Annotated in this window: 102 protein-coding genes (2 of these 102 only partly in view); 59 read left to right on the top strand and 43 right to left on the bottom strand. The window is 69.9% G+C overall.

Going from position 1 to position 115,343, the window contains the following annotated elements; genetic code table 11:
- Positions 1-1,339 carry the 5' portion of a class II fumarate hydratase gene (locus ACWV17_RS05475; RefSeq protein ID WP_455358689.1) on the bottom strand. 65 nt of this gene lie to the left of the window's left edge, so the window shows 1,339 of its 1,404 coding nt (coding positions 1-1,339); the start codon lies at positions 1,337-1,339; its stop codon lies beyond the left edge, outside the window.
- A 107-nt stretch (positions 1,340-1,446) separates the two neighbouring features.
- On the opposite strand from ACWV17_RS05475, the gene ACWV17_RS05470 reads away from it, so the two are divergent.
- The gene (locus ACWV17_RS05470) at positions 1,447-2,985 is read left to right on the top strand and encodes a ricin-type beta-trefoil lectin domain protein (protein ID WP_455358688.1); all 1,539 of its coding nucleotides are present in this window, start codon (positions 1,447-1,449) and stop codon (positions 2,983-2,985) included.
- Between the two features lie 94 nt (positions 2,986-3,079).
- On the opposite strand, the gene ACWV17_RS05465 is transcribed toward ACWV17_RS05470, so the two are convergent.
- Positions 3,080-4,771, bottom strand: coding sequence for a fumarate hydratase (locus tag ACWV17_RS05465; RefSeq protein WP_455358687.1), 1,692 nt, complete (start codon positions 4,769-4,771; stop codon positions 3,080-3,082).
- A gap of 183 nt (positions 4,772-4,954) precedes the next feature.
- Here ACWV17_RS05465 and ACWV17_RS05460 point away from each other — a divergent pair, with 183 nt between their 5' ends.
- Positions 4,955-5,611 (top strand): DUF1707 SHOCT-like domain-containing protein, encoded by a 657-nt coding sequence (locus tag ACWV17_RS05460; RefSeq protein ID WP_455358686.1) that lies wholly within the window; start codon positions 4,955-4,957, stop codon positions 5,609-5,611.
- A gap of 130 nt (positions 5,612-5,741) precedes the next feature.
- Positions 5,742-6,110 carry a WhiB family transcriptional regulator gene (locus ACWV17_RS05455; protein ID WP_455352702.1) on the top strand — a complete coding sequence of 123 codons (369 nt, stop codon included), beginning with the start codon at positions 5,742-5,744 and terminating at the stop codon, positions 6,108-6,110.
- A 126-nt stretch (positions 6,111-6,236) separates the two neighbouring features.
- Here ACWV17_RS05455 and glpX read toward each other — a convergent pair whose 3' ends face one another.
- The gene (gene glpX, locus ACWV17_RS05450) at positions 6,237-7,271 is read right to left on the bottom strand and encodes a class II fructose-bisphosphatase (RefSeq protein WP_455352701.1); all 1,035 of its coding nucleotides are present in this window, start codon (positions 7,269-7,271) and stop codon (positions 6,237-6,239) included.
- A 169-nt stretch (positions 7,272-7,440) separates the two neighbouring features.
- Between glpX and ACWV17_RS05445 the strand changes: the two genes are divergently transcribed.
- Positions 7,441-7,962, top strand: a complete 522-nt coding sequence (locus ACWV17_RS05445; protein ID WP_455352700.1) for a DUF4245 domain-containing protein — start codon at positions 7,441-7,443, stop codon at positions 7,960-7,962.
- A gap of 92 nt (positions 7,963-8,054) precedes the next feature.
- Here ACWV17_RS05445 and ACWV17_RS05440 read toward each other — a convergent pair whose 3' ends face one another.
- From ACWV17_RS05440 to ACWV17_RS05425, 4 genes are all read right to left on the bottom strand, one after another.
- The gene (locus tag ACWV17_RS05440; protein WP_455358685.1) at positions 8,055-8,645 is read right to left on the bottom strand and encodes a malonic semialdehyde reductase; all 591 of its coding nucleotides are present in this window, start codon (positions 8,643-8,645) and stop codon (positions 8,055-8,057) included.
- 152 nt (positions 8,646-8,797) lie between these two features.
- Positions 8,798-9,058: an exodeoxyribonuclease VII small subunit gene (locus ACWV17_RS05435; protein ID WP_455358684.1), complete on the bottom strand. Its 261-nt coding sequence runs from the start codon at positions 9,056-9,058 to the stop codon at positions 8,798-8,800.
- 60 nt (positions 9,059-9,118) lie between these two features.
- Complete coding sequence (xseA, locus tag ACWV17_RS05430) at positions 9,119-10,327, bottom strand: exodeoxyribonuclease VII large subunit (RefSeq protein ID WP_455358683.1); 1,209 nt, start codon at positions 10,325-10,327, stop codon at positions 9,119-9,121.
- A gap of 9 nt (positions 10,328-10,336) precedes the next feature.
- Positions 10,337-11,740 (bottom strand): APC family permease, encoded by a 1,404-nt coding sequence (locus ACWV17_RS05425; protein WP_455358682.1) that lies wholly within the window; start codon positions 11,738-11,740, stop codon positions 10,337-10,339.
- Between the two features lie 99 nt (positions 11,741-11,839).
- Here ACWV17_RS05425 and ACWV17_RS05420 point away from each other — a divergent pair, with 99 nt between their 5' ends.
- Entirely contained in the window at positions 11,840-12,829 is a 990-nt protein-coding gene (locus ACWV17_RS05420; RefSeq protein WP_455358681.1) for a 4-hydroxy-3-methylbut-2-enyl diphosphate reductase, read from the top strand.
- 39 nt (positions 12,830-12,868) lie between these two features.
- A complete protein-coding gene (ppgK, locus tag ACWV17_RS05415; RefSeq protein ID WP_455358680.1) occupies positions 12,869-13,630 on the top strand; it encodes a polyphosphate--glucose phosphotransferase in 762 nt (253 codons plus the stop codon).
- Between the two features lie 23 nt (positions 13,631-13,653).
- Here the strand turns inward: ppgK and ACWV17_RS05410 are convergent, their stop codons facing one another.
- Complete coding sequence (locus ACWV17_RS05410) at positions 13,654-14,208, bottom strand: DUF6542 domain-containing protein (RefSeq protein ID WP_455352693.1); 555 nt, start codon at positions 14,206-14,208, stop codon at positions 13,654-13,656.
- Between the two features lie 171 nt (positions 14,209-14,379).
- Between ACWV17_RS05410 and ychF the strand changes: the two genes are divergently transcribed.
- A complete protein-coding gene (ychF, locus tag ACWV17_RS05405; RefSeq protein ID WP_455358679.1) occupies positions 14,380-15,468 on the top strand; it encodes a redox-regulated ATPase YchF in 1,089 nt (362 codons plus the stop codon).
- 674 nt (positions 15,469-16,142) lie between these two features.
- Positions 16,143-17,384, top strand: coding sequence for a hypothetical protein (locus ACWV17_RS05400; protein ID WP_455358678.1), 1,242 nt, complete (start codon positions 16,143-16,145; stop codon positions 17,382-17,384).
- 501 nt (positions 17,385-17,885) lie between these two features.
- Here ACWV17_RS05400 and ACWV17_RS05395 read toward each other — a convergent pair.
- From ACWV17_RS05395 to ACWV17_RS05385, 3 genes are all read right to left on the bottom strand, one after another.
- Positions 17,886-19,055 (bottom strand): hypothetical protein, encoded by a 1,170-nt coding sequence (locus ACWV17_RS05395; RefSeq protein WP_455352690.1) that lies wholly within the window; start codon positions 19,053-19,055, stop codon positions 17,886-17,888.
- 105 nt (positions 19,056-19,160) lie between these two features.
- Entirely contained in the window at positions 19,161-19,424 is a 264-nt protein-coding gene (locus ACWV17_RS05390) for a type II toxin-antitoxin system RelE family toxin (RefSeq protein ID WP_455358677.1), read from the bottom strand.
- Positions 19,417-19,686, bottom strand: coding sequence for a type II toxin-antitoxin system Phd/YefM family antitoxin (locus ACWV17_RS05385; protein ID WP_455352688.1), 270 nt, complete (start codon positions 19,684-19,686; stop codon positions 19,417-19,419). Before ACWV17_RS05385 ends, ACWV17_RS05390 begins: the two co-directional genes overlap by 8 nt.
- 170 nt (positions 19,687-19,856) lie before the next feature.
- On the opposite strand from ACWV17_RS05385, the gene ACWV17_RS05380 reads away from it, so the two are divergent.
- The 5 genes from ACWV17_RS05380 (at position 19,857) to ACWV17_RS05360 (ending at position 27,048) form a co-directional block, all read left to right on the top strand.
- Entirely contained in the window at positions 19,857-21,296 is a 1,440-nt protein-coding gene (locus ACWV17_RS05380; RefSeq protein ID WP_455358676.1) for an ATP-binding protein, read from the top strand.
- 368 nt (positions 21,297-21,664) lie between these two features.
- Positions 21,665-25,114: a type ISP restriction/modification enzyme gene (locus ACWV17_RS05375; RefSeq protein ID WP_455358675.1), complete on the top strand. Its 3,450-nt coding sequence runs from the start codon at positions 21,665-21,667 to the stop codon at positions 25,112-25,114.
- Between the two features lie 417 nt (positions 25,115-25,531).
- On the top strand, positions 25,532-26,029 hold the full coding sequence (locus ACWV17_RS05370; protein ID WP_455358674.1) for a DUF2975 domain-containing protein: 498 nt from the start codon (positions 25,532-25,534) through the stop codon (positions 26,027-26,029).
- Entirely contained in the window at positions 26,029-26,250 is a 222-nt protein-coding gene (locus ACWV17_RS05365) for a helix-turn-helix domain-containing protein (RefSeq protein ID WP_455358673.1), read from the top strand. The genes ACWV17_RS05370 and ACWV17_RS05365 overlap by 1 nt, the downstream gene beginning before the upstream one ends.
- 198 nt (positions 26,251-26,448) lie before the next feature.
- Positions 26,449-27,048 carry a hypothetical protein gene (locus tag ACWV17_RS05360; protein ID WP_455358672.1) on the top strand — a complete coding sequence of 200 codons (600 nt, stop codon included), beginning with the start codon at positions 26,449-26,451 and terminating at the stop codon, positions 27,046-27,048.
- A gap of 101 nt (positions 27,049-27,149) precedes the next feature.
- Here ACWV17_RS05360 and ACWV17_RS05355 read toward each other — a convergent pair whose 3' ends face one another.
- A complete protein-coding gene (locus tag ACWV17_RS05355; RefSeq protein WP_455358671.1) occupies positions 27,150-27,716 on the bottom strand; it encodes a ferredoxin in 567 nt (188 codons plus the stop codon).
- Positions 27,717-27,738: 22 nt separating this feature from the next.
- Positions 27,739-28,677, bottom strand: coding sequence for an EamA family transporter (locus ACWV17_RS05350; protein ID WP_455358745.1), 939 nt, complete (start codon positions 28,675-28,677; stop codon positions 27,739-27,741).
- A 736-nt stretch (positions 28,678-29,413) separates the two neighbouring features.
- Here ACWV17_RS05350 and ACWV17_RS05345 point away from each other — a divergent pair.
- The 6 genes from ACWV17_RS05345 (at position 29,414) to ACWV17_RS05320 (ending at position 36,510) form a co-directional block, all read left to right on the top strand.
- Complete coding sequence (locus ACWV17_RS05345) at positions 29,414-30,988, top strand: S8 family serine peptidase (protein ID WP_455358670.1); 1,575 nt, start codon at positions 29,414-29,416, stop codon at positions 30,986-30,988.
- Between the two features lie 238 nt (positions 30,989-31,226).
- The gene (locus tag ACWV17_RS05340) at positions 31,227-31,979 is read left to right on the top strand and encodes a GntR family transcriptional regulator (RefSeq protein ID WP_455352681.1); all 753 of its coding nucleotides are present in this window, start codon (positions 31,227-31,229) and stop codon (positions 31,977-31,979) included.
- A 363-nt stretch (positions 31,980-32,342) separates the two neighbouring features.
- Positions 32,343-32,528: an SPOR domain-containing protein gene (locus tag ACWV17_RS05335; RefSeq protein ID WP_455352680.1), complete on the top strand. Its 186-nt coding sequence runs from the start codon at positions 32,343-32,345 to the stop codon at positions 32,526-32,528.
- 29 nt (positions 32,529-32,557) lie between these two features.
- Positions 32,558-32,962: a (deoxy)nucleoside triphosphate pyrophosphohydrolase gene (locus tag ACWV17_RS05330; protein WP_455358669.1), complete on the top strand. Its 405-nt coding sequence runs from the start codon at positions 32,558-32,560 to the stop codon at positions 32,960-32,962.
- A 139-nt stretch (positions 32,963-33,101) separates the two neighbouring features.
- Positions 33,102-33,617: an ATP-binding protein gene (locus ACWV17_RS05325; protein WP_455358668.1), complete on the top strand. Its 516-nt coding sequence runs from the start codon at positions 33,102-33,104 to the stop codon at positions 33,615-33,617.
- Positions 33,618-33,795: 178 nt separating this feature from the next.
- Positions 33,796-36,510 carry a SpoIIE family protein phosphatase gene (locus ACWV17_RS05320; RefSeq protein WP_455358667.1) on the top strand — a complete coding sequence of 905 codons (2,715 nt, stop codon included), beginning with the start codon at positions 33,796-33,798 and terminating at the stop codon, positions 36,508-36,510.
- 60 nt (positions 36,511-36,570) lie between these two features.
- Here ACWV17_RS05320 and ACWV17_RS05315 read toward each other — a convergent pair whose 3' ends face one another.
- From ACWV17_RS05315 to ACWV17_RS05275, 9 genes are all read right to left on the bottom strand, one after another.
- Entirely contained in the window at positions 36,571-38,307 is a 1,737-nt protein-coding gene (locus ACWV17_RS05315) for a ricin-type beta-trefoil lectin domain protein (RefSeq protein ID WP_455358666.1), read from the bottom strand.
- A gap of 368 nt (positions 38,308-38,675) precedes the next feature.
- Positions 38,676-39,398, bottom strand: coding sequence for a PspA/IM30 family protein (locus tag ACWV17_RS05310; protein WP_455358665.1), 723 nt, complete (start codon positions 39,396-39,398; stop codon positions 38,676-38,678).
- Between the two features lie 32 nt (positions 39,399-39,430).
- A complete protein-coding gene (locus ACWV17_RS05305; RefSeq protein ID WP_455358744.1) occupies positions 39,431-41,545 on the bottom strand; it encodes a TPM domain-containing protein in 2,115 nt (704 codons plus the stop codon).
- A gap of 74 nt (positions 41,546-41,619) precedes the next feature.
- Positions 41,620-42,075, bottom strand: coding sequence for a type II toxin-antitoxin system VapC family toxin (locus ACWV17_RS05300; RefSeq protein WP_455358664.1), 456 nt, complete (start codon positions 42,073-42,075; stop codon positions 41,620-41,622).
- Positions 42,072-42,344: a hypothetical protein gene (locus ACWV17_RS05295; protein WP_455358663.1), complete on the bottom strand. Its 273-nt coding sequence runs from the start codon at positions 42,342-42,344 to the stop codon at positions 42,072-42,074. Before ACWV17_RS05295 ends, ACWV17_RS05300 begins: the two co-directional genes overlap by 4 nt.
- A 231-nt stretch (positions 42,345-42,575) precedes the next feature.
- Complete coding sequence (locus tag ACWV17_RS05290; protein WP_455358662.1) at positions 42,576-43,361, bottom strand: succinate dehydrogenase/fumarate reductase iron-sulfur subunit; 786 nt, start codon at positions 43,359-43,361, stop codon at positions 42,576-42,578.
- Complete coding sequence (locus ACWV17_RS05285; RefSeq protein WP_455358661.1) at positions 43,358-45,325, bottom strand: fumarate reductase/succinate dehydrogenase flavoprotein subunit; 1,968 nt, start codon at positions 45,323-45,325, stop codon at positions 43,358-43,360. The genes ACWV17_RS05290 and ACWV17_RS05285 overlap by 4 nt, the downstream gene beginning before the upstream one ends.
- Positions 45,326-45,339: 14 nt before the next feature.
- The gene (locus ACWV17_RS05280; RefSeq protein WP_455358660.1) at positions 45,340-46,173 is read right to left on the bottom strand and encodes a hypothetical protein; all 834 of its coding nucleotides are present in this window, start codon (positions 46,171-46,173) and stop codon (positions 45,340-45,342) included.
- 55 nt (positions 46,174-46,228) lie between these two features.
- Positions 46,229-46,471: a hypothetical protein gene (locus ACWV17_RS05275; RefSeq protein WP_455352668.1), complete on the bottom strand. Its 243-nt coding sequence runs from the start codon at positions 46,469-46,471 to the stop codon at positions 46,229-46,231.
- A 367-nt stretch (positions 46,472-46,838) separates the two neighbouring features.
- Between ACWV17_RS05275 and ACWV17_RS05270 the strand changes: the two genes are divergently transcribed.
- The 18 genes from ACWV17_RS05270 (at position 46,839) to ACWV17_RS05185 (ending at position 71,488) form a co-directional block, all read left to right on the top strand.
- Positions 46,839-49,058: an ABC transporter substrate-binding protein gene (locus tag ACWV17_RS05270; RefSeq protein ID WP_455358659.1), complete on the top strand. Its 2,220-nt coding sequence runs from the start codon at positions 46,839-46,841 to the stop codon at positions 49,056-49,058.
- A gap of 310 nt (positions 49,059-49,368) precedes the next feature.
- Positions 49,369-51,240, top strand: a complete 1,872-nt coding sequence (typA, locus tag ACWV17_RS05265; RefSeq protein ID WP_455352666.1) for a translational GTPase TypA — start codon at positions 49,369-49,371, stop codon at positions 51,238-51,240.
- Positions 51,241-51,707: 467 nt separating this feature from the next.
- Positions 51,708-53,330 carry a peptide ABC transporter substrate-binding protein gene (locus tag ACWV17_RS05260; RefSeq protein WP_455358658.1) on the top strand — a complete coding sequence of 541 codons (1,623 nt, stop codon included), beginning with the start codon at positions 51,708-51,710 and terminating at the stop codon, positions 53,328-53,330.
- Between the two features lie 126 nt (positions 53,331-53,456).
- Positions 53,457-54,386, top strand: coding sequence for an ABC transporter permease (locus ACWV17_RS05255; RefSeq protein WP_455358657.1), 930 nt, complete (start codon positions 53,457-53,459; stop codon positions 54,384-54,386).
- Positions 54,379-55,323: an ABC transporter permease gene (locus ACWV17_RS05250; RefSeq protein ID WP_455358656.1), complete on the top strand. Its 945-nt coding sequence runs from the start codon at positions 54,379-54,381 to the stop codon at positions 55,321-55,323. The genes ACWV17_RS05255 and ACWV17_RS05250 overlap by 8 nt, the downstream gene beginning before the upstream one ends.
- Before the next feature lie 11 nt (positions 55,324-55,334).
- Complete coding sequence (locus ACWV17_RS05245) at positions 55,335-56,393, top strand: ABC transporter ATP-binding protein (RefSeq protein ID WP_455358655.1); 1,059 nt, start codon at positions 55,335-55,337, stop codon at positions 56,391-56,393.
- Positions 56,386-57,534, top strand: a complete 1,149-nt coding sequence (locus ACWV17_RS05240; protein WP_455358654.1) for an ABC transporter ATP-binding protein — start codon at positions 56,386-56,388, stop codon at positions 57,532-57,534. The genes ACWV17_RS05245 and ACWV17_RS05240 overlap by 8 nt, the downstream gene beginning before the upstream one ends.
- Positions 57,535-57,697: 163 nt before the next feature.
- Positions 57,698-58,489, top strand: coding sequence for a peptidoglycan recognition protein family protein (locus ACWV17_RS05235; protein ID WP_455358653.1), 792 nt, complete (start codon positions 57,698-57,700; stop codon positions 58,487-58,489).
- 107 nt (positions 58,490-58,596) lie between these two features.
- Positions 58,597-59,520, top strand: a complete 924-nt coding sequence (locus tag ACWV17_RS05230) for a GNAT family N-acetyltransferase (protein ID WP_455358652.1) — start codon at positions 58,597-58,599, stop codon at positions 59,518-59,520.
- Between the two features lie 114 nt (positions 59,521-59,634).
- On the top strand, positions 59,635-61,263 hold the full coding sequence (locus ACWV17_RS05225; RefSeq protein ID WP_455358651.1) for a peptide ABC transporter substrate-binding protein: 1,629 nt from the start codon (positions 59,635-59,637) through the stop codon (positions 61,261-61,263).
- A 21-nt stretch (positions 61,264-61,284) separates the two neighbouring features.
- The gene (locus ACWV17_RS05220; protein WP_455352657.1) at positions 61,285-62,208 is read left to right on the top strand and encodes an ABC transporter permease; all 924 of its coding nucleotides are present in this window, start codon (positions 61,285-61,287) and stop codon (positions 62,206-62,208) included.
- Entirely contained in the window at positions 62,201-63,193 is a 993-nt protein-coding gene (locus ACWV17_RS05215; protein ID WP_455358650.1) for an ABC transporter permease, read from the top strand. Before ACWV17_RS05220 ends, ACWV17_RS05215 begins: the two co-directional genes overlap by 8 nt.
- Before the next feature lie 67 nt (positions 63,194-63,260).
- Positions 63,261-64,232, top strand: a complete 972-nt coding sequence (locus ACWV17_RS05210) for an ABC transporter ATP-binding protein (protein ID WP_455358743.1) — start codon at positions 63,261-63,263, stop codon at positions 64,230-64,232.
- Positions 64,225-65,331, top strand: a complete 1,107-nt coding sequence (locus ACWV17_RS05205) for an ABC transporter ATP-binding protein (protein ID WP_455358649.1) — start codon at positions 64,225-64,227, stop codon at positions 65,329-65,331. Before ACWV17_RS05210 ends, ACWV17_RS05205 begins: the two co-directional genes overlap by 8 nt.
- Before the next feature lie 47 nt (positions 65,332-65,378).
- On the top strand, positions 65,379-65,813 hold the full coding sequence (locus ACWV17_RS05200; RefSeq protein ID WP_455358648.1) for an SseB family protein: 435 nt from the start codon (positions 65,379-65,381) through the stop codon (positions 65,811-65,813).
- Positions 65,810-66,475 carry a hypothetical protein gene (locus ACWV17_RS05195; protein ID WP_455358647.1) on the top strand — a complete coding sequence of 222 codons (666 nt, stop codon included), beginning with the start codon at positions 65,810-65,812 and terminating at the stop codon, positions 66,473-66,475. Before ACWV17_RS05200 ends, ACWV17_RS05195 begins: the two co-directional genes overlap by 4 nt.
- Positions 66,475-71,202, top strand: a complete 4,728-nt coding sequence (locus ACWV17_RS05190) for a putative T7SS-secreted protein (protein ID WP_455358646.1) — start codon at positions 66,475-66,477, stop codon at positions 71,200-71,202. Before ACWV17_RS05195 ends, ACWV17_RS05190 begins: the two co-directional genes overlap by 1 nt.
- A complete protein-coding gene (locus ACWV17_RS05185; RefSeq protein WP_455358645.1) occupies positions 71,195-71,488 on the top strand; it encodes a hypothetical protein in 294 nt (97 codons plus the stop codon). Before ACWV17_RS05190 ends, ACWV17_RS05185 begins: the two co-directional genes overlap by 8 nt.
- 39 nt (positions 71,489-71,527) lie before the next feature.
- On the opposite strand, the gene ACWV17_RS05180 is transcribed toward ACWV17_RS05185, so the two are convergent.
- From ACWV17_RS05180 to ACWV17_RS05170, 3 genes are all read right to left on the bottom strand, one after another.
- Positions 71,528-72,694, bottom strand: a complete 1,167-nt coding sequence (locus ACWV17_RS05180) for a serine hydrolase domain-containing protein (protein ID WP_455358644.1) — start codon at positions 72,692-72,694, stop codon at positions 71,528-71,530.
- 104 nt (positions 72,695-72,798) lie between these two features.
- Positions 72,799-73,200 carry a DUF397 domain-containing protein gene (locus ACWV17_RS05175; protein WP_455358643.1) on the bottom strand — a complete coding sequence of 134 codons (402 nt, stop codon included), beginning with the start codon at positions 73,198-73,200 and terminating at the stop codon, positions 72,799-72,801.
- An 11-nt stretch (positions 73,201-73,211) separates the two neighbouring features.
- Positions 73,212-74,063 carry a helix-turn-helix domain-containing protein gene (locus ACWV17_RS05170; protein WP_455358642.1) on the bottom strand — a complete coding sequence of 284 codons (852 nt, stop codon included), beginning with the start codon at positions 74,061-74,063 and terminating at the stop codon, positions 73,212-73,214.
- Positions 74,064-74,297: 234 nt separating this feature from the next.
- Between ACWV17_RS05170 and ACWV17_RS05165 the strand changes: the two genes are divergently transcribed.
- The 3 genes from ACWV17_RS05165 (at position 74,298) to ACWV17_RS05155 (ending at position 78,107) form a co-directional block, all read left to right on the top strand.
- A complete protein-coding gene (locus tag ACWV17_RS05165) occupies positions 74,298-74,744 on the top strand; it encodes an ATP-binding protein (protein ID WP_455352646.1) in 447 nt (148 codons plus the stop codon).
- Between the two features lie 186 nt (positions 74,745-74,930).
- Entirely contained in the window at positions 74,931-76,484 is a 1,554-nt protein-coding gene (locus tag ACWV17_RS05160; protein WP_455358641.1) for an alpha/beta fold hydrolase, read from the top strand.
- A gap of 12 nt (positions 76,485-76,496) precedes the next feature.
- On the top strand, positions 76,497-78,107 hold the full coding sequence (locus ACWV17_RS05155; RefSeq protein WP_455358640.1) for an alpha/beta fold hydrolase: 1,611 nt from the start codon (positions 76,497-76,499) through the stop codon (positions 78,105-78,107).
- A gap of 33 nt (positions 78,108-78,140) precedes the next feature.
- Here the strand turns inward: ACWV17_RS05155 and ACWV17_RS05150 are convergent, their stop codons facing one another.
- From ACWV17_RS05150 to ACWV17_RS05125, 6 genes are all read right to left on the bottom strand, one after another.
- Positions 78,141-79,241: an ABC transporter ATP-binding protein gene (locus ACWV17_RS05150; RefSeq protein WP_455358639.1), complete on the bottom strand. Its 1,101-nt coding sequence runs from the start codon at positions 79,239-79,241 to the stop codon at positions 78,141-78,143.
- A gap of 5 nt (positions 79,242-79,246) precedes the next feature.
- A complete protein-coding gene (locus tag ACWV17_RS05145) occupies positions 79,247-80,320 on the bottom strand; it encodes an ABC transporter ATP-binding protein (RefSeq protein ID WP_455358638.1) in 1,074 nt (357 codons plus the stop codon).
- Between the two features lie 18 nt (positions 80,321-80,338).
- Positions 80,339-81,316 carry an ABC transporter permease gene (locus ACWV17_RS05140; RefSeq protein ID WP_455358637.1) on the bottom strand — a complete coding sequence of 326 codons (978 nt, stop codon included), beginning with the start codon at positions 81,314-81,316 and terminating at the stop codon, positions 80,339-80,341.
- A 36-nt stretch (positions 81,317-81,352) separates the two neighbouring features.
- On the bottom strand, positions 81,353-83,152 hold the full coding sequence (locus ACWV17_RS05135) for an ABC transporter substrate-binding protein (RefSeq protein WP_455358636.1): 1,800 nt from the start codon (positions 83,150-83,152) through the stop codon (positions 81,353-81,355).
- 62 nt (positions 83,153-83,214) lie between these two features.
- On the bottom strand, positions 83,215-84,267 hold the full coding sequence (locus ACWV17_RS05130) for an ABC transporter permease (protein ID WP_455358635.1): 1,053 nt from the start codon (positions 84,265-84,267) through the stop codon (positions 83,215-83,217).
- A 295-nt stretch (positions 84,268-84,562) separates the two neighbouring features.
- Positions 84,563-86,710: a prolyl oligopeptidase family serine peptidase gene (locus ACWV17_RS05125; protein WP_455358634.1), complete on the bottom strand. Its 2,148-nt coding sequence runs from the start codon at positions 86,708-86,710 to the stop codon at positions 84,563-84,565.
- 190 nt (positions 86,711-86,900) lie between these two features.
- Between ACWV17_RS05125 and ACWV17_RS05120 the strand changes: the two genes are divergently transcribed.
- The 4 genes from ACWV17_RS05120 (at position 86,901) to ACWV17_RS05105 (ending at position 90,709) form a co-directional block, all read left to right on the top strand.
- Positions 86,901-87,095, top strand: a complete 195-nt coding sequence (locus tag ACWV17_RS05120) for a hypothetical protein (protein ID WP_455352637.1) — start codon at positions 86,901-86,903, stop codon at positions 87,093-87,095.
- 24 nt (positions 87,096-87,119) lie between these two features.
- Complete coding sequence (gene mshB, locus ACWV17_RS05115; protein ID WP_455358633.1) at positions 87,120-88,013, top strand: N-acetyl-1-D-myo-inositol-2-amino-2-deoxy-alpha-D-glucopyranoside deacetylase; 894 nt, start codon at positions 87,120-87,122, stop codon at positions 88,011-88,013.
- The gene (locus ACWV17_RS05110) at positions 88,010-88,402 is read left to right on the top strand and encodes a DUF6113 family protein (RefSeq protein ID WP_455358632.1); all 393 of its coding nucleotides are present in this window, start codon (positions 88,010-88,012) and stop codon (positions 88,400-88,402) included. Before mshB ends, ACWV17_RS05110 begins: the two co-directional genes overlap by 4 nt.
- A 165-nt stretch (positions 88,403-88,567) precedes the next feature.
- Positions 88,568-90,709: a hypothetical protein gene (locus tag ACWV17_RS05105; RefSeq protein ID WP_455358631.1), complete on the top strand. Its 2,142-nt coding sequence runs from the start codon at positions 88,568-88,570 to the stop codon at positions 90,707-90,709.
- Positions 90,710-90,756: 47 nt separating this feature from the next.
- Here the strand turns inward: ACWV17_RS05105 and ACWV17_RS05100 are convergent, their stop codons facing one another.
- The gene (locus ACWV17_RS05100) at positions 90,757-91,587 is read right to left on the bottom strand and encodes a transglutaminase-like domain-containing protein (protein ID WP_455358630.1); all 831 of its coding nucleotides are present in this window, start codon (positions 91,585-91,587) and stop codon (positions 90,757-90,759) included.
- Positions 91,588-91,618: 31 nt separating this feature from the next.
- A complete protein-coding gene (locus ACWV17_RS05095; protein ID WP_455358629.1) occupies positions 91,619-92,653 on the bottom strand; it encodes a GNAT family N-acetyltransferase in 1,035 nt (344 codons plus the stop codon).
- A 141-nt stretch (positions 92,654-92,794) separates the two neighbouring features.
- Here ACWV17_RS05095 and fdxA point away from each other — a divergent pair, with 141 nt between their 5' ends.
- Both fdxA and ACWV17_RS05085 read left to right on the top strand, forming a co-directional pair.
- The gene (fdxA, locus tag ACWV17_RS05090) at positions 92,795-93,115 is read left to right on the top strand and encodes a ferredoxin (RefSeq protein ID WP_003985062.1); all 321 of its coding nucleotides are present in this window, start codon (positions 92,795-92,797) and stop codon (positions 93,113-93,115) included.
- 93 nt (positions 93,116-93,208) lie between these two features.
- Complete coding sequence (locus ACWV17_RS05085; protein WP_455358628.1) at positions 93,209-94,309, top strand: bifunctional succinyldiaminopimelate transaminase/glutamate-prephenate aminotransferase; 1,101 nt, start codon at positions 93,209-93,211, stop codon at positions 94,307-94,309.
- Between the two features lie 69 nt (positions 94,310-94,378).
- Here the strand turns inward: ACWV17_RS05085 and ACWV17_RS05080 are convergent, their stop codons facing one another.
- Positions 94,379-94,861 carry an ATP-binding protein gene (locus ACWV17_RS05080; RefSeq protein ID WP_455358627.1) on the bottom strand — a complete coding sequence of 161 codons (483 nt, stop codon included), beginning with the start codon at positions 94,859-94,861 and terminating at the stop codon, positions 94,379-94,381.
- 284 nt (positions 94,862-95,145) lie between these two features.
- The gene (locus ACWV17_RS05075; protein ID WP_455358626.1) at positions 95,146-96,102 is read right to left on the bottom strand and encodes a hypothetical protein; all 957 of its coding nucleotides are present in this window, start codon (positions 96,100-96,102) and stop codon (positions 95,146-95,148) included.
- Positions 96,103-96,179: 77 nt separating this feature from the next.
- Between ACWV17_RS05075 and dapE the strand changes: the two genes are divergently transcribed.
- Positions 96,180-97,259 (top strand): succinyl-diaminopimelate desuccinylase, encoded by a 1,080-nt coding sequence (dapE, locus tag ACWV17_RS05070; RefSeq protein ID WP_455352628.1) that lies wholly within the window; start codon positions 96,180-96,182, stop codon positions 97,257-97,259.
- 69 nt (positions 97,260-97,328) lie between these two features.
- Complete coding sequence (locus ACWV17_RS05065) at positions 97,329-98,081, top strand: LOG family protein (RefSeq protein WP_455352627.1); 753 nt, start codon at positions 97,329-97,331, stop codon at positions 98,079-98,081.
- A gap of 62 nt (positions 98,082-98,143) precedes the next feature.
- Here ACWV17_RS05065 and folP read toward each other — a convergent pair whose 3' ends face one another.
- Positions 98,144-99,004 (bottom strand): dihydropteroate synthase, encoded by an 861-nt coding sequence (gene folP / locus ACWV17_RS05060; protein ID WP_455358625.1) that lies wholly within the window; start codon positions 99,002-99,004, stop codon positions 98,144-98,146.
- 101 nt (positions 99,005-99,105) lie between these two features.
- Between folP and ACWV17_RS05055 the strand changes: the two genes are divergently transcribed.
- The gene (locus tag ACWV17_RS05055) at positions 99,106-99,507 is read left to right on the top strand and encodes a hypothetical protein (RefSeq protein ID WP_455358624.1); all 402 of its coding nucleotides are present in this window, start codon (positions 99,106-99,108) and stop codon (positions 99,505-99,507) included.
- On the top strand, positions 99,504-100,085 hold the full coding sequence (locus tag ACWV17_RS05050; protein ID WP_455358623.1) for a DNA-3-methyladenine glycosylase I: 582 nt from the start codon (positions 99,504-99,506) through the stop codon (positions 100,083-100,085). The genes ACWV17_RS05055 and ACWV17_RS05050 overlap by 4 nt, the downstream gene beginning before the upstream one ends.
- Positions 100,086-100,251: 166 nt before the next feature.
- On the opposite strand, the gene chcB is transcribed toward ACWV17_RS05050, so the two are convergent.
- Positions 100,252-101,052 carry a 2-cyclohexenylcarbonyl CoA isomerase gene (chcB, locus tag ACWV17_RS05045; RefSeq protein ID WP_455352623.1) on the bottom strand — a complete coding sequence of 267 codons (801 nt, stop codon included), beginning with the start codon at positions 101,050-101,052 and terminating at the stop codon, positions 100,252-100,254.
- Positions 101,053-101,365: 313 nt separating this feature from the next.
- Here chcB and ACWV17_RS05040 point away from each other — a divergent pair, with 313 nt between their 5' ends.
- The gene (locus ACWV17_RS05040) at positions 101,366-101,533 is read left to right on the top strand and encodes a DUF3117 domain-containing protein (RefSeq protein ID WP_003966491.1); all 168 of its coding nucleotides are present in this window, start codon (positions 101,366-101,368) and stop codon (positions 101,531-101,533) included.
- Positions 101,534-101,627: 94 nt separating this feature from the next.
- On the opposite strand, the gene ACWV17_RS05035 is transcribed toward ACWV17_RS05040, so the two are convergent.
- Positions 101,628-102,326, bottom strand: coding sequence for an O-methyltransferase (locus ACWV17_RS05035; protein ID WP_455352883.1), 699 nt, complete (start codon positions 102,324-102,326; stop codon positions 101,628-101,630).
- Between the two features lie 125 nt (positions 102,327-102,451).
- On the opposite strand from ACWV17_RS05035, the gene sigE reads away from it, so the two are divergent.
- From sigE to ACWV17_RS05010, 5 genes are all read left to right on the top strand, one after another.
- Positions 102,452-103,228, top strand: a complete 777-nt coding sequence (sigE, locus tag ACWV17_RS05030) for an RNA polymerase sigma factor SigE (RefSeq protein ID WP_455352622.1) — start codon at positions 102,452-102,454, stop codon at positions 103,226-103,228.
- Positions 103,225-104,145, top strand: a complete 921-nt coding sequence (locus ACWV17_RS05025) for a zf-HC2 domain-containing protein (RefSeq protein WP_455358622.1) — start codon at positions 103,225-103,227, stop codon at positions 104,143-104,145. The genes sigE and ACWV17_RS05025 overlap by 4 nt, the downstream gene beginning before the upstream one ends.
- A 117-nt stretch (positions 104,146-104,262) precedes the next feature.
- Entirely contained in the window at positions 104,263-106,155 is a 1,893-nt protein-coding gene (locus ACWV17_RS05020; protein ID WP_455358621.1) for a trypsin-like peptidase domain-containing protein, read from the top strand.
- A gap of 125 nt (positions 106,156-106,280) precedes the next feature.
- Positions 106,281-106,742, top strand: a complete 462-nt coding sequence (locus ACWV17_RS05015) for a sec-independent translocase (RefSeq protein WP_455352619.1) — start codon at positions 106,281-106,283, stop codon at positions 106,740-106,742.
- A gap of 117 nt (positions 106,743-106,859) precedes the next feature.
- On the top strand, positions 106,860-107,522 hold the full coding sequence (locus ACWV17_RS05010; RefSeq protein WP_455352618.1) for a hypothetical protein: 663 nt from the start codon (positions 106,860-106,862) through the stop codon (positions 107,520-107,522).
- Between the two features lie 71 nt (positions 107,523-107,593).
- Here the strand turns inward: ACWV17_RS05010 and ACWV17_RS05005 are convergent, their stop codons facing one another.
- From ACWV17_RS05005 to ACWV17_RS04995, 3 genes are all read right to left on the bottom strand, one after another.
- Positions 107,594-108,751, bottom strand: coding sequence for an Mrp/NBP35 family ATP-binding protein (locus tag ACWV17_RS05005; RefSeq protein WP_455352617.1), 1,158 nt, complete (start codon positions 108,749-108,751; stop codon positions 107,594-107,596).
- A gap of 42 nt (positions 108,752-108,793) precedes the next feature.
- On the bottom strand, positions 108,794-109,300 hold the full coding sequence (locus ACWV17_RS05000) for a DUF1003 domain-containing protein (RefSeq protein ID WP_455352882.1): 507 nt from the start codon (positions 109,298-109,300) through the stop codon (positions 108,794-108,796).
- A gap of 91 nt (positions 109,301-109,391) precedes the next feature.
- A complete protein-coding gene (locus ACWV17_RS04995; protein WP_455352616.1) occupies positions 109,392-110,663 on the bottom strand; it encodes a magnesium transporter MgtE N-terminal domain-containing protein in 1,272 nt (423 codons plus the stop codon).
- A 181-nt stretch (positions 110,664-110,844) separates the two neighbouring features.
- On the opposite strand from ACWV17_RS04995, the gene ACWV17_RS04990 reads away from it, so the two are divergent.
- A complete protein-coding gene (locus ACWV17_RS04990) occupies positions 110,845-111,621 on the top strand; it encodes a hypothetical protein (protein WP_455358620.1) in 777 nt (258 codons plus the stop codon).
- A 28-nt stretch (positions 111,622-111,649) separates the two neighbouring features.
- Here ACWV17_RS04990 and ACWV17_RS04985 read toward each other — a convergent pair whose 3' ends face one another.
- On the bottom strand, positions 111,650-112,159 hold the full coding sequence (locus ACWV17_RS04985; protein WP_455358619.1) for a hypothetical protein: 510 nt from the start codon (positions 112,157-112,159) through the stop codon (positions 111,650-111,652).
- A gap of 112 nt (positions 112,160-112,271) precedes the next feature.
- On the opposite strand from ACWV17_RS04985, the gene ACWV17_RS04980 reads away from it, so the two are divergent.
- On the top strand, positions 112,272-113,207 hold the full coding sequence (locus tag ACWV17_RS04980) for a DMT family transporter (protein WP_455358618.1): 936 nt from the start codon (positions 112,272-112,274) through the stop codon (positions 113,205-113,207).
- On the opposite strand, the gene ACWV17_RS04975 is transcribed toward ACWV17_RS04980, so the two are convergent.
- Positions 113,167-114,282 carry a magnesium and cobalt transport protein CorA gene (locus ACWV17_RS04975; protein ID WP_455352612.1) on the bottom strand — a complete coding sequence of 372 codons (1,116 nt, stop codon included), beginning with the start codon at positions 114,280-114,282 and terminating at the stop codon, positions 113,167-113,169. The two genes, ACWV17_RS04980 and ACWV17_RS04975, sit on opposite strands and share 41 nt — an antisense overlap.
- A 483-nt stretch (positions 114,283-114,765) precedes the next feature.
- Between ACWV17_RS04975 and ACWV17_RS04970 the strand changes: the two genes are divergently transcribed.
- On the top strand, positions 114,766-115,343 hold the 5' portion of the coding sequence (locus ACWV17_RS04970) for a suppressor of fused domain protein (protein ID WP_455358617.1). Its footprint extends 7 nt past the window's final position; 578 of the gene's 585 nt are visible here — the first part of the coding sequence; its start codon is at positions 114,766-114,768; its stop codon lies off the right edge, out of view.

Here is a 115,343-nt window from a genome sequence, read left to right as displayed (position 1 = left end):
GCTCCACATAGCCCGATTCGAGGACCACCTCGCGGATGGTCTTCCGCTCGGCCAGCGACTTCTTGGCGACCTTGGCGGCCTCCTCGTACCCGATGTACTTGTTCAGCGGCGTGACGACGGAAGGCGACGACTCGGCGTACTCCCGGGCCCGTTCGACGTTCGCCGTGATGCCGTCGACGGTACGGTCCGCCAGCAGGCGGGAGGCGTTGGCCAGCAGCCGTACGGACTCCAGCAGGTTCTTCGCCATCACCGGCAGCATGACGTTCAGCTCGAAGTTCCCGGCCGCGCCGGCCACCGCGACCGTGGTGTCGTTGCCGGTCACCTGCGCCGCGACCATCAGCACCGCCTCCGGGATCACCGGATTCACCTTGCCCGGCATGATCGACGAGCCCGGCTGGAGATCGGGGAGGCTGATCTCGGCCAGGCCGGTGCGGGGACCGCTGGCCATCCAGCGCAGATCGTTGCAGATCTTGGTGAGGGAGACCGCGATCGTGCGGAGCTGGCCGGACGTCTCCACCAGCCCGTCCCGCGCCCCCTGTGCCTCGAAGTGGTCCCGGGCCTCGGTCAGCGGCAGGCCGGTGGTGTGGGCCACCTCGGCGATGACGGCCGCGGAGAAGCCGGGCGGGGTGTTGATGCCGGTGCCCACCGCGGTGCCGCCGAGCGGGAGTTCCGCCAGGCGCGGGAGCGCCGACTTCAGCCGTTCGACACCGCCCCTGACCTGGGCGGCGTAGCCCCCGAACTCCTGGCCGAGAGTGACGGGCGTCGCGTCCATCAGGTGCGTACGGCCGGACTTGACCACCTGCGCGAACTCGGCGGACTTCCGCTCCAGCGAGGCCGCGAGGTGTTCCAGGGCCGGGATCAGGTCACCGGTCACGGCGGCGGTCGCGGCGATGTGGATGGAGGACGGAAAGACGTCGTTGGACGACTGCGAGGCGTTGACGTGGTCGTTGGGGTGGACCTCGCGGCCGAGCCGTTCCGTGGCGAGGGTGGCGACCACCTCGTTGGTGTTCATGTTGGACGACGTACCGGAACCGGTCTGGAAGACGTCCACCGGGAAGTGCTCGTCCCAGCGGCCCTCGGCGACCTCGGCCGCCGCCTCCTCGATCGCCGTCGCGATGTCCGCGTCCAGCACGCCGAGTTGGGCGTTGACCTTGGCGGCGGCCGCCTTGATCCGGCCCAGGGCCTCGATGTGGGCGCGCTCCAGGCCCTGGCCGGAGACGGGAAAGTTCTCCACCGCCCGCTGGGTCTGGGCACGCCACTTGGCGTGCGCGGGGACCCGTACCTCGCCCATGGAGTCGTGCTCGGTGCGGTACCCGCTGTCGTCCTGATCGGTCGTCATCTTCGTCGTACCTCCGAAAAGTTGAGCAATTGTCTGGTTAAAAGTGTTCCCAAGTCTCCTACTGGCCAGTAAATACCTGCGGTAACACTGACATCGGGGAGGCGTACATGGCACGTACCAGACCCAGACTCAGATGTACCGTCGCCGCTCTCGCGGCACTCGCGTCCGCCCTCGGCGGACTCACCGCAATCACCCCCACGGCCCAGGCTGCCCCCGCACCGGCCGCCCCCGCTTCCATCCGCGCATCCACCCCACTGCCACCCGCACTCGAGACCATCCGCGCCGCCGAGGCCACCAAGCTCTACGGCAGTCCGGCCGAACGCCCGCTCGCCGAGCGCAAGACCGGCCTCATCTCCCTCGGCGACAGCGAGATCTCCGGCGAGGGCGTCGGCACGTACGAACCCGGCACCAACGGCCCGTCGAACTGGTGCCACCGCTCGCCCGACGCCGCCATCCACCGCACCGGGATCCCCGCGGACGTCACGTACAACGTGGCCTGCTCCGGGGCGTACACCGGCAACATCCGTATCGGCGGCGGCAAGCAGTACGCCGACGAGCTCGTCCAGAGCGACAACCTCGCCATCAAGGCGCGCAACACCCGGATCAAGATGGTGCTGCTGGTCGCCGGTGCCAACGACGACCTCCAGTTCGGCCCGGTGATCACCGACTGCGTCACCCGGTGGTTCACCTTCCAGGGCGCCTGCGAGCCCAAGTACGCGCCCGGCTGGCAGGGCCGCATCGACGGCCTGGTGCCCAAGGTCCAGGCGACGGTCGCCGACCTGCGTACGGTCATGCGCGAGGCGGGTTACGCCGACGGCGACTACAAGCTGGTCGTCATGGGCTACCCCGGCCCGATCGGTCCCGACATCTACGACAACCCCAGCTACCCCGGCAAGATCCCCGGTGGCTGCACCGGCTACGACCAGGACGCCCGCTGGGCCCGCAACGCCGCCGTACCCGGCTTCCAGAGCGGGATGCGCCGGGCCGCGCAGCAGTCCGGGGCGGTCTACCTCGACAACTCCCGCCTGTTCCACGGCCATGAGGTGTGCATGGACGACCCGTGGGCGCGCGGCCTCTACATCGACGTCACCAACCCCTTCCCGCCGGACTCGAACTCGGTGCGCCAGTCCTTCCACCCGAACGTACGGGGCCACGCCGCCTTCGCCTCGTGCCTGACCCAGCTCTACCACTCGGGCCTGACCGAGGCGAGTTGCGCGGACCCGGCGAGCACCGGAAAGCCGCAGCTCTTCCCGGGCGGCTGGGACGACGCCTACAAGCCGCTGAAGAACGAGTCCACCGGCAGCTGCCTGGACGTGTACAGCGCCAACAGCCGCAACGGCGCACAGGTCGGCGGCTGGGACTGCAACGGCGCCCGCAACCAGGGCTGGTGGTACGACGCCGGCCGCAAGTCCGTGCACACCGAGCTGACCCACGACCGCTGCCTCGACGTGTACCGCGGCAGCTACACGGCCGGCACGGCGGTCGTCCTGTGGAACTGCCACGGCGGGGCCAACCAGCAGTTCGTACGCGAGTCGGGCACGATCCGCCCGGCGGCGGCGACGGCACTGTGCCTGACCCTCGCCTCCGCGAAGGAGCCGCTGCGGCTCCAGACCTGCACGGGCGCCGCGAACCAGCGGTTCGCGTAGCGGCCCGTCCGCGGTCGCCGGAGGGGCTGACCATCGGCCCCTCCGGCGACGAGCAGGCGTTACGCCAGTCCGGCCCTGATCCGCCGGACAGGCCCTATGCCAGTCCGGGGCCCCGGACCGGGATCGAGGTGAACGTCGGGGCCGGGGCCGGCTCGGTGAAGAAGTCGTTGCCCTTGTCGTCCACCACGATGAACGCCGGGAAGTCCTCCACCTCGATCCTCCAGACCGCCTCCATGCCGAGCTCCTCGTACTCGACGACCTCGACCTTCTTGATGCAGTCCTGCGCGAGCCGGGCGGCCGGACCGCCGATCGAGCCCAGGTAGAAGCCGCCGTGCGTGCCGCACGCGTCGGTGACCTGCTGGGAGCGGTTGCCCTTGGCCAGCATGACCTTGGAGCCGCCCGCCGCCTGGAACTGCTTGACGTAGCTGTCCATCCGGCCGGCCGTCGTCGGGCCGAAGGAGCCGGAGGCGTAGCCCTCGGGGGTCTTGGCCGGTCCCGCGTAGTAGACCGGGTGGTCCTTGAGGTACTGCGGCATCTCCTCGCCCGCGTCCAGCCGCTCCTTGATCTTGGCGTGCGCGATGTCGCGCGCGACGACGAGCGGGCCGGTGAGCGAGAGCCGGGTCTTGACCGGGTACTTGGTCAGCTCGGCCAGTACCTCGTCCATGGGCCGGTTCAGGTCGATCTTCACGACGTCACCGTCGGCGTCCAGATGCTCGTCGGTCGTCTCCGGCAGGAAGCGCGCCGGGTCCTTCTCCAGCTGCTCCAGGAACACGCCCTCGGCGGTGATCTTCGCGACGGCCTGGCGGTCGGCCGAGCAGGAGACGGCGATCGCGACGGGCAGCGAGGCGCCGTGGCGCGGCAGCCGGACGACGCGGACGTCGTGGCAGAAGTACTTGCCGCCGAACTGCGCGCCGATGCCGATCCTCTGCGTCAGCTCGAAGACCTTCTCCTCCAGCTCCTTGTCACGGAAGCCGTGACCGGCCGGGGACCCCTCGGCGGGCAGCTCGTCGAGATAGTGCGCGGAGGCGTACTTCGCGGTCTTCAGCGCGAACTCGGCGGACGTACCGCCGACGACGATGGCCAGGTGGTACGGCGGGCAGGCGGCCGTACCGAGCGAACGGATCTTCTCCTCCAGGAACTTCATCATGGAGTCCTCGTTGAGGACCGCCTTCGTCTCCTGGTAGAGGAAGGACTTGTTGGCGGAGCCGCCGCCCTTCGCCATGAAGAGGAACTTGTACGCGCCGCCGTCGGCCGCGTAGAGCTCGATCTGGGCCGGCAGGTTGGAGCCGGTGTTCTTCTCCTCCCACATGGTGAGGGGAGCCATCTGCGAGTACCGCAGGTTGAGCTTGGTGTACGCGTCGTAGATGCCGCGCGAGAGGGCTTCCTCGTCGCCGCCCGCCGTCAGGACGTTCTGGCCGCGCTTGCCCATGACGATCGCCGTGCCGGTGTCCTGGCACATGGGCAGCACGCCGGCCGCCGCGATGTTGGCGTTCTTGAGCAGGTCGAGGGCGACGAACTTGTCGTTCGAGGACGCCTCGGGGTCGTCGATGATGCGGCGCAGCTGCGCCAGGTGGGCCGGGCGCAGGTAGTGCGAGATGTCGTGCATGGCCTCGGCGGCGAGCGTGCGCAGCGCCTCCGGGTCGACCTTGAGGAACGTACGTCCGTCGGCCTCGAAGGTGGAGACACCCTCGGAGGTCACCAGCCGGTACGGCGTGGTGTCCTCGCCCAGGGGGAGCAGATCGGTGTACGTGAACGCAGGGCTGGGCGGGCGGGAGACAGGGGGCATTGCGGCCATTCCTCAGTCGGCAGACGGCGGCGCTGGCATCCATCGGCAGCGCGTCAACCAGGGTAGGACCTGGCGGCGTCACTGAGCCTGTGAGGTAAGGCTCAGTGACGGGCGCGCACACTCCACTGTGCACTATCGCGGTGGGCACTATCGCGATCTATCGTGTCTGGCTATGCTGACGTGGTGGACCTGGAAAAGCATGAGCACTCCGCCCTGCGCGCGTCGGACGCCGACCGCGACCGGATCTCCGACATCCTCCGGGACGCCCTGGCCGAGGGCCGGCTGACCGCCGAGGAGCACTCCGAGCGGATCGACGGCGTGTACGCGGCCAAGACGCTCGGCGAACTCGAGCCGCTGGTACGGGACCTGCCCGCGGCGGGTACGCGCCGGCCTGCGGCGCCCGCGCCCGGGTGGGGGCCGTCGGCGGTCGGGCCGGTCGCCGCCGGGCCGGTCGCCGTCGAGAACGTGGTCGCCGTCTTCAGCAGCTCGACCCGCAAGGGCCGCTGGCGTCCGGGCTCCCGTACCCGTGTCGTGTCCGTCTTCGGCAGCGTCGAGATCGACCTCACCGAGGCGGTGTTCGAGCAGCAGCAGATCGAGATCGACGCGGTCTCGGTCTTCGGCAGTGTCGAGGTCCGGGTACCGGAGAACATCACGCTGCGCGGATTCGGCACCGGCGTCTTCGGGAACTTCGAGGTGAAGACCAACGAGGAGGCCGATCCGCACGCTCCCGTCGTGCTGATCCGCGGCTACTCGGTCCTCGGGAACATCGAGGCGCGGCCGAAGCGCGGCAAGCGCCTCGTCGATCTGCACGACCGGATGCGTAAACACCTCGGGCACTGAGGCGGGAACCGGGTCGGTTGAGAACCGGTCGAAATTCCGGGGACCGGAACTCAGTGCATAGGCGCGCGCACAGCGGGTAGGGACCCCTGCATCGTCTCTCGCTCGCGAAGCCGTCGTCAGGAGTAGACCCGTGCTGCAACCGCCGCATCAGTCCCCCCAGGTCGTCGCAGTCCCGAGCCAGCGGGGGCCGGCTCGGGAAGATGCCGGACCATGGCACTCGGAGGCGGTGTGCCGCCGGGACGAAGCCGGGCTGTTCTTCGCCCCCTCCAAGGAACCGACGGCCGCGAGGCTGTCGCGTGAGGAGGCCGCGAAGCGGGTCTGCGCACGCTGTCCGGTGATGGTCGAATGCCGGGAGCACGCGCTGCTCCAGCCGGAACCGTACGGCGTGTGGGGCGGCCTGACGGCCGCCGAGCGCCGCGTGGTGCTGGCCCGGCGCAGGCGGCGCGAGCTGGAGCTGCGCAGCGCCGCGTCGACGGGCCCGATCGCGGCCGCCGGCTGATCCTCCGACGGAGGAACGGGACGTACGAGAAGAAGCGCGACGTACGAGAAGAGGGGCACCCCCGCCGCACAACGGGGGTGCCCCTCTCTTCCGTACTACCGCGTCTTTTCCGTGCCGCGGCGCGACCTACTGGGCGCGGTCGAAATCGATGGCGCTGTAGGCGCGCAGCTTCGACAGCCGGTGGGTCGAGTCGATCTTGCGGATCGTGCCCGACTTGGAGCGCATCACCAGCGAGGAGGTGGTGGCGGTCTCGGCGCGGTAGTGGACACCGCGCAGCAGCTCGCCGTCCGTGATGCCGGTGGCGACGAAGAACACGTTCTCGCCGCTGACCAGGTCGTTCGTGTGCAGGACACGGTCGAGGTCGTGACCGGCGTCGAGCGCGCGCCGGCGCTCCGCCTCGTCCTTCGGCCAGAGCTTGCCCTGGATGGTGCCGCCGAGGCACTTGATCGCGCAGGCCGAGATGATGCCCTCGGGGGTGCCGCCGATGCCCATCAGCATGTCCACGCCGGTGCCCTCGCGTACGGCCATGACCGAGCCGGCCACATCGCCGTCGGAGATGAACTTGATCCGGGCGCCGGTCTCGCGGATCTCCTTGACGATGCCCTCGTGGCGGGGGCGGTCGAGGATGACGACGGTGACGTCCTCGGGGGACATGTTCTTGGCCTTGGCGACCCGGCGGATGTTGACCGACGTCGGGGCGGTGATGTCGACGAAGTCGGCGGCCTCGGGGCCCACGACCAGCTTGTCCATGTAGAAGACCGCGGACGGGTCGAACATCGTGCCGCGGTCCGCGGCGGCCAGGACGGCGATGGCGTTGGGCATGCCCTTGGCGTTGAGCGTCGTGCCGTCGATCGGGTCCACGGCGATGTCGACCTCGGCGCCGGTGCCGTCGCCGACCCGCTCGCCGTTGAACAGCATCGGGGCTTCGTCCTTCTCGCCCTCACCGATGACGACGACGCCGTTCATCGAGACGGTGGAGACGAGCGTGCGCATGGCCCGGACGGCCGCGCCGTCGGCGCCGATCTTGTCGCCGCGGCCGACCCACCGGCCCGCGGCCATCGCCGCGGCCTCGGTGACCCGGACGAGTTCCATGGCGAGGTTGCGGTCGGGAGCCTCGGGGGAGACCTCGAGCTGGGACGGCAAGTTGTTGTGCTCGGTCATCGGAGCGCACCTTTCTGTACGACGACGGCCGGAAAAGAGGGTGCTGCGACTCTATCGGTACGTCGATAAATTGAGCAGTGGGGGGCACGTATGAGCGGCATATCGGCATCCGCTCGGAATGCGCGGCCCCTGGCGCAGCCGGCCGCCGGCCATGGGGGACGATGGACCCGTGGCAGGTATGCGAGGCAAGCAGACGGTGCGGGACATGACACTGTCGATGGCGGTGATCGGCATCTTCGTCGCCGTCATCTACATGTTCATCCCGCACGACGAGGAAGCGGACCCGGTGAGGGCGGTCGACTACCGCGTCGAACTCATCACGGCCCGGCGGGCGGCCCCCTATCCGGTCGCCGCCCCCGAGGGCCTGGCGAAGGACTGGAAGCCGACGTCGGTGACGTACGAGCGCAGCAACAGCAACGCCTGGCACCTGGGCTTCCTCGACCCGGACGGGCAGTACGTGGCGGTGGAGCAGTCCACCGCGCCGACGGACAAGTACATCCGCAAGGTCAGCCAGAACGCGGTGGAGACCGGGCGGACGGAGCGGATCGGCGGCGAGACCTGGCAGCGCTGGGAGGGCCCGAAGTACGACGCGCTGGTGCGCCGGGACGAGGGCGCGACGACGGTGGTGACGGGTACGGCGTCGTTCGAGCAGCTGGCGAAGATGGCGGCGGCGCTGCGGACGGAGCCGTAGCCGGCTTCGGTTCGCGGACGTACGCACGCAAGGCCGCCCGCCCCGGATTCCGGGGCGGGCGGCCTTGTGCGTGCGGCGCTGTGGCGTGCGGCTCAGATGGTGCTGACGACCTCGTCGTAGGCCAGGCGCGGGCTCCGCGCGAACCAGGCGTCCTCGCCCGGCTTGCCGATGTTCACGACCATCAGCGGGGTGTGGTCGTCGTCCAGGAACTCCTTCTGGACACCGGCGAAGTCGAAGCCCGTCATCGGGCCGGCGGCCAGCCCCGCGGCGCGGACACCGACGATGAAGTACGCGGCCTGGAGCGCGGCGTTGATCTGGGCGGACTGCTCGCGGACCGGGCGCTCGGCGAAGAACATGTCCTTGGCCTGCGGGAAGTGCGGCAGCAGCTGCGGGAGGTCCTCGTGGAACTCGTTGTCCGCGGCGAGGATCGCGACCAGCGGGGCGGCGGCGGTCTTCGGGCGGTTGCCCTCGGACATGTGCCCCACCAGGCGCTCGCGGGCCTCGGCCGAGCGGACCAGGACGACACGCAACGGGGTCTGGTTGAAGGCGGTGGGACCGTACTTCACCAGGTCGTAGATCGCCTGAACCTGCTCCTCGGTCACCGGCTCGTCGGAGAACGTGTTGGCGCTGCGGGCCTCACGGAAGAGGAGGTCCTGGGCGGCGGGGTCAAGAACGAGGGACATTGCGGAGGTACCTTCCGGGACAAGCGGCGGATCTTTACGGCGGGTGTAACCGCCGCCCGGTAGGTTAAATTTCAACTACATACAGAGAGTGACACACCTCACACCCGCCCGCCCCCTTGAACCGCAGGGCTTAGCGACGGGCCCAACGCCGTTCAGTCCTCGGCGACCGCGCCGGGTTCGTCGCCGCGCTCCGACAGCGCCGCGTCCAGCCTGGCGCGGGCGCCCTCCAGCCAGTGCCGGCACACCGTGGCCAGCTCCTCGCCCCGCTCCCACAGGGCGAGTGACTCCTCGAGCGTCGTGCCCCCCGCCTCCAGCCGGCGCACGACCTCGATCAGCTCGTCCCGCGCCTGCTCGTACCCGAGCGGGCCCGCGGCGGCAGCCGCCGCTGTCCCTGCGTCCGTGTTGGCAGCCATGCGATCCACCCTATGTGTGAGGTACGACAACGATGATGAGGGAGCGGGGGAGCCCGGCGCTCACTCGGCGACCCGCACCGTGAACTCGCCCTCCGCGACCCGCGCGCGCAGCTCCTCGCCGGAGGAAACGTCGTCCGGGGCCCGTACGACATGCCCGTCCGCCCGCTGGAGCACCGCGTACCCCCGCTCCAGCGTCGCCGCCGGCGAGAGCGCCACCACCCGGGCCCGGGTGTGCGACAACTCGGAGTCCGCACGGTCCAGCAGGTGGCCCAGCACGCGCCGGCTCCGACCGACCAGCGCGTCGACGAACTCCTCGCGGTCCTCGATCATCCGGTGCGGCCGCTCCATCACCGGCCGGGTCAGCGCGTGCGCGAGACCCCGCTCCTCCCGGTCCAGCACCCCGCGCACGGTCCGCAGCGCCCGGTCCCGGAGCTGCCGCACCCGGTCCAGCTCCTCGCCGACGTCCGGCACGACCTTCTTCGCCGCGTCCGTGGGCGTCGACGCCCGCAGGTCCGCGACCAGGTCGAGCAGCGGCGAGTCCGGCTCGTGCCCGATCGCCGAGACGACCGGCGTACGGGCCGACGCCACCGCCCGTACCAACTGCTCGTCGGAGAACGGCAGCAGATCCTCCACGCTGCCCCCGCCGCGCGCCACGATGATCACGTCGACGTCCGGCAGCTCGTCCAGCTCCTTGACCGCCTGGACGACCTGCGTCACCGCGTTCACCCCCTGCACGGCCACGTTCCGCACCTCGAACCGCACCGCGGGCCATCGCCGCCGCGCGTTCTCCAGGACGTCCCGCTCGGCCGCCGACGCGCGGCCGCAGACCAGCCCGACGAGCTGCGGCAGAAACGGCAGCGCCTTCTTCCGGTCGAGGGCGAACAACCCCTCGCCCGCCAGGCTCCGCTTCAACTGCTCCAGCCGGGCGAGCAGTTCACCGATCCCGACCGGCCTTATCTCGGTGGCCCGCAGGGAGAGCTGCCCGCGCGGCGCGTACCACTCGGGCTTCGCCAGTACGACGACCCGGGCGCCCTCCGACACCACATCCGCCACCGCGTCGAAGACCTGCCGGTAGCAGGTGACGCCGATCGAGATGTCGTGCGACGGGTCGCGCAGCGTCAGAAAGACCACCCCGGCCCCCGGCCGGCGCGACAGCTGCGTGATCTGCCCCTCGACCCACACGGCCCCGAGGCGGTCGATCCACCCCCCGATGAGCCGCGACACCTGGCCGACGGGCAGCGGCGCATCTGCCGACGTATTCAGAGCCATGTACGCAGACTAGGGGCTCCCACCGACACCACCCCCGACACCACCCGCGCCACCTCCCACTCCGCCGCCACGACCGCGCTGAACGACCAGCACCAGCAGCCCGGCGGCCAGCCAGGCCAGCCCGATCAGCTGAGCCGTGTGCGAGGCCTCCGCGATCACCGCGACCGTCACCGCCGCGCCCAGCACCGGCACCACCAGATGCGGCCACCACCGGGGCGGGCCCTCGCGCCGCTTCACCACGAACCAGCCCACCACCGACGCGTGCAGCAGGGTGAACGCCGTCAGCGCGCCGATGCTCACCACCGACACCAGGTGGTCCAGGCCGTCGTCCCGCCGGGCCGCCCACACCGCCGCGATCATCGTGACCGTCGCGGCCAGCAGCAGCGCCGGGCGCGGCACCCCGTGCGCGGTCCTGGCCAGCAGGGACGGCAGCCGCCCCGCGCGGCCCATCGCGAACAGCAGCCGGCCCGCCGCGGCCTGCCCTGCGAGCGCGGCGAACGCCGCACCGATCGCCTTGCTGACCGCCACGAGATCGTGCAGCCAGTGGCCCACCGAGGCGTCCACCGCGTCGTAGAACGCGGCCCCCTGCCGGGCCGGATCAGCCGCCAGCTCCGCCGAGGACACAGGCTCCAGCAGCGCCACCAGATACGTCTGCGCCACGAACAGCGCCCCCGCGAGCGTCAGACAGCACAGCACCGCCCGCGCCACCTTCGCCGATCCCCCGGTGACCTCCTCCGCGAACGAGGCGATCGCGTCGAAGCCGAGGTACGACAGCACCGCCACCGACACCGCGCCGATCACCGCCGCGACCGAGAAGCCGAGCGACCCGTCGCCGGTCAGCGGCGACAGCCAGCCCCGCTGCGCCCCGTCCCGTACGAGTGCCACCACCGCCGACACCACGAACACCAGCAGCACCACGATCTCCATCGCGAGCACCGCGAAGCCGACCCGGGCCGCCGCCCGTACGCCGTAGAGGTTCAGCCCGGTGGTCACCACCACCGCGATCCCGGTCCAGATCCACCGGTCCACACTGGGGACCAGCGCCTCCATGGCGATCCCGGAGAAGAGGTAGGCGACGGCGGGGATCAGCAGGTAGTCGAGCATCGCCATCCACCCGGCGACGAACCCCGGCCCCTCGCCGAGGCCCTTGCGCGCGTACGTGAAGACGGATCCGGCCTGCGGCGCGACTCGCACCATCTGCGCGTAACTGAACGCGGTGAACGCCATCGCGACCGTCGCGACCAGGTACACCAGTGCCACCGCGCCGTGGGACCTGGCATCCAGCGTCCCGAACACCCCGACCGGCGCCATCGGGGCGATGAAGAGCAGCCCGTAGACCACCAGATCCCGGAATCCGAGACTCCGCCGCAGCCGCCCGCCCTCGGCACCGGTACGCCCGTCCGGCTCGCCCATTCTGCTTCCGCCTCTGCCTCCGTACGCCTGCTGAGGACATCAACGCAACCCAGTCTGTTCCCGCCGGCCGATCTTCGGCCTGCCGGACGCGCCCTTACGATGGGGGGCATGACTGCTACAACAGCCCGCCGCGTCCTCCTCGCAGCCCCCCGCGGATACTGCGCCGGCGTGGACCGAGCCGTGATCGCCGTCGAGAAGGCCCTCGAGCAGTACGGAGCGCCGATCTACGTCCGCAAGGAGATCGTGCACAACAAGTACGTCGTGCAGACCCTGGAGAAGAAGGGCGCCATCTTCGTCGACGAGACGGAAGAGGTCCCCGAGGGCTCCATCGTGGTCTTCTCCGCGCACGGCGTCGCGCCCGTCGTCCACGACGAGGCCGCCGAGCGCAAGCTCGCCACCATCGACGCCACCTGCCCGCTGGTGACCAAGGTCCACAAGGAAGCCGTCCGGTTCGCCAAGGACGACTACGACATCCTCCTGATCGGCCACGAGGGCCACGAGGAGGTCATCGGCACCAGCGGCGAGGCTCCCGAGCACATCACCCTGGTCGACGGGCCCGAGGACGTCGCCAACGTCTCCGTACGCGACGAGTCCAAGGTCGTCTGGCTCTCCCAGACCACCCTCTCCGTCGACGAGACGATGGAGACGGTCGACGCGCTGAAGGAGAAGTTCCCCCAGCTCATCTCGCCGCCGAGCGACGACATCTGCTATGCCACGCAGAACCGCCAGATCGCCGTGAAGCAGATGGGCTCGGACGCCGACCTGGTCATCGTCGTCGGCTCCAAGAACTCCTCCAACTCGGTCCGCCTGGTCGAGGTCGCCCTCGGCGCGGGCGCGCGCGACGCGCACCTGGTGGACTTCGCGGACGAGATCGACGAGGCCTGGCTGGACGGCGTCACGACGGTCGGCGTCACCTCCGGCGCCTCGGTCCCGGAGATCCTCGTGCAGGGCGTACTGGAGTGGCTGGCCGTCCGCGGGTACGCGGACGTGGAACTGGTCACCGCCGCCGAGGAGTCCATCATCTTCTCCCTCCCCAAGGAACTGCGCCGCGACCTGCGCGCCGAAGCGGCGGACTTGTCGGGCCAGTAAGCACGGGAAGTAGGGGCGGCTGCCCGTACCGTGGAGTCCATGGAGATCTTCGGCGTGGACATCGGCGGATCCGGGATCAAGGGCGCTCCCGTGGACCTGGACCGTGGAGACCTGGCGCAGGAGCGCCACAAGGTACTGACCCCGCACCCGGCCACCCCCGACAAGGTGGCCGGGTGCGTCGCGGAGGTCGTCGGCCACTTCGGCTGGTCGGGCCCCGTCGGCATCACCTTCCCGGGCGTCGTCACCGGCGGCGTCACCCGTACCGCCGCCAATGTCGACAGCGGCTGGATCGACACCGATGCCCGCAAGCTGCTCAGCGCGGAGCTGAACGGCCTGCCCGTCACCGTCCTCAACGACGCCGACGCCGCCGGCCTCGCCGAGATGACCTTCGGGGCGGGGCGCGGCCACGAGGGCACGGTCATCGTGCTGACCTTCGGTACGGGCATCGGCAGCGCGGTCTTCACCGACGGCCGGCTCGTCGCGAACAGCGAGCTCGGCCATCTGGAACTGCACGGGCACGAAGCCGAGAAGCACGCCTCCACCAAGGTCAAGGAGGACGAGGACCTCAGCTGGCAGCACTGGGCGCACCGGGTCCAGAAGTACCTCGCGCACGTCGAGATGCTCTTCTCGCCCGACCTCTTCATCATCGGCGGCGGGGTCAGCCGCAAGGCCGACAAGTTCCTGCCCCTGATCGAGGGCATCCGGGCGGAGACGGTCCCTGCCCAGCTCCAGAACAACGCGGGAATCGTGGGCGCGGCGATGGCGGCCGCGGGCCGCCAGGGGTCCGCCGAGGCCGGCTAGTACCTCTAGTACCTCTAGTACTGCTAGTACCGCTGGTACCGCGGCTGTCGGCGGGACCGGCGCCGGCTCATGATCATCACCTTCCGTACGATGACGATCAGGCCGGCGACCAGCGTTCCGCCGTACAGCCAGCCGGCGTGCAGGGCGAGGGCGGTGACCACCCCCATCACATGACCGCCGAAGCCGCCGGTGCCGCCCGCGATCGGCAGGACGCCGCCGGCGAACGCGATCGGCACGCTGATCGGCGCGGTGACCAGGTCGGCGGGCCGTACCCACAGCGCGGTCGCGGCGCTCACCGGCAGGAACAGCAGCCCGTACACCAGGATCGACTCGTCGAACAGCAGCCAGCAGACCCACGCCAGCAGGAACATCGTGGCCAGCGCGAACAGTCCGCCGCCGAGCCCGGTCAGCCGGGGGCGGGGCGTCCTGCGCAGCGGCTGCACGGGTGGCACCGGATGTGCCGGGTGGGCGGCCGCGACCCGGTACAGAGCGGCGGTCTCACCGAGCGCACCGGTGGGGGGCAGCGACGTACGACGTCGCTGCTGGTGACGAGACGGTCGCTTCGTGTGTTGCTCCACGCGACCAACGTAGGTCGCCGGACGGCATCTGTCCGGCTTTGGACACGCGCTTTGGCCGAGCTTGGCGCTGAGTTCGACGTCATGTGGCTGAGAGGCAACCCCGACACGCCCGTAAACTGGTGGACCGGCCCACTCGGGCCGCGCCAGTCCGCACTCCAGGAAGTCGCCAACGTGTCGCTCACGATCGGAATCGTCGGCCTGCCGAATGTCGGCAAGTCGACCCTTTTCAACGCCCTGACCAAGAACGACGTACTGGCGGCCAACTACCCGTTCGCCACGATCGAGCCGAACGTCGGCGTCGTGGGTGTCCCGGACGCCCGCCTCGCCACGCTGGCCGGGATCTTCAACTCCCAGCGCGTCCTCCCGGCGACCGTCGACTTCGTCGACATCGCGGGCATCGTGCGCGGTGCGTCGGAGGGCGAGGGCCTGGGCAACAAGTTCCTCGCGAACATCCGCGAGTCCGACGCGATCTGCCAGGTCATCCGCGCCTTCAAGGACGAGAACGTCGTCCACGTCGACGGCAAGGTCTCGCCCAAGGACGACATCGAGACGATCAACACCGAGCTGATCCTCGCCGACCTCCAGTCCGTCGAGAAGGCCGTCCCGCGCCTGACGAAGGAGTCCCGTCTCCAGAAGGAGAAGGTCGCGGTCCTGGCCGCGGTCGAGGAGGCGCGCAAGATCCTCGAGGAGGGAACGACGCTCTTCGCGGCGGGCATCACGGCCGGCACGGAGAAGGGCCGGCTGCTGCACGAGCTGCACCTGCTGACGACGAAGCCGTTCCTGTACGTCTTCAACGTCGACGAGGACGAACTGGTCGACGAGGACTTCAAGAACGAGCAGCGCGCGCTGGTCGCCCCGGCGGAGGCGATCTTCCTGAACGCGAAGATCGAATCCGAGCTCATCGAGCTCGACGACGACGAGGCGCTCGAACTCCTCCAGTCGATGGGCCAGGAGGAGCCGGGCCTCGCCACCCTCGGCCGCGTCGGCTTCGACACGCTGGGCCTGCAGACCTACCTGACGGCAGGCCCGAAGGAAACCCGAGCGTGGACCATCAAGAAGGGCGCGACCGCCCCGGAGGCGGCAGGCGTGATCCACACCGACTTCCAGAAGGGCTTCATCAAGGCAGAGGTCATCTCCTTCGCGGACCTGGTGGAGACGGGCTCGGTGGCGGAAGCCCGCGCGAAGGGCAAGGCCCGCATGGAGGGCAAGGACTACGTGATGCAGGACGGCGACGTGGTGGAGTTCCGCTTCAACGTGTAATCGATTGATTCCTGTACGTTAAAGCGATTCCTTAGCGTGTCGGTTCGGGGTCGAGCCCTCTTGTGGGCTCGGCCCCTTCGTCGTTCCCAAGCTGGCCCTGGCGGAGGCTCGCGGACGGTGCCTGTGTGACGGCTACGCCTACACAGTGGCTGCGCCGGACTGACGGTGAATCGCCGCACTGCTCGATGATGCGATGCGCACCAGCGGGGATCCACTGAACTGCCGACAGGCCATCGACGCTTCCGTCGAAGGGAAGACGTATGCAGACAGACCAACGGCAGGGGCGCGGAGGTGCGCTGCTCACCGTCCGGGTGGAGGTGGCTTTGACAGGGCCGGTCGAGCACCGGAGAAGGGCACGCGCATCGTTCGACGAGGTGGGCTGGGAGGTACTTGACGCTGAGGAGGGGGCGTATCCGGATACTCGTACTCCGGGTGGAGTTCCTCGGGGCGAGACAGTCCGGAAGTCGGTTTACGTGCTTGGCGTCCCCGTAAGGCGTGACTCCGGGCGTCGTCCGGAACGGTGGGCGGTCCAGGAAGTCAAGAACCTGGCGGACGATGCCGAGCTTGATCTGCGGCCCGTGAGTGCGCGGCTGCTGCGGAGACAGCGTCGCCAGGAACCACAGTGGTTCGTTTGTGCGCCACCCAGCACGCATGCCAATCGCTGGTTGCAGTGGATGTTCAACTGGGAGCGGCGCATGGGATTGCATGACACCGGAACAGTGTTGTTCGGCTCGTATCAGGACGCTGAGCGGCATGCCGGCGAGGGGAGGGTGCGTCCCTCGTTTCCACGTCGGGTGCAGGCCCACAACGGCATGCGTCGGACCCAGGTTGCCCGAGGTCACCAGCGGGTGGTGAAGGCGACGGCGCTGAGCTGGGCGGCGGGCCTGCTCGGTATCCCGGTTGCTTCTGGCCCTTGGTGGCTGGATCTGCCTGCATTCGTGGCCTGGGCGCTGTTCACGTGGTGGTGCGCGATCACCATGCTTCCCTTCGTCCGACGACGCCGTACCGTCCGTCGCCGCCGCACCAGCCTGATCACCTCAGATGGTTCGGCAACCGGGGACGGAGGTGGTGCCCGGGCGGACGAGGAAGTGGTCGTCCACCGTCGCCGGCGCAGTCACGCATGGCTGGCAGCGCTGGCAACCAGCGGGGCGCTCTTCGCGGTCACAGCTTGGGTGACCTGGCTCTTTGATCCCGCTGCCGCTCTATGCGTGCACCTTCTCCTAGCAGGCGCGGTGTTCGTCACGGGCGGCATTCGTCGCCTGGCTCGTACAGGGAGTCGGAGACCTTTCTTGGTGGCGGCGTTTGTAGCGCTGCTGCCGGTGGTTGTTCCGGCGCTTGGCGGCCTCAGCCCTGTGCTTTTTACGTTTTACGGGGCCGCGTTTCACGTTCGTGCGGAGGAGATAGACGTGGCGGAGGTGTGGCAGTTCCTGGCTTCGGCGTACGTGTTGGGGATCTCGATGGCTCTGACGCTATTCTCCTTGGCCTGCTGGGGCTACATACAGCCCGTTCTCCCTCACCGTACGCTGCGACCGCTCCTCCCGATCGCGACCCTGACCGGGGCCATGGCGCTCACCTTGACGGGGGTACTGGCCGTGCTGGACCCCGCGGGGGCCGCCGGCGATGAGGCGGTACAGCAGTGGCGATCAGGCCGAGTGCCAGATCACTACTACGGTGCTGCTCCTCAGCCGGTCTGTGTCACTCCGATTGGGCCATTGGACGAACTTCCGCTGTACGGGCATCGCCTGGACCCTGAGCAGGTGTATGGCACGTTCGGCGTGATCGGTGGCGAAGTGACACTGTGGGACCCGGAATCGGGAGACGCCTTCCCCGTGCCCTCCGAGGAAGTGCAGGTGCTCCCTGCGGGGGAGGGTAAGCCCGGCGCCTCGATCCCTCGTACCTGTCGTTCCGGAGCTTGAAATGGCTCATCACAAAGCCGGGCAGCGCTTCCTAGAGGGGCCTTCCGTAGCCGACGCCGCTTCTCAGATCTGCCTGATTTCCTCGGTGCCGATCGCCTCGACGAGGATCGTCCGCGCCTCCGTCATGCAGATGTGAGGCGCGGACTTGGCGGACCGCGGCATCCTGGGCGAGGGCGAGCAGCGAGCCTCTCCCCTCGCTCGGGAGTTGGGCGGGGTTCACTGCGGTCAGGCGGAGAGGGCCATGACGGCTGCCATGAGACCGTCGCGACAGGCACGACAGCCGCGACCGAGTCGATCGAGGCACTCAGGGTCCCGGTGACGCGTTGCCGGTCGGGTGTGGAGCGGCGCAGCTCCTTGTCGATCCGGGCGGCTGTCCGGCGGGCGGCGTTGTCTCATCCGGGCGCGCAGGAAGCGGTATTGCCCCGTCCCGTCTGGAAGCACGGCCCAGACGAGCGCGGTGGTTGCTCGGCCTACGGATGAAGGGTCACCGCACTCGAGGGCCTACTCGGCAAACAGTTCGAGCATCGGTTGGAAGGCGGAGTCCTCCTCGTCGGGAACGTGCGGGAGGAAGCCGTCGGGGACGGTGCGGGCGGCGGTGGCGAGGAGGTGGTCCAGGACTTCCCGTTCGGTGGCCGAGGGGAGCCCAAGGGCGGCGAGGAGGCGGTCGCGGACGGCGGGGTGGTCCGGGTGGTCGTCGAGGTAGTCGGAGTTGAGGGTCGGGGGCCGGAAGCCGGCCAAGGCGTCGTGCCAGGACGGGAGAACGATGACGAGAGTCAGTGCCTCGGCAAGCGACTCGGCGATCAGGGAGGCCCGGCCCTCGGAGTCGGTGTAGAGGACGGGGCGGGGGCCGCCGGGGACGGCCGGGCCACAGAGGTAGTGGGTGCCGCCCGCGTTGCAGCCGGCGACGGGCTCCACCGGGAGGCTGTTGGGTAGGGCGATCGGCTCGATCGGGTCGGTGCGGGCGAGGTCGAACTCGCCATCACAGGCCAGGTAGGCGGCGACCTCGGGATGCGCGGCGCTCCTGCGGAGCAGTGCGTTGTCGGAGAGGGCGGCCGGGTTGAGGGCTGCGGTGATCGCAGGGGTGAGGGGATGTCCGGCGAGGACGTGGCGGACGGCGTCGAGGGGGACGGGGCGCTCGTAGTAGTCCTCGAAGTGGGCCTGGATGGCCTCGGGGGAGCGGTCGGCGAGGAGGTGGAAGAGGAAGCCGGATCCGTCCGGGTCCTCGCTGCCGGGCGGGAAGGCGATGGCCGAGCCGGTGCGCCAGGCGGTGTCGCCGGTCTCCTGCCACAGGCAGGCGGTGACCCGAGGGGCGTCGATGCCCTCGTCGCAGAAGGCGGGTTCGTCCAGGAGCGGGCGCAGCGCGCCGGGGACTTCGTCGATGACACCGGGCCAGACCTGCTCGTCGTCCGTCCCGTACGGGCTCATCTCCGACTCGTGGTCGAAGCCGCGTATGAGCACGCCGGCCGGGGTGAAGAGGACGGAGAAGTCGTCCCCCGAGCCGTTCTCCATCAAGGCTGCCTCTTCGCCGGGGCCCCAGGCCGTGTCGAAGGTATAGCAGCAGAACTGCGGATCGCCGCCGATCGTGGCGTCCAGAATGGCCAACTCGCGCAGGTGGGCGCGAAGTTCGGCGGGGTCGGGGAGGAGGGCCGCGATCTCGTGCACAGTGCTCATGGCGTCATGAAAGCAGTCACCACTGACAACCCGGCACTGCTGGCCCGGACAGTGGCGCGCTACCTCCAGCGAATCCTGCCGACCGCACGTGTTCCTGGCGCAGGATCAGGTGTCATAAACGGTGGAGCGATGCCCGACGTGCACGACCCACACCACCAGCTCACCGTTGTCGATTGTGTAGACGACACGGTAGTCACCCCCGCGTAGGCGGCGGCGTTCGGGCTGGGACACGAGTGCGGTGGTGTTGAAGCCGAGTGGGTCGCTTTCCAACTCGGTCAGCTTGGCCAGGATGCGGAGCGCCATGTCGCGGGGGATTCTGCGTAGCTCTGTCTGAGCTTCGGGTCGGAAGACGGTGCGGTACTCACTCACTGCGTGCCAGCGTCTCCCTCATGATGTCCTCAATCGGGATGCCGGCTGCCGGATTCGCCATGCGCTCGTCGATGATCCGGTTGATCTCGCGCTCTTCCCACTCTTGGTACTTCCGAAGCACCTCGATGGACACGACGGCAGCGACTTCCTTGCCTCGGCGCGTGATCACGGTGGGTACGTCGTCCCGTTCGGCCCGCTCCACGACCTCGGCCAAGCGTGCGCGTACGTCGCGGATGGACTCTATGGGCGAAGGCTGCGTCATACACTCAAGCGTACCAGGTGTCTCATGTGTACACATGTCGGGAGTCGGTCAGTCCTGGTCCCCTGCGTCCGTACCCGACTCTGCCCTCGATCCACTAGGCTGCTGGAGATGAAGTAAGATTCAATCTACGTAATAATCTACCTACGTTAATTGCCCCCGGGGGGTGCGCCGTGGAGTTCCAAGGTCGGGTTGGAGATCTTGAACTGCTGGCCGAGCAGTACCGGACAGTGGCAGAGGGTGCTGGCGCCACCCGAGGGCGGGCTGTGATCATGACGGGCCGGCGCCGAGTGGGGAAGTCGCGACTGGTCCAGGAGTTCTGCGACCGCTCGGAAGCGCCGTACATGGTGTTCCAGGCCACCCGGGGGCGTAACCCCGTAACGGAGCGCGCCGACTTTGCCGCGACCCTCGCGCAGTCGCTACTGCCGGGGGCCGAGCTGGTCGCCGGCCTTCAGGTGCAGGACTGGAACCAGGCCCTGCGCTCGCTGGCGCTCGCGGTACCCAATGACTCACCCAGCATCGCGGTGATCGACGAGGTGCCCTGGCTGGTCGAGCAGGATCAGGAATTCGAGGGCGCACTCCAAACTGTCTGGGACCGTCACCTGTCTGCCAAGCCCGTGCTTCTGCTTCTGGTCGGCAGCGATACATCAGTAATGGAGGCACTGCAGTCGTACGGGCGCCCGTTCTTCGGCAGGGCAGCGAAAATGACCGTCCGTCCCCTGAACCTGGCCGACGTGCAGGCCATGACCGAGCTGGATGCCGCAGGGGCCGTCGACGCCCAGTTGATCACTGGAGGATTCCCCGAGATCGTGCAGGCATGGCGGCCGGGAATGGGGCGTACTGCCTTCTTGCAAGCTTCGGTCGCCAATCCTCTCTCGCCCCTGCTGGTGGCCGGCGAGCTGTCCCTGCTGGGCGAATTCCCCGAGGCTTCGCACTCACGGGCCGTACTGGAAGCGGTTGGCAGCGGCGAGCGCACGTTCAGCGCGATCGCAGCCCAGGCCGGTGGTGCCAGCTCGCTGCCGTCCGGCACGCTCTCCCCGTTGCTGGCCATGCTGCAGGCCAAGCGAGTCCTGGCCGCTGACCTCCCCCTGTCCGCCAAGCCGGACAGCAAGAACAAGCGCTACCGGATCGCCGACCCGTATCTGCGGTTCTGGCTGGCCTTCCTGGCACGCGCGATCCCACTCATCGAGCGTGGTCGCGGTGACTTGGCGCTGGAACGCATCGAGCGGTCATGGGCCACTTGGCGTGGGCGAGCGGTCGAGCCACTGATCCGCGAGTCCTTGCTGCGGCTGATGCCCAATGACGAGTGGCCCGAGACCGAGGCCATCGGTGGTTGGTGGAACCGTCAGAACAACCCCGAGATCGACCTCATCGGTGCAGACCGCGAGCAGGTCGCTCGGCAGGTGCACTTCGTCGGGTCGGTCAAGTGGCTGGAGACCCAGCCCTTCGGCCGTCATGAGTACGACGCCTTGGTACGCGACGTGCTCGCCGTCCCCGGCACCGCCCCGGATACTCCACTGGTCGCGGTCTCCCGCTGCGGGGTGGCCGATGACCTGCCGCTGACCGCGCACTGGGGGCCGGAAGACCTCGTACGGGCGTGGCAGCCCCGATAGCCGCGGAACCCGAGGTCTCTCACCTCGCGAGTGCCCCAGGAACTACGGAGCTGCTGAGGTCCACGCTGTGAACGGTGATGGGAGGTGGCTGAACCACGTATATTTCCGCATCCGGCAGCAGGCGCACGCATTCACCGTCAACAGTGTGCTCCTACTCGCACCTTGCGATATGCGCGCGGCGACGAGGTCTGCCTTGGCCGGATCGCCTCACTGCTTCAACATCCGTATCTCGAGGACCATCGGCACCAGAACGCGCCCTCCATGCGCCCTGCGCCCCTGCGAGCGCGCTCCCCCGCCTTGTTGCTGCGGCTCAAGCTATGAGCCGGTGGTAAGCCACCGCAAAGGGCTACAGCCTGGAGGGGGACGGCGTGCCGGAGGACTGGATTCGGGCTCTCGTGGCGGACTTCGGAGCCGAGTGCAGGGAGGGCCTGAGATTCAGCGACACCGAGGCATCCCTCAGCCCGCCGGTGAAGAAGCTCGTCGAGACATTTGGCAGACGCTGGAGACTGAACTCCCGTCTGCATCCGGAATTCCCTCTCCCGGAAGCGAGAGTGCGGCCCGACTATGCCGTGGAGAGCGGGGGACGTGTCACCGGCTTTCTGGAGTTGAAGGCACCCGGTCACGACATCACGCCGGATGGCTTCACGAAGCGTGATCGCGAGCAGTGGGAGTTGATGCGGCAGCTCCCCAATGTCCTCTACACCAACGGACATACGTGGTGCCTGTACCGGGGTGGCCCGCTTCCCCTCCGGACAGTCCGGCTCGAAGGAGATCTGTACCGGGCCGGCAGCCGACTGTGCACGGCTGACCCGGACGGCGCCTCGTTGCGGGACCTGCTGCGCGACTTCCTCGGCTGGCAACCTGAACGGATCACCACCGTCCGCCGACTGGTGACTTCCATGGCTCCGCTGTGCCAATACCTTCGAGCAGAGGTGCTGGAGCAACTCGATATCGAGCGGCGGACGCCGGAAAGCGCGCCGGCTCGGCGACGTGCTCACAAGCCCTTCACTGCGCTCGCCCATCACTGGAGCAAGGTTCTCCTCCCATCGACCGACGGGACGGACCCGGACCACATCTTCGCTGACCGTTACACGCAGACCATCGCCTTTGCTCTGCTCCTCGCCCGTACCGAGGGTCTGCGCCTGACAGGGCGGGATCTCGCCGCAGTGGCCGGTGAGTTGGAAGTCGAGAACACGGTCATGGGCCACGCCCTGCAACTGCTGACAGAGAGGGTGGATGCCGAGTTCGCCCGTCGCCTCGACACCCTGGTCCAAGTGGTAGATGCCGTCGACTGGAAGTCGATCACGAAGCAGCGACCCGACGCCCACGTCTATCTCTACGAGGACTTCCTGGAGGAGTACGACCCCGAGTTGCGCAGACGTTCCGGTACTTACTACACCCCTCCGCGACTCGTCCGTATGATGGTCCGCTTCACCGAGACTGTGCTGCGAACCCGGCTCGACTGCGCGGAGGGCTTCGCCGATGGTCAGGTCACCGTCATCGATCCGGCGATGGGAACGGGCACCTTCCTCAGCGAGATCATCGATACGGTCGCCGAGCAGCGGGCCCGACGGGGACAGGGCTTCCGCGGTGAGGCGGTGGAGCAGCTGGCAGGGCGACTGATCGGTTTCGAGCGGCAGATGGCGGCGTACGCGGTCGCCCAGATGAGGATCACCCAGACCCTTCGTGAGCAGGACACCTGCACACGGCTCGACGACTTGCGGCTCCATCTCGCCGACACTCTTGCCGACCCCTACGAGAGGTCCTCGCTCTTCGCCTTTTTGCCCGCCGACGACGCGCTGGTCGAGAACAGCCGTCAAGCGGATTGGATCAAGCGGGAACAGCAAGTGACCGTTGTGATCGGCAACCCGCCCGACCGGGAGAGGGCCGAAGGTGAGGGAGGCTGGGTAGAGGCGGGTTCCGAGAAGGAAGGCATCGCGCCTCTGCTCGACGCCTTTCGTCTCAGGGGAAGGAACGGCACGCAGGAGAACAAGCTCAAGAATCTTTATGTGTATTTCTGGCGCTGGGCCACCTACAAGGTGTTCGACCAGCACCGTCCTGAATCGCACCGCGGCATCGTCGCCTTCATCAGTACCGCGGGTTTTCTCAGTGGCCCGGGTTTTCGGGGCATGCGAGAGTACCTGCGCCGTACGTGCTCGGAGGGCTGGATCATCGACCTCAGCCCGGAGGGCATCCGGCCTCCGGTGCGGACACGCCTCTTCCCCGGAGTGCAACAGCAGCTCATGATCGCCGTGTTCGTCCGCAGTGGGGGCGGCGAGAAGCCCGCCGGCATCAGATATGTCGCCCTGGAGGGCACAGCTGAACAGAAGTATGCGCAGCTTGAAGATCTCACTCCTGACAGTGCGCTATGGCGTCCCGTACGTTCAGACGCCCAGGCTCCGTTCACCCCCGCGGCGGAGGGCGACTGGGATACCTATCCGGCCCTTGGCGACCTGCTGCCGTGGGCGGTGCCCGGCGTACTGCCGAAGCGCACGTGGGTCTATTCCACCGACAACGAAACGCTGCGGGCCCGATGGAGGAGGCTGACCGCGGAGCAGAGCGTCGAGGAGAAGCGTGTCCTGTTCCGGGAGACGCACAGCCGAACCGTCGACCGGCCGATAAAGCCCTTGCCTGGCTGCCCACTGCCGAAACGGTCGATGATGGATATGGCTTCTGCCTGCCCGGATCCGGTACCGGTTGCCTACCGCCCTTTCGATCGGCAGTGGATTATTCCGGACAACAGAGTCCTCGACAGGAGCTCACCAGAGCTGTGGGAGAGCCGGATTCCCGGCCAGGTAAGGATCGTCGAGCAGCATTCCAAGAGCTTCGGCCCCGGGCCCGCCGTGCTCTTCACGGCCCTGTTGCCAGACCATGATCATTTCGACAACCGGGGTGGCCGGGTTCTGTCCCTCCTGCAGAAGGATGGCACACCTAACGTAGTCCCCGGTCTGCTCCAGCACTTGAGTAACTCCTACGGCAACCCGAACGTCTCTGCGGAAGATCTGGCTGCGTACATCGCCGCCGTCACCGCCCATCCTGACTTCACCTCACGGTTCCAGGACGAACTCACAACGCGAGGAGTTCGCGTGCCGCTCACTGGGGATGCCGCACTGTGGTCGGAGGCTCTTGGCATCGGTAGGACCGTGATCTGGGCTTCGACATTCGGTGAACGGTTCATCGATCCGCAGGACGGGCGGCCCAGGGGTGCCGATCAGGTCTGGGGGACAGCGCTGCCGACGATCACGTACCGGAAACAGGTCGGCAGACACGAGATGCCTGAGCGATTCCTCTATGATCCCGACCGTCTTGAGCTGCGTCTCGGTAGCGGCGTCTTCGGGCCGGTGACGCCCGGGGTGCGCGGGTACCAGGTCGGCGGGCAGAACGTACTCGACGGCTGGCTGAGGCGACGAAGCGGTCCCCCGTCGCCCAAAGCGAGCAGCGAGCTGGACCGTATACGCCCGGACCAGTGGCTTCCTGCTTGGAGTGAAGAACTTCAGCATGTGCTGGCGGTTTTATGGCACCTGGTCGAAGTGCAACCCGCCCAATCCCTTTTGCTCGACCGCGTCCTTGCTTCCCCACTGATCAGTGGGGAGGAGCTTCTCAGGCGCGGTGTTCTCCCCGTGCCGGAAATCGCCCGCCGCTCAGCTCCGGCGCCATCGCGTGACCAAGCCATTCCAGGCACTGAGGGCATCGACCTACGGGAACCGCATGCAGTCAGACCGATCACTCCGCAAGGGGACGCGTCAGTGGCAGATCGGGTCCCGCGGCCACACAGAAGCAGGGAGCCCGGCAGCAACCGGCCACACCGGAAGCGGTAGTCGGACACTGGACGGCGGGGGCGCGAGCCCGTGTTCGCGACACGAGGCAGGGGATTTAACGCTCCTGTACGCAGTCCATCGCGATCTCTGTGGAGGGGCAGCCCGCAAGCGGCCGGCTTATGTGGATTGAGCCCGATCCGGCGGATCCCACCGTGAACCCGAGTGGGTCGCTCTCCAACTCGGTCAGCTTGGCCAGGATACCGAGGGCCAGTCGTGGCTGTCTGCGTACGCTCGGCCCGGTCCGGTGGGCCGCCCCTCCAGCAGGCTCGATAGGCGCGGCGTAGCGGCTCGACCGCCCCGTCGGTCTCCAGGTTCGTCGGCGTCATGCCGCCCGTCCGCGGGCTGGGTTGTCGCTGACCTTGTCGCACCTATCGAATCACGATAGCTTTCCATCGTTGCTCGATCGAAGGAGGGGCGATGGGAAAGCTGACAGTGCTTGCGCTGCGCGCCGTGATCGTGGTGCTGCTCGCCGGCTCGGTGTTCGTGCAGGCGGTGATGGTGCCGCTGCTGGGTATCGACCTGAAGGAGCTCGACGCGGACCTCGCGTACTTGCGCACCCCGTTCCTCGTGATCACGGTTCTGGGCGTCCTGACAGTCCAGGTCGTCCTGATCTGCGTGTGGCGGCTGGTGACGATGGTGCGACGCGGAACGGTGTTCTCCCACGCCGCCTTCCGGTACGTGGACGTCGTGATCGGCGCGTTCGCAGCGGCCGCCCTCCTGGTCTTCGCGCTCGGCTTCCTCCTGGCGCCGGGGGAGGCCGTCCCCCCGGGCATCGTCCTTCTGGTGGGCGGGGTCGGCGTCGCGGTGCTGGGGGTCGCGCTCATTGTGCTCGTGCTGCGGATGCTGCTCGCCCAGGCCGTCGCACGCGACGTCGAGGCGGCACAAATGCAGGCCGAGCTGGACGAGGTGATCTGATGCCGATCGCCGTCGACATCGACGTGATGCTGGCCAAGCGGAAGATGTCCGTGGGCGAGCTCGCGGAACGCGTCGGGATCACGCCCGCCAACCTGGCGGTGCTCAAGAACGGCCGCGCCAAGGCGGTGCGCTTCGCGACGCTCGCCGCGCTCTGCGAGGTGCTCGAGTGTCAGCCGGGAGACCTGCTGCGCTGGGAGGCCAAGGACGCCCTGGACCAGTGACGTTTGAAGGAGGGCGGCCTGGTACGGCTCTACGTTGCGCGGCTCCAGCCCGTCGGTGACCTGGCCGTGCTGGTCGCAGGCGCCGAGGGTCCTGGTCATTGCGCTGGGCCTCGACCAGGAGGACTTTCTTGGCTCCGCCAGGCATGGTCGGCCGACGGAACGGTGGCATGGATTTCCGCAGCCTCCATAATCGGGCCCATGGACGTCGTCCGGATACTCGAAGGTGCATGTCTGCTGGTGCCCGAAGTCCTCGCTACCGAGAACGACATCACCGCTTCGGACGTCTGGGACTACCTCGCGCACGACGAGTGGGAAGTGGCGCTCGACCTGCTTCAGGAGCTCGGCGGCAGCCGCGTTCAGCCCGGCTTCTGGGACGAGATGGAGCGTGCGGCCGGGCAGCTGGGGCTGGAGCGGAGCCGGGCGTGGTGCCGGTGGCGGAGTTACGAGGCGGGGGCGGGGATCATCCGCGCCGATCTCGTCCTCAGGTCTGCCGGCGAGAGTTTCCGGCGCACGCCGATCCCCGGTGCCGGGATTCTCCGCCCGATGTGGGACATCGGCACGTGCAGGGACGAGGGAGAGTCCGAGCTGCGCATCGCCGCCATGTGGGTCGAGTTCGCTCCGGAACTCCCGCCGGGTGGTCGCGCCGCGGTGCGGCTCCTGCCCCTGGATCCCACACATTGGCGCGGCCTTGCCCCCGGGGACGTCGTCACCCTGTACGAATGCGCTCGGCCAGGCGGCACGGCGACGATCCTGGAGGTGCCGCCTCCAGCGGTGCAGGCTCTTGCGGGCCAAGGGTGACTGGTTTGGCCTGACGCTTCCGGGCCAAGCCAAGGGAGCATCAACAGCGGCCTGCAAGCCGCTGTGAACCGCATAGGGCCGCCTCGGACGCCGCGCCGCCGCTACAGCTCGGGCAGAGCTTCGCCGTCGCGGGGTTCGCGGGAATCCGACAGCCAGAAGTGGTAGCCGCGCAGGTATGAGGCAAGGCCGCCGTCGATGTAGGTGACGTAGTCGCGCAGGCCTTGCGCGGCGTCGTGGTAATGGCCGCGGAACTGCGGATGGGTGTTCTCGCTCCACTCGGCGGCGAGATCGACCGCCCACGCGCGCACCCGACCCCGGTTGCGCCACCAGTCGCGTACGGCGGCCACGGTCCAGTGCTCGTCACCGTCCCACGCGTAGCCGCTGTAGAGCTCCAACTGGGCGGCGGATACGAGGGATTCGACCTCGGTTTCGTTCACGGGCTGGCGGTAGACGAACTCCGTGCCGAAGCCGTCGCCGAAGTCGTTGTCGTACGCGATGTGATCCGGTGCGTCCAACCTCCCGATGGCCATGCTGTCGGTTGCCGCTCCGTAGAACGGGCCAGGCACATTCCGCCAGTTCCGCTCCGCCCAGTTGCCCGTGAAACAGTCCCGGCCCGCAGCCTCGACGATGCGTCTCGCGGACGCCAGTGGATTCCAGTAGGCCGTCATCGCGGCGCCCCCTTCTGCTGCTTCAGCGTCTGCGTTCCGTGCTGACGATGACGCAGACCCCCGCCACCACGATTCCGCCGCCGAGGGCGATCGGCCAGGTCAGGCGCTCGTTCAGGATCAGGCTGCCGAGCAGTACGGCCACCACCGGGTTCACGTACGCGTACGTCGAGACCAGCGACAGCGGGGCCGAGTGCAGCAGCCAGGCGTACGCCGTGAAGCCGACCAGGGAGCCGAAGACGATGAGGTAGGCGAGGGCGAGCCAGGACCGGGTGGAGATTTCGGCCAGGTCGAGGCCCTGGTGCTCGCCGCGGGTCAGGCCCAGCAGCAGGCAGCCCAGGCCGCCGGCGAGCATCTCGTACGCGCTGGCGGCGAAGGGGTTCGCCGGCATCGGGATCTTCGCCGAGGAGAACGAGCCGGCCGACCACAGCAGGGTCGCGATGATGACCGTGATGACGCCGGAGAGCTGCACCTCGCCGCTCAGTCCCGGCACCGTCAGTACGACCAGACCGGCCAGGCCCAGCAGTACGCCGCCGAACGTCCACAGCGGTGGCCGGTCGCCCGAGCCGGTGCGGAGCAGGACGACCCACATGGGCACCGCCGCCACCAGGAGCGCGGCGAGGCCCGAGGGAATCGCGGTCTCGGCGAGGACGACCAGACCGTTGCCGCCGAGGAGCAGCAGGAGGCCGACCACAGCCGCGGAGGCGAGCTGCCGCCGCGTCACGCGCAGGGCGGCCAGGCCCTGCCGCCAGGCCACCAGCGCGGTGAGGAGCAGGCCGGCCACGATGAACCTGCCGCCCGCGGAGAGGAACGGCGGCATGGTCTCCACCGCGATACGGATCCCCAGGTACGTGGAGCCCCAGAGGACGTAGACGATGGCGAGGGCGCCCCATACCGCGCCGGAGACCCGGCGGGCAGCGGGCGGCTGGAATGCGTGGGACGGCTGTGGCGGTTGGGGCGGTATACCGGCGAGGGAGGCCGCGGGCTCTGCCGGGGCTTTTCGAGTGAACACGAGGCAGGATCCTAGGGATTTGGGCGCGGAAACACCAAGGATTTTGCCCGCAAGCGGGCAGCCGGAGACGATTTTGTCGACCGCGGAGGGTGTTTGGCTCTCTTTCAGTCCATCAAGTGCCGCCGCGGTGCGCTGGCGGGAATCGGACATGAGCCCTGAAGTCTTGGGGAAGCGGTGGAGAAATGGCGGAGCTACGGTGTGCGTCCTCGCTGAGAGTGACAGCCGTCACATGCGCCCCGCCCGACCGTCAACCGCCTCGCAGCGCCGCGGACTCGGGTGTCCGGGGCGTCCTGAGGCCGAGTTGGCTCGATCTGTGCGGCGCTGAGGGCGCAGAGAAAAGCAGGTCCCAGGGGCCCCGGGCAGCCGGCCGGGCTCGGCGGCCATCGGCTCGGCGACGGGGTGGACGGTATCCGTCCGGCAGTCGTGTCGCGAGAGGCCGTGGCGTCGCACGCGTCAGCCTATGTCGCCATTGGTGACGTGGTGTCATGGCGGAGGTGTGGCAAGCGCGTTACGCCTGTGTAGAACCCTTGTGGGATTCCTATGCATGCGTCAATCTTTCGCTGGCAGCCGGACAGCGAGCCGTCGCAGAACCCGTGGCGACGGATTGTCATGCCCCTGTCGATCTATCCCCTGCACCCCCCACAGCACCCCCCACCGCAACGCACCACCTATGAGGAGGACCCCTCACATGTCTGTGATGCGTCATTCCCGGCGAAGAATTGCCGGCATCAGCGCGACCGCCGTCGCCGCCCTCGCACTCGGCGCGGTCACCGCGCTCCCCGCCGTCGCCGCGGACGCCGCCGCCGCCGAAGGCCGGATCGAGAACGCGGGCGCCCCGGGTGCCATCGCCGGAAGCTACATCGTCACGCTCGACGAATCGGCGGCCGACGCCGGATCCGCCGAGGGCCGGGCGCTGGCGAAGAAGTTCGGGGCGAAGATCAAGAAGACGTACCATGCGGCGCTCAACGGCTACGCCGTCGAGCTGACCGAGGCTCAGGCGAAGAAGTTCGCCGCGGACCCGGCCGTCGACTCGGTCGTGCAGAACCGCGTCTTCACGGTCTCCGGAACCCAGCCCAGTCCGCCGTCCTGGGGTCTGGACCGGATCGACCAGAGAAACCTTCCGCTGAACCAGAGTTACACCTACCCGGACAAGGCCGGCGAGGGCGTCACCGCGTACGTCATCGACACCGGTGTCCGGATCAGCCACAGCGACTTCGGCGGCCGGGCATCCTACGGCTACGACGCCATCGACAACGACAACACCGCCCAGGACGGCCACGGCCACGGCACCCACGTGGCCGGCACCGTCGCCGGCAACGCCTACGGTGTCGCCAAGAAGGCCAAGATCGTCGGCGTCCGCGTGCTGAACAACCAGGGCTCGGGCACGACCGCCCAGGTCGTCGCCGGCATCGACTGGGTGACCCAGAACGCCGTCAAGCCGGCCGTCGCCAACATGAGCCTCGGCGGCGGCGCGGACTCCGCGCTCGACACGGCCGTACGCAACTCCATAGCCTCCGGCATCACCTACGCGGTGGCGGCGGGCAACGAGTCGACCGACGCCTCCACCAAGTCGCCCGCCCGCGTCGGTGAGGCGATCACGGTCGGCGCGACGACCAGCTCGGACGCCAAGGCGAGCTACTCCAACTACGGCAGCGTGCTGGACATCTTCGCCCCCGGCTCGTCCATCACCTCCGCGTGGAACTCCAGCGACACGGCGACGAACAGCATCTCCGGTACGTCGATGGCGTCCCCGCACGTCGCCGGCGCGGCCGCCCTGTACCTGGCGGACAACCCGTCGTCCACCCCGTCCCAGGTGTCGACCGCGCTGGTCAACGCCGCCACCACCGGGGTCGTGACCAGCCCGGGCAGCGGTTCGCCGAACCGCCTGCTGTACGTCGGCGGCGGCACCACCCAGCCGCCCGGCAAGAAGTTCGAGAACACCGCCGACTACGCGATCAACGACAACGCCACCGTGGAGTCGCCGGTCACCGTCAGCGGAGTCTCCGGCAACGCGCCCGCCACGCTGAGCGTCCCGGTCGACATCAAGCACACCTACATCGGTGACCTGAAGGTCGACCTGGTCGCCCCGGACGGCACCGTCTACACCCTGCACAACCGCAGCGGCGGCAGCGCGGACAACATCATCCGGACGTACACGGTCAACGCCTCGGCGGAGGCCGCGAACGGCACCTGGAAGCTCCGTGTGAACGACAACGCCCGCTACGACGTCGGCAAGATCGACTCCTGGGCGCTGCAGTTCTGACGCGCGGGTGAGCTGACAGGAAGCTGACTGGGAAGTGAAGTAGGGGGCGGGCGCTACGGCGTCCGCCCCCGGCTGCGTCTCCTCGTTCGTACATGGTTCCTGAATGCGTCTCATCCATGTCATCCATGCGTCTCACCCGGCCAAGTCATCACTTCGAGTGAAACTTTGGCCTGCACTTGCGGTCAACAACCCACGGTTGCCACGCTGTTGCTGTCTGTCAACCTGATGGGAGTGGCCAGTGACATTCGGTGAGCAGCCGGCCTATCTGCGCGTCGCGAGTGATCTCCGGCAGAAGATCGTCAGCGGTTCGCTGCCACCGCACACGAGGCTGCCCTCGCAGGCCCGCATTCGCGAGGAGTACGGCGTCTCCGACACCGTCGCCCTGGAGGCGCGCAAGGTGCTGATGGCCGAGGGGCTCGTGGAGGGCCGCTCCGGGTCCGGGACGTACGTACGGGAGCAGCCCGTACCGCGCCGCGTGGCCCGCACGGGCTACCGCCCGGGCGGCGGCTCGACGCCCTTCCGGCAGGAGCAGGCGGAGGGGGGCGCGCGCGGCACCTGGGAATCCAGCAGCGAGCAGGCGGAGGCGGGCCGCGAGGTGGCCGCGCGGCTCGGCATCGCAGCGGGCGACCGGGTGATGCGCACGCGGTACGTCTTCCGGGACGCGGGCGAGCCGATGATGCTCTCCACGTCCTGGGAGCCGCTGGCGGTCACCGGGCGTACGCCGGTGATGCTGCCCGAGGAGGGACCCCTCGGCGGGTGCGGGGTGGTCGAGCGGATGGCCGCCATCGACATCGTCGTGGACAACATGGCGGAGGAGGTCGGCGCGCGTCCTGGTCTGGCGGAGGAGATCATGGCGCTCGGCGGGGTTCCCGGGCATGTGGTGCTGGTCATCGAGCGGACGTACTACGCGTCGGGGCGGGCGGTGGAAACGGCCGACCTGGTGGTCCCGGCGGACCGGTACCGGGTCGCCTATCACCTGCCGGTGAGGTGACTGCGGCCCTGAAGTGACCGCAGCCCCCGTCGAGGGGGTTGCGCGAGGGGGTTGATTTCGGCCGTTTCCGGGCTCTTGATCCGTCCGTCGACGGCATGCGCCTCAAGCGCCGCGAGCAGCAGGGCAGTACGCCACCGGCCTGTCGCCGCAGGGGGTTTGACGCTCCGTCCTGTTCACCGTCGTGCGCGCCGTCGTGCGCCCCTTCGCACGAACCGCCGAGTGGCTGGATGCCTGCTGTGAGCCGTACCTCTTTGTGAAAACCCGTATCCGCTCAGTAAAGGTCGGGCGTAAGCTCGGGCATATGCGGATTGCGGTTTCCTGGGGACTCTCAGAGGTGCGCACGACGGCGGAGGGTGAAACGCAATGAACGACAGCGGTGCCGAGCTGCCGTGGCTGGTGATACGTCAGGACGACAACGGCAACCGCTACCGGGTGGGCCGGTTCGCCACGCGCGCCGAGGCGCAGAAGATCGCCGACAGTCTCGACGACCGGGCGCACAAGCAGCTCTACTGGGTCGAGCGCATCGGCCGGAGCGCGACCCACAACTGAGCGCACCGGCCATCACTTAGGCTCCGCCCATGACAGTACGCGTCGTCGTGGGCGGAGCCCTCTGCCATCAGGGGCGGTTGCTGGCGGCCCGGCGCAGCGCGCCGCCCGAGCTCGCCGGCCGCTGGGAGCTGCCCGGCGGCAAGGCCGAGCCGGGGGAGAGCCCGCAGCAGGCCCTCGTACGCGAGCTGCGCGAGGAGCTGGGCGTCGAGACGGAGGCGCTGGAGCGCATCCCCGGCGAGTGGCCGCTGAAACCCGGATACGTCCTGCACGTCTGGACCGCCCGGCTGCTCTCCGGCGAGCCGCGTCCGCTGGAGGACCATGACGAGCTGCGCTGGCTCGGCCCCGACCAGGTGGGCGAGGTCGACTGGCTGGATCAGGACCGGCCCGCGGTGGCCGAGGCGGTGCGCAGACTGCGCGAGGGGGTGCGCGGCTGACGGCGTACGCCGTCAGTGCCACAGTGCGCCCGCGGGCGCGGTAGCCCGCCCGGAATAGAGGGTATGTGGCTATTAATCCGCCTAAATACCCCTGATGAACCGGACATCGGTCCGCTCGTGGGCTGGGAAGTGATCGGCTTTGAGCCACACCGGAGGCGACTGCGCCGAGTGGACCTTCCCTGCCGAGCCGGACGCCGTGCGGGCCGCCCGCGACGTCGTGCGCACCACCCTGCGCGCATGGGGTCTCCACGAGATCTGCGATGTGACGGTGCTGCTGGTCAGCGAGCTGGTGACCAATTCCCTGCGGTACGCCTCGGGTCCCATCGGAGTCCGGCTGGCCCGGCTGGATGCCGTCCCCGCGCCGACCGCCCCCCAGCCCGCCGGTGCCCCCCAGCCCCCCGGCGACCCCCCGCCCACCGCCGCCGAACCGTCCGTACGCGACGATCCGTCCGTACGCGACGATCCGCCCGCACCTACGGCCCTCCTCGTCGAGATCTCCGATCCGCTGCCGGATCCGCCCCTGGAACGCCGGGCCGCTGCCGACGACGAGGGAGGCCGGGGCCTGCATCTGGTGGCCGTCTCGGCGCGGCGCTGGGGAACCCGGCATGACGAGGCGGGAAAAACTGTGTGGTTCGAGCTCGCCCTGCCTGGTTAGGAGAGTGAAGGGACAACAACGAGGAACAACCACGAGGGACGACGACGATCGCGCATTCACCGGCTCAAAACGAACGAGACCGTGCTGTGATCGTGAACGCCGTGCCGCCGGCGGCCGTAGTGCTGAATACTGCGGTTCAAGGCCGGTCCGGGTGCGGTGAGCTGGAGGGGACGGTCGCGTGAGCGAAATACCTGCGAAGGTGGAAACGCCCGAGGAGCCGACGGGCAACGCCCTGTGGCAGAGCAGTCCACCTGGCTCGATCTATGACTACATCAGGGTCGCCTCCTTCTCCATCGGGCCCGACGGGCTGATCGAGCAGTGGAGTCTGCGCGCCGAGGAACTGTTCGGTCTGGTCGCCCGGGACGCCGTGGGCAAGGATCCGGTCGAGGCGTTCATGCCGGCCGACGCGCGCGACCGCGGACACCGCAAGGTCGCGGAGATCCTCGACGGCAAGGAGTGGACCGGCCTGGTTCCCTTCCGGATGCCGGACCGGCGCGGCGCGCACGGGGTCGCCGAGATCTATGTGATGCCGACCCGGACCGAGAGCGGCGAACGGGCCGCGCTCTGCATCGTGGTCGACGTCCGCGCACTGCGGCGGATCGAGACCGACCTTGCCGCGTCACAGGCGATATTCGGCCAATCGCCCTTCGGCTTCCTGCTGTTCGGTACGGACCTGACGGTGCAGCGCGCCAACCGGCGGTTCGCCACCGTCTTCGGCGGCGCGGCCGACGACCACCGCGGCAAGACCGTGCACGACTACCTCTCCCGCGGCGAGGCGGACCGGATGACCGCCGCGCTCAAGCGCGTACTGGAGACCGGCGAGGCCGTCACCGACATGCAGCTCGTCGGCGCGGCGCCCGGCAGCAAGGACCGCAGGCACTGGTCGATCAACCTCTACCGGGTGCACAGCGGCACCGGCCAGCCGGTAGGGGTCGCCGGCCTCGGCACCGACGTCACCCGCCGCCACCTCGCCGCCCGCGAGGCCGCCAGCGCCCGGCGCAATCTCGCCCTGCTGAACGAGGCCGGCGCCCGTATCGGCAACTCGCTGGACCTGGAGACCACCGCGCGGGAACTCCTCGACGTCACCGTCCCCGGCTTCTGCGACCTGGCCTCCGTCGACCTCTACCAGGGGCTGCTGGCCGGTGACGAGGCCGCCCCCGGCCTCATGGGATCCGACCACGCCGGGGGGTACGGCGGTGGCAGCGCCGAACTGCGCCGGGTCGCCTTCGCCAGTGCCGTCTCCGACGCCCCGCTGGCCGCCCCCTGGTGCGCCGCGGAGGGCAGCGACCCCGGCCCGATCGCGGTGGGCGCCGTCCACCGCTATCCGTTCAACTCGCCGTGCGCGGGCGCCCTGCGGACCGCCCGGCCCCGGCTGATCGACGGCCCGGCGCCCGACGACCTCATCCAGTGCACGCTGGCCGTGCCGATGGTCGCCCACGACACCGTCGTCGGGCTCGCCCAGTTCTCCCGTACCAAGGGCAGCGAGCCCTTCGGTGAGCGGGACCGGGCGCTCGCCGTCGAGCTGGCGGCCCGCGCCGCGGTCTGTATCGACAACGCCCGCCTCTACCGGAGGGAGCACGAGCGCGCGCTGATCCTGCAGCGCAGCCTGTTGCCGCCCGGCGACCCCGAGGCCGCCGGGCTCGACATCGCCTGCCGCTACCTGCCGGGCAATACGGCCACGGAGGTCGGCGGCGACTGGTTCGACGTCATCGAGCTGCCAGGCCACCGCACCGCTCTGGTCGTCGGTGACGTCATGGGGCGCGGCCTGCGGGCCGCCGTGGCGATGGGCGAACTGCGCACCGCCGTACGGACCTTGGCGCTGCTGGACCTGGAGCCCGCCGAGGTGCTGTCCGCGCTGGACGAGATCGCGCGCGGCCTCGGCGCCCCCGGAGGGGGCAAGCAGACACCGCGCGCCGCCCTCCAGTCCCGGGACGCCGACCTCTCCGAGGTCTACCTCGCCACCTGCGTGTACGCCGTGTACGACCCGGTCACCCGCCGCTGCACCTTCGCCAACGCCGGCCATCTGCCGCCGGTCCTTGTCGAGCCCGGAGAGCCCGGCGAGCCCAGCCGGCCCGCGCTGCTGCTCGAAGTGCCGCCGGGGATGCCGCTGGGCGTCGGCGGGGAGCCGTTCGAGGAGGTCGAGGTGGAGCTGCCCGAGGGCGCGCTCCTCGCCCTGTACACCGACGGGCTCGTGGAGTCCCGCGACCATCCGCTCGACGAAGGGCTGCGCAGCCTCCGGGGTGCGCTCGCCGATCCCTCCCGCCCTCCCCCAGCTACCTCCCCCAGACTCCGTCCGGGGGTGCCCCCAGGGAGGTGCCCCCAGTCCGGCCACCACTCCTCGACGGCGGCGCTGCGCACCGACCCCTATCGATCGCTCGAGGACGTCTGCGACCACGTACTGAACACCCTCGACACACGGCACGGCGAGGACGACATCGCGCTGCTGATGGCCAGGGTCCAGGGGCTGCCGCAGGACGCGGTCGGCGACTGGCAGCTGCCGCGCGAACCGCGCTCGGTGGGCAGGGCCCGCGAACTGGCCCGCGCCCAGCTGACCGCCTGGGACCTCGAAGCGCTGGTGGACACCACGGAACTTCTGGTCAGCGAGCTGGTCACGAACGCCCTGCGCTACGGGGAGGGTGAGATCCGGCTCCGGCTGCTGCGCGACCGTACGCTCGTCTGCGAGGTGTGGGACGGGGGCCTGGTCCAGCCGCGCCGGCGGCGGGCGCGCGACACCGACGAGGGCGGCCGCGGGCTCCAGCTCGTCGGCCTGCTCAGCGCGGCGTGGGGCAGCCGCCGGACGCCGCGCGGCAAGACCGTGTGGTTCGAACTCCCGCTTCCCGACGGAGAACCGGTGGCCGAACCCTCCGTCGAGCAGCTGCTGAGCATGTATTAGGCGGACCGAGCGGGCGGCGGCTTCAGGACGCGGCGACGGTTTCAGGATGCGCCGGCGGTTTCAGGACGTGCCGGCGGTCCAGCGCTGGTCGCTGTCTCCGTCGGCCGGGTCGAAGTCGAGCGAGCTGCCCGCCCCGTCCCCCAGGGGCTCCAGGGCGAAGTCCGGCGCGATCCTGGGCCGTATGGCTCCCGCCCCGTCGACGGTGAAGAGCAGGTTCAGGCCGTTCCTGCCGTTGACGGAGGCGCAGGACCAGATGCCGACGCCGCGGTCGGTGTCGCCCCGCGAGTCCAGGCAGTAGGCGGGGTCCGCCTGACTGCGCAGGAGCCCGATGGAGTCCAGCTGCCACTGCTGGGTGGCGGCACCGGTGCACCGGGTCGCGACGACGTCGGTGCGGTTCTGCATCACGCCGTCCACGATGTCCAGGCACAGTCCGGAATCCGCGTTGACGACCCGGGTGTAGCCGCCCCCGGGGACGATCGGCGCCGACCGCGGCGGGGCGCTCTTCGACGGGGCGGGCGCCGGGGAATCGGCGGCGGGCGCGGAGGCGGAGCGCGAGGCGGAGGGGCTCGGCGAGCGCGTGGGCTTCTTCGACGGCGTGGGGGTGGGGCTCACCGACGGGACGGCGACGGGCACGGCCGCGGTCGGCCAGGCGTTCCGGAGCGGGGGCTCCTCCGCGAGGTCGCGCACCGGGGCGGTGTCCTCGGCGGCGGTCGCCAGCAGTGTGCCGGCGACGACGGCCACCGTGGCCGCGACCGCCACCGCGACCAGGACGACGGGCCGGGACGGCCGCCGCGCGCCGTTGCGCGGAAGCCTCTTGCCACGCGGAGTCCCCGCTGCCCGCGGCGTCCTCTCGCCGCGCGGCGGCTTGGCCAGTGCGGCGAGCGCCGGCAGGACGGTTGTCGGCTCCAACCGGTCCTGCTGGGCCGGTACGGCGTCGGGCAGGCCGCGTACGGGACCGCCGGCCGCGTACGCCGCTCCGCCCCAGCGGAGCAGGCCCTCGGCACACACGCCCCGCGGGTCGTCCGCCATCCGCGCCAGCTCCGCGAGCAGCCGGGTGCAGCTGGGGCATTCCGCCAGATGATGCGCCAGATCCTCGCTGTACCGCCGGTCCCCGGGCCGCGCCGCCGCCTCGATGATGCGGCGGAACCCCTGGCACCTCCGGTCTCCGGCGCGTTCCAGAGACGCCTGGATACAGGCCTGGCGCATGGCGTCCTGCGCCTTGATCCGCAGGTCGGGAACGAGGTTCGGGTGGACGCCGAGGAAGGCGGCGACCGTGGCGTCCGGTTCCTCGTCCACCACCGCGTACCAGAGGATGCCCCGGGTCAGTTCCGGCAGCCGGTAGAAGCCGGTGAGCAGGGCGGACGCCGCCTCCGGACGGAGGCAGCGAGGCTCGGGCCAACCCGGCGCGGTGAATTCGGCGGTGTCGTCGATCCATGCGGCGAAGTCGGGTTCGAGCCGGTCACGGCGGCTGCCGGCCGCCCAGTTGAGGCCCACCCGCTGAACGAGCATCAGCAGGTGGTGACGCCAGTTGCCCAGGGGCTCGATGCCCCGGCAGGTCTCCTGGGCAGCGAGGTCGAAGGCCTGCACGGCGAGCTGGTACCCGGCGACCTGGTTGCGTCCGCAGAGCCGGGCATAGGTCAGGACCGCGGGCAGGTGACGGCGCTTGAGCTCCTGGGTGGCGGGGTGGGCGGTCGGGGCACCGGCGCGGATGCGTTCGGTGAGCTCGGCGTCCGGCAGGGCGGCGTAGACCGGTTGCTCGTCCGCGGGATCGGGACCGACCTGGTGGAGTTCTGGCACCCTCGCGACTCCTCGTTCAGTACGGCGCGGCCGACCCGCCTGGCATCGGAGACGCGCCGGTTGTTACCAGCGGGAAACAAGAGCCCATAGTGAGGCAGTGGAACCGGCGTGGAAAGGTGTTTCCCTGGGTAAGTCGCAACCGGACATGTGCCATCGCCCTGGCCGTGTCCGCGGGATCGACCGGACAGCCGCTAGGGCGTGTTGCGAAAGTAGCGCCGTCCGCCCGGAGGGCGGGGCCCGCGGCGTCTGGTGCGTGCGATCGCAAGGCGGAGGATCATCCTCGTACTGGACGTACTTGGATGACTCCGACAACGCGGCGAGCGTGCGTGCCAGGCGTCGCGGGCCAGGCGGGACTTTCGCAACACGCCCTACGAGTCCCGCCCCGACTTGAGGGCGGCCAGCCGTGCGTCCACCTCCGTGCTGTCCGAGAGGCTGTCCAGGCTCTCGAACTGCGCGTCCAGCGAGGAGGCGGCCAGCTCCTGCCTGCCCAGTGCCTTCGCCTCCTCGCGCCGCACCTTGTCCTCGAAACGGCTCAACTCGCTGGTCGGGTCGAGAACATTGATGTTCTTGACCGCGTCCATCATTGTGTTCTGCGCCTGTGCGGTCTTGGCGCGGGCCACCAACTCGTCGCGCTTGGCCTGGAGTTGGATGAGCCTGACCCTCATCTGGTCCAGGCCGTCCTTGAGCTTGTCCACCACCTCGGTCTGGGCGGCGATCGTCGGCGCCGCCGTCCTCGCCTCCTTCTCCGACTGGAGCTGGCGGCCCAGTGCCACCTTGGCCAGGTTGTCGAACCTGTCGGCGTCCGCGGAGGCCCCGGTCCCCGACCGCAGCTCGTCGGCCTTCCGGCTGGCGGCCAGCGCCTTGACGCCCCACTCCCTGGCCGCGTCCACGTCCTCCTGGTGGTCCTGCTCCATGAGCCGCAGATGGCCGACGGTGGTGGCGACCGCCTCCTCCGCCTCCGCGATGTTGTTGGTGTAGTCGCGGATCAGCTGGTCGAGCATCTTCTGCGGGTCCTCGGCCTGGTCCAGCAGCGCGTTGATGTTGGCCTTCGCCAGCTGGGTCACACGGCCGAGGATCGTCTGCTTGGTCATCGGGATCTCCTTGTACGGACTGAGAAGAAGGGTCAGAACCGGCCGCCGCCGCCCATCCGGCCGCGGGTGCCGCCGCCCCCGAACGAACCGGGCCCGCCGCCGAAGCCCCCGCCGAACCCGCCCCCGAATCCGCCCCCGCCCAGGCCCCCGCCGAAACCGCCTCCGCCGCGGCGGCCGCCGCCGAGGAGCTCGCCGAGGATGATTCCGCCGAGCACGGCCCCGCCCATGCCGCCGCCCCCGCGCCCGCCGGCGACGCCGCCTCCCCCGTACGGACTGCTGTACCCGCGCACGTCCTGCTCGGCCAGGGACTGCGCCTCGCGGGCCAGCGCGTCGGCCCGCTGCGCCTCCGCCAGGGCGGCGGAGGCGTCCGACTCCGCCAGCGCCTGCGACTGCTCCAGATGCCGCTGCGCCTCAGCAAGCCGGGTCCGGGCCATGCTGCCGACCGCGCCCCGGCTGGTGGTGATGTAGTCGGCGGCCGCGCCGATCGCGCTGCGCGCGGTCAGCAGCGCCTGGTCCAGCAGCGCCCGGGCGCGCCGGCCGCTCACCTCCCGCTCACGGGCGCCGGACAGCGCGTCGTCCAGTACGGCGTCGGCCTCCTCGACCCGGCGCAGCGCGTCGATGGAGTCGTACCGGCCGCTCTCCTGCTCCTGCCGTACGTCGGCGAGGACGGCCTCGGCGCGTCCGATACGCCCTTGCAGGTCGGCGGTGGACACCCCGGCCGGCGTCCCCTTGAGCAGCCCGCGCGCGTCGGCGAGATCCGTCTCCGTCTCGTCCAGCGCACCGGGCAGCCGGCCCGCGGCCTCCGCCAGTTCCTGGGCGCGGCGGTCGACGGCGTCCACGAGGGTGGCGGCCTGGCCGACCGCGCCCTCGGCGGCACGCACGAACACGGCGGCCTTGCCGTTGTCGCCGCCGTCGACCGCCTGCCGGGCCTGTTCGAGGGCGGTGCCGGCGAATTCGAGCCGGTCCGCCGCCTGCCCGGCGTTCCCGGCCACGGGAGCGGCCGCGGAGTCGGCGTACCGCTGCCGCATCGCGCTGAGGGTGGCCTCGGCGGTGGCGGTACGCCCGGTCAGCTCGCTGAACGCCTCCTCGGCGGCGGCCAGCGCCTGCGGGGCGTTGCGCTCCAAGGCGCGCAGCCGGTCGAAGTCCGCCGACTCGGCGTCGAGGCGGCGGTCGGCCTCCGTGCACCGCGCGACGATCTCCTCCAGCATCCGGCGCCGGGTCGCGTCGTCCTCGGGGTAGGCGTCGTCGAGCTGCTGACGGAGCCGGAAGGCGGCGGTCAGCTCGTTCTTGGCGTACCCGACCGCCTCGGTGAAGGGCCGGGCCGCCTCGTCGCCGAACTGAGCCGCGGCGAAGCCGAGTTCCTCGGTACTGGTGCGGATCGCGTCATCGGTCTCGACCAGGAGCCGCTTGGCCTGGGCGTCGAGTTCCGGCAGCGGAGTCCGCGGCGGCTCCCGCGTTCCGCCCCAGCCGGGGCCCTGGGGCGTGGTCCGGGTCCCGGCCCGGCGCTTCCTGCGGGTGTACGCGTACGCCGCCAGCGCGCCGGCCGCGCCCACCGCCACCACGGGCAGGACCAGATCCCCGGCGCCGCTCTCCCCGCCGGTGCCGGCGCCGCCGGGGTCGGCCGGGCCGGGGGTGATCGCCGGGGCAGGCACGGGCCGGCCGGCCAGCACCGCGGCGTACCCTTCGGCGGCACCGATCGCGGCGCCGGCCCAGTCGTTCTGCCGCAGCGGGGGCTCGATGGCGGTGGCGGCGACGTCCCGCAGCTGCTCCTGGGTGAACCCGGAGTCCAGGCCGGCGGAGTAGGCGTACTGCCGGTCGTGCGTCGCCACGGCCAGCAGCAGGTCGTTCTGCCCCAGCCCGTTGCGCTCGGCGGTCGCGTCGGCCCAGCCCTGCGCGGACCGGCCGGAGAAGTCACGGACGTACGCGACGAAAAGCTGCACGCGCTCGCTGTCGTACAGCCGGTCGAGTGACGCGGCGACGGCCCCGCGGCGGTCTCCGAGCGCGTCCACCAGGTCGGTGATCTGCCCCTCCCGGGACAGCACGATCGGATCCTCGGCCCGAGCCCCGGCCCCGGCGCCCACCACCCAGCCCACCACGAGCAGGGCGAGGACGGCCCGGACGGCGAGGAGGAGCCTGGCACGGCTCACGAGCGGCAACGTCACATGGGGAGGCTATGGTCGGTCACGTCCCCCCGCGACCGGACGAACCGCAGGGCATCCGCTCAGCGGTGTGGCCCCGGAATCACCTCGAGCCGGGGCTCGGTCCGTGCGCGAGGTGCGATCACGTCGCTATAGTGATGGTCGAAGGACAAGATCACCGGCCTTGTCAGACGCCAAGCCAGGGCGGCGTTGACGGTGTCCGTCAGGCCCAGTGCCTGTCCCAGGTACGCGGTCATCAGCGCTTCCGCCTCGCCCAGCAGCCCACCGTTCACCGTCGCGATCTGAACGCGCCCGAGACGCGCGAGGGCGCCGAGCCTTGTGGCCGCGTCGAGCGCTGCGCGCTCTCCGGCGCGCTGGGTGAGCAAGTGGTCGAGTTCCGCCAGGACCAGAGGTGAGACCACCAGGATCCGCGGGGCGTTGAGCGCCGCCACCGCGGCTTGGTGATCACTGTCTCGTCGGTTGTAGGCGGCGACCAGGATGCAGGTGTCCACGACGGCTACCGGCGGGACGTCGCTCACCGGCCGAAGCCCTCTCGCAGGTACTCGTCCGTGTGGGCAGCGAGATCGGCCGGCCCGTCGAACAGCCCCCACTCGGGCACCCGCGGATCCTCGCCGATGGGCTCGGACGGGATCGTCAGTGATCCCGTGGCCCACTCCTCGATGAGCTCCTCAGGCGTGCGGCCGAGAACCGCGGCCAGGTCCCGCAGTATCGCGGCCCTCGGCCCCGTGACCGTCACGCTCGCGGTGATCTTCTCGTCCTGCGGAGGTTCGGCAGGCTGGTCGTCCATCGTTCCTGAACTCCTCATAGTGGCGAGAAGTCCCATTGTGCCCGTATCTCATTCGGCGCAGCAGGAGTTTGCGCATCCAGGAACAGCCGGACGCGGATCGGTAGGCGGGGTTGGCGGGTCGGTCAGTGCCGGCAGCCCGCCCTCGGCGAGCCAGTTCAGGAACGAGGCCCGCTTGCGGCGCTTGACGGCTTCGCGCTCAGGCGCATCCGCACGTTCGCAGTCCATGGCCACTCACTCCCCCCGGCGGCGGATCTTGTTGCCCAGCCAGACCAGCGGGTCGTACTTCCGGTCCACCGCGCGCTCCTTCAGCGGGATCAGCGCGTTGTCGGTGATCTTGATCTGCTCCGGGCAGACCTCCGTACAGCACTTGGTGATGTTGCAGTAGCCCAGCCCGTGCTCGTCCTGCGCCGTCCTCCTCCTGTCCAGGCCCGCCTCGGCCGCCGCGTCCAGGGGGTGCATGTCCAGTTCAGCGACGCGCATCAGGAAGCGCGGGCCCGCGAAGGCCGCCTTGTTCTCCTCGTGGTCGCGCACCACATGGCAGGTGTCCTGGCACAGGAAGCACTCGATGCACTTGCGGAACTCCTGCGAGCGCTCCACATCCATCTGCTGCATCCGGTAGTCACCCGCCTTCACCCCCGGCGGCGGCACGAAGGAGGGGATCTCCCTGGCCTTCGTGTAGTTGAAGGACACGTCCGTCACCAGGTCGCGGACCACCGGGAATGCCCGCAGCGGGGTGACCGTGATCGTCTCCTCGCGCGAGAAGACCGACATCCGGGTCATGCACATCAGCCGGGGCCGGCCGTTGATCTCCGCGCTGCACGAACCGCACTTGCCCGCCTTGCAGTTCCAGCGGACCGCGAGGTCGGCCGCCTGGGTGGCCTGGAGCCGGTGGATGATGTCGAGGACGACCTCTCCCTCGTTCACCTCGACCGAGAAGTCCTCCAGGTCCCCGCCGCCCTGATCGCCACGCCAGACCCGGAAGGTGGCCGTATAGCTGCTGGATGCGCTCGAGGTCACTCGAAAAGCTCCTCTTCGGCGAGGTACTTGACCAGCTCCTCCTTCTCGAAGAGGGCGAGCAGGTCGGAACGGATGGGCTCGGTCGTCGTGCTCACGAGTTCGATCTGACCCTGCACCGGATCGGTGGCCGCCAGCCCCCCCGAGGGGTCGGCGAGCCGGCAGAGCAGGTTCACCCGGCGCCATGCGCGGTCCATGTCCGGGCAGTCCTCGCGGGTGTGCCCGCCGCGGCTCTCCGTACGCTCCAGGGCGGACAGCGCGACGCACTCGCTGACCAGCAGCATGTTCCGCAGGTCGAGGGCGAGGTGCCAGCCCGGGTTGAACTGCCGGTGCCCCTCCACCCCGGCCCGCCGCGCCCGTGCCCGCAGGTCACCCAGCTTCTCCAGGGCGTGCTCCATCTCGGTCGCCCGCCGGATGATCCCGACCAGGTCGTTCATCGTCTGCTGGAGTTCCTGGTGCAGGGTGTACGGATTCTCCGCCGGCCGGCCGTCCGGCGGGCCCGGCTCCGAGGCCTCCGCGCTGAACGGGCGCAGCGCCTCGGCCGCCGCCGCGTCGATCTGGGCCTCGTCCGGCACGGGGCGGACGGCGCCGAGCCCGGTCGCGTACCGCGCGGCGTGCAGTCCCGCGCGCCGGCCGAAGACCAGCAGGTCGGAGAGGGAGTTCCCGCCGAGCCGGTTGGAACCGTGCATCCCGCCCGCGACCTCGCCCGCCGCGAAGAGCCCGGGCACGCCCACGGTGGCGGCGGTGTCGGACTCCACCGCGATGCCGCCCATCACGTAGTGGCAGGTCGGGCCGACCTCCATGGCCTCCGCCGTGATGTCGACGTCCGCCAGCTCCTTGAACTGGTGGTACATGGAGGGCAGGCGCCGCCGGATGACGTCCGCGGGCATCCGGGTCGAGACGTCGAGGAAGACCCCGCCGTGCGGGGAGCCGCGTCCGGCCTTGACCTCGGAGTTGATCGCGCGAGCGACCTCGTCGCGGGGGAGCAGCTCGGGGGGACGCCGGTTGTGGTCCGGGTCCTCGTACCAGCGGTCGCCCTCCTCCTCCGACTCCGCGTACTTGTCCTTGAAGACGTCGGGGATGTAGTCGAACATGAACCGCTTGCCATCGCTGTTGCGCAGGACGCCGCCGTCGCCGCGTACCGACTCGGTGACCAGGATGCCCTTCACCGAGGGCGGCCAGACCATGCCGGTCGGGTGGAACTGCACGAACTCCATGTTGAGCAGCGGCGCGCCCGCGAGCAGCGCCAGCGCGTGGCCGTCGCCGGTGTACTCCCAGGAGTTCGACGTCACCTTGAAGGACTTGCCGATACCGCCGGTCGCGAGGACGACGCTCGGCGCCTCCAGTACGAAGAACCGGCCGGACTCCCGCTCGTAGCAGAAGGCGCCGGAGACACGGGAGTCCGCGGCGGAGCCGCTGTCGGGCACAGTCTTGAGGACCCGGGTGACCGTGCACTCCTGGAAGACCTTCAGCCGCGCCTCGTAGTCACCGAACTCGCGGAAGTCCTCCTGCTGGAGCGAGACGATCTTCTGCTGGAGCGTGCGGATCAGCTCCAGGCCCGTCCGGTCGCCGACATGGGCGAGCCGGGGGTACTCGTGCCCGCCGAAGTTGCGCTGGGAGATCCTCCCGTCGGGCGTACGGTCGAACAGCGCGCCCCACGTCTCCAGCTCCCAGACCCGGTCCGGTGCCTCCTGCGCGTGCAGCTCGGCCATCCGCCACTGGTTGAGGAACTTGCCGCCGCGCATGGTGTCGCGGAAGTGCACCTGCCAGTTGTCGCGCTCGTTGACATTGCCCATCGAGGCCGCGATACCGCCCTCGGCCATCACCGTGTGCGCCTTGCCGAAGAGGGACTTGCAGATCACCGCGGTACGCGCGCCCTGCTCCCGTGCCTCGATGGCCGCCCGTAGTCCCGCGCCGCCGGCGCCGACCACGACGACGTCCCACGGCTGCCGTTCGAGCTGCGTCATCCAGCCCCTCCCATTCAGAAGAACCTCGGATCGTCGAAGGCGCCGGAGGCGACCAGGTACACGTAGAAGTCCGCGGCGGCGACGCTGATCAGCGACGTCCACGCGAGCAGCATGTGGCGCTCGTTGAGCCGGCCGACCCAGCCCCACATCCGGTAGCGGACGGGGTGCTTGGAGAAGTGCCGCAGCCGGCCGCCGATGATGTGCCGGCAGGAGTGGCAGGACAGGGTGTAGAGCCAGATCAGCACGATGTTGACCAGGAAGACCAGGGTCCCCAGGCCCATGTGGCCCCACGCGTAGTGCTCGTCGCGGAAGGCGAGCACGGTGTCGTACGTGAGGATGCCGGCGACCGGGAGGGCCGCGTAGAAGAAGTACCGGTGGATGTTCTGCAGGATCAGCGGGAAGCGGGTCTCACCGGTGTACTTCTTGTGCGGCTCGGCCACCGCGCAGGCCGGGGGCGAGGCCCAGAAGCCCCGGTAGTAGGCCTTGCGGTAGTAGTAGCAGGTCAGCCGGAAGCCGAGCGGGAAGATCAGGATCAGCAGGGCGGGGGACAGGCCCCACCAGCTCCCGAAGATCTCCCAGTTGGGTCCGGCCCGCATCGGCTCGCAGTTCTCCGCCAGACAGGGCGAGTAGAACGGGGAGACGTACGGCGCCGCGTAGTAGTCGGCGTTCGCGAAGGCCCGCCAGGTCGAGTAGACGACGAAGGCGAGGAGGCCGGCCGCGGTCAGGGCCGGGGAGAGCCACCAGCGGTCGGTCCGCAGATGGGGGGCGGCGATGGCGGCGCGCGAGGCGTCGTGCACGCCGCCGCCGCCCGCCGTATTCACTGGGGTGGGTTCGGTGCCTGTGGCCAACGAGGACTCCGTCGTGGAGTGGGGCTGGGGGGCGAGACCTTACGGACACGACCTACTAGGGCGCGTGCCGGTCGCGCAGGCCGAGGCCCTCGTCGTCCGAGTCCGTCCACAGCGCGCTGTTGTACGGCGTGTCGGGGATGTGGACCAGATCGGGGCGCGGTGGCTCGGGCTGAGGCTGGGCGGGCCGGGACGGCTCGGTGAGGCGGAGCCGGTCGACGGTCTGCTCCAGCTCCCCGACGCGGTTGGCCAGCTCGTCGAGGCGGCGCTGAACTGCCGTCAGGTCGTCCTGCTGGGACATGGTGTGTCCTCACTTCCGCAGGGGGCGGTGGCATGCGGGGCACCGGGCGGTCCCCGGGGTTCCGCATGCGCCTGAGAGTGTCGCGCGTCACATCCCCCGTTGTGAAGGGATGTGCAGCGATTGGTGGCGCGTGCACCTGGAGTGCGCCCCCAGGCTGTTCGTACCTTTCCGCCATTTTGTCTCTTTCGACGGCGCGACGCCCGTTTCACCGTTGGGCCGCACGGGTGGCCTTTGGCCCGCGCCCCGACGTGTCGCCGACGGTCGTCCGGGGTCGTCCCCTTCATTGGAGGGCGAAAGAGTCGGTGTGATCAGCTCCATATACCGCCAAACGTGCATGAACCCGGCATCCGCCCCGGAGGTATCAGCCATGTCCCACGTCGGCGTCCCGCGCGGTACGGCAGCCAGCAGGCGCCGCACCGCAGCGCTCCTCATCACGGGCGCACTCGCGCTGTCCGCGCTGGCCGGCTGCACCACGGGTGGCGACGAGGAGGAAGCCGCCGCCGCGGTCCAGGACATCGGCGCCGCGAACCGGGAGCTGGTCGCTGACGGAGGCGCGCTGCGCTGGGCCGTGGACGCGATGCCGGAGACGCTGAACGCCTTCCAGGCCGACGCGGACGCCGCCACCGGGCGCATCGCCGGCGCCGTACTGCCCGCCCTGTACACCCTGGACGATCGCGGCCGGGCCGTGCTCAACCCGGACTATCTGGAGTCCGCGAAGGTCGTCGAGAGCGAGCCCAAGCAGGTCGTCCTGTACAAGCTCAACCAGCAGGCGGTATGGAGCGACGGCCGGGAGATCGGCGCGCCCGACTTCCTGGCCCAGTGGCGCGCGCTCAGCGGAAAGGATTCTGCGTACTGGACCGCCCGCAACGCCGGCTACGAACGGATCGAGAAGATCGAGCGCGGCGGGAACGACCTCGAGGTCAAGGTCACCTTCAGCAAGCCGTACGCCGACTGGCAGTCACTCTTCACCCCGCTCTACCCGAAGGACGTCACCAGCACCCCGGACGCCTTCAACGAGGGAGCCCGCACCGAGCTCAAGGCGACAGCCGGACCCTTCGTACTCAAGAGCGTCGACAAGCAGACCGGCACGGTCACCCTGGGCCGCAACGCCCGCTGGTGGGGGCTGCCCCCGAAGCTCGACACCCTGGTGTTCACGGCGGTGCCGCGGGCCGAGCGGCCGGCGGCGCTGGCCGCGGGCAGGATCGACCTGGCCGAGATCGACAAGGCCGTGCCCGCACCGGGCGGTTTCGTCGTCCGCAAGTCCCTCGAACCGGCCTACACCCAGCTCGCGCTCAACGGCAGCTCGGGCCCGCTTGCCGACGAGCGGGTACGCCGCGCGGTGGCCCGCGCGCTGGACCGCAAGGAGCTAGCCGAGCTCGTCCTGAAGCCGCTCGGCCTGCCCGCGCAACCGCTCGGCAGCCACCTCGCGCTGGCCGGCCAGCGCGCATACGCGGACGGCAGCGGGGCCCTCGGCAGCCAGGACACCGAGGCCGCTCAGGCGCTGCTGGCCGACGCCGGGTGGCGGCGGGGCGGCCCGGTGCGCGAGGAGGAGAACACCAAGGCCGGCAGCCGGGCGGACGAGGGCGAGGCCGCGCGGAAGAAGCCGAGCACCGAGCCGAGCGCCGAGCCGGACGCCAAGAAGAGCGCCGAGCCGGACGCCAAGAGGAGCGCGAAGCCGAACGCCGGACCCAACGCCGGACGGAACGCCGACTCGGCGGACGACGGGGCGTACATCGTCGGCCAGGAGGACGGGAAGGCCGCCACGCACTGGAAGGCCGCCGAGGCCGCAGCAGCCGCCAGGGCCGCGACGACTGCCGGGGCCGCCGGGGCCGCCAGAGACGGGGACTCCAAGCCCGCCGACCGCGCGAACGGCACCGACTCCACCCACGTCCTCGCGCCGGCCCTGCCTGCCGCCGTGCGCGAGGCCCCGGACGGGCCGGGCGCCGAGGCGAAGCACCCCGTCGCCGGCGCGTATGCACCGCAGGGCACCGCGGCCCCGGCTCCCGCCGGACCGGCTGGGGCGGTGATGGCCAAGGACGGCAAGGCGCTGAGCCTGCGCTTCGTGCTCCCCTCGGGCCCCGGCTCGGAGGCCCTGCGGGCCGTGGGCGCGAGGATCGCGCGGATGCTGGACTCCATCGGCATCCGCACGGAGATCGTCAAGGTCGCGGACCAGAGTTTCTTCAAGGACCACATCGCCTCGGGCGAGTACGACCTCGCGCTGTACTCCTGGCCGGCCACCGCTTTCCCGGCCACCGACGCCCGGCCGATCTTCGCCAAGCCCGAGCCGGCCGCAGACGGCTCGCTGCTGGTGGAGCAGAACTACACCCGGGTCGGCACCGACCACATCGACCAGCTCTTCGACCAGGCGCTGGCCGAGCTGGACGAGGACGAGTCCCGTGAGCTGATGCGCAAGGCCGATGCCCGGATCTGGGCCGCGGCCGGATCCATCCCGCTCTACCAGCGCCCGGAGCTGGTGGCCGCCAAGCCCGGCCTGGCCAACGCGGGCGCCTTCGGACTGGCCACCCCGCGCTACCAGGACATCGGATTCAAGAAGGCCGGCCCGCGCAAAGCCGATAAAAACCGGTAAACACCGGTAGGCCGGAGAGAGCGCCGGTCCGGCGCCGGTCACAAGCTCAGAACCTGCTCAAGTCACTTGCCCGTCGGCTCGGCCGGCGGGCAAGGTCGTGCATACCCATTGACCTGTGGTTTTGCATGATCCACCCCTTCCCGGGGCTTCCCGCCCATCTGTAGCCCTCCGGCCTCTTGACAGACCCCCGAGCGGTCGGTTGCTCCCGCGCCACGTACCATGGGGTAAGGCCGTGGTGGTTTCGCCCGGCAGGCACGCGTGCCGGACCGTACGCGAAGCCATCCACGATTCCGGGAGAAGCGCCGCCAGTATGCCCACGCGCCACGACATTCGTAACGTCGCCATCGTCGCCCACGTCGACCACGGCAAGACGACCCTCGTCGACGCCATGCTGAAGCAGGCCGGCGCCTTCGCCGCGCACGCCGCCGAGCACCTCGACGACCGCATGATGGACTCGAACGACCTGGAGCGTGAGAAGGGCATCACGATCCTGGCCAAGAACACGGCGGTCAAGTACCACCCGAAGGCCGGCGGCGGCCCCGTCACCATCAACATCATCGACACCCCCGGCCACGCCGACTTCGGTGGTGAGGTCGAGCGCGGTCTGTCCATGGTGGACGCGGTCGTCCTGCTGGTCGACGCCTCCGAGGGCCCGCTGCCGCAGACCCGCTTCGTGCTGCGCAAGGCGCTGTCCGCGAAGATGCCGGTCATCCTCTGCATCAACAAGACGGACCGTCCCGACTCCCGGATCGCGGAGGTCGTCGACGAGACGTACGACCTGTTCCTGGACCTGGACGCGACCGAGGAGCAGATCGAGTTCCCGATCGTCTACGCGTGCGCGCGTGACGGTGTCGCCTCGCTGACCAAGCCGGAGGACGGCACCGTCCCGGCCGACAGCGAGAACCTGGAGCCGTTCTTCACCACGATCCTGGAGCACGTGCCGGCCCCGGAGTACGACGAGTCCGCCCCGCTCCAGGCGCACGTCACCAACCTGGACGCCGACAACTTCCTCGGCCGTATCGCCCTCTGCCGCGTCGAGCAGGGCGAGCTGAAGAAGGGCCAGACCGTCGCGTGGATCAAGCGTGACGGCACGATGTCGAATGTCCGCATCACCGAGCTGATGATGACCGAGGCGCTGACCCGCAAGCCGGCCGAGAAGGCGGGCCCGGGTGACATCTGCGCGATCGCCGGTATCCCGGAGATCATGATCGGCGAGACCCTGGCCGACCCCGAGAACCCGATCGCGCTCCCGCTGATCACGGTCGACGAGCCGGCGATCTCGATGACCATCGGTACGAACACCTCGCCGCTGGTCGGCAAGGGCGGCAAGGGCCACAAGGTCACCGCCCGTCTGGTGAAGGACCGCCTGGACCGCGAGCTCGTCGGTAACGTCTCGCTCCGCGTGCTGCCCACCGAGCGTCCCGACGCCTGGGAGGTGCAGGGCCGCGGTGAGCTGGCGCTCGCCATCCTCGTCGAGCAGATGCGCCGGGAAGGCTTCGAGCTGACCGTCGGCAAGCCCGAGGTGGTCACCAAGCAGGTCGACGGCAAGACGTACGAGCCGATCGAGCGCATGACGATCGACTCGCCCGAGGAGCACCTCGGTGCCATCACGCAGCTGATGGCGACCCGCAAGGGCCGTATGGAGACGATGACCAACCACGGCTCCGGCTGGATCCGCATGGAGTGGATCGTGCCGTCCCGCGGCCTCATCGGCTTCCGTACGGAGTTCCTGACGCAGACCCGCGGTACGGGCATCGCCCACTCCATCTTCGAGGGCCACGAGCCGTGGTTCGGCGACCTGCGCACCCGTAACAACGGTTCGCTGGTGGCCGACCGCTCCGGTTCGGTGACCCCGTTCGCGATGATCAACCTCCAGGAGCGGGGTGTGATCTTCGTCGAGGCCGGCACCGAGGTCTACGAGGGCATGATCATCGGTGAGAACTCGCGTTCCGACGACATGGACGTGAACATCACCAAGGAGAAGAAGCTCACCAACATGCGTGCGGCTTCGGCGGACAACACGGAGAACGTGGTGCCGCCCCGCAAGCTGTCCCTGGAGCAGTCGCTGGAGTTCTGCCGCGACGACGAGTGCATCGAGGTCACCCCGGAGACCGTGCGCATCCGCAAGGTCGTCCTGGACCAGAAGGAGCGCGGCCGCGCCGCGTCGCGCGCCAAGCGCTGAACCGACCACCGCTGACGGACTGTCAGTGCGAACGGCCCGGCCCCCACGGAACCTTCGTGGGGGCCGGGCCGTTTTGCATTCCGATGGAATCGATCACTGACAGAAGACTGGCCCCGGGTCAACTTCTTTTGGTAGAAGGCCGACGAGCACGTGTCCGCATAGCGGCTATCACGATCCGGAAGTTGCGTTAACAGTCCGTTTCGCGGGTGTCTGTCTGTGATCACTTTGTCCGGATTTCGGGCATCTGATAGCGGGCGATGTTGTCAAAACGAGACCCTTTAAGTGTGGTTTACGGCTCGGACGTACTTAATAGTTGGCTCCATTGAGCTCGGGTCAATGGGTCACGCGCTGTGGGGAGCGCCGACTCACGAGCACACTCGGGGTACTGCTTCTTCGCCGTCAGGGGTGTCGGCGACGTGTGCAAGTCCCCCTCTTGTAGTGATCAGTGGACTCATGAGGAGGAACCCATGCGTGGTGCCAAGAGCGCCAAGTGGGTCGCAGGTGCGATTGTCGTGGCTCTGTCGGCGACGGCGTGCGGCGGCGGAAGCGACGACACCGACACGGCTTCGAAGGAGAAGGGCAAGCCCGCGGGCTACGTCTCCATCGATGTCGGCGAGCCGCAGAAGCCGCTGATCCCGGCCGACACGAACGAGTCGCTCGGCAGCTATGTCATCCAGTCGCTGTTCACCCAGCTGCTGGACTTCGACGCGCAGGGCAAGATCGTCTACACCAACGCCGAGTCTGTGGAGTCGGCCGACTCCAAGACCTGGACGGTCAAGCTCAAGAAGGGCTGGAAGTTCCACGACGGCACCCCCGTCACGGCGGACTCCTACGTCAAGGCGTGGAACTGGTACGCCAACATCAACAACAAGCAGCAGAACGCCTTCTGGTTCGAGGACATCGCCGGCTACGCCGACGTGCACCCGGAGAAGGGCGCTCCGAAGTCCGACAAGATGTCGGGCCTGAAGGTCGTCGACGAGACCACCTTCACCATCGAGCTCACCAACCCGGTGCCGTACTACGAGTACAAGCTCGGCTACACCACCTTCGCGCCGCTGCCCGAGGTCTTCTACAAGGACACCAAGGCGTTCGGCCAGGCCCCGGTCGGCAACGGTCCCTACATCTTCGAGAAGTGGGACCACAAGAAGCTCATCCAGGTCAAGGCCAACCCTGACTACCAGGGCCCGAACAAGGCCAAGAACAAGGGTGTCCTCTTCAAGAACTACGCGACCGTCGAGGCCGCGTACCAGGACCTCCTCTCCGGCAACCTGGACATGATCCGCCAGGTCGGCCCGAAGGACCTGCCGAAGTACAAGCAGGACCTCGGCGACCGCGCGATCGAGCAGCCGTACGCGGCCATGCAGACGCTCGTCCCGGTCTTCTACTCCAAGACCTTCAAGGGCATCGACCCGAAGGTCGTCCAGGGTCTGTCCATGGCGATCGACCGCGAGACGATCACCAAGACCGTCCTCAACAACACCCGCAAGCCCGCCACCAGCTTCATTCCCGAGGGTGTCGCCGGCAAGCAGGACCTGGGCAGCGACGTGTTCACGTTCAACGCGGCCAAGGCCAAGCAGCTGGTAACCGAGGGCGGCGGCATCCCGGGCAACAAGTTCTGGATCCAGTACAACGCCGACGGTGGCCACAAGGAGTGGGTGACCGCGGTCTGCGAGTCGATCCGCAACTCCACCGGTGTCGAGTGCATCCCGGACGCCAAGCCGGACTTCCAGACCGACCTGGAAGCGCGTGACAACAACCAGGTCAAGTCGATGTACCGCGGTGGCTGGGTCGCCGACTACCCGGTGAACGCCAACTTCATGCGCGAGCTCTACGGCACCACCGCCGAGGCGAACAACGGCCGGTTCTCGGACAAGGCGGTCGACGCCGCGTTCAAGAAGGCCGACAACGCCAAGTCCCTGGAAGAGTCGATCAAGCTCTACCAGGAGGCGGAGAAGCTGGTTCTGACGAAGATGCCGGCCATCCCGCTGTGGGAGTACAAGATCAACGGTGGCCACTCCAAGGCCGTTGACAACGTGACCGTGGACTTCCACGGCGACTTCAACATCACCGAAGTCACCGTCGTCAAGTAAACAGCCTGCGGGCCACCCCCCACTCGGCCGTCACCCGCCACCGCAACTGGCGGTAGGCCCCCGGGGCCGCTCCCTGAATCCAGGTAGCGGCCCCTGGGGCTGCAGTTATCCATATCGGAGGCAAACATGGGGCGTTATGTCGCGCGGCGACTGCTCCAGATGATCCCGGTCTTCCTCGGGTCAACCTTGCTGGTCTTCTCCATGATGTTCGCGCTGCCCGGTGATCCCGTGCGCGCGCTCGCCGGAGAGCAGACCGTCGATCCAGCTCAGATCGCTGCCATGAAGAAGGAACTCGGTCTCGACCTTCCGCTCTGGCACCAGTACTGGAACTACCTGGTCAACCTGTTCCAGGGCGACTTCGGTACCCAGATCGCCAGCGGCCGGCCCGTTGCCGACATCATCTCGGAAGCGTTCCCGATCACGATCCGACTCACCCTGTTCGCCTTCACCTTCACCGTGCTGGTCGGCATCTCGCTCGGCGTCTTCGCCGGTCTGAAGGCCGACACGCTCCGGGACCGCGGCCTGCTCGTCCTGACGCTGCTGCTGATCTCGGTCCCCTCGTTCGTCCTGGGCTTCCTCGCCCAGTTCTTCTTCGCCCACCAGCTGGGCTGGGTCGACCCCAACGTCAGCGCAGTGGCGGAATCGAGCGAGCTGATCCTGCCGGCTGTCGTGCTCGGCTCACTGTCGCTGGCGTACGTCGCCCGCCTCACCCGTACCTCGATCGCGGAGAACCTGCGCTCCGACTACATGCGCACCGCGGTGGCCAAGGGGCTGCCGCGCCGGCGGATCATCGGCGTACACCTGATGCGCAACTCCATGATTCCCGTGGTCACCTTCCTCGGCACGGACATCGGCGCCCTGATGGGCGGCGCGGTGGTCACCGAAGGCATCTTCAATGTTCAGGGCGTCGGCTACAACGTGTTTTCCGCGCTGAGGACCCGTGAAGGCTCCACCGTCGTGGGCATCGTGACCCTGATCGTGGTGGTCTATCTCGTCGCCAGCCTGCTCGTCGACCTGCTCTACGCGGTCCTGGACCCGAGGATCCGTTATGCCTGAGGCTCTCAAGGACACCGTCAAGGACCAGCCCGCCGTCGAGACCCCGGTGAACCAGCCGGTGGCCAAGATGGGCAAGCCGCGCAGTCTCTGGTCGGACGCCTGGCACGACCTGCGCCGCAACCCGCTGTTCCTGGTCTCCGGAGTCCTCATTGTCATCCTGCTGACGATGGCGATAGCGCCGGGCCTGTTCACCAGCGCCGACCCGCGCTACGCGGACCTCGCCAAGCACTATCTGCAGAAGCCCAACTGGGGGAACTTCTTCCAGGAGGACTGGTTCGGTTACGACATCCAGGGCCGCTCGATCTACGCACGCGTCATCTACGGGGCCCGCGCCTCGATCGCCGTGGCCGTGTGCGTGACCGCGATCGTCACCGTGCTGGGAACCGTGGTCGGCATGCTCGCCGGTTACTTCGGCGGCATCTGGGACACCATCCTGTCCCGGATCACCGACATCTTCTTCGGCGTTCCCTTCATCCTCGGCGCGATGGTGGTGCTCACCTCGTTCACCGAACGGCACCTCTACGTCGTGATCCTGGCGCTGGCCTTCCTGGGCTGGACCCAGATCGCCCGTGTCGCCCGCGGTTCGGTGATGACCATCAAGCAGGCGGACTACGTGATGGCGGCCAAGGCGCTCGGCGCCTCGACCACCCGCATCCTGCTCCGGCACATCCTGCCCAACGCCATGGCGCCGGTGATCGTCGTCGCGACCATCGCGCTCGGCGGTTACATCTCGGCCGAGGCCACGCTGTCCTTCCTGGGCATCGGTCTCGCCGAGCCGACCGTCTCATGGGGTGTCGACATCTCGTCGGGCCAGGAGCAGCTCCGTAACGCCGCGTTCGTCCTGATCATCCCGTCGGTCATGGTGTCGATCACTGTTCTGGCGTTCATCATGCTCGGCGATGCGGTACGCAACGCCCTCGACCCCAAGCTGCGCTGAGGGAGGCGTACATGACCATCATCGATAAGACGGCGAGTGTTCCTTCCTCGTCCGGTACGGACGACAACGGCGGCCCGCTGCTCGAAGTCCGCGACCTGCACGTGGAGTTCCACACCCGTGACGGCGTGGCCAAGGCCGTCAACGGCGTCAACTACAGCGTCAGCGCCGGCGAGACCCTCGCGGTGCTCGGCGAGTCCGGTTCCGGCAAGTCCGTGACCGCGCAGGCGATCATGGGCATCCTCGACATGCCCCCCGGGCGGATCCCCAAGGGAGAGATCCTCTTCCGCGGCGAGGACATGCTCAGGATGAACAACGAGGAGCGGCGCAGGATCCGCGGCCAGAAGATCGCCATGATCTTCCAGGACGCGCTGTCCTCGCTGAACCCGGTGCTCTCCGTGGGCTACCAGCTGGGCGAGATGTTCCGCGTCCACCTGGGCCTGTCCAAGAAGGAGGCCAAGGCCAGGTCCATCGAGCTGATGGACCGGGTGCGCATCCCGGCGTCCAAGGAGCGGGTGAACGACTACCCGCACCAGTTCTCCGGCGGTATGCGCCAGCGCATCATGATTGCCATGGCGCTGGCCCTGGAGCCCGACCTGATCATCGCGGACGAGCCGACCACCGCGCTCGACGTGACCGTCCAGGCGCAGGTCATGGACCTGCTCGCGGAGCTGCAGCGCGAGTACAACATGGGCCTGATCCTGATCACCCACGACCTCGGCGTGGTCGCCGACGTCGCGGACAAGATCGCGGTCATGTACGCGGGCCGGATCGTGGAGACCGCCCCGGTGCACGAGCTGTACAAGCGGCCCGCGCACCCGTACACCCGCGGCCTGCTCGACTCGATCCCGCGCCTGGACCAGAAGGGCCAGGAGCTCTACGCGATCAAGGGCCTGCCGCCCAACCTCACCCGTATTCCGACCGGTTGTGCCTTCAACCCGCGCTGCCCGTCGGCACAGGACATCTGCCGTACGGACATCCCGGCCCTGCTCCCGGTCACCGAGCGGGACGGCGGCGAGCTGCCGGGCCGCGGAAGCGCGTGCCACTTCTGGAAGGAGACGATCCATGGCTGAGCTCAGCAAGAGCACCGGGCCTGTGGACGCCACCCCGAACGTCACCGCGGTGGACAGCGTGGACGCGGCCGACGAGGCCGCGTCGGTCGCCGCCATCGAGGCGCCCGCCCAGCGTGGTGAGCCGATCCTCCAGGTGCGCGATCTGGTCAAGCACTTCCCGCTGACCCAGGGCATCCTGTTCAAGAAGCAGGTCGGCGCGGTCAAGGCCGTGGACGGGGTCTCCTTCGACCTCTACCAGGGCGAGACCCTCGGCATCGTCGGCGAGTCCGGCTGTGGCAAGTCCACCGTCGCGAAGCTGCTGATGACGCTGGAGAGCGCGACCGCGGGCGAGGTCTTTTACAAGGGCCAGGACATCACCAAGCTGTCCGGGCGTGCGCTGAAGGCGGTCCGGCGCAACATCCAGATGGTGTTCCAGGACCCGTACACCTCGCTCAACCCCCGGATGACGGTCGGCGACATCATCGGCGAGCCCTTCGACATCCACCCCGAGGTGGCCCCGAAGGGCGACCGGCGCCGCCGGGTGCAGGAGCTGCTCGACGTCGTCGGCCTCAACCCGGAGTACATCAACCGGTACCCGCACCAGTTCTCCGGCGGTCAGCGCCAGCGCATCGGCATCGCCCGCGGCCTCGCGCTCAACCCGGAGATCATCATCTGCGACGAGCCGGTGTCGGCGCTGGACGTCTCCGTCCAGGCGCAGGTCATCAACCTGATGGAGAAGCTCCAGGACGAGTTCAACCTCTCCTACGTCTTCATCGCGCACGACCTGTCGATCGTCCGGCACATCTCCGACCGGGTGGGTGTGATGTACCTCGGCAAGATGGCCGAGATCGGCACCGACCAGCAGATCTACGACCACCCGACGCACCCCTACACCCAGGCGCTGCTGTCGGCGGTCCCGGTTCCGGACCCGGACGCCCGCGAGGGCCGCGAGCGGATCATCCTCACCGGTGACGTGCCCTCGCCGGCCAACCCGCCGTCGGGCTGCCGCTTCCGCACCCGCTGCTGGAAGGCCGAGGAGAAGTGCGCCACCGAGGTGCCGCTGCTCGCGATCCCGGCGCGGTTCGCGGGCCAGGACACCCCGGCCGCGCATGAGTCGGCGTGCCACTTCGCCGAGGAGAAGGACGTCGTACACGCGGCGTAGCTTCTTGTAGGAGTACGAGTACGAGGGCGCCCGGGCCGAGCAGTCGGCCCGGGCGCCCTCGTCCGTCCCGGCCGGTGTCCGATGATCACCCGATACGGTCTCTGCCGCTCCTCCGCCGGGGCGCCTGCGTGATGCGCGCACCCGCGCCCCCTTCAATGAGCGCGTGCTGAATGGACGTCAGAACACCAGCGAAGAATCCCGCCCCTCCCGCCGGACCATGTTCACCGGTGCGCTCGCCCTCGGGGCGGCCGCGCTCGTGCCGCTTGCCGTACCCGGACGTGCGCACGCCGCCGCCGGGCCGGCCGTCGTCAGCTGCTCGGCGTGGGGGGCCAGACCCCCGAGCAGTCCGGTCAGGGTCCTCTCCGCACCGCCGAAGAGGATCATCGTGCATCACACGGCCACGGCCAACGTCACCGACTACTCGCGGGCGCGGGCCTTCGCGCTGGCGCGCGCGATCCAGACGTACCACATGGACATGCAGGGCTGGAGCGACACCGGCCAGCACTTCACGATCAGCCGGGGCGGCTATGTGACGGAGGGCCGGCACCGCAGCCTGACCGAGCTGCAGGCCGGCGCCCGGCAGGTCGAGGCGGCGCACTGCATCGGGCAGAACACCGCGTCCATCGGCATCGAGAACGAGGGCACGTACAGCTCGGTCGAGCCGCGCATCCTCCAGTACTCCGCGCTGGTCGAGCTGTGCGCGGAGATCTGCCTGCGGTACGGGATGTCGTCCTCCGAGATCTACGGGCACCGCGACTTCAACGCCACCGACTGCCCGGGCAACCGCTTCTACGCGCTGCTGCCGCAGCTGCGGCAGGACGTGGCCGCCAGGACCGGCGACGACGCGGCGGAGCGGGCCTGGAACCCCGTCAGGAAGAAGGCCGGCAGCGAACCGGCCGCCGCTGCCGAGTACCTGCCGGAGAGCGCGTTCGACCTGCGACGCGGCCGGGGGTGAAGCCGTCGCACAGCCCCCGCCCACCGCCGCGAAACCGACTTGCGCGCGTCGCCACCGCCGCCCGAGAGTGGCCCGATGGACTGTGGAATCCACCGCACGGTGTACGCGTGCTGACCGTGAGGCCCGCCGGGCCCGGGGACGCCCGGGAGATCTGCAGGCTGCTCAACGAGATCGACACCATCGAGATCGGCCGGCCCGAGACCGATCTGCACAGTGTCGAGGCCGACCTCGTCCATCCGGAGGCCGACCTCGCCAACAACTCCTGGCTCGCCTTCGAGGGCGGGCGGCTGGTCGCGTACGGCCTGCTCTGGGACGACTCGGGCGCCGAGCGCATCGACACCGACCACTACGTACTGCCGGATCATCAGGCCGCGGGGGAGCGGCTGTTCGCGCTCATGGAGGCCAGGGCACGGGACAAGGCCGCCGCCAACGGGGCCGGGCAGGCGGTCGTCCACCTCAACCTGAACGCCGAGCCGACGACCGACACCGCGATGCTCGCGCGTCGCGGCTGGCAGCGGGTGCGCCGCTACCAGGTCATGGCGCGCGGGCTGTCCGCACAGGACCCGGTCCCCGAGCCGCCGGCCGGGGTGAGCCTGCGCGACTGTACGGACGAGGCCGACCGGCGGCTCGTGCACGCGCTGCTGGAGGAGACCTTCGCCGAGCACTTCGACCACCAGGTGCGGACGTACGGGCAGTGGCTCGACGACCTCGACGCCGCACGGCTGGACTGGTCGCTGGTGTGGATCGCCTCCCTGGAGGGCAGCGGCGACGTCGCCGCCCTGCTGAGCAGGGACGACCGGGCGGCGATGGCCTGGGTGCGCAACCTCGGCGTACGCAAGGAGGTACGCGGCCGGGGGCTCGGCGGGTATCTGCTGCGGCATGCCTTCGGGGTGTATGCGGCCCGTGGCCGGACCACCCTCGGCCTCGGCGTGGACACGCTCAACGAGACCGGTGCGCTGCGGCTCTACGAGGCGCACGGCATGGGGCTGCACTTCGCGGTCGACACCTGGGAGGTGACCTTGGAGGTGTAGGGCCTGCCCGGGGCGGGCCGGACGCGCCGGGCATCGGTCAATAACGTGCTATCACGGACATTCTGGGGTGCAATTTGGGCCTGAGTGAGACTTGGGACCCTGAGGAGGCACTCCATGCCCGCAGCCACGCACGCCAAGTGGGCCGCATGCGCGCTGGCCGTCGCCCTCGCGGCGACCGCCTGCGGCGGCGGTGACAGCGGCGGCGGGAGTGACGGCGCGGGCATCGTGAGCTCCTCCTGGGGAGACCCGCAGAACCCGCTGGAGCCGGCGAACACCAACGAGGTGCAGGGCGGCAAGGTCCTCGACATGATCTTCCGCGGCCTCAAGGAGTACGACCCCAGGACCGGCGAGGCCGTGAACATGGTCGCCGAGAGCATCGAGACCACCGACTCGCAGAACTTCACCGTCACCCTGAAGGACGGCTGGACCTTCAGCAACGGGGAGAAGGTCACCGCGCAGTCCTTCGTCGACGCCTGGAACTACGGGGCCAACGTCCGGAACAACCAGCGCAACGCCTACTTCTTCGGCTACATCGAGGGTTACGACAAGGTCCACCCCGAATCCGGCGATCCCACCGCCGAGACGCTCTCCGGGCTCAGGGTCACCGGCCCCGGGACCTTCACGGTCAGGCTGACGCAGAAGTTCTCGACCTGGCCCGACACCCTCGGGTACGCCGCTTTCGTGCCGCTGCCCAGGGCCTTCTTCGACGACCACGACGCCTGGATCTCCAAGCCGGTCGGCAACGGCCCGTACACCGTGGAGTCCTACACCAAGGGCTCACAGATGAGCCTGCGCAAGTGGGAAGAGTACCCCGGGGAGGACAAGGCGCAGAACGCCGGCGTGGACCTCAAGGTCTACACCGACAACAACACCGCCTACACCGACCTGACGGCCGGAAACCTCGACCTCGTCGACGACGTGCCGGCCTCGCAGCTGAAGAACGTGCAGGCCGACCTCGGCGACCGGTACATCAACACCCCGGCCGGCATCATCCAGACCCTCGCCTTCCCCTACTACAACGCGGCCTGGAAGAAGCCGGGTGCGGAGAAGGTCCGCAAGGGCATCTCGCGGGCGATCAACCGCAAGCAGATCACCGACACTATCTTCCAGAAGACCCGCACTCCCGCGACCGACTGGACCTCACCGGTCCTCGGCGCGGACGGCGGATACAAGGCGGGCCTGTGCGGTGAGGCCTGCGAGTACAACCCGGCCGAGGCGAAGAAGCTGATCGCCGAGGGCGGCGGCATCCCCGGCGGCCAGCTGAAGATCACGTACAACACGGACACCGGCTCCCACCGGGAGTGGGTCGACGCGGTCTGCAACAGCATCAACAACGCGCTCGGCAACAACAAGGCGTGCGTCGGCAACCCGGTGGGCACGTTCGCCGACTTCCGTAACCAGATCACCCAGAGCAAGATGTCGGGGCCGTTCCGGGCCGGCTGGCAGATGGACTACCCGCTGATCCAGAACTTCCTGCAGCCGCTCTACTACACCAACGCCTCGTCCAACGACGGCAAGTGGAGCAACCCGGAGTTCGACAAGCTCATCGACCGCGCCAACGCCGAGACCGACAACGCCAAGGCCGTCGCCACGTTCCAGGACGCCGAGCGGGTCCTCGCCGAGGACATGGCGGCCATCCCGCTCTGGTACCAGAACGGCAGCGCCGGCTACGCGGACACGCTCTCGAACGTGACCCTCGATCAGTTCAGCGTCCCCGTCTACAACGAGATCAAGGTCAGCTGACGCCAGGAGGGGGGCGGTCCGATGGGACGCTATGTGATCCGGCGGCTGCTGCAGATGATCCCGGTCTTCATCGGCACCACACTGCTGATCTTCCTGATGGTGAACGTGATGGGCGACCCCATCGCGGGGCTGTGCGGCGAGCGGGAGTGCGACCCCGCGACGGCGGCCCGGCTCCGCCAGGAGTTCGGCCTCGATATGCCGGTGTGGCAGCAGTACGTGACGTACATGGGCAACCTCTTCACCGGCGACTTCGGCACCGCCTTCAACGGCCAGAAGGTCACCGAGCTGATGGCCGACTCCTTCCCGGTCACCATCCGGCTCACCCTCGTCGCGATCGTCTTCGAGATCGTCCTCGGCATCTGCCTGGGCGTGGTGACGGGCCTGCGGCGCGGCCGCCCGGCCGACACCGGCGTGCTGCTCCTCACCCTGGTCGTCATCTCGATCCCGACCTTCGTCACCGGCCTGCTGCTGCAACTGCTGCTCGGGGTGAAGTGGGGCGTCATCAAGCCGTCGGTCTCCAGCGAGGCCACCTTCGACGAACTGCTCGTCCCCGGCCTGGTGCTCGCCTCGGTGTCGCTGGCGTACGTCATCCGGCTCACCCGTACCTCGGTCGCCGAGAACGCCCGCGCCGACTACGTCCGTACGGCCGTCGCCAAGGGACTCCCCAGACACCGGGTGATCAGCCGGCATCTGCTGCGCAACTCACTCATCCCGGTGGTCACCTTCATCGGTACGGACGTGGGCGCCCTGATGGGCGGGGCGATCGTCACCGAGCGGATCTTCAACATCCACGGCGTCGGCTACCAGCTCTACCAGGGCATCCTGCGGCAGAGTTCGCAGACCGTGGTCGGCTTCGTGACCGTGCTCGTGCTGGTCTTCCTGGTGGCCAACCTGATCGTCGACCTCTTGTACGCCGTTCTCGACCCGAGGATCCGGTATGCCTGAGCAGCCTCGCGAGTTCAGCGATGGAGCGATCGCCCCCACCGGCATGGGCGGCGCCATGGACCTGGCCGCTTCCGAGGCCGAGACCCTGGAGAAGCGCCCCGCGCCCGACGGCGGGCCGCGCGCGGCGGGGTCGGGGGAGAAGGCGCGCAGTCTCTGGTCGGACGCCTGGCGCGACCTGCGCCGCAACCCGATCTTCATCATCTCCGGCCTGATCATCGTCTTCCTGGTGATCATCTCGATCCGGCCCTCACTGATCGCGAGCGGCAACCCGCTCTCGTGCGACCTGGCCAAGGCCCAGGAGGGCTCCCAGCCCGGCCACCCCTTCGGCTTCAACGGCCAGGGCTGCGACGTGTACACGCGTACCGTCTACGGCGCCCGGACCTCCGTGACCGTGGGCGTCTGCGCCACCCTCGGCGTCGCGCTGCTCGGCAGCGTCCTCGGCGGGCTGGCCGGATTCTTCGGCGGCTGGTGGGACTCCGTACTGTCCCGCATCACCGACGTCTTCTTCGGCATCCCGGTGGTCCTCGGCGGACTGGTCTTCCTCTCCGTCATCACCAGCACCACCGTCTGGCCGGTCATCGGCTTCATCGTGCTGCTCGGCTGGCCGCAGATCGCCCGTATCGCCCGCGGCTCGGTCATCACTGCCAAACAGAACGACTACGTCCAGGCGGCGCGGGCGCTGGGTGCCGGCAACTCCCGGATGCTGCTACGGCACATCGCGCCGAACGCGGTGGCCCCGGTGATCGTCGTCGCGACCATCGCCCTCGGTACGTACATCGCGCTGGAGGCCACCCTGTCGTACCTCGGCGTCGGGCTGAAACCGCCGGCCGTCTCCTGGGGCATCGACATCTCCTCGGCCTCGGCGTACATCCGCAACGCCCCGCACATGCTGCTCTGGCCCGCGGGCGCGCTCGCGGTCACCGTCCTCGCGTTCATCATGCTCGGCGACGCGGTGCGCGACGCCCTCGACCCGAAGCTGAGGTGAGGTCCCGGTGAGCGCGGTGAACGGCGAGAAGGAGGTCCGGGCAGGCGGCGCACCTGAGGGCGGCGCACTGCTCGAAGTGCGCGACCTGCACGTGGAGTTCCGCACCCGCGACGGGATCGCCAAGGCCGTCAACGGAGTCAACTGCTCGGTACGCGAGGGCGAGACGCTCGCGGTGCTCGGCGAGTCCGGCTCCGGCAAGTCCGTCACCGCGCAGGCGGTCATGGGCATCCTCGACATGCCGCCCGGCCGGATCACGGGCGGCGAGATCCTCTTCCAGGGCCGTGACCTGCTGAAGCTCCGGGAGGACGAGCGGCGGGCCGTGCGCGGCGCCGGGATGGCGATGATCTTCCAGGACGCGCTGTCGTCGCTGAACCCGGTGCTGAGTGTCGGCGCGCAGCTCGGCGAGATGTTCACCGTCCATCGGGGCCTGTCCCGCAAGGACGCCCGGGGCAGGGCGATCGAGCTGATGGAACGGGTGCGCATCCCGGCGGCGAAGGAACGGGTGGGGGACTATCCGCACCAGTTCTCCGGCGGTATGCGCCAGCGCATCATGATCGCGATGGCACTGGCCCTGGAGCCCGACCTGATCATCGCGGACGAGCCCACGACGGCCCTGGACGTCACTGTCCAGGCGCAGGTCATGGACCTCCTGGCGGAACTCCGGCGCGAACTGCGCATGGGCCTGATCCTCATCACCCACGACCTGGGTGTCGTCGCGGACGTCGCCGACACGATCGCGGTGATGTACGCGGGCCGGATCGTGGAGACCGCCCCGGTGCACGAGATCTACCGGGCGCCGGCCCACCCGTACACCCGCGGACTGCTCGAATCCATCCCGCGCCTGGACCAGAAGGGCCAGGAGCTGTACGCGATCAAGGGCCTGCCGCCGAACCTGATGAACATCCCGCCCGGCTGCGCCTTCCATCCGCGCTGCCCGATGGCGCAGGACGTGTGCCGGACGGACGTGCCGCCGCTGTACGCCGTGTCGGAACAGCGCCGCAGCGCGTGCCACTTCTGGAAGGAGTGCCTCCATGGCTGAGCCTGCTGGGCTTGCTGAGCCTGCTCGGCCTGCTGAGCCTGCCGGGCCTGTTGCGGAGCCGCTTCTCGAAGTGCGGGGCCTGGTCAAGCACTTCCCGCTGACGCAGGGCATCCTGTTCAAGAGGCAGGTCGGCGCGGTCAGGGCGGTCGACGGGGTGGACTTCGACCTCGGCCGGGGCGAGACGCTCGGCATCGTCGGCGAGTCCGGCTGCGGCAAGTCGACAGTCGCGAGGATGCTGGTCAGCCTGGAGAAGCCGACGGCGGGCGTCATCAGGTACAAGGGCGAGGACGTCACCAGGCTGTCAGGGCGGGCGCTGAGAGCGGTCCGGCGGAACATCCAGATGGTGTTCCAGGACCCGTACACCTCGCTCAACCCCCGGATGACGGTCGGTGACATCGTCGGAGAGCCGTACGAGATCCATCCCGAGGTGGCCCCGAAGGGCGACCGGCGGCGCAAGGTCCAGGAGCTGCTGGACGTGGTCGGCCTCAACCCGGAGTACATCAACCGGTACCCGCACCAGTTCTCCGGCGGCCAGCGGCAGCGCATCGGCATCGCGCGGGGGCTGGCGCTCCGGCCGGAGATCATCGTGGCGGACGAGCCGGTGTCGGCGCTCGACGTCTCGGTCCAGGCCCAGGTCATCAACCTGCTCGACCAGTTGCAGAAGGAGTTCGACCTCTCGTACATCTTCATCGCCCACGACCTGTCGATCGTCCGGCACATCTCCGACCGGGTGGGCGTGATGTACCTCGGCCGCATCATCGAGATCGGCACGGACGAGCAGATCTACGACCACCCCACTCATCCGTACACGCAGGCGCTTCTCTCGGCGGTCCCGGTACCGGACCCGGCCGCCCGCGACCACCGCGAGCGCATCATCCTCGCAGGGGACGTCCCCTCCCCGGCGAACATCCCGTCGGGCTGCCGTTTCCGTACGCGCTGCTGGAAGGCCCAGGAGCGCTGCGCGCTGGAGGTACCGCTGCTGGCAGTGCCGGCGGAGTTCCGCCTGACGGAGGGCCCGGCGCACCACGACTCGGCGTGCCACTTCGCGGAGGAGAAGCATGTGGTGCCGGGGGAGGGGGAGTTGGGGGAGCCGCCTTGACCGGACCTTCGTTGCGATGGTGAAGGGGTGCGTGTGATCCTTCCGTCATGACTTCGAACGGGGACGGCATACGCCTGGCGGACGTGGTGGAGGCGGCGGGAGCACCTTCGGCTCCCCCGGATCCCATGGAAGCGCAGAAGCGGGCGCGGCGGGAGTTCGCGGCGCTGCTGGGGGAGTTCAGGCGTACGGCAGTACTGGTACCGCTCGACGCCGAAGGCGAGTTCTGGACCGCGGAGCGGGGCGGGATCCGCTGGATCTGCGCGTTCTCGGACGAACCTCACCTGGCGGCGTTCGCCCGAGCCCGGGGCGAGGGCGCGCGGGAGTGGACGTACGAACGCATCCTCGGCGCGCGGATCCTCGACGCGATGGTGCCTCTGGTCGACGGGCCGTGCGGCGTGGCCCTGGACGCGGGCGACGAGGACGGCGTCCTCTTCCCGCGGGTCGTCGGGATCGTGCCGGACGCGGTGGCGGTGGACGCATGAGCGGGCCGGATCCGGACCTGGCGGCGACCAACGAGGCGCTGGGCCTGATCGCCAAGGGTCTGACGGAGGCCCTCGCGGAACTGAAGGAACTGGGGATGATCGGCCAGGCCAGCATGGGCCGGGGCTTCTCCGACATCGCCCTGACGGGGATGGAGACCGGCAGCGCCGGGCTGACGGCGAAGTTCGGGACCTTCTGCGAGCGCTGGGAGTGGGGCGTACGCAGCCTGGTGCAGGAGGGCAACAACTTCGCGCGGCAGGTGGGGCTTTCGGCGGGCGTCTTCCACGAGCAGGAGACGTACATCCAGGGGGCGTTCAAGGTTGCGGTGAACGCGGGGATCGGCGACCCGTACGCGACCGAGGACGAGATCACCAAGAAGTCCTGGGGCGACGTGTTCGGCGACAACATGTACACGGACGACTTCGACCACAGTCAGGAGTCCTCCCGGGAGGCCCTGGCAAACGCGGCGCGGGGGTGGAAAGACGCCGGCCGCGACGTCGCCACGAGCGAGGTGGGGGCGCTGGACGCGGTCCAGCGGGGCATCGACGGGACGGGGATGCGCGACGAGTTCGACGCGCAGCTCGACGAGACCTTCGGCCCGTCGCCGGAGGCGCGGGCGCAGGCCGCACAGCAGCAGCGGGGCGGGGACGGGGGAGAAGGCTGATGGGCTGGAGGGACCTGGCCAACTCGGGCCTGGGAGCGCTCGAGGACGGCATTGATGTCGGAAAGAAGATCGTCGGCACGGGCATCGACATCGGTACCGACGTGGGTGGCGAAGCGCTCCGCGCGGTCGGGGCGGACGGAGTCGCCGACACCGTCGAGGACGCCGGCGACTACCTCGCGACCAACCTCGGCGCGGAGGTCGGTGAGCAGCAGCTCGGCCAGACCGAGCAGGCCAACGAACTGATCCACGGCTCACCCACGGCGATCCGCGAGAGCGCGAAGCACCTGAAGGACTTCTTCGGCGCCTTCGACCGGGTCGGCCAGGGGATGAGGGCGCTCGACTCCTCGCACTGGAAGGGCGAGGCGGCCACCGCGTTCCGCGACAAGTTCGCGATGCACCCGGCGAAGTGGATGCACGCGGCGGACGCGTGCGAGGCGGCGGGGCAGGCGCTGGACGCGTACGCGGACACGGTGATGTGGGCCCAGGAGAAGGCCCAGCAGGCGATCGACCTCTATCTGCAGGGCCGGGAGGCCTCCCAGAAGGCGGTCGCCGCATATGAGGACAAGGCTGACGCCTACGAGGCGGCGGCAGCGGCGGGCAAGGACCCGGGCCCGCCCCTGGCGGCCTTCCGGGACCCGGGCGAGAGCATGCAGGAGCGGGCCCAGGAGATCCTGGCGGAGGTACGCCGCCAGCGGAACACGGCGTCCGAGACGGTGCAGCGGGTGCTCGACGCGGCCCTGACCCACGCCCCGGCGGAACGGCCCCCGCTGGACCGGGCCGTCGACACCTTCCAGGACTTCAACGCGGCTGCCGGCGTGGAACTCCTCCACCTCGGCGCCGGCGTGGTCAAGGGCGCCGGCGGGATGGTGAACTTCGCGCGGGGCCTGAACCCGATGGACCTCCACAACATCAAGAACCCGGCCGCGTTCATGGAGAACGCGAGCATGACGCTGTCGGGCCTGGTCTCGACGGCCGCGCAGCCGGAGCGCGCCCTGACGCAGGCGTGGGAGACCTTCAAGAAGGACCCGCTGGAGTTCGCCGGCCGGATGCTCCCGGAAGCGGTAGGCCCGAAGGGCGCGGGCCTCGCGAAGCGGCTCGCGGGGCGAGGAGCGGGCCGGGGCGGGAGCGCGGTGGACGGGCCGAAGGGCCCGCGTAGCGACACCGAAGCCAATGGCCCGAACAACCACAGCCGGAAGGAGAAGACCGAGGTCAAGGACCCGGTCGACGCGGCCACCGGCCGGATGACGCTCACGCAGACCGATGCGTCGCTGCCTGGCGCACTGCCGTTGGTATTCACCAGGTGCTACGAGTCGTCGTACCACTCGGGACGATGGCTGGGGCCGAGCTGGGCGAGCACGGCCGACCAGCGACTGGAGATCGACTCCGAAGGCGTCATCTTCGTCCGCGAGGACGGCCTGCTGCTGTGCTACCCGCACCCCGCCCCTGGTGTACCCACACTCCCCTTCGAGGGTCCACGCTGGCCGCTGGACCGCGAGGTGGACGGCGGCTACCGGGTCAGTGACCCGGTTACCGGCCAGGTCTGGCACTTCGCCGACCACGGTGACGAATTGGCGTTGCTGGAACAGATCGACGACCGGAACGGCCGCTGGATCACCTTCGAGTACGACGAGTCAGGCGCCCCGACGGGCATCGTCCACCACGGCGGCTACCACCTACGCATCACGACGGAAGCGGACCGAATAACGGCGCTCCACCTGGTGGGTGGCGGTGAGGACGGATCCGACACGGAGCTGATCCGTTATGGCTACGAGAACGGAAACCTGGCGGAGATCTACAACTCCTCAGGGAAGCCGCTGCGGTTCGGCTACGACGAGCGCGCCCGCATGATCTCGTGGACCGACACCAACGACAGCCACTACGACTTCGTCTATGACGAGCTGGATCGCTGCGTCTACCAGTCGGGCACGGCGGGCCACATGCGGAACAGCTTCGACTACGACGCACGCGACGAGGCGACCGGCCTGCGCGTCACAGCGGTCACGGATTCACTCGGCCACACCACGCGCTACCTGGTGAACGAGACCCTTCAGGTGGTCGCGGAGATCGACCCATTGGGCGCGGTCACCCGCTTCGAGCGCGACCGCTACGAACGCCTCCTGTCGGTCACGGACCCGCTGGGGCACACAACCACGATCACGTACGACGAGGCGGGCAACATCGTCTCCCTCACTCGCCCGGACGGCTATGGGACAGCCGCCAACTACAACGCATTCGGGTTGCCCACGACAGTGCTCGGGGTTGACGGAGCGACCTGGCGCCACACCTACGACGAAGTCGGTAATCGCACGTCGTCCACTGATCCTTTGGGGGCAACGACACGCTTCGAATATGACGAAGCGGGGCTTCTCATCGAAGTGATCGACGCCCATGACAACGTCACCAGGATCACGCGTGACAAAGCCGGCCTTCCCATGACCATCGTTGACCCACTGGGATCTGTCACGAGCTATGCGCGTGACGCTCTTGGCCGCCCCGCCCGGATTACGGATCCGCTTGGCAGCACGAGGTTGCTGAAGTGGTCGGTGGAAGGCCAGCTCCTGCACCTCATCGGTCCGGACGGCTCGGAGCAGTCGTGGGCTTACGACGGCGAAGGCAACTGCATCGCCCACACCGACGCACGGGGCCGTACGACAACGTTCGAGTACACCCATTTCGACATGCTCACCGCCCGAACTGGACCGGACGGCGCACGACAGGAGTTCATCCACGACACCGACCTCCGGCTTCTTCGTGTCCAGAACGCGCAGGGCTTGAACTGGAGCTACGCCTATGACGCGGCTGGACGGCTTGTGTCCGAGACGGACTTCGACGGGCGAACTCTCACATACGAACATGATGCGGTGGGGCAACTCACGTCACGGACCAATGCCCTGGGCCAGACCGTGCGCTTTCAGCGCGATGAACTCGGCAACGTCACCCTCAAGGACGCGGGAGGAGTAGTCACCCGCTACCAGCACGACAGGAAAGGACGTTTGATCCAGGCGGTGAGTCCGAGCGCGGCGCTGTCTTATACCCGCGACCGCCTCGGTCGAATCACCTCGGAAACCAGCAACGGCCGGGCCCTGAGGAACCGCTACGACTCGATCGGTAGGCGCTCCACCCGGACGACCCCCGCCGGATCGGTCACCAACTGGACGTACGATGCCGCCGGCCGCACCATCGAACTGGCTGCAGCAGGACACACATTCACCTTCGAGCACGACGCGGTGGGTCGCAAAGTGACCCGCCAACTCGATGGCACCATCACCCTGACCCACGCTTTCGACCCAGCAGGACGCCTCACCGAACAACTGGTTACAGGAACCGGCGGTCACGCGATCCAGCAGCGCGCGTACACCTATGGCGCGGACGGCAATCTCACCGGTATCGACGACCAACTCTCTGGGGGCCGCCGCTTTGATCTAGACGTGGCAGGCCGGGTCACGGCGGTGCACGCCACTGGCTGGACCGAGCGTTACGCCTACGACGAGGCAGGTAACCAGAGCGTCGCTTCCTGGCCTGCTTCGCACCCCGGTCAGGAGGCCATCGGCCCCCGGACTTACTCCGGCACCCGTATCACACGCGCAGGCACCATTCGGTACGAACACGATGCCCAGGGCCGGATCATCCTGCGTCAGAAGATGCGACTCTCGCGTAAGCCGGACACCTGGCTATATACATGGGATGCAGAGGACCGCCTCACCTCTGTCACGACCCCGGACGGTATGGTCTGGCGCTACGCCTACGACCCCCTCGGTCGCCGGATTTCCAAGCAGCGCCTGGCGCCCGACGGCGCAACAATTATGGAGCAAGTCGACTTCACTTGGGACGGCGCCAACCTTTGTGAACAAATCACGCGCTCCGCTGACCTTCCGCATCCGATCATTCTCACTTGGGACCACGACGGCCTGCACCCCCTTGCTCAGGCCGAACAAATTGCAGCAGCTGATGCGTCACCGCAGGAAGTCGATCGCCGCTTCTTCGCCATTATCACTGATCTGGTCGGTACTCCGACCGAACTTATAGACGAGCATGGCGAAATCGCCTGGCGCACCCGGGCCGCCACCTGGGGTGCTACGGCTTGGGCGGCGACAAGTACCACATACACCCCTCTTCGCTTCCCTGGCCAATACTTCGACCCTGAAACCGGTCTCCACTATAATTTCTACCGGCACTATGACCCTGAGACTGGGCGCTACATCTCTCCAGATCCCCTGGGCCTCGTGCCGGCGCCCAACCCCACCACCTATGTAGTCAACCCCCACACCTGGGCCGATCCCCTCGGGCTCGCGCCCTGCCCAGAAGAGGAGCACCTATTTCGCGGGACCACGCGCGGATACGATGGGAGCCCAGGAACCCAAGATGTTGGCGTTACCCCTACATCGACCGACCCGGGCGTGGCGACCGTCTTTGCAACACATTCAGAGCCGTTTGGTGATGCAATCGTGCAGCTGTTCCCCCGCAGTGCTCTCGGCGATGTTCCGTCCTTCAACGGCTATATACGCGCGGAAGCCGAGGTCGGGCTAGAAATCCCCGCATCAGAATTGACGAAAAGGGCAAGCGCTCAAATCCCCGCATCTGTAGCACGCGACATTCTGCAGGGGATGGGGATTCATATACCGAGACGCATTGCGTTTGCCGACATTAGTCCACTCCTCAATGAGATTCCAAAACTCTCTCCCGAGCAGATCACCCAATTCATCAAGGAGGCCTACCGCTATGAGTGACGCGGTAGCGAAACTGCAGATCGAATCGATCGAACGCCGATCGGCCAGAGATGCCGTCTGCATAGTCAGGTGCATTGCAGGAATTGCTCGACCGGGGCAGCGGTTCACGGTCCAGGAGGGCCCTACGATAGAAGGTGTTTCAGAGTCGCTGCACATGTCATGGGTAGATAGATACGGCAGACGAGTGGAGATCCTGGATCCACCCCATGCCGCCAAGGTTCTTTTGGTGGGTGCCCAGGTGGAGGATCTGAAGGCCGGGCAGACACTCACCATCGAGAGTCGCTGACGCCGCGCAAGGGGCATAGTTCCCCCGTACGTGCTGCGGCTACAGCGCGCTGTACGCCGCGTCGATCAGGGTCATCTTGCGGGGGTCGTTCGCGATGTGGGGGCCCATGCGGTTCATCACGTAGCCCAGGCTGAGGCCCGTCTCCGGGTCCGCCAGGCCGCAGGAGCCGCCGAAGCCGTCGTGGCCGAACGCGCGGGGGTTGGGGCCGTACGACGCGTTCGGGCCGCTCAGCCAGAGGCCCAGGGCGACCTCCGTGTCGTGGGCGAAGCCCGCGCCCAGGACCAGGTCCCGGCACGCGCCCTGGCCCTCGCGGGCGCGTTCCGCGGCCTCGACCGAGAGGACGCGGTGGTCGCCCGCGCGGCCCCGCTGGGCCAAGATGCCGTACAGCGCGGCGACCGCCCGGGCCGTGCCGTGGCCGTTCGCGGCGGGGATCTGGGCCGCACGCCACGCCGGGGTGTTGGCGTCGGTCGCGCCGACGAGCGGGTTGGCCAGGGCGGACAGGGCGACCGGCAGCAACTGGGCGAAAACCGCCGCCTGTTCGCTCGCCTCCGCGGCGCGCGGGTGTACGAGCTCGGCCGCGCGGCCGGCCTCCTTCTCCGGCAGCCCGATCGTGAAGTCGATCCCGAGCGGGCCGGTCACCTCCTGGTGCAGGAACTCGCCCGGCAGCAGACCCGTGACGCGCCGGATCACCTCGCCCACCAGGAAGCCGTACGTCATGGCGTGGTAGCCGGACTGCGTGCCCGGCTCCCACCACGGCTCGGTTGCCGCGAGGCGCGCGGTGGTCAGCTCCCAGTCGTAGAGGTCGGAGAGGGTGTGCGTCTCGCGCAGTCCGGCCAGGCCCGCGCGGTGGGAGAGGAGATGGCGTACGGGGAGCGCGTCCTTGCCGGCGGCCCCGAACTCCGGCCAGTACGTGGCCACCGGCGCGTCCAGGTCGAGCAGCCCGCGGTCGGCGAGGATGTGCGCGCAGAGTGCGGTGGATCCCTTGGTCGTCGACCACACGTTGACCAGGGTCTCCCGCTCCCACGCCCGGCTGCGCGCGGCGTCGGCCCAGCCGCCCCACAGGTCGACCACGGTCTCGCCGCCGAGCTGTACGGACACGGCCGCCCCTAGCTCGTCACGGTCGCGGAAGTTCGCCTCGAAGGCGGCGCGCACCGCGGCGAACCGTTCGTCACAGTGGCCTTCGATCTGCGGCACGGGCTCGGTCATGGGGTCCCTCCATCGTCGCCTCAGCGCTGCTTGGCTGGCATGCAACGTACCGACTGGTCGGACTGTCGGGTAGAGGGCGGGGACTCTCCGGCCGGGAGTTTTCGTCAGGCCGAGGTCCTGGGCGGTGCGCCGGCCTTGATCGCGGCTATCAGCGCGCGCACCGCGCGGGGTGTGGTCGTGAGGGCCGTGCCCGGCGCCTCGCTCTCGCGGAGGTGGACCCCGGTCCGGGATGCGCCCAGTTCCACGCAGTTGTTGTCGTCGCCCGTTCCGGAGAACGAGGACTTCTGCCATTGGGTCGATGAGGAACGGGGGGCGGCTGACTGGGCGAACCTGCCGGTCTTGATGGCGCCTATGAGGGCGCGTACGGAAGGAGTGGTGAGAACAGAGGCCGGGCGGTCGCTCTCGCGGAGGTGGATGCCGGCCGGAGTTGCGGCGAGTTCCACGCAGTCGTCGCCGGAACCGCCGCCTGAGAATGAGGACTTCTGCCACCGGAGTGATGACGACACGCTGGGCCCCTTCAGAGTTCCTGATTGATGCGGTTGATGAGGTCGCGGGAGGCTCTCTCCGACAAGGCCGATTGCCTCGTCCGGTCATATCGAGCTCGGTACTGGTTGAGCCGGGCCTCGGCGTCGAAGAAGACGCCACCGTGTCCCGTATCGACCTGGACAGTGTCGAGCTGTGGCACGGCACCGCTGACGTAGAGCATCGAGTAGCCGGCCCCGGCGAAGTCCTCGGAGTCGAACGGAATGACCTGGACGGCAACATGGTCCAGCTCGGACAGGTCCAGGATGCGGTCGAGTTGGGCGCGAATCGCCTTGCGGCCGCCCACGTGGAAGCGGAGAGCCGCTTCATGGATGACTGCCTCGAACTGGGTGGCGGACTCTCGGGAAATGATCTGCTGGCGGCGCATGCGGAACGCGACGTGTGCGTCGACGTCCGGCTGAGGCCAGTCCGGTGAGACGTACCGGAAAGCGGCCCGCATGTGGTCCTCGGTCTGGAACAGGCCCGGGACGTGCACGACTTGGAGCGTGCGGATGTGTGTCGCGTGCTGCTCCAGCTCGGCCAAGTCGAGTGCCGCGGGTGCGACCGCGCCCCGGTACTCCTCCCACCATCCCTTGCCGCGTTCACCGGCCATGGCGACCAGTGCGTCGATGAACGCCGTGTCGTCGCAGGCGCAGTGGGCCGCGAGGCGGCGGATGCGGTCCTCGCTGATGCCGCTGCGACCCGCCTCCACGTGGCTCATCTGCATGGGATTCGAGCCCAGCAGGGCGGCGGCGCTGCGCGCCGTGACGTTCGCGCGCTCGCGCATCTTGCGCAGCTCGGCGCCCAGGCGTTCCTGCCGGGCGGTGGGGTTGCTTCTCGGCGGCATGCGTCCCTTCCCGTAGCGACACCTGAGCGGCTGTGCGCCAAGCATGGCACGGGTCCCCGGCGAGGGTGAATATCCGCCACAAGGTTGCGCCACCGCAACCTTGCGCCCTACCTTCTGTAGTGCAACGAACGCACACGGTTGCGGCAGTTGGAAGAGCACCCGTCTGTCCGGACGCGGCGGGCATCGCCACCGGCCGGTCGCAACGACCCACACCCCCCACGGAGTTGATACCCCATGCCCGAAACCTGGCCACCCGACGGGCTCGGCGTTCCGCATTCGTACACCCTCTTCTGTCCGCCGCTCGAGACCTCGCCCCGCATAGCCCGTGACTTCGTGGCTTCCGTCCTTCGCTCCCAGCAGCTCGACGCCCTCATCGACGCCGCGACGATCTGCACCTCCGAGCTCGTCACCAACGCCTGCGTGCACGCCAAGGGCATCGGCTCGCTGTTATGGCTCTCCGTCGCGACCGCCCGCATCCGCGTCACCGTGTACGACGGCGACGCCCAGCCGCCCGTCATACGGGACATGGACGCCGACGGCGAGGGCGGGCGGGGGCTCTGGATGGTGGAGGTGCTGACCGACGGGCGGTGGGGCGCCGGGCCGGGGGCGCCGCTCGGTGTGGGGGGACGGGACGGCAAGGGGGTGTGGTTCGAGCTCGGCCCGGCGGGCCTGGGCCCCTAGTTGTGCTGTCCCGGGACGTTGGTGACGGGCGACATGCGCCTTGTGGGGGCTTGAACACGGGTTGCGACCGCTCCGCATGCGCGCGAACGCGCCACCCGGTAGCGTCGAAAAGGCGCGTTCCGCCCAAACCGCTGCGGCCTGGCCTCGGCAGGGCCGCTGTCGATGTCGGCAGAGGAACGAGGTCACATGCCAAAGCACAGCATCACCGCGGTGACTGCCGCGGCCGCTCTGGTCTGCCTGGCAGCAATCGGCCCCACACCCAGCAGCGCCGCGTCACCACCCGCCCAGTCCGCAGGGCCCAGCCCGGCAGCCCCGTCCCAGTTCGTGCCCGGCCCCTGTCCGAAGCCGCCCGAGCCCATCGAAGCGCTGAGCGACGCACGGTGCGGCTTCCTCGAGGTCCCCGAGAACCGCTCCCGCCCCGGTGGCCGGACCATCAAGCTGGCCGTGGCGGTCATTCCGGCTGGCACCCCTGCGAAGCCCGCACAGGACCCGGTGGTGTTCATGGCGGGCGGCCCCGGTGCCGACACGTTCGACGACATTCCGTTCCTCATCGACTCCGGCCTGAACAAGGACCGCGAACTGATCATCATGGCCCAGCGCGGGAACCTCTACGACCAGCCGAAGCTCGCCTGCCCGGAGATCGACCGGTTCAACGCGCAGGCCGTGGGCCTGGGCTACGACGCAAAGCGGGCGGAACAGCTCATGCTGAAGGCGGTGAAGGAGTGCCGGGACCGTCTGACGGCCGACGGCGTCGACCTGAGTGCCTACAACAGCACCGAGAACGCCGCGGACTTCGCCGACCTGCGCAAGGCGCTGAACATCCCCCAGTGGAACGTCTACGGGTACTCCTACGGCAGCGACCTGGCGCTCACGTACCTGCGCCTGCACCCCGAGGGAATCCGCGCGGTGGCGATCGACTCGATCACACCTCCCCAGAGCGCGGTCCTGCCGTGGGGATGGAGCAGCGCCGCTGAGGGAATCCACAACATCTTCGAGGCGTGCGCGGCGCAGCCCGCCTGCAAGGACCGGTACCCGGACCTGCCCCAACTGCTGACGGACCAGGTGCGCAAGCTGGAGGCACAGCCCCTGACGCTGAACGTCACGCCGCAGGACGGAGGGAAGCCGGTCAAGACCGTCCTCGACGGGGGCGCGCTGCTGAATCTGATCGTCGCCTTCACTCCCCGACCCAAGGACATGCCCGCAGCGCTCGAGGAACTCAGCAAGGGGAACCCGGAGCGCTTCGCGCAGGCCCGTGCGGCCGGCTCGGTCCAGAAGGTCGGCGAGTTCGCGCACGGCCTGACGAACTCGATCGCGTGCAGTGAATGGGCTCCGGGGTACTCGGAATCCGACGTGCTGAAGGCCGGGCAGAAGGCCTTCCCCGGGTGGCCGGACACGGTCCTGGCCCAGCCGCCGCAGCTGCCCTTCCAGTACCCGGTGTGCGGGATCTGGAACGTTCCGGACCGTGCGAAGGTCCAGCGAGTGGCCACGGTCAGCTCGGTGCCGGCGCTCGTCATCTCCGGCACGTTCGACGTGAAGACCGGGGCGAGTTGGGCGAAGGGCGTGGCCCGCAACCTGTCCAACTCGACCTCCGTGCAGGTCCCCGGAATCGGCCACTGGGTGGTCCCGCAGTCGCCTTGCGCGCAACGCGTGCTGGCCTCGTTCCTCGCTCGCCCGACCGCGCCCGACACCAGTTGCGTGGACGATCTCGAGCCCGAACCGTTCACGATCATTCCGAAATGACCGGGAGGGCAGATGACACTCCACCAAGCGCCCCGTCGTCGGCGCACCGCACGACGACTCCTGCCCTCGTCAGCCGCCATGGCGACCGGTCTCCTCGTCACCGGCCTGCTCACAGCGCCCGCCCAGGCGCAGTCCCGCACCGACACCAGCCCCAGCCCAGGAGCGCCGATCGGCACGACCGCCCGGACGGTGGGCGACGCCCGCTACGAGCCGGGCCCGTGCCCGAAGACGCCGGAACCGATCGCCGAGCTCAAAGGGGCCCGCTGCGGAACGCTCACCGTGCCTGAGAACCGCGCCAAGCCAAGCAGCAAAACGATCAGACTCAGTGTCGCGATCGTGCCCGCCGCGGCCGACACACCGAAACCCGACCCCATCGTGTGGCTCGCGGGCGGACCCGGGGACGACGCGGTCGGGGAGGCGAAGATGGCGATCGACGGCGGCCTGAACCGCGACCGCGACGTGATCCTCATGTCCCAGCGCGGTACGTACTCGGCCGAGCCGAACGTCCTCTGCCCCAATATCGACGAGTTCAACGCACGCGCGGTCGGCCTCGTCTACGACGCGCCGTCCACCGAGCGCCTGCACGTCGAGGCCACGAAGGCCTGCCACGACCGGCTGGCGGCCCGCGGGATCGACCTCAGTGCCTACAACGACACCGAGAGCGCGGCCGATTACAACGACCTGCGCACCGCGCTCGGCATCAAGCAGTGGAACCTGTACGCCATCTCGTACGGCACCCACCTGGCGCTGGTCTACATGCGCCTGCACCCCGAGGGGCTCCGCTCGGTGGGCCTCGACGGCATACTGCCGCCGTCCAGAGCCGGGTCAGCCATGACCTGGAGCAGCGCCCGGCAGGGCTTCGACGGCCTGTTCAAGGCCTGCGCGGACCAGCCGGCGTGCAACAAGCGCTACCCGAACCTGTCGGCCACCTTCGAGAAGCTCGTCCGCGACCTGGAGGCCAAGCCAGTCACCACCACCGTCAGGCTCCCCGGCAACGACAAGCCGGTGAAGGTCGTACTGGACGGCGGAGCCCTGGTGAACTGGATGACCTCCGCCACCCACGTGGCGCCCCAGGTACCCATCGCCCTCGACGAGCTGGCGAACGGCAAGCCGCAGCGGATCGCCCAGCAGTGGGCGGGCGGCAAGCTCAGTCCCCAGGCCATGGGAAGGGTTGCGCACGGTCTCGTCTACGGCGTCTTCTGCAGCGAGTGGACGCCGTACGAGAGCCAGGAGGAGGCGCTCAAGGGCGGACAGGAAGCGTTCCCGTCGTTCCCCCGCTCGGTGCAGGCCCAGGCTCCGCAGCTCACCTTCCTCCGCCCGGACTGCGACGTCTGGAACGTGCCCGCGGCGGCGCCCTCGATCCGGGACGTCACGCGCGGCGACATCCCCACCCTCGCCCTGTCGGGCAGCTTCGACGCCCAGACCGGGGCGGACAACGGGCCGTACGTCGCCCGTACGCTGAGCAAGGCCAAGGTCGTCACGGTCCCCTACGAGCCGCATGTGGTGTTCGCCACGTCGGAGTGCGCCCAGGAGATCGCCGTCTCGTTCTTCGACACCCCGGCCGCGCCGAAGACCGAATGCCTGAAGAGCCTGGAGCCGCCTGAGTTCGAGATCGGGCCCTGAAACCGGGCCGTTGCCCCGGGGTCCTGGGCGAGGTCAGTTCGGTACCGTCGTGCTGATCACGTCCTGGCCCCGCGCCGCCGTCGTCGGGTCCTCCGGGAAGTGGCACGCCGTCAGGTGGCCCTCAGCGTTGCCCCCGATCCGTACCAGCGGCGGTTCCTCCGCCGCGCACTTCTCCTGCGCCTTCCAGCAGCGCGTGCGGAAGCGGCAGCCCGACGGCGGGTGGACCGGCGACGGTACGTCTCCCGCCAGGCGGATGCGCTCGCGCGGCTCGGAATCCGCTTCCCCGCCCACCGTGGCCTCCGGGACTGCCGAGAGCAAAGCGTGCGTGTACGGATGGCGGGGGCGGGTGTAGATCGACGCGCGGTCGCCCACCTCCACCACCTTGCCGAGGTACATCACCGCGACCCGCTGCGAGAAGTGCCGGACCACCGCCAGGTCGTGGGCGATGAACAGGAACGCGATGCCCAGCTCCCGCTGGAGCTGCTGGAGGAGGTTGACCACCTGCGCCTGGATCGAGACATCGAGCGCCGAGACCGGCTCGTCCGCCACGATCAGCCTCGGCTGGAGCGCCAACGCGCGTGCGACGCCGATCCGTTGGCGCTGGCCGCCGGAGAACTCGTGCGGGAAGCGGTTGAAGTGCTCCGGGTTGAGGCCGACGATGTCGAGGAGCTCGCGGACGCGCCTCTCGTGGCCGCCCGGCGGGCTGATGCCGTTGATCTCCATCGGGCCCGCGATGATCGCGCCGACCGTCTGCCGCGGATTGAGCGACGCGTACGGGTCCTGGAAGATCATCTGGATCTCGGAGCGGATGGGCGCGAGCTGCTTGCGCGTCGCGTGGGTGATGTCCCGGCCCCGGTAGACGATCCGGCCCGAGGTCGGCTCCAGCAGACGGGTCAGCAGCCGCCCCGTCGTCGACTTGCCGCACCCCGACTCCCCGACCAGGCCGAAGCTCTCGCCCGCCCGCACGGTCAGGTCGACTCCGTCGACCGCCTGCACCGCACCCACCCGCCGTTTGAACGGGAAGCCCGCCAGGATCGGGAAGTGCTTCCTGAGCGACTCGGCCCGGAGCAGGATCTCCCCCGGTGCCGGAGGGGCGTCGTCGCGCGGCGTGGGGAGCGTGACGTCGTTGGTCATGGGTCTCACTCTCCCTGGCCCAGCCTGGGCTTGATCTGCTCGGTGAAAAGGGACCGCTTCTGCTCGGCGGTGAGGTGACAGGCCGCGCCCCGCCCGGCAGAAGGGAGCTCCGGGCGCTCGTCCGTGCACCGCGTACCGCCGGCCTCCGCCACGAATCCGCAGCGCGGATGGAACGGACAGCCGGGCGGCGGTGCCAGCAGGCTCGGCGGCGCGCCCGGGATCGGTGCCAGTGGCGTGTCCACGTCCGAGGTCAGGCGCGGCATGGAGCTCAGCAGGCCCCAGGTGTACGGGTGCCGGGGCGCGCTCAGCACCTCCCGTACCGCACCGCGCTCGACCGCCCGGCCCGCGTACATCACCAGCAGGTCGTCCGCCGTGTCGGCGACGACGCCCAGGTCGTGGGTGATGAGGATGATCGCCGAGCCGTACTCCTGCTGGAGGTCCTTGAGCAGGTCGAGGATCTGTGCCTGCACGGTGACGTCGAGCGCGGTCGTCGGCTCGTCCGCGATCAGCAGCTCCGGGTTGCAGACCAGCGCCATCGCGATCATCGCGCGCTGCCGCATGCCCCCGCTGAACTGGTGCGGATAGTCGTGCGCCCGCAGTCTCGGCTGCGGAATGCCGACCTTCTCCAGCATCTCCACCGCCCGCGACCAGGCCTCCCGCTTCGAGGCGCCGGTGTGCTTGCGGTACGGCTCCGAGATCTGCCGGCCGATCGTGTAGTACGGCGAGAGCGCCGTCAGCGCGTCCTGGAAGATCATGGCGGCCTTGTTGCCGCGCAGCCGCCCGAGCGTCCGCTCGTCCGCCCCGGTCATCTCCTGGCCGTCCAGGATGATCTCGCCCCGGGTCCGGGTGCTCCGCGGGTCGTGCAGGCCCAGTACGGACAGGCTGGTCACGGACTTCCCGGAGCCCGACTCCCCGACGATGCCGAGCGTGCGGCCGCGTTCCACGTCGAAGGAGAGCCCGTCGACGGCCTTGACCGTGCCGTCCTCGGTCGAGAAGTGGACGTACAGATCGCGTACGGAGAGGAAGGCGCGGTCGGCCGGGGCGGGCGGGGTGCTCTCCGTCTTGGTCAGGATGGTCACGCTGTTGTTCCCCTCGGCCTAGGCCAGTCGTACCCGCGGGTCGAGCGTGGCGTACACGGCGTCCACGACGATGTTGAAGAAGACGATGGTCGTGGCGCTGATCAGCATCACGCCCATCAGCATCGGCAGGTCGGTGAGCTGTACGGACTCGACGGCGAGGCGCCCCACGCCGTGCAGCGTGAAGGTGTACTCCGTGATCATCGCGCCGCCGAACAGCGAGCCCAGATCCATCCCGAAGATGGTGATGATCGGGGCGACCGCGCCGCGCATCGCGTAGCGGAAGAAGACCGTACGGCCGGACATGCCCTTGGCCCGGGCGGCCCGGACATGTTCCTCCTGGAGCTGTTCGACCATCAGGGAGCGGGTCATCCGGCTATAGTTGGCGACGAAGATCATGGACAGGACGAGCCAGGGCAGCAGCATCCCGGCGAACCACTTGCCCGGATTCTCGGTGAAGGAGTGGTACGCGGGCTGCTCCATGACCCCGAGGTTGCTGACGAACAGGGCGAGGCACAGCACGCCGACGAAGTAGATCTGCATCGACGATCCGAGCAGCGACAGCGAGCTGAAGACCTTGTCGAGCCAGGTGCCGCGCCGCGCGGCCGCGAGCAGGCCGATGCCGACGCCGACGGTCAGGAAGACGGCCGCACCGCCGAGCGCGAGCGAGAGGGTGGTCGGGAACCGGTCGACGATCGTGCCCCAGACCGGCTCCTGGCTGACGAAGGAGTAGCCGAAGCAGGGCGCGTCGCAGTGCCCGACGGCGAAGTCGCGCCCGGCGAAGATCCCCACCATGAAGTCCCCGTACTGCACCGGAACCGGCCGGTCGAGACCGAGGTTCTTGTTGATGATCTCGAGCGCCGCCGGATCGCAGTTCTTCCCGCAGGCGAGCCGGGCGGGTTCGGCGGGCAGTGCGAAGAAGAGGAAGAAGGTGACCGCGCTGATCACCAGCAGGATGACGAGGGCGCCGAGGGTTCGGCGGGCGAGGAATCTCAGCATGGGAGTCTCAGCATGGGTCAGCGTTCTTCCGGGCGGTTACTTCACGAAGACCGCGGTCGGGTCCACCGCGCCGTACGGCTCGTGCCACTTCACCCCGCCGATGCCCGAGCCCCAGAGCGTGTACAGCCGGTTGAAGAACAGCGGCACCTGCGGCACCTCGTCCGTGAGGATCTTCTGGGAGACCTTCATCCACTCGTCGCCGGCCTCGTCGATGTCCCCGATCTTCTCGATCCGCGCGATCTCGTCGTTGACCGGTTTCGAATTGAGGTGGGAGTAGTTCGCCGAGTCGTCGTAGACGTTCTTGCCGTCGTACAGCGGCGGCACGACCGTGGACGCGGACGGCCAGTCGGCACCCCACGAGGAGCGGTAGGCGTCGAACGTGTTCTTCACCTTGCCGATCTGCGTGTAGTAGGTGGAGGAGTCGACCTCCTTCTTCTCCACCTGGAAGCCGGCCTTCTCCAGCGCCCGCTCCACGACCACCGCGGCGTTCTGCGCGGGCCCGGTGTTGGCGTACGCGTAGACGATCGTCCTGCCCTCCGCGCCCGCCTCCTTCAGCAGCGCCCTGGCCTTCGCCGGGTTGCCCGCCGGGTACTTCTTCTTCCCGAACGGGTCGAAGTCCTGGTAGCCCTTGAGCGTCGGGCCGACGAGCGATCCGGCGACCTCGCCGGCCTTCGGGCCGCCGTACTGCTGGAGCACCTGCCCGGACGGCCAGGCCCAGGCCAGGGCCTCGCGGACCCGCTTGTCCTTGATCCGGTCCATGTTGATGCTGACGACGTCGACGTACGGCTGCGTCCTGGTGAAGGTGCGCGGCGTGGCGGCCCTGTTCGCCAGGACCGTCGAGATCTGCGACGGGTCGACGGCGTTGGTCCACGTCATGCCGGTCTTGTCGGCGCCCTGGTCGGCCAGCAGCCGGCGGGTCGAGTCGACCCACTGGTGGCCGAAGGACACCTGGAACCTGTCGACGTACTGATGGCGGACGGCGTCCGTCTTCGGGTCCCAGTTCTCGTTCCTGACGAACTCGATGCTCTTGCCCGGCTTGAAGTTCCGCACCTTGTACGGCCCGGAGGCGACCGGCGCCTTGTCGTACTTCTCCTTGGTGTCCTTGGCCGCCGGTACGGCCGCGATGTTCGGCATGGCGACCGCGAACGGCACCTCGGCGCGCGGCTGGCCGAACTTCAGCACGATCGTTCTGTCGTCCGGCGTCGCGAGCACGCTGTCCGGCAGGTGCTTTCCGCCGTACGGGCCGTCGGGCAGCGCCTTGCGGTACTCCTGGCCGGCTCCGGACAGCCACTGCTGGAGATAGGTCGGGCCGTTGGTCTGGTACTTCGCGTACAGCCGCTCGATGCCGTGCCGGACGTCCTTCGAGGTGATCGGGGTGCCGTCCTCGAACTTCAGCCCGTCCTTGAGGGTGTACGTCCAGGTCCTGCCGCCGTCGGACGGCTTACCCGTGTCCGTGGCGAGGTCGCCGACCAGCGTCACCCTGCCGGTCCTGTCGTCGATCTTGTACGTCGTCAGCGTGCGGTTGTAGAGCGTCTGCATGATCAGCTCGTCGCTGACATAGATCTGGCCGGGGTCGAGGTGCTCGAAGGCGTCCCGCTGCAGCACGCTGACCGTGCCGCCCGGCTTGGCGCCGGGCAGCTCGGGCGCGGGGCCGGCCGAGTCGGCCGCCGTACCGATGGAGATGCTCTGCTGCTGGAGCTCCGGCTCCTTGGCCTGTTTCTCCTTGCCCTCGCCACCGCTGCCACTGCTGCACGCGGAGAGCACGAGCGCGCCCGCCGCGACCGTGCTCACCGAAAGACGGACTCTGCGCCGAATGGGGGACCTGGTGGACGTCATGGTTGTCAATGCACCTGCCTCGTCGGACGGAACACTTCTGGTCTTGCGTCTTGCGCCCTGCGTCAGCGTCTGGTTTTCGGGTCGATGGCGTCCCGGACCGAGTCCCCGAGCAGGTTGAAGGCGACCACGAAGATCACCATGGCGATGCCGGGGAAGAACATGTACGTGATGTCGCCCTCGTAGAACTCGGCGCCGTTGGCGAACATCCGGCCCCAGTCCGGCGTCGGCTCCACCAGGCCGACACCGAGAAAGGACAGGCCGGCCTCCAGCGTCACGAAGTTCGGCAGCATCAGCGTGGACTGCACGAGGATCGGCGTGGTCAGGTTGGGCAGCAGCTCCTTGCGGATGATCCGCCACGGCGGTGCGCCGGTGACCTTGGCGGCCTCGATGAACTCCCGTTCCCGCAGGCTGAGGACCTGGGACCGCAGCAGCCGGGCCAGTGTCATCCAGCCCAGCAGCCACAGCACCATGACCAGCGCCGTGACCCGGAAATAGGTCGGGGTCTCCTTCTGCGGGCTGACGAACAGTGCCGTGACCACCGGCATGAACGCGACGAAGAAGAGCTGCTGCGGGAAGGACAGCAGCAGGTCGATGAAGCGGCCCAGGAAGTAGTCCGTACGCCCGCCCAGGTAGCCGGCCGTCACGCCGATGATGATTCCGGTGAGCGTCGACAGGACTGTCGCGGCCAGCCCGATCAGCAACGAGGTACGGATTCCGTACACGAGCTGCATCAGGACGTCGCGTCCGAGCCGGGGCTCGATGCCGAACCAGAACTCCCCGTCGATACCGCCGTTCGGCTTCACCGGATAACCGCTGACCGGATCGAGCAGCTCGGGCCGGTCCAGGCCGTAGGTCGTGTACGGGTCCTTGCCGTACAGCCAGCCGATCACCGGCGCCAGGGCCGCCACCAGGAAGAAGAACAGCACGACGTACGCGGAGATCACGCCGGTACGGTCGCGCCGGAACCGGCGCCAGGCCAGCTGCCCGGGGGACCGGCCCGCGAGCTGCTCGGCGTCCTTGCCGAGCGGACCCGGCCCGAGCGGACCCGACGGAATGTCAGGAACGGCCGGGGTGGGGTCGGTTCCTGTGGCTGCGGCCTGAGATGGACTCGTCATCGCTGTGCGCGCCTCCGGAAATCCCGCGGGATGATCCGGACTCTGGCAAGAGAGGTCTATGCCAGTCAAGGGCCGAACGGGCGAAGATGGGCCATTGGCCGCCGAACGGAACGGCATGATAAATGCCCATCAATTCCGTTAACACGAAGGCAACTTGGCTGTCGCAACTCCGATATACGAACCAGCCAGGCTGGACAGCGTACGGCCGTGCGGGTGCCGTGGGCCGGCCGGGGCGCCTCCTGGTGTCCCGGCCGGTCGCCCGCCGCGCGGCCACCGCCGCCCGGTCGCCCGGCCCTCAGTGCCCCAGTGAGCGCTTGAGGAAGTCCACCTGGAGCAGGAGCAGGTTCTCGGCGACCTCTTCCTGCGGGGTCATATGGGTGACGCCCGTCAGCGGGAGCACCTCGTGGGGGCGGCCCGCGGCCAGCAGCGCCGAGGAGAGCCGCAGCGTGTGTGCCATCACCACGTTGTCGTCGGCCAGCCCATGGATGATCATCAGCGGCCGGGCCTCGTCCGCCGCACCGGAGAGCCGGCCGTCCCCGGTCAGCAGCGAGTTCGTGTCGTACACCCCCGGCTGCTCGCCCGGGTCGCCGAGATAGCGCTCGGTGTAGTGCGTGTCGTACAGGCGCCAGTCGGTGACGGGAGCGCCGGCGATCGCGGCGTGGAAGACGTCCGGGCGGCGCAGCACCGCGAGGGCGGCCAGATAGCCGCCGTACGACCAGCCGCGGATCGCGACCCGGTCGAGGTCCAGCGGGAAGTGGCCGGCGAGCCCGTGCAAGGCCTCGATCTGGTCGTCGAGGGTCAGGGTGAAGTCGTCCTTGACCGCCTTCTCCCAGGCCGGCGAGCGGCCCGGTGCGCCCCGCCCGTCGGCCACGACCACCGCGAATCCCTGGTCGGCGAACCACTGGGAGGTGAGGTGGGGGTTGTGCGCGGCCACCACCCGCTGGCCGTGCGGTCCACCGTACGGATCCAGCAGGACCGGAAGCGGTCCGTCCGCGTCCGTATAGTGCGTCGGAAGCAGCACGGCGCACGGAATCCGTCGTGCGCCCCCCTCGGTGAGCGTCACCCCGGCCCGGAGGGCGGGTTCCTCCGCGTACGAGGCGATGACCGCGAGCTGCTTGCCCTCGCGCAGTACCTGGACCGCCGCGCCGCTGTGCGCGGTTGACGCCGAGACGAGGACGGTCACCGGCCCGGACCGCACCGCCGTGTGGACCCCGGCCGCGGTGGACACGCGCTCGATACCCAGCTCGTTGACCCGGTAGACATGGATCTCACCGGTCTCCGGCGCCTCGGCCCGCTCGCCCGCGGACGCCGAGACGAGCACGTCCGAGTCCGCGATGTCCAGGACCGCCCGCACCTGCAGCTGCGGCCCGGTCAGCGGCCGGTCGCCGACCGCCAGGACCCGCGCCCCGCCCTCGTCGGCGATCCGTACGAGCCGGCCGTCCGGCGCCCACGCGGGCACTCCGGAGCTCAGCTCCAGCCACGCCGGGTCCTCGTCGGCGTGCACCAGCCGGGTCGCGCCGGTCTCCGTGTCGACCGCCAGATACCGCTGGCCGCGCTGGTCACGGGACTGCACCAGCAGCAGCGGCGCGCCCCCGGCCGACCAGTGCACGCGCGCGAGGTAGGGGTGACGGGTACGGTCCCAGACCACCTCCGTACGGCTGCCGTCCAGGCCGAACAGGAACAGCCGCACCTCGGCGTTGGCGGTACCGGCCGCGGGGTAGGGCACCTGGTCCGGCGCCCGGTCCGGGAACGCCGGATTCGAGATCCACCAGCGCTCCACGGCGGCGTCGTCGACCCGGGCTGCGAGCAGCCGGTCGGACTCCGGCGACCACCAGAAGCCCCGGGAGCGGCCCATTTCCTCCGCGGCGATGAACTCGGCGAGGCCGTAGCCGACGGTCGGGCTCTCCGGCTCGGCGAGCGCCCGGTCGCCACCCGTCCGGTGCTCGTCGCTGTCGCCGCCGTCCGCCCCGGTCACGCGCAGGGCGCCCTGCGCCACGTACGCGACGTACCGGCCGTCGGGCGAGGGGCGCGGGTCGATGACCGGGCCGGGTACGGGCAGTTCACGGGCGGTGCCGGCCCGCAGCTCGGCGGTGAACAGCCGCCCCGACAGGGCGAACGCGGCCAACTCCGCCGCGTCGTCGACCGCGTAGCCGACGATGCCCGCCGACCCTTCGCGGCTGCGCTCGCGCCGGGCCCGCTCCTCGGCGGACAGCTTCTCGTCCGCGCCGCCCAGCAGCACCGCCGGATCGGCGGCCACGCGTTCCCGGGCCCCGTCGGCGAGATCGAGCACCCAGAGCAGATTCGCCCGATCGGTACCGGAGGAGGAACGCAGGAAGATGACCCGCTCGCCGTCCGGCGAGACCGTGAACGCGCGCGGGGCGCCGAGGGTGAAGCGCTGGGTCCTGGCGTACTGGCGGGGGAACGAGAGCTCTCCGGACGTCATGATCCGAGCCTAGGGGGTGTGCCGCGGGGCTGTCCCGGAGCCATGCGCCCCTCGTGCTGCCGTGCACCGAACAATGCGTGGCAACGGATAGTTATGATCCGTAGCGCCAGGTGGGTAAGTACCCCCTGGCACATGCATGCTGCCCATGAACGTGCCCGTGAAGGCCGTCCGGATATGGAGGTGAACCGCCGTGGCACTCTCGATTTCGGCGGTGGTGCTGCTGGCGATCGTCGTCTTCCTGCTGGTCCGGAAATCCGGGCTGAAGGCGGGACACGCGCTGGTCTGCATGCTGCTGGGCTTCTACCTCGCCAGCTCCTCCGTGGCGCCCACGATCAGCGAACTGACCACCAACGTGGCCGGGATGATCGGCGGCATCAAGTTCTAGCCGCATGCTCGTAGTCTGTCCCACATGACGGACCTTCCCGCCCGTCGTCTGCTTCTGGTGCACGCGCACCCCGACGACGAGTCGATCAACAACGGCGCCACGATGGCCAAGTACGCGAACGAGGGCGCCCAGGTCACCCTGGTGACCTGCACCCTGGGCGAGGAGGGCGAGGTCATCCCGCCCGATCTCGCGCGGCTGACCGCCGACCGCGACGACACCCTGGGCGCCCACCGCATCGGTGAACTGGCCGCCGCGATGAAGGAGCTGGGTGTCACCGACCACTCCTTCCTCGGCGGCGCCGGCCGCTTCCGGGACTCCGGAATGATGGGGCTTCCGCAGAACCACCGCGAAGGCGCCTTCTGGGACGCGGAGGTGGACGAGGCCGCGGCGTACCTCGTCGAGGTGATCCGCAGGCGCCGGCCGCAGGTCCTGGTGACGTACGACCCCAACGGCGGCTACGGGCACCCCGACCACATCCAGGCCCACCGCGTCGCCATGCGTGCCGCCGAGCTGGCCGCCGAGCCGGCCTTCCGCCGGGATCTCGGGACGCCGCACACCCTCGCGAAGATCTACTGGAACCGGGTGCCGCGTTCGGTGGCCGAAGCCGGCTTCGCGCGGCTGCACGCGGCGGGCGAGGACGCGCCCTTCCCCGGGATCGCCACGGTGGACGACGTGCCGGGGGTGGTGGCCGACGAGCAGATCACCGCGGAGATCGACGGAACGCCGTACGCGCAGGCCAAGGCGGCCGCCATGCGCGCCCACGCCACCCAGATCGCGGTGGACGGCCCCTTCTTCGCGCTTTCGAACGATCTGGGGCAGCCCCTCTTCACGGCGGAGTACTACGAGTTGGCCGACGGGGACTCCGGCGCACCGGCCGGCGAACGCGAGACGGATCTGTTTGCCGGGGTGGTCCGGTGACTTCCCCGGGTACGTCACCCTTCAACCCCGCCCGAATCGCGCTGTATCTGCTGCTTGTCGTGCTCGGCGTCGCGGTCGGCATGGCGGGGGCGCTCGTCCAGGCGGCCTGGTTTCCCGGCGGGTTGCTGTTCGTCCTGCTGGCCACCGCCGCCTTCTTCTACGCGGGGCGCCGGGCCACCGGCGGCCCGGCGGGGGTGCTGGCGGGCGCGGCGGGCTGGATGCTGTCGTTTCTGCTGCTTTCGGCCACCCGTCCGGAGGGCGACTTCGTCTTTGCCGCGGGGCTCGGTACGTATGTCTTCCTGCTGGGCGGACTTGTCGCCGCTGTGATGTGCGCCACCCTGCAGCGTCTTTCGGAACCACCGGTTCCGGCCGCCCGACTTGGCAAGTGACGTGCCACTTCCGCCGCCGGATTGACCGCCCTTGTGCGGTTGCCGGCAGCCCGCTTCCGGCGGTCCCCCGGTGTGTGCCGACGGCGGACAGTATGGTGGTGCGCGCCGCCGAGCTGCCCGCGCACGGACAAAGACGGGCGGCGGAGCCAACCGGGAGAACCTGCCTTGAGTCGTGAAACTGACAGTTCGTCCTCCGGGCCCAAGGGGCGCGGTGGAGCCGCCTACCCCTCGGGTACACCGCCGTACGGAACCCGCCAGTATCCGTCGCTGCACCCGTCGGGACCGGACGCGCCGGAAGAGAGAGCCGAAGCCCCCGTTCCGCCGCAGGCCGAGGAGAAGAAGACCGAGACCACGCTGACCACCCGGATCCGGATCAACATCCCGGGGTCGCGGCCGATCCCGCCGGTGGTGATGCGTACGCCGATGAGTGACGTGGACGCGGCGGCGGCAGCGGGGCAGAGCGGCGAGCGCACCGGCAGCACCGGGCTGCCCGAGGCCGAGCCCGCGGCCGCGCAGCAGCAGGAGGAAGCGGCGGCGGAGGAGCCGAAGGCGGAGGGGAAGGGGAGCGACTGGTTCGCTCCGCGCAAGTCCGCGCCGGCGGCTGGTCCGGCGGCCGGTGCGCCGAGCGCGGGTCCCGGGGGCGGGAGCGCCCAGTCCCCCTCGGCGCCCGGCGGCGGAACGCGCCCCGACCTCCCGTACTTCTCGGACGTCCCGCAGCAGAACAGCGGCAACGGCCAGAGCGGCCGGCCCGCGCAGAACGGACCAGCCACGCCGCCGCCGCCCGGAACGGCCGACCGCGACGCCGGCAGCCCCTTCGCGCCGCCGCCCGGTACGCCTCGCCCCGGCGACCGCGACCCCGGCAGCGGTTTCGCGCCGCCGCCGGCCGGTACCGGGCCGCGCCCGGCCGACCGCGACGCCGGGAGCCCCTTCGCGCCGCCGCACGGTACGCCTCGCCCCGGCGACCATGACACCCCCGGCCCCTTCACGCCGCCGCCCGGCGCTACCGGTGGGCCCGCGGGGCCCACCAGCGGACCCGTCACCGGCGAGATGCCGCTGCTCCCGCCCGGCTTCCGGCAGGGCGACGTCCCGGCGGGCCCGCCGCGGATGAGCGACGACACCGCTGTACTCACCCCGCAGCGGTCCGCGCCCAAGCCGGCCGACGGCGGCCATGTCTCGGGCGACACGCTGACCAGCGGGATTCCCGCCGTACCGCCGGTCCACCACTCGCCGTTCGCTCCGCCGACCCACACCGGGGGCCCGAGCCCCGACCTGGGGCCGCGGCTCGACGGCCCGCCCCTCGCACCGGAACCCACACCGGCGCCCGTCCCGGCCCCCGCGCCGCGCGTGTCCGCACCGGAGAAGAAGGGCCGCTCCAAGCTCGTGCTGGCCGCGGTCGGCGCGTTCGGCCTGATCGGCGTCGCGTACGGCGCGGGCCTGCTGCTCAACCACTCCGAGGTGCCCAAGGGCACCACCGTGCTCGGCGTCGACATCGGCGGCGGCACCAAGCAGGAGGCGGTCGACAGGCTCGACGCCGCGTTCGGCAAGCGCGCCGCCGCCCCGCTGCGACTCACCGTCGGTGGCGACCAGGTCGAGCTCAAGCCGGACAAGGCCGGTCTCTCGCTGGACAGCCAGGAGACGGTACGGTCGGCCGCGGGCAGCGACTACAACCCCGTCTCGGTCATCGGCACGCTCTTCGGCGGTGAGCGGGTCGCCCAGCCGGTGATCCCGGTCGACTCCGAGAAGCTGCAGGTCGCCCTGACCGACCTGGCCGGAGTCTCCGGCTCCGCGAGCGAGGGCACGATCACGTTCGAGCCCGGCAAGGCCGTCGCCGTACCGGGCAAGCCGGGCAAGTCGCTGGATGTCGGCCGCTCGATGATCTCGGTGAAGGACGCGTACCGCGCCCAGGTCGAGACGGGCGAGTCCAGGGCGGTCGAGCTGCCCGTCAGCTCCAAGGCGCCGACGATCGGCAAGGCCGAGCTGGACCGGGCGATGAAGGACTTCGCGGAACCCGCGATGTCCGGGCTGGTGACGGTGTCGGCGGGCGGGAAGTCCATCCAGTTCGGCCCGACGAAGTCGCTGCCGAAGTTCCTCGGCATGAAGGCCGTCGACGGCAGGCTCGTCGAGACGTACAACCTCGAAGAGCTGAAGAAGCTCTACGGCAGCGTCTTCGACGGTGTCCTCATCCAGCGCGGCAACGGTGACAAGACCGCAGTCACCCCGCAGGACGTAGCGGGCGTGCTGGGCAAGGCGCTGCGCGGCAAGACGGCCGCCGAACGCACCGGCGTGATCGAGACGAACCCCAGCTAGCCACGACATCGCATGGCTGGAACGGCCCAGGGCTCCTCGGCCTGGGGTCAGTTCAGCATGGCCCGGGCCGCCCGGGCCCGGCCGCGGACGGTCTCCGCCGCGGCCGGGTCCACCGCGGCCACCACCTCCGCGTACGCGTCGAGCTCCGCCGCACCGGTCAGGAACTCGCCGCGCCGCACGAGGAGGATGGCCCGGTCGTAGCGCAGCCGGGCCGGATGGGACGGAAGCAGCAGCGACAGGTCCAGCGCCCACAGCTGTACGGCGGAGTGCTCCGGGCGGGCCGCGGCCCAGGCCTGGATGTTGTTGAGGATGCGCAGCACGATCTCCAGCGGCTCGGCCGGAATCAGCATCGAGGGGTCCAGCGGGCCGCCCGTCGCCCCGGCGACCAGCAGTTCGGTGTCCGAGCCGGTCAGCAGCCGGCCGCCGCCGAACGGGTCGGCCAGCACCTGCTCCGCCGGGTCGCCGAAGCCGATCACGAAGTGCCCGGGCAGGGCGACCCCGTACACCGGCGCGCCCGCGCGGCGGGCCACCTCCATCCAGACGACCGACAACAGGATCGGCAGCCCGCGCCGGCGGCGCAGCACCGCGTGCAGCAGCGAGGACTCCAGGCGCTGGTAGTCGGCGGGCGTACCGCGGAAACCGCAGCGCGTGCCCAGCAGCTCGGCGAGCGCCGCCGCCCAGGCGCGGGGGCCGCCGGGGCCGAACGGGAGCAGTCCCGCGAGCCGGTCCAGTTCGATCTGGGCCTCGTCGATCCCGTGCTCGCCGAGCGCGGGATCCGCCTCGGCCCCCACCAGCAGGCACAGCAGCGCGAGGTCCGGCCGCTCGGCGCGGGCCTCGGCCGCGAACTGCTCGCGCCGACCGGTGGATTCGTCGTGCATACGGACTCTGTACCCGTCCAGGCGGACCGGTCTACGCGGACGTCGCGGGCGTCGGGGACATCGCGGGCGTCGCGGACCGGAAGTGGTGGTAGTGGTGGTGGGTGGCGAAGCCCAGGCCGTCGTACAGGCCACGCGCGCCGGTGTTGTCAGCCTCCAGCTGGAGCCACGACGCGGAGGCGCCCTCCTCCAGGGCCTGCCGGGCGAGGGCGGCCATCACGGCGGTGGCCAGCCCCTGCCGCCGGTGGCCGGGATCCACCTCCACGGCCATGAAGCCGGCCCAGCGCCCGTCGACGACGCACCGGCCGATCGCCGCCGGCGGTTCGCCGGCCCCGCGCGGCACGCTCGCGAACCACACCGAGGGACCGCTGCCCAGCACCGCGCGCACATGCGGGCCCGGCCGCTGGAAGCGCTGGTAGCGCGAGAGCCAGGCATCGTCGACGGTGCGGGCGAGCCGGACCCGGGAGACGTCCGCGTCGAGGTCGGCGAGCGGCGCGAGGCCGGCGATCCGTACCTCGGCGGAGACCTCGCGTACCCAGCCGCGGTGTTCCAGTTCGGCGCAGAGCCGCTCCTGCGTGCCCTCGGCGCCGGTGGCGGCCTGGATGTACGCGGGCAGCTCCCGCGCCTCGTACCACCGGGTCACGTGTGCGAGCGCCTCGTCGAGCGGCAGTCCGGGATCGCCGAGCGGCAGCACCGAGTTCGCCCGCCGGGTGAAACCGGACGCGGCGCGCAGCACCCAGTCGCCGAGCCGCTCGCTCTCGACGGGCTGCCAGGCGCGGGCGATCACCGGCGCGAGCTCGTCGAAACCGGCCGCGGGACCCCGTCGGCGGGCCGGGGCAGCGGGCACCACCTTGCCCGCGACCAGCGTGGATTCCGGGATACGGACGCTCTCACCGGTCCGGCGTGTGATGAGCAGCACACCCTTGTCCCATGATGTGAGAACTCCGACCGTGTCGGTGAACTTCCGCGCCGTCCCGGGATCGCCCGTAAGGCATCGAACCGATACACGTTTGCCCACGTCAGCAGGGGTGATACGCACCTTGAGCCGTCCTCCGGCAATGATTTCCACAGCTGTGTACGCCCCTCCTGTTCGGATCGTGCCCGGGAACGGAGATACTAGGTGCGGGCATCGACGACGCCGCGCTCCCGCGCGCCACGTGGACGGAGCCGCAGATCGGCCCGCCGCGCCCTATCGAGGAGGAACGACAGCGTGACCTACGTCATCGCGCAGCCTTGTGTCGACGTCAAGGACAAGGCGTGCATCGAGGAGTGCCCGGTCGACTGCATCTACGAGGGCTCTCGGTCCTTGTACATCCACCCGGACGAATGCGTCGACTGTGGAGCCTGTGAGCCGGTCTGCCCGGTCGAGGCGATCTTCTACGAGGACGACACTCCCGAGGAGTGGAAGGACTACTACAAGGCGAACGTCGAGTTCTTCGACGAGCTCGGCTCGCCCGGTGGTGCCTCCAAGCTCGGGCTGATCGAGCGTGACCACCCCTTCATCGCCGCGCTGCCGCCGCAGAACGGCTGATCACGCATCCTCGGTCGCCCTCGGTCCCGTACGGCACGCCCGCCGTACGGGACCGCGGTGTTTGAACACGTACGTACGAGAAAGAGAAGCACCTTGCCCGCAGTCTCTTCCCGGCTCCCGGTGTTCCCCTGGGACAAGCTCGAGCCGTACAAGGCGACGGCCGCCGCCCATGCGGACGGCATCGTGGACCTGTCCGTCGGTACGCCCGTCGACCCGGTGCCCGGCCTGATCCGGCAGGCGCTCGTCGCGGCCGCCGACTCCCCGGGCTATCCGACGGTGTGGGGGACCGCGGAGCTGCGTGACGCGCTCACCGGCTGGGTGGAGCGGCGGCTCGGTGCGACCGGCGTCCGGCACGCGAACGTCCTGCCGGTGGTCGGCTCGAAGGAACTGGTGGCCTGGCTGCCGACGCAGCTCGGCCTGGGGGCCGGCGACCGCGTGGCCTATCCGCGGCTCGCGTACCCGACGTACGAGGTCGGCGCGCGGCTGGCCGGCGCCGAGCCGGTCGTCTACGACGATCCGACCGAGCTGGATCCGGCGGGCCTGAAGCTGCTCTGGCTCAACTCGCCGTCGAACCCGACCGGCCGGGTGCTGGCGAAGGACGAGCTGATCCGGATCGTCGCCTGGGCGCGCGAGCACGGGGTGCTGCTCTTCAGCGACGAGTGCTACCTGGAGCTGGGCTGGGAGGCCGATCCGGTTTCCGTCCTGCATCCGGACGTCTGCGGTGGTTCGTACGAGGGGATCGTCGCCGTCCACTCGCTCTCCAAGCGCTCCAACCTGGCCGGCTACCGCGCGGCGTTCCTGGCGGGCGACGCGGCGGTCCTGGGCGAGCTGCTGCAGATCCGCAAGCACGGCGGCATGATGACGCCGGCCCCGGTGCAGGCGGCCACGGTCGCGGCGCTCGGTGACGACGCGCATGTCGCGGAGCAGCGGACCCGGTACGCAGCCCGCCGCGCCGCCCTGCGCGCGGCGCTGGAGGCGCACGGCTTCCGGATCGAGCACAGCGAGGCGAGCCTGTACCTGTGGGCGACGCGGGACGAGCCCTGCTGGCAGACCGTGGCGTATCTGGCGGAGCTGGGCATCCTGGTCGCGCCGGGCGACTTCTACGGCGCGGCGGGGGAGCGGTTCGTGCGCGTCGCGTTCACGGCCACCGACGAGCGTGTCGCGGCGGCGGTCAAGCGGCTCGGCGGCCAGTAGGACGCAGAACGAAGGGGCCCGGGGAGTTCGTGCTCCCCGGGCCCCTTCGGGCTTTCCGTGACCGGCGGGCTAGCCGAGCGGCAGCCCGTTGACCGGCAGGGTTCCGGCGCCGGGGACGCCGCTGTCGGCCAGGCCGGCCAGGCTGCCCTGGGAGGCCAGCGAGCCGAGGCTCTCGGTGGGCAGGCCGCCCTCGGTGGCGGTGCCGGCGGTCTCGCCGAGGAGGTTGCCGGCGCTGCCCGCGGCCTCACCGGTGGCTTCCTGCGCGGCGGGGGTGGCGGTCCCCACGATCTTGCCGCCGGTCTTGCCCGCGGCCGGAACGGCCGTCTCGACGGCCTTGCCGCCGGCCTCGCCGGCGAGCCCGGTGGCCTGCTGGGTGGCGCCGTCGACCGTGCTGCTGACGCTCGCGGCGTCCACGGCGGTCAGCCCACCCAGATCGGGGGCGGCGGGGAGGCCCGCGGCGCTTGCCGAGCCGGCCGCGCCGGCCACGGGTGCCGCACCCGCTGCGATCAGCAGGGCGGCACGGGCGATCCGGCGGGTCAGGGGGAGGGACATGATGCTCCTTAGACGGGAGACGACGTTGACGACGCAGTGACAACAGCTCCGGGGGAGGGAGAAGTTGCGGTGTGCCGAGGTAAAGAGTTGGTAATGCGTCGCATTATCGGTTCCGGTTAAAAACGGACAAAGGGTTGTCGCCTCTTCGTCCTGCGGAATCGTCACAGCGCTGTGTTCTCAAGGCCTTTCCGGAATGCGGGAGAAGCCCGGAAAGACGCCCCGGATATTCGCTTTCCGAGGGCGCCGGACGGCGGCGGACCAACCCTGCCGAGTGAGCGTCCGTACTAGTGCGCGGTGACGATCCGGACCTCGTCCGGACCGGCCTTCTGTTCCGAATCGGCCGCATCGCGCCATTCGTCCCCGGAATCCCCGGCGGTCCACTCCCGGCCCGCGAAGGAGACCCGTTCGATGCGCAGTCCGGCCGACTGGGCCACCGCCCAGTGGGCCAGCTCCCAGCCCCGCTGCTCCGCGGCGTTCTTGCCCGCGGCCCGGTCGGGGGTGCGCACCGGCACGACGATGGTGGCGCCCTTGCCGCCCGCCGGGGCGGACGCGCCGGCCTTCCCGGTCCCGGGCAGCGCCCCCGGCCCGAAGCTGCGCTCCAGTTCCGCCCGCACCCTGGCCGGGTCGCCCGGGGTGCCGTCCCCGCGCGCGGTGCAGGTGAGGGTCGCGGCGGTCCGGCCGGTGAGAGCGCGGGCCAGCAGCGCCGCGTCCGGCTCGTGTTTGGCGTACGCCTGCGGGAAGCCGCTGAGCTGCACCCGCTGCGCGGCGACCGTCAGCGGCAGCCGCGAGTAGCCGGGTACTTCGGCGAGCCGGTCGTAGAAGATGCCGGCCGAGTAAACCGGGTCCATGATCTGCTTCGGCGTTCCCCAGCCCTGCGACGGGCGCTGCTGGAAGAGGCCGAGCGAGTCACGGTCGCCGTAGTCGATGTTGCGCAGCCCCGACTCCTGGAGGGCGGTCGCCAGCGCGATGGTCACCGCCCGCTCCGGCATGCCGCGGGTCGTGCCGACCGCGGAGATCGTGGCGGCGTTCGCGGCCTGCGCGGGGCTGAACTCGTACGTCGCCCCGCCGCCGCCCCCGTCGGCCGCCCGTACCGTGCAGCGGGGCGCTCCCCGGCCGCCCCCGCTCATGTACTGGACCAGGAAGTAGCCGGCGAGGGCGAGCAGCACGACTGAGGCCGCGGCGATTCGGAAGAGGCGGCCGCGACGACGGGCACGCGGGGTCTGCTCGGACACGGAGCCCACCGTACTGGAGTCCGGTACGGAGTCCGCCGGGTGGACCGCAGAGCCGTTCGCAGGGGTACGGACGCTAGGGTCGGGGCATGCCCGAAACCGCACTTGACCTCACCCTGGACGCCGCGGAACTGACCGCCCGGCTCGTCGACTTCCCGTCCGTGAGCGGTGACGAGAAGGCGCTCGCCGACGCGATCGAGCAGGCACTGCGCGCCCTCCCGCACCTCACCGTCGACCGGTACGGCAACAACGTCGTCGCCCGGACCCACCTGGGGCGCGCCGAGCGGGTCGTGCTGGCGGGCCACATCGACACCGTCCCCATCGCCGACAACGTCCCCTCGCGGCTCGACGACGACGGCGTCCTGTGGGGCTGCGGCACCTGCGACATGAAGTCCGGCGTCGCCGTGCAGCTGCGTATCGCGGCCACCGTCCCGGTGCCCAACCGCGACCTGACCTTCGTCTTCTACGACAACGAAGAGGTCGCCGCACACCTCAACGGCCTGGGACATGTGGCCGAGGCCCACCCCGACTGGCTGACCGGCGACTTCGCCGTACTGCTGGAGCCGTCCAACGGGCAGGTCGAGGGCGGCTGCCAGGGCACCCTGCGGGTGCTGCTGCGCACGGCGGGAGAGCGGGCGCACTCCGGCCGCAGCTGGCTGGGGTCGAACGCGATCCACGCCGCCGCGCCGATCCTGGCCAGGCTCGCGGAGTACGAGCCGCGGCTGCCGGTGATCGACGGGCTGGAGTACCACGAGGGGCTCAACGCGGTACGGATCGAGGGCGGCGTCGCCAACAACGTCATCCCCGACGCCTGCACGGTCACGGTCAACTTCCGCTACGCGCCGGACCGCAGCGAGGAGGAGGCCCTGGCTCATGTCCGGGAGGTCTTCGAGGGCTGCGGAGTCGAGGAGTTCATCGTCGACGACCACTCGGGCGCGGCACTCCCCGGGCTCTCTCACCCCGCCGCCGTGGCCTTCATCGAGGCCGTCGGCGGAGAGCCGCTGCCGAAGTTCGGCTGGACGGACGTCTCGCGCTTCAGCGCGGTCGGCGTCCCCGCGGTGAACTACGGTCCCGGCGACCCGCTGCTGGCGCACAAGCGCGACGAGCGGGTCGACACCCGGTGGATCACGCACTGCGAGGAGCGACTCCGCGCCTGGCTGACCTCCTGAATTCCCCTGCATGTCACCCGTGTGCGCCTACGCTGAACCGGCAACGATCTGTAGCGGAGGGAGCACATGATGGCCAACCCTGAGGGCGGCCGGCAGCAGCCGGAGGAAAAGCGCCTGGGTCCGGTCCTGCGGCGGCGCGAACAGGTCCAGAAGAGCACCACGGATCAGCGGCTGCTGGACTCCGAGGGCGCCGGCGAGTGGGTGCACACCGATCCCTGGCGGGTCCTGCGCATTCAGTCGGAGTTCATCGAGGGTTTCGGCACGCTCGCCGAACTGCCGCCCGCGATCAGTGTGTTCGGCTCGGCCAGGACACCCCCGGGCACCCCGGAGTACGCGGCTGGGGAGAAGCTCGGCCGCGCGCTCGTCGAGGCGGGCTTCGCGGTGATCACGGGCGGCGGGCCGGGTGCGATGGAGGCGGCGAACAAGGGCGCCCGGGAGGCCAAGGGCATCTCGGTCGGCCTCGGCATCGAGCTGCCCTTCGAGCAGGGCCTCAACCCGCATGTCGACATCGGCGTGAACTTCCGCTACTTCTTCGTCCGCAAGACGATGTTCGTGAAGTACGCGCACGGCTTCGTGGTGCTGCCCGGCGGGCTGGGCACGCTGGACGAACTGTTCGAGGCGCTCACCCTCGTCCAGACCCAGAAGGTCACGCGTTTCCCGATCGTGCTCTTCGGTACGGATTACTGGAGCGGCCTCGTCGAGTGGCTGCGGAACACGGTGATCGCGCAGGGCAAGGCGTCCGACCACGATCTGCTGCTCTTCCATGTCACGGACGACGTGGACGAGGCGATCTCGCTCGTCACCAAGGAAGTCAGCAAGTAGCGGTCTCCTGGGGGTGCCCAGGGTGCCCTGGGAGGCGCCCTGGGGGCGTCCTGGGGGTGTCCTTATGCCAGTCCCCGGCGGGCCGTCGCCGGGGGCCGGTGGCCCGCGATGGACGCCACCATCTCCAGCACCTGCCGGGTCTCGGCGACCTCGTGCACGCGGTAGACCTGCGCGCCGAGCCAGGCCGACACCGCCGTGGTCGCCAGCGTGCCGATCACGCGCTCCTTGACCGGCTTGTCCAGCGTCTCGCCCACGAAGTCCTTGTTGGACAGCGACACCAGCACCGGCCAGCCCGTCGCCGTCATCTCGCCCAGCCGCCGGGTCGCCTCCAGCGAGTGCCGCGTGTTCTTCCCGAAGTCGTGGCCCGGGTCGATCATGATCGCGTCACGTCTGACGCCCAGCTCGACGGCCCGCTCGGCGAGTCCGACGGTGACCCGCAGGATGTCGGCCATCACGTCGTCGTACGTGGTCCGGTGCGGCCGGGTGCGCGGCTCGGCGCCGCCCGCGTGCGTACAGACCAGGCCGACCCCGTACCGGGCCGCGACCTCGGCCAGTTTCGGGTCGGCGCCGCCCCACGCGTCGTTGAGCAGGTCCGCGCCGGCCTCGCAGACCGCCGCGGCCACGTCGTGGCGCCAGGTGTCGACACTGATGACCACGTCCGGGTACCGCTTGCGTACCTCGGCCACGAAGCCGACCGTCCGGCGCGCCTCCTCCTCGGGGCTCACCTCCTCGCCGGGCCCCGCCTTGACGCCGCCGATGTCGATGACGGCGGCGCCCTCGGACACCGCCCGCTCGACGCGGTCGAGCGCGGGCTCGTCGCGGAAGGTCGCGCCCTGGTCGTAGAAGGAGTCCGGGGTCCGGTTCACGATCGCCATGATCACCGGCTCGTGCGCGTCGAACTCACGCGTGCCCAGCCGCAGCATCCGCAGTTTCCTCCTCGTATCGGTCGGTGCGACCTTAGCTGTCGGACTGTCCGAGGCGCATGGCACGATCGTGACCGGACAGTCTTTGCGCGCGCTGGGAGATGATCGTGTTCTGGTTCTTGCTGATCGCGCTGGTCGTGGTCGTCGCCGCGGTCACGCTCGCCGTCGTGGGCGGCGGGGAGGAGTCGGTGCTGCCCGACGCTCCGCCCGAGCAGATCACCGACCCCCTGCCGGCGACCCGCCCGGTGGCCCGTGCGGACATCGAGGCGCTGCGGCTGCCGGTGACGGCCCGCGGCTACCGGATGGCCGACGTCGACGACGTACTGGGCCGCCTCGGCGCGGAACTGGCCGAGCGGGACGCCCGTATAGCGGAGCTGGAGGCGGCGCTGGCCGGTGCGCGGGCTTCGGCGACCGGCCGCCCCGACCTGTACAAGGGACACGCCGAGGGTCGCGCCGAGGGCGGTTTCGAGGGCGGTTTCCAGGACGACGGGCCGCGGTCATGACGGGTGCCGCCGTGGCCGGTCCGGACGGCGGACTCCGCTGCCCCTGGGCGCTGTCGACCGAGGAGTACGTCGCGTACCACGACGCGGAGTGGGGACGCCCCGTGCACGGGGACGACGAGCTGTACGAGCGGCTCTGCCTGGAGGCGTTCCAGTCCGGACTGTCCTGGCTGACGATCCTGCGGCGCAGGCAGGGCTTCCGGGCCGCGTTCGCCGACTTCAAGATCGCGGCGGTGGCGGCGTTCACCGAGGAGGACGCGGCGCGGCTGCTGGCCGACCCGGGCATCATCCGCAACCGCGCGAAGATCGCGGCCACCCTCGCCAACGCGAAGGTCCTCGCGCAGTGGCAGCCGGGCGAGCTGGACACGCTGATCTGGTCGTACGCCCCGGACCACGCCGCCCGCCCGGCCCCGCGCAGGATCGCGGACGTCCCGGCGGTCACGCCGGAGTCGACGGCGCTGGCGAAGGAGCTGAAGAAGCGCGGAGTCCGGTTCGTCGGCCCGACAACGGCGTACGCCCTGATGCAGGCGTGCGGCCTGGTGGACGACCACTTGTCGGACTGCGTGTCCCGAGGCAACTGACCGAGAGGCCGCCCCCGGCGGGCCGGGGGTTCTCCCAGTCCGGACGGGGTCGGCGGGAGGGCGACAGTATGGCCAGGCCGGGCGGCCCGGTGTTGCGGCGCACGGCCGCGCCCGCGTCCGCCGGCGGACGCGGACGGGGGCGGGCCCCCGCCCCGGGGCACGGACCCTAGCGGCCCAGGTACTTGGGCTTCGTCTTGTCCAGGAATGCCTGGACCGCGATTGTGTGGTCCTCCGACGCGCCCGCCCGGGTCTGGAGCTCGTCCTCCTTGTCGAGGGCCTCGGTGAGCGAGTGGCCCGCCCCGTACGCCAGCGACTCCTTGATCGCCGCGTACGCCGCTGTGGGGCCCTCGGCCAGGGTGCGGGCCACTGCCGCCGCCTCCGTGGCCAGGTCCGCCGCCGGGACGAGCTTGTTGGCGATGCCCAGCTCGTACGCCTGCTGCGCGGAGATCGAGCGCGGGAAGAGGAGCAGGTCCGCGGCCCGGCTCTGGCCGATCAGCCGGGGCAGGGTCCAGGACACGCCCGAGTCGGCGGTGAGGGCGACCCCCGCGAAGGACGTGTTGAAGCCGGCGGTGTCGGCCACGACCCGGTAGTCCGCGGCCAGGGCGAAACCGAAGCCCGCACCGGCGGCGACGCCGTTCACCCCGGCGACCACGGGCTTGGGCATCTGCGTGAGCGCACGCACGATGGGGTTGTAGTGCTCGCGCACGGTGTTCATCGTGTTGCCGCTGCCCGATTCGCGGTCCGCCGCCAGCGAGCCGATGTGCTCCTTGAGGTCCTGTCCCACGCAGAACGCCCGGCCGGTCGCCGTCAGCAGTACGGCCCGTACGGCCGCGTCGGCCGCGGCGGCCTGAAGGGAGTCCCGCAGCGCGACCTTCGCCTCGGTGTTCATTGCGTTCATGGCCTCGGGACGATTGATCGTGATCGTCGCGAGGCCGTCGGTCACTTCGTAGAGCACGGTGTCGGCCATGGCAGGGGTCCCCTCCGTCGCGGCTCGGCCAGCGGGTACTGACCAGTACAGGGCCAGCATGGCGGAGATCGCGGACGCCGGACATGTGACCTGCGTCAAAGAAAGAAGCACCGCCCAGCCGGGCACGGCGGCGAAGTATCGCAGGCGGATCGCCGAAATGAGTGGTTTTGCTCAAGCGCGTTGCGCAAGCGATGCAGACCGATGTTGGTCATCGGGTCCTGCGATGCGGGATAATGACCTGGAAGCAACGTGTTCGATGCCGGTGACACCTGGGTTGTCGGCCGATGAGCTGGTTTCAGGAAGGGGAACGAGCATGGCGGCCATGAAGCCGCGGACGGGCGACGGCCCGCTCGAGGTGACCAAGGAGGGGCGGGGCATCGTCATGCGCGTTCCGCTCGAAGGCGGCGGTCGACTTGTCGTCGAGCTGACTCCGGACGAGGCCGACGCACTCGGCGACGCCCTGAAGAAGGTCGTCGGCTGACGCGCAGGCACCAACAGAGTTCTCCACTGCCCCGGCGGCTGACGCTGCCGGGGCAGTGGTGTGTCCGGGGACGGGGAGTGGGGGGAGGGAGCCGTCAGCGGCGGACGGCGCACAGCAGGCCGTCGCCGACGGGCAGCAGCGCGGGCAGCAGTTCCTGGCTCTCGCGGACCGCCCGCAGCAGCTCGCGCAGCCGTACGACCTCGGACGGCTGAGCCGCCGAATCGACCGTGCGGCCGTCCGCGAAGACGCCCTCGAAGCAGACCAGACCCCCAGGTCGGAGCAGGCGCAACGATTCAGCGAGATAGTCCAGGCACTCCGTCCGGTCACCGTCGCAGAAGACGAGGTCGTACCCGCCGTCGGCGAGGCGGGGGAGTACGTCGAGGGCGCGTCCCGGGATGAAGCGCGCGCGGTTCCCGGCGAAGCCGGCCGCGCGGAAGGCCTGGCGCGCGAACTGCTGGCGCTCGGGTTCCAGGTCGACCGTGGTCAGTACCCCGTCGGGACGCATGCCGTGCAGCAGGTGGATACCGGAGACGCCGGTGCCGGTGCCGATCTCGGCCACCGCCTTGGCGTCCGTGGTGGCAGCGAGCAGGGCCAGCGCGGCGCCGGTGCCGGGGGATACCGAACGCAGGCCTGCTTCCCGGGCCCGCTCCCGGGCCCAGCGCAGCGCGTCGTCCTCGGCGACAAAGGCGTCGGCGAACGCCCAGCTCGTCTGCCGGTTGCCGGTAATGACCGTCTCCTGTCCCCGTAGTAGCGCAACGGTGACTGTATCCGCTGCCCACGGGAACCCGCAGATGGGACCGGGCGTTATGAAGGGGCGAGGGGGATTCGATGGGTCGAGCCGATCGAGCAGGTCAGGAATCAGCGCGCGGTCAAAATTCGCGCAAACAAGCTTATCCGGAGCTAACGGGGCAGGTGGCTATGGTAGGGGCTCCACTGGACACCACCAGAGCCGATAGGGGAGGTGCGGCTGCGCCTGTGGATCGGGGAGGAGTGCTGAAGCGCTTTCTCAGGTCGTCGGGTGAGCCGAAATCCGTGACCGACATTGCTGACCGTTCTCTCCCAGACTCCGCACCCACCGCGACCTTCGCCGCCGATGCGGAATCGCAGGCGTGGACGCCTCCCTCGTGGGAGGACATCGTCAGCACGCACAGTGCCCGGGTCTACCGCCTCGCCTATCGCCTGACCGGCAATCAGCACGATGCCGAGGACCTCACGCAGGAGGTCTTCGTCCGGGTGTTCCGGTCGCTGTCGACGTACACGCCGGGCACCTTCGAGGGCTGGCTGCACCGCATCACCACCAACCTCTTCCTGGACATGGTGCGCCGCAAGCAGCGCATCCGCTTCGACGCGCTCGGCGACGACGCCGCGGAGCGGCTGCCGAGCCGCGAGCCGAACCCCCAGCAGGTGCTGCACGACACGCACTTCGACGCGGACGTGCAGCAGGCGCTGGACACCCTCGCGCCCGAGTTCCGCGCCGCGGTGGTGCTCTGCGACATCGAAGGCCTTTCGTACGAGGAGATCGCCGCCACCCTCGGCGTCAAGCTCGGCACCGTGCGCAGCCGGATCCACCGTGGCCGCTCGCACCTGCGCAAGGCCCTGCAGCACCGCTCGCCCGAGGCCCGCGCCGAGCAGCGCGCACTGGCGGGAGTGGCTCTGGGCAGCCCCGTGCCGCTGGGAGAGGGCGGAGCGGCGTGAGTGGAACCAGTCCGACACCCGCCGAACAGCACCTGGGAGACCGGCTCGCCGCCCTGGTGGACGGTGAGCTGGGCCATGACGCGCGCGAGCGGGTCCTCGCCCATCTGGCGACGTGTACGAAGTGCAAGGCCGAGGCCGACGCCCAGCGCCGGCTGAAGACCCTGTTCGTGGAGACCGCACCCCCACCCCCCTCCGAAGGACTCCTCGCGCGCCTTCAGGGGCTTCCCGGGGGAGGCGAGGACGACGGGCGTGGCGGACCGTTCGGCAGCGGAGCCTTCGGTAACGGAGTCTTCGGAGTGCGCTCCGAATCCCCGGGTTCCCTCGGCCCTGTCGGCTATGTGCCGGGTGGCAGCCATGCCACGGTGCTGCCGGAGCGCGGCTTCCGTTTCCATGACGTCGGCGGCCGCGAGGCGGACCGGCAGGCTTGGCGCGGGCGCAGGTTCGCGTTCGCCGCGGCCGGTGCGGTCTCGCTCGCGGCGATCGCGCTCGGCGGCTCCCTGCCGCTGGACGCGAAGGTGCAGCCCAGCGCCCGCGGTGAGGGCGGTGCCCAGGTCACGCCGCTGCGTGCGACGGCGACGCCGTCCGCGTCTCGCGGAACCACCGGCCCGGTCCGCCGCCAGGGCGGGGCGGCCGGACTCCAGGACATGTCGGCGGCGGGCGAGATCGGACCTCTTGCCTCCACCGTTTCGCCGGCGGTCATGGCCCCGGTCGTCGCACCTGTTGCGTACCCCACGGGCCCCGGTCCCGTCACGCCGCTGGCGCCGCCGTTCGCGGCCGCGGTGACCGGTGCGACGGGAGCCCCGCTGATACGTCCGGTTGACCAGACCGCTCCCGCGACGGCCCAGACCCCGGTGGCACCCGCCGCACCGACGCGGCTCTCCGCGCATCCGGGTCTGCAGATGTACACAGGACGCTGACCAGGCCCCTGCGCACGGTTTGCCAAACCTGGTTGAATCCCCGGGACGGGTGTTCGCCGGCCTATCCGGACCGGGCACGCGGATTCGACGCGGATACCAGGACGTTGCGGGGAGAACATGGACGAGGGCAAGCCCACCGGGCCCAAGGCGAAGTGGTGGAGCCGACCCCGCCCGGAAGGCTCCCCGCCAGAGCCCCTGCCGACCGAACCGGCGCCCCCGGCCCCGGTCCCGGCCGAGGCGGTCCCTCAAGGTGCGGACGCTGCGGACTACGCGGACAGCGCGGACGCTGCGGACCACGCGGGCGGCGCGGACGCTGCGGACCACGCGGGCGGCGCGGACGGTGCGGGGGCCGACGGCGCCGAGCGGACGGACGAGCTGGCAGCGAGCACCGCGGGCCGCCCGGCCGTCGACGAGCAGCCGCAGCGCATGGGGCAGGGGCAGTCGGCGCCTGCCGACGCAACCTCGCCGGGGCAGCAGGTGCCCGGGGGCGGGCTTCCGCGGCAGCCAGGCCCGACAGGCGCCGCCGTGCCGGGGCAGGCCGGGCCGGTGGACGCCCAGCCCGTGGACGGCCTGCCGGGGGACGCTGTCACCGCGGAGCTGCCGTCCGTTGATGACGGCGCGGCGGATCCCGCTCCCCGGCCGCAGCCCCTGCATGCCCCCGATCCCTACGGCACCCCGCCCTATGGCGGCCCGGGGCCCTGGGCGCCCGCGCCTCCCGTACAGCGTCCGGTGCCGACGCCCGCGCACGGCACCCCGCTGCCCCCGCCGGTCTTCAGCCCGCTCCCGCACCCGGCTCAGCCGCAGCCACAACCGCAGCCGCACGCGCCGTGGGGCCAGTACGACCCGTGGGGCGCGCCCCTGCAACTGGCCGACGGCGGCGAGCCGGCCGGGGGCCGGGAGAAGCCCCGCCGCGGCGCCCTATTCGTCGGCGCGCTGCTGCTGGCGCTCGTCGCCGGCGGTATCGGCGGCGGCATCGGCGCGTACGTCGAGCGCAACGGCGGCGTCACCACCGTCGATCTGCCGCAGGCCGGCCCGGAGAGCGGGGACCGCGCGCCCGACAGCGTCGCCGGCATCGCCGCCAGCGCCCTGCCGAGCGTGGTCACGCTCCACGTCCAGGGCGGCGAGTCGCAGGGCACCGGCACCGGCTTCGTCCTGGACGGCCGGGGCCACATCCTGACCAACAACCACGTGGTGGAGGCCGCGTCCTCCTCCGGCGGGATAACGGTCACCTTCAGCGGCGGCGAGACCGCCGAGGCCGAGATCGTCGGCCGGGACAGCGGGTACGACCTGGCGGTCGTCAAGGTCACCGGTGTCAACGGCCTCAAGCCGCTGCCCCTGGGCAACTCCGACAGCGTGCGGGTCGGTGACCCGGTCGTGGCCATCGGCGCCCCCTTCGACCTGTCGAACACCGTCACCTCCGGCATCATCAGCGCCAAGGAACGGCCCATCACCGCGGGCGGCGAGAAGGGCGACGGCAGCGACATCAGCTATGTCGACGCCCTGCAGACCGACGCCCCCATCAACCCCGGCAACTCGGGCGGCCCGCTGGTCGACTCCAAGGCCCGCGTGATCGGCATCAACAGCGCGATCAGGGCCGCCGACAACGGATCGGACCTCGCGGACGGCCAGGCCGGCAGCATCGGCCTCGGCTTCGCCATCCCCATCAACCAGGGCAAGCGCGTCGCCGAGGAGCTGATCAGCACCGGCAAGGCCACCCACCCGGTCATCGGCGTCACGCTGGACATGCAGTACACGGGCGACGGCGCCCGCGTCGCTACGAAGAACAACGACGGCAAGCCGCCGGTCACCGTGGGCGGCCCCGCCGACAAGGCCGGTATCGAGCCGCGCGACGTCATCACCAAGGTCGACGGCCAGCGGGTGCACAGCGGCGAGGAGCTCATCGTCAAGATCCGCGCCCACCGCCCCGGCGACCGGCTGGAGCTGACCGTGGTCAGGGACGGCCGGGAGCGGACGCTCGGGGTCGTCCTCGGTTCCGCGGACGGCACGTGACGGTCACGTGGAGGTACCGCCCGGACAGCTGCGGCGGGTACCGTGGACCGGGCCCGGACCTGTCTCTCTTCCGGCGTGGAGACCTGGACCGACCTGCGGGACGCGGAAATCCAAGGAGCAGCTAGGTGTTCAATGACATAGGCGCCCTCGAGCTGGTGACGCTCGTGGTCCTTGCCGTGCTCGTTTTCGGCCCCGACAAGCTGCCCAAGGTCATCCAGGACGTCTCCGGCCTCATCCGCAAGATCCGGGACTTCTCGGAGAGCGCGAAGCACGACATCCGCTCCGAACTCGGCCCGGATTTCAAGGACTTCGAGTTCGAGGACCTCAACCCCAAGACGTTCGTCCGCAAGCAGCTGATGGACAACGACGACCTGGGGCTGAAGGAGATCCGCAACGGCTTCGACCTCCGGAAGGAAATGGCCGAGGTCTCGGACGCCGTCCAGGGCAAGGACTCCGAGGCGGCCGCCGGAGCCGCGCCGAACGGCTCGGCTCCGGGCCCCGTGGCCGGCGGTGGCGCCGACCTGCTGAAGAAGCCGGCGCAACCCGCCCCCGCCGACCGTCCGCCCTTCGACGCCGACGCCACCTGAGTCACATCTTCCCGTTGTGCCGGAGTGGGATGGCTATCCTCCATCTGTCCGGAACGAGGACGCCCGAGGGGGGCGGGCCGCTCCGGACCCTAGGGATCGAGGAGGCGGCCGGAACAGATGGAGACGACGAGTCGGGTAGGGACACAAGCGCAGGGAACGCCCGGTGCGGGAGGGGTGCCGGCGGCCCGGCGTACGGTCGGCGGCTATCTGGCGGCGGGCTTCCCCTGGTACGGACTGGACGAGGCGTTCACCGGCCCGCGCTGGCTGATGCAGGTCGGGACCGCCGCGGACGGCACGGTCGAACACGGTTCCATCGGTCACGGCGACGAGCCGTCGGTCCGCCCCGACGCGGGCGAGGACAAGGACAAGGACCGCTTCGCGGTCGTCGTGACCGTCGCGAGCAACCCGCTCAGACGCAGCGCCGACGGCACGGGCGTGCTGGAGGCCACCTCGGTCTCCTCCGCGGCCTGGCTGGCCGGCTCCGGTCTGCTCGCTTTCACCTGGCCGGCGCAGATGGACCACTCGCTGCGCGACGACTGGCTGGACCAGCAGACCGAGACCGCCTGGGAGCTGGCGGACGACCTCGGCGGACCGGACTGGTCGTCGCTGTCGCTGCCGGTGGACGGCGTGCCCACGCCCTTCCACTACCGCGAGTCCGAGTTCGGCTGGGTACTGGCGGGCTCGGCGGCCGGAGGGGTGCACATCGGGGCCTACGGGCGCGGGATGAGCGCGTACGGGCTGGGCTTCTCGGTGGTCAAGGACATCACCGCGTACGAGTAACCGCGTACGAGTAGCGGATACGTGAGGAGGGGCGGCACCCGCCCGCCGGGTGCCGCCCCTCCTCACGTACGTCAGAACTTGTTGCGCGGGGTGATTCCCAGCGACATGCCCGACAGGCCGCGCTGCCGGCCGCCCAGCTTGCCCGCGATCGCGCGCAGCGCGCTGCCCGCCGGCGAGTCCGGGTCGGTGATCACGACGGGCTTGCCCTCGTCGCCGCCCTCCCGCAGCCGTACGTCGATCGGGATGGAGCCGAGCACCGGCACGGTCGCGCCGGTCGTCCGCGTCAGGCCGTCGGCGACCGACTGGCCGCCGCCCGTGCCGAACACGTCGACCATCTCGTCGCAGTGCGGGCAGGGCAGCCCGGACATGTTCTCGACGACACCGACGATCTTCTGGTGGGTCTGTACGGCGATCGAGCCGGCCCGCTCCGCGACCTCGGCCGCGGCCTGCTGCGGGGTGGTGACGACCAGGATCTCGGCGTTCGGCACCAGCTGCGCCACCGAGATCGCGATGTCACCGGTGCCGGGCGGCAGGTCGAGCAGCAGGACGTCCAGGTCGCCCCAGTACACGTCCGCGAGGAACTGCTGAAGGGCCCGGTGCAGCATCGGGCCGCGCCAGACCACCGGGGCGTTGCCCGGGGTGAACATGCCGATGGAGATCACGCTCACGCCGTGCGCGGACGGCGGCATGATCATGTTCTCGACCTGGGTGGGACGGCCGTCGACTCCCAGCATGCGCGGCACGCTGTGGCCGTAGATGTCGGCGTCCACGACGCCGACCTTCAGCCCGTCCGCCGCCATCGCCGCGGCCAGGTTGACGGTCACCGAGGACTTGCCGACGCCGCCCTTGCCGGACGCCACCGCGTACACCCGGGTAAGCGAGCCCGGCTTGGCGAAGGGCACCTCGCGCTCGGCGGTGCCGCCGCGCAGCGAGGAGGCGAGCTCCTTGCGCTGCTCGTCGCTCATCACGTCGAGGTCGACGGCGACCCGCGTGACGCCGGGCACCCGCGCGACCGCGTCGGTGACGTTCTTGGTGATGGTCTCGCGCATCGGGCAGCCGGAGACCGTGAGATACACGGTGACGGCAACCGATCCGTCCGTCCCGATCTCCACCGATTTGACCATGCCGAGGTCAGTGATCGGCTTGTGGATCTCGGGGTCGTTCACCGTCGCCAGCGCGTCGCGCACCGCGTCTTCCGCGGGGACGGTTGTGGGAGTGTCGGTAGCCATGCCCTGATGGTACGGCGCCCGGTCCCGCCGCCGGAAAGCCTGTCAGCGGTCGCCTTCGTCACTCTCGGACGGGAATAGCCGCCGGTCGTCCAGTTCCTTGATCAGGTCCTGGAACTCGGAGCGGATCCAGTCCCGGGTCGCGACCTCGCCCAGCCCCATCCGCAGCGCGGCGATCTCGCGGGTCAGGTACTCGGTGTCGGCGATGCTGCGCTCGTTCTGCTTGCGGTCCTGTTCGAGGTTGACGCGGTCCCGGTCGTCCTGGCGGTTCTGCGCGAGCAGGATGAGCGGCGCCGCGTACGAGGCCTGAAGCGACAGCGCCAGGGTCAGGAAGATGAACGGGAACTCGTCGAAGCGCAGATGACCGGGCGCCGAGACGTTCCAGATCACCCACGCGATGATGGCCAGCGTCATCCAGACGATGAAGCGGCCGGTGCCCAGGAGCCGCGCGATCCGCTCCGAGAGGCGGCCGAAGGACTCGGGGTCGTACTCGGGCCACAGGCGGCGGCGCGGCGCGCGCGGCTGGTCGAGCCGCGCACGGGGGGCGCGCATCAGCGCACTGGCGCCGGTCGGCCGCGTGCGCTCCCTCGCCTCGCCCTTCTCTCCGCGTTCGACGAGCCCGTGCTCGCGGCCGCGGTCGCGGTCACCGGCCACGGGAGGCCTCCTCCGGGTGGAGCTCGGTCTCCCGCCAGTCGTCGGGCAGCAGGTGGTCCAGTACGTCGTCGACGGTCACCGCACCGAGCAGCGAGCCGCGATCGTCCACCACCGGGGCGGCGACCATGTTGTACGCGGCGAGGTAGCTGGTCACGGTCGGCAGCGGGGTGTCCGGCGACAGCGGCGGCAGATCGGTGTCCACGATCGAGCTGACCAGGGTGAACGGCGGGTCGCGCAGCAGCCGTTGGAAGTGCACCGTGCCCAGGTACTTGCCGGTCGGTGTCTCGTCCGGCGGCCGGCACACGTACACCTGGGCGGCCAGCGCCGGTGACAGGTCCCGCTGCCGTACCCGGGCGAGCGCGTCCGCGACGGTCGCGTCCGGCCGCAGCACGATCGGCTCGGTCGTCATCAGGCCGCCGGCCGTCCGCTCCTCGTACGACAGCAGCCGGCGTACGTCCGCCGCGTCGTCCGGCTGCATGAGGGCCAGCAGCCGTTCCTTCTCCTCCTCGGGCAGCTCGGAGAGCAGGTCCGCCGCGTCGTCCGGGTCCATCGCCTCCAGGACGTCGGCCGCGCGCTCCTCCTTCAGTTTCCCGAGGATCTCGATCTGGTCGTCGTCCGGCAGCTCTTCGAGGACGTCCGCGAGCCGGTCGTCGTCCAGTGCGGCGGCCACCTCGGCGCGGCGCTTGGGCGAGAGGTGGTGCAGGACGTTCGCCAGGTCGGCGGGGCGCAGTTGCTCGAAGGTGGCCAGCAGGCTCTCCGCGCCCTGTCCGTGCTCCTCCAGCGAGAACCCGGTGACCGCCGACCACTCGACGGTCAGCGCCTCGCCCTTGCGGCGCAGGGCGCCGCCCTTGCCCTTGCGTACGAAGATCTTGTCGATCTCCCAGTCGCGGCGGGCCGGCAGCTGCTGGATCGCGACGTCGAGCACCGTGACGTCCTCGCCGGTGGCGACGAGGCGCACCCGGCGGTCGAGCAGCTCGCCGAGGATCAGCCGTTCGGTGGGGCGCTGCTCGAAGCGCCGCATGTTCACCACGCCGGTGGTGATGACCTGGCCCGATTCGACGCCGGTCACCCGGGTCATGGGCAGGAAGATCCGGCGGCGGCTGACGACTTCGACGACCAGTCCGAGCAGCCGGGGCGGACGTCCCCCGACGCGCAGCATCGCGACCAGGTCGCGGACCCGGCCGACCTGGTCACCGTTGGGGTCGAAGACCGCGACACCGGAGAGGTGGGAGACGAAGATCCGGGGGGCGCCTGCTGCCATGCCGAGCGCCTCCTTTGGTGCGGTTTGCTGCATTTACCTGCTGATACGGGGTTCAGGCTAGCCCGTGCCGGTCCGGGCCGCGCCTGCTCGGCGTCCGGACGGCTGCCTTCCTGTTGGCCCGGAAGGCACAGGTACGCTGCCGTCTGCTGTACAGGACACCCGCATGAGAGGCAGTGCGCTTGTGACCGTTTTCCCCCCGGCCGCCCGGAGCCGCCGGGCCGCACTGGTCGCCGCGGTGTGTGCGGGGCTGGCCATGGCGAGCTCGGGGTGCGGCGGCGAGGATCCCGACGCGGGGACCAACGGGGTGGGCAAGCTGTCCGCCGAGAAGATCGAGGACCGGGCGCAGAAGGCCGTCGACGGGGCGGACGCGGTGCGGCTGTCCGGCACGGTGATCAGCAAGGGCCGCACGTACAAGCTGGACATGCGGCTGAAGGGCGACGGCGGCACCGGGATCGTCACCTCGAAGGACATGAACTTCCAGCTGCTGCGGGTGGGGGAGCAGCTCTACCTGAAGGCGGACGCGGCGTTCTGGTCCCACGACTCCGACTCGCACGACTCCGACTCCGACGGGGGGGCGAAGCCGTCCGACTCGACCGCCGCCGACAAGCTCGACGACAAGTACGTGAAGGTGCCGGAGGGCGATCCCGCGTACAAACAGCTGCGCGGCTTCACCGAGATGGACGTCCTGCTGGACGGCCTCCTCGGGCTGCACGGCAAGCTGGAGAAGGGCGAGCGGTCCAAGGTCGGCGGCATCCGCACGATCCAGGTCACGGCCGACCAGGGCAGGGGCGGCAAGCTCCAGGTGTCGCTGCAGGGCACGCCGTACCCGCTGCGGATGGAGCGCGCGGGCGGCGCGGGCGTCGTGGAACTGGCGGACTGGAACAAGCAGTTCGCGCTCACCGCGCCCGGCAAGGACGAGACGGTCGACTACGGCCGCCAGCTCCCGACGGGCGACTAGCAGGCCCTGTCCGGCCGGACAGGCCTAGCTAGCTCTTGCTCCTGCGCTTGAACAGTAGCCTGTGCAGGCCGGCCGGGATCGGGCGGCGCGTTGTCGCGGACGTCGGCAGCGGTACGGCCGACAGCGGTCCCTGCGGCAGCTCGGTCCGCGCGTCCTGCGGCTCCAGCCGCAGCACCCGGCACTCCCGGGCCCAGCGCTCGGTGACCTGCTCGGCGTCGGGCGCGTTCAGACGCTTGCCCTTCAGCTCGGCAGTGGCCGCCTCCCACGCCTCGGACCCCGGCGCCAGCTCGACCACGCCGGCCCGCCAGGCGACGAGCCGCCCGCCCTTGTCCTTGCTGCGTACGGTGACCTCGGCGACCGCACCGTCGACGAGCCCCGGGAACGGCTGCTCGCCCGGCCCGTCCCCGACGATGTGCGCGGCGCCGTCGTGCCACACGTGCCACAGCGCCCGGGCGGGCCCGGTGCCCTGTACCCAGATGAGGCCGGACTTCTTGGTGGCCTCCTCGACGAGGGCCTGATCGAGCAACGTCAACGTCATGCGCCCACCATAGGACGCCACCGTCGGACCACGTTCCCCACCCACCCGCCCCGACCGGCGCCGCTGATGGGGTGACAGTTCCATAAAGCGGAGACGCGCCTTACTCTGGGGCGTGCCTTCCGCTACCGCCGCCCGCGCCGTCCCTCCCGTCCACGGGATACCCGGCGCGCCCCGTACCGACTTCCTGCTGCTCGGCGTCGCGCTCGCCGGGGTGTCGCTCTCCGCGCCGCTCATCGCGGCCACCGCCGCGCCCGCCCTCGCGATCGCCTTCTGGCGCAACGCCATGGCCGTCGGCGCGCTGGCACCCGTCGCGCTGCTCCGGCACCGCGCCGAGTTGCGCGGTATGGGACGCCGCGCCGCCCTCCTCGCCGTCGCCGCCGGCCTGATGCTCGCGCTGCACTTCGCCCTCTGGCTGCCGAGCCTGCGGATGACCTCCGTCGCCTCCTCCACCGCGCTGTGCACGACCACGCCGATCTGGACGACGCTGCTGATGCGGATGCGCGGCCACCGGTCGCCCGGCCTGGTCTGGGCCGGTACGGCCGTGGCGTTCGCCGGGGTGGTCATCCTGACCGGCGTCGACCTCACGCTCTCCCCCCGCGCCCTCGCGGGCGACGCGCTCGCGCTCGGCGGCGGTATCGCGGCCGCCGGTTACGTCCTGCTCGGCGCCGAGGTGCGGCGCACGGTGAGCACCACCTCGTACACCCTCGTCTGCTACACGACGACCGCCGTCGTGCTGCTCGCCGCCTGCCTGCTCTCCGGCGCGGAACTCGGCGGGTACAGCGCGACCACCTGGGCCCAGCTCGCCGCGCTCACCGTCGCCGCCCAGCTGATCGGCCACTCACTGCTCAACCGGGTCGTCAGCACCCTCGGCCCGTCCGTCACCTCCACCGCGATCCTGCTGGAGACGCCCGGCGCGGCCCTGATCGCCGCGCTCTGGCTGGGACAGGTGCCGCCGCTCGCCGCCTACCCGGCGCTGCTGGTGATCCTGGCCGGTCTCGCCCTGGTGATCAGAGCCAGCCGTTCCGGCGCAGCGCCCGGTGGATCGTGAAACAGATACCGACGATCACGCCCATCACCAGCGGATAGCCGAACCGCCATTCCAGCTCGGGCATGTGCTTGAAGTTCATGCCGTACACACCGCAGATCATGGTCGGTACGGCGATGATCGCCGCCCAGGAGGTGATCTTGCGCATGTCCTCGTTCTGCGCGACCGTCGCCTGCGCCAGGTTCGCCTGGAGGATCGAGTTCAGCAGCTCGTCGAAGCCGACGACCTGCTCCTGCACCCGGACCAGGTGGTCGGCCACGTCGCGGAAGTACTTCTGGATGTCCGGGTCCACCAGCCGCATCGGCCGCTCACTGAGCAGCTGCATCGGCCGCAGCAGCGGCGAGACGGCCCGCTTGAACTCCATGACCTCGCGCTTGAGCTGGTAGATCCGCCCGGCGTCGGTACCGCGCGGGCTGCCCTTCGCCGGCGGCGCGAAGACCGCGCTCTCGACCTCGTCGATGTCGTCCTGCACGGCCGCCGCGACCGCGATGTACCCGTCGACGACATGGTCGGCGATGGAGTGCAGCACGGCGGACGGCCCTTTGGCCAGCAGCTCGGGGTCCTCCTGAAGCCGGTGCCGCAGCGCACGCAACGACCCCTGGCCGCCGTGCCGCACGGTGATGACGAAGTCCCGGCCCGTGAAGCACATCACCTCGCCGGTCTCCACCACCTCGCTGGTGGCGGTGAGTTCGGCGTGGTCGACGTAGTGGATCGTCTTGAAGACGGTGAAGAGCGTGTCGTCGTACCGCTCCAGCTTCGGCCGCTGGTGCGCGTGCACCGCGTCCTCGACGGCCAGCGGGTGCAGCCCGAACTCCGCCGCGATACCCGCGAATTCGGCTTCCGTCGGCTCGTGCAGCCCGATCCAGGCGAAGCCGCCCTCCTCGCGCACCTGAAGCATCGCCTCGCGCGGCGTACGGCAGGACTCCTCCTTCACCCGGCGGCCGTCCCGGTACACCGCGCAGTCGACGACCGCGCTGGACGCGGACGGGTCGCGGGTGGTGTCGTAACCGCTGTACGGGGTACTGCTCTTGCGCAGCGACGGACGAACAGCTGCACGCAGGTCACGGATCATCGACATGGCGGGCTCCTTCGCGGAGGGGCCGTCGAGGCGACGCCGGCACTGCCCGGAATGGAGACGTACGGCGGCTCGGCCGGTACGTCAGCAAAGCGGGCGGCACCGCACGGTCGCGGTAACGGCGTTCGCTACAGACACGGATCAGGCAAAGCGAAGTGCTCTTCCGTCGTGCGACATGCCATGAGCCCCGTACGTTTCAGTCGTCGCTGACTGGGGTACAGGAGGCGATCAGATCGCGAGCAACGCGAGGAAGGTGTCCCCTGCGGAAGAGCGGCTAGTACTGCACGGTCGACTTCGATCCACCGCAGCCCCACCTCCTCCGGCCGGTCCCCCGTGGGGGATGACGTCTGCCGGGGCTGGAAAGACACGCTTGGCGTGCTGCCCCGACCAGCGGCCAAGACTATCAGCCGACAGATGGTCAAGGCCCCGTTCTCTGATGGTCCGGCAGTTTCCGTACGCGTTCTGTACGCCTTCTATGCTCGGGGCATGGCAGATGTTCTTGCGCTGGTCGAGGCCCGGCTGCGTACGGCCCTGGGTGAACCGGACGCGCGCGCCGCGGTGACCTTCCTGGGTACCGACCGGATCGAGGTGCTGCGTTTCGTGGACGGCGACGTGCTTCGCTACGCGACCCTCGGTATGTCCGCGCACCCCATGACGGACCCCACCGCCGCGCTCGCCGACCCGGTGCGCGGCCCGCGCGCCGAGCTGGTGCTGTCGGTACGCGCCGGCCGCGCCGACACGGACAAGGTGCTGCGCGCGCTCGCCGTGCTCGCCGCGTCGCCGCAGGTCGAGGGCGTGGTGGTGGCGCCGGGCGCCTCCCTGGACGTGGGCGAACCGCTGTGGCCGGGGGCGCCGTTCAGCACGGTCCTGGTGGCGGAGCCGGGCGGCCTGGTCGAGGACGCGGAGCCGGGCGAACCGATGGATCCGGTGCGCTTCCTGCCGCTGCTGCCGATGACGGCGAACGAGGCGGCGTGGAAGCGGGTGCACGGCGCGGGGGCGCTCCAGGAGCGGTGGCTCGCGCGCGGCACGGATCTCCGGGACCCGCTGCGTACGTCCGTACCCCT

It is taken from the genome of Streptomyces mabaensis (assembly GCF_053763515.1).
The sequence above is the reverse complement of the archived record's forward strand: the minus strand, read 5'-3'. Positions and strand labels throughout refer to the sequence as shown.

What these genes read in the sequence shown, in the direction of transcription:
- ACWV17_RS05470 (WP_455358688.1), top strand. Translation starts at nt 1,447, where the DNA reads ATGGCACGTACCAGACCCAGACTCAGATGTACCGTCGCCGCTCTCGCG.
- ACWV17_RS05465 (WP_455358687.1), bottom strand. Translation starts at nt 4,771, where the DNA reads ATGCCCCCTGTCTCCCGCCCGCCCAGCCCTGCGTTCACGTACACCGAT.
- glpX (WP_455352701.1), bottom strand. Translation starts at nt 7,271, where the DNA reads ATGACCGAGCACAACAACTTGCCGTCCCAGCTCGAGGTCTCCCCCGAG.
- ACWV17_RS05440 (WP_455358685.1), bottom strand. Translation starts at nt 8,645, where the DNA reads ATGTCCCTCGTTCTTGACCCCGCCGCCCAGGACCTCCTCTTCCGTGAG.
- ACWV17_RS05435 (WP_455358684.1), bottom strand. Translation starts at nt 9,058, where the DNA reads ATGGCTGCCAACACGGACGCAGGGACAGCGGCGGCTGCCGCCGCGGGC.
- xseA (WP_455358683.1), bottom strand. Translation starts at nt 10,327, where the DNA reads ATGGCTCTGAATACGTCGGCAGATGCGCCGCTGCCCGTCGGCCAGGTG.
- ACWV17_RS05425 (WP_455358682.1), bottom strand. Translation starts at nt 11,740, where the DNA reads ATGGGCGAGCCGGACGGGCGTACCGGTGCCGAGGGCGGGCGGCTGCGG.
- ACWV17_RS05420 (WP_455358681.1), top strand. Translation starts at nt 11,840, where the DNA reads ATGGGGGGCATGACTGCTACAACAGCCCGCCGCGTCCTCCTCGCAGCC.
- ppgK (WP_455358680.1), top strand. Translation starts at nt 12,869, where the DNA reads ATGGAGATCTTCGGCGTGGACATCGGCGGATCCGGGATCAAGGGCGCT.
- ACWV17_RS05400 (WP_455358678.1), top strand. Translation starts at nt 16,143, where the DNA reads ATGTTCAACTGGGAGCGGCGCATGGGATTGCATGACACCGGAACAGTG.
- ACWV17_RS05395 (WP_455352690.1), bottom strand. Translation starts at nt 19,055, where the DNA reads ATGAGCACTGTGCACGAGATCGCGGCCCTCCTCCCCGACCCCGCCGAA.
- ACWV17_RS05385 (WP_455352688.1), bottom strand. Translation starts at nt 19,686, where the DNA reads ATGACGCAGCCTTCGCCCATAGAGTCCATCCGCGACGTACGCGCACGC.
- ACWV17_RS05370 (WP_455358674.1), top strand. Translation starts at nt 25,532, where the DNA reads ATGGGAAAGCTGACAGTGCTTGCGCTGCGCGCCGTGATCGTGGTGCTG.
- ACWV17_RS05365 (WP_455358673.1), top strand. Translation starts at nt 26,029, where the DNA reads ATGCCGATCGCCGTCGACATCGACGTGATGCTGGCCAAGCGGAAGATG.
- ACWV17_RS05360 (WP_455358672.1), top strand. Translation starts at nt 26,449, where the DNA reads ATGGACGTCGTCCGGATACTCGAAGGTGCATGTCTGCTGGTGCCCGAA.
- ACWV17_RS05355 (WP_455358671.1), bottom strand. Translation starts at nt 27,716, where the DNA reads ATGACGGCCTACTGGAATCCACTGGCGTCCGCGAGACGCATCGTCGAG.
- ACWV17_RS05345 (WP_455358670.1), top strand. Translation starts at nt 29,414, where the DNA reads ATGTCTGTGATGCGTCATTCCCGGCGAAGAATTGCCGGCATCAGCGCG.
- ACWV17_RS05335 (WP_455352680.1), top strand. Translation starts at nt 32,343, where the DNA reads ATGAACGACAGCGGTGCCGAGCTGCCGTGGCTGGTGATACGTCAGGAC.
- ACWV17_RS05330 (WP_455358669.1), top strand. Translation starts at nt 32,558, where the DNA reads ATGACAGTACGCGTCGTCGTGGGCGGAGCCCTCTGCCATCAGGGGCGG.
- ACWV17_RS05310 (WP_455358665.1), bottom strand. Translation starts at nt 39,398, where the DNA reads ATGACCAAGCAGACGATCCTCGGCCGTGTGACCCAGCTGGCGAAGGCC.
- ACWV17_RS05295 (WP_455358663.1), bottom strand. Translation starts at nt 42,344, where the DNA reads ATGGACGACCAGCCTGCCGAACCTCCGCAGGACGAGAAGATCACCGCG.
- ACWV17_RS05285 (WP_455358661.1), bottom strand. Translation starts at nt 45,325, where the DNA reads ATGACGCAGCTCGAACGGCAGCCGTGGGACGTCGTCGTGGTCGGCGCC.
- ACWV17_RS05275 (WP_455352668.1), bottom strand. Translation starts at nt 46,471, where the DNA reads ATGTCCCAGCAGGACGACCTGACGGCAGTTCAGCGCCGCCTCGACGAG.
- ACWV17_RS05270 (WP_455358659.1), top strand. Translation starts at nt 46,839, where the DNA reads ATGTCCCACGTCGGCGTCCCGCGCGGTACGGCAGCCAGCAGGCGCCGC.
- typA (WP_455352666.1), top strand. Translation starts at nt 49,369, where the DNA reads ATGCCCACGCGCCACGACATTCGTAACGTCGCCATCGTCGCCCACGTC.
- ACWV17_RS05260 (WP_455358658.1), top strand. Translation starts at nt 51,708, where the DNA reads ATGCGTGGTGCCAAGAGCGCCAAGTGGGTCGCAGGTGCGATTGTCGTG.
- ACWV17_RS05255 (WP_455358657.1), top strand. Translation starts at nt 53,457, where the DNA reads ATGGGGCGTTATGTCGCGCGGCGACTGCTCCAGATGATCCCGGTCTTC.
- ACWV17_RS05250 (WP_455358656.1), top strand. Translation starts at nt 54,379, where the DNA reads ATGCCTGAGGCTCTCAAGGACACCGTCAAGGACCAGCCCGCCGTCGAG.
- ACWV17_RS05245 (WP_455358655.1), top strand. Translation starts at nt 55,335, where the DNA reads ATGACCATCATCGATAAGACGGCGAGTGTTCCTTCCTCGTCCGGTACG.
- ACWV17_RS05240 (WP_455358654.1), top strand. Translation starts at nt 56,386, where the DNA reads ATGGCTGAGCTCAGCAAGAGCACCGGGCCTGTGGACGCCACCCCGAAC.
- ACWV17_RS05225 (WP_455358651.1), top strand. Translation starts at nt 59,635, where the DNA reads ATGCCCGCAGCCACGCACGCCAAGTGGGCCGCATGCGCGCTGGCCGTC.
- ACWV17_RS05220 (WP_455352657.1), top strand. Translation starts at nt 61,285, where the DNA reads ATGGGACGCTATGTGATCCGGCGGCTGCTGCAGATGATCCCGGTCTTC.
- ACWV17_RS05215 (WP_455358650.1), top strand. Translation starts at nt 62,201, where the DNA reads ATGCCTGAGCAGCCTCGCGAGTTCAGCGATGGAGCGATCGCCCCCACC.
- ACWV17_RS05205 (WP_455358649.1), top strand. Translation starts at nt 64,225, where the DNA reads ATGGCTGAGCCTGCTGGGCTTGCTGAGCCTGCTCGGCCTGCTGAGCCT.
- ACWV17_RS05200 (WP_455358648.1), top strand. Translation starts at nt 65,379, where the DNA reads ATGACTTCGAACGGGGACGGCATACGCCTGGCGGACGTGGTGGAGGCG.
- ACWV17_RS05195 (WP_455358647.1), top strand. Translation starts at nt 65,810, where the DNA reads ATGAGCGGGCCGGATCCGGACCTGGCGGCGACCAACGAGGCGCTGGGC.
- ACWV17_RS05190 (WP_455358646.1), top strand. Translation starts at nt 66,475, where the DNA reads ATGGGCTGGAGGGACCTGGCCAACTCGGGCCTGGGAGCGCTCGAGGAC.
- ACWV17_RS05185 (WP_455358645.1), top strand. Translation starts at nt 71,195, where the DNA reads ATGAGTGACGCGGTAGCGAAACTGCAGATCGAATCGATCGAACGCCGA.
- ACWV17_RS05180 (WP_455358644.1), bottom strand. Translation starts at nt 72,694, where the DNA reads ATGACCGAGCCCGTGCCGCAGATCGAAGGCCACTGTGACGAACGGTTC.
- ACWV17_RS05170 (WP_455358642.1), bottom strand. Translation starts at nt 74,063, where the DNA reads ATGCCGCCGAGAAGCAACCCCACCGCCCGGCAGGAACGCCTGGGCGCC.
- ACWV17_RS05165 (WP_455352646.1), top strand. Translation starts at nt 74,298, where the DNA reads ATGCCCGAAACCTGGCCACCCGACGGGCTCGGCGTTCCGCATTCGTAC.
- ACWV17_RS05160 (WP_455358641.1), top strand. Translation starts at nt 74,931, where the DNA reads ATGCCAAAGCACAGCATCACCGCGGTGACTGCCGCGGCCGCTCTGGTC.
- ACWV17_RS05155 (WP_455358640.1), top strand. Translation starts at nt 76,497, where the DNA reads ATGACACTCCACCAAGCGCCCCGTCGTCGGCGCACCGCACGACGACTC.
- ACWV17_RS05150 (WP_455358639.1), bottom strand. Translation starts at nt 79,241, where the DNA reads ATGACCAACGACGTCACGCTCCCCACGCCGCGCGACGACGCCCCTCCG.
- ACWV17_RS05140 (WP_455358637.1), bottom strand. Translation starts at nt 81,316, where the DNA reads ATGCTGAGATTCCTCGCCCGCCGAACCCTCGGCGCCCTCGTCATCCTG.
- ACWV17_RS05135 (WP_455358636.1), bottom strand. Translation starts at nt 83,152, where the DNA reads ATGACGTCCACCAGGTCCCCCATTCGGCGCAGAGTCCGTCTTTCGGTG.
- ACWV17_RS05130 (WP_455358635.1), bottom strand. Translation starts at nt 84,267, where the DNA reads ATGACGAGTCCATCTCAGGCCGCAGCCACAGGAACCGACCCCACCCCG.
- ACWV17_RS05125 (WP_455358634.1), bottom strand. Translation starts at nt 86,710, where the DNA reads ATGACGTCCGGAGAGCTCTCGTTCCCCCGCCAGTACGCCAGGACCCAG.
- mshB (WP_455358633.1), top strand. Translation starts at nt 87,120, where the DNA reads ATGACGGACCTTCCCGCCCGTCGTCTGCTTCTGGTGCACGCGCACCCC.
- ACWV17_RS05100 (WP_455358630.1), bottom strand. Translation starts at nt 91,587, where the DNA reads ATGCACGACGAATCCACCGGTCGGCGCGAGCAGTTCGCGGCCGAGGCC.
- ACWV17_RS05080 (WP_455358627.1), bottom strand. Translation starts at nt 94,861, where the DNA reads ATGTCCCTCCCCCTGACCCGCCGGATCGCCCGTGCCGCCCTGCTGATC.
- dapE (WP_455352628.1), top strand. Translation starts at nt 96,180, where the DNA reads ATGCCCGAAACCGCACTTGACCTCACCCTGGACGCCGCGGAACTGACC.
- ACWV17_RS05065 (WP_455352627.1), top strand. Translation starts at nt 97,329, where the DNA reads ATGGCCAACCCTGAGGGCGGCCGGCAGCAGCCGGAGGAAAAGCGCCTG.
- folP (WP_455358625.1), bottom strand. Translation starts at nt 99,004, where the DNA reads ATGCTGCGGCTGGGCACGCGTGAGTTCGACGCGCACGAGCCGGTGATC.
- ACWV17_RS05055 (WP_455358624.1), top strand. Translation starts at nt 99,106, where the DNA reads ATGATCGTGTTCTGGTTCTTGCTGATCGCGCTGGTCGTGGTCGTCGCC.
- ACWV17_RS05050 (WP_455358623.1), top strand. Translation starts at nt 99,504, where the DNA reads ATGACGGGTGCCGCCGTGGCCGGTCCGGACGGCGGACTCCGCTGCCCC.
- chcB (WP_455352623.1), bottom strand. Translation starts at nt 101,052, where the DNA reads ATGGCCGACACCGTGCTCTACGAAGTGACCGACGGCCTCGCGACGATC.
- ACWV17_RS05040 (WP_003966491.1), top strand. Translation starts at nt 101,366, where the DNA reads ATGGCGGCCATGAAGCCGCGGACGGGCGACGGCCCGCTCGAGGTGACC.
- sigE (WP_455352622.1), top strand. Translation starts at nt 102,452, where the DNA reads ATGGTAGGGGCTCCACTGGACACCACCAGAGCCGATAGGGGAGGTGCG.
- ACWV17_RS05020 (WP_455358621.1), top strand. Translation starts at nt 104,263, where the DNA reads ATGGACGAGGGCAAGCCCACCGGGCCCAAGGCGAAGTGGTGGAGCCGA.
- ACWV17_RS05010 (WP_455352618.1), top strand. Translation starts at nt 106,860, where the DNA reads ATGGAGACGACGAGTCGGGTAGGGACACAAGCGCAGGGAACGCCCGGT.
- ACWV17_RS05005 (WP_455352617.1), bottom strand. Translation starts at nt 108,751, where the DNA reads ATGGCTACCGACACTCCCACAACCGTCCCCGCGGAAGACGCGGTGCGC.
- ACWV17_RS05000 (WP_455352882.1), bottom strand. Translation starts at nt 109,300, where the DNA reads ATGCGCGCCCCCCGTGCGCGGCTCGACCAGCCGCGCGCGCCGCGCCGC.
- ACWV17_RS04995 (WP_455352616.1), bottom strand. Translation starts at nt 110,663, where the DNA reads ATGGCAGCAGGCGCCCCCCGGATCTTCGTCTCCCACCTCTCCGGTGTC.
- ACWV17_RS04985 (WP_455358619.1), bottom strand. Translation starts at nt 112,159, where the DNA reads ATGACGTTGACGTTGCTCGATCAGGCCCTCGTCGAGGAGGCCACCAAG.
- ACWV17_RS04975 (WP_455352612.1), bottom strand. Translation starts at nt 114,282, where the DNA reads ATGTCGATGATCCGTGACCTGCGTGCAGCTGTTCGTCCGTCGCTGCGC.